This window comes from Lysinibacillus pakistanensis, assembly GCF_030123245.1.
Classification (GTDB): domain Bacteria; phylum Bacillota; class Bacilli; order Bacillales_A; family Planococcaceae; genus Lysinibacillus; species Lysinibacillus pakistanensis.
In genome coordinates, this window is the sequence record NZ_CP126101.1 from 3,290,768 (window position 1) to 3,406,110 (window position 115,343).

Genomic DNA, 115,343 nt, shown 5'->3' on the forward strand with positions numbered 1-115,343 from the left:
ATTTTCGCATTTAACGATTGCGCTATTTTATCCATAAGCATCCAGTGCAAATTTAAAGGTTGATTCGTCCAAGCACCACCATGTATATAGAGAATAACTTTTTGATTCAAGAACTTTTGGTCGTTTAAAGTAAAAACCTGCATACCTTCAAATACCTGCTCCTTACTATCACTTAAAAATTTAACATCATCCCCAATCACATAGGGCTGAATATTTTCAATTCCCCTTTGCTTTATAAATTGCTCGGTATTTTCAATACTAGAAAAACTTATTTTATTACTCTGGGAAAATAACAATTTTTCAAATTGAACACTTTCCTCAGAACGCTCACCATTAAAAATTTCTACACTCATGTTCCTCACTCCTTTAAACATTTTGTTTCATAATACAAAATGTGTTTTGAAAAGTCTTAACAAGCTGGAGAGCAGATCTTAAATTTATGGAGAATTTTTAAATTTCCCTTTATTTCTTTATCAAATTTTATAGGATAATCTTCTGTACCATTCATTCAAGTTGCTGGTTCAACAATATGGCTCAATTGTTGAATAACAAGTCTAAAAAAATAAATTTTTTTAACTGCGATGATTGATAGTAAAGCAAAGTAGGCCATAACAAAAGGACTGTAGTGAATTTTACGCACAAGTCTTGTGGTTAATGAGTGAAGTATCTATTCTTTTCACGTTATTTAGGGAAGTAACTCTACCTTTACCTTTAGTTTTATATCCATAGGAAACCCTTCCTCTTGTACAAGATAAGATATGACATAAGCTCCTTCAGGTAATCTATCAAATACCTGTTCAAAATTTTCATTACTTCTTAAAACGCCATTTATTACATTTTTTCCTTTGTCTATATTTCGGATTTTATATAAAAAGCTTTCAGTACCAGTATTTGATAAGGATACTTTAACCGGAACACTCCAATTATTAATAAAATATGATTTACTTTCACCTATAGGAGACGCTATCTCTTCATCAATTACAAGTGGATGAAAAACTCCTATTGATTTTTCTTCTTTTTCATTTTGAGGGATATCTAATGCAACAGGTTCAGTATTTACAACTTCCGAAATTAATTTTAAAGATGATTCTTCCGTTTTAGATGTAAATGTATTGCACCCTGATAAGAGTATAATAAAAGTACTTACACAAGCTAATTTATAAATTTTCATAACTTCTCCTATCTAAATGGTTAATAGTTATTACTATAGAGAAACTTTCATTTCTAGATAATACGATATTTACGTGAAGATTGCATAATAACCAAAATAATAGTTAACCCAACAACGAAATACCACATTATATTAAAAGTAACTATAAACATTAATCCACCAAAGAATATAGCTGTTATAGTGCTAACTAAAATTGATGTTATACTCGTAAATTTATCTGAAATAAAATAATATAAAGTAAATGGTAATGCTAAAGTAAATAACGGGATATAAATTGTTACAATAGATGTTTTAATGAAAGATATTGAAAGTACTGCTATTATGAAACCTACTGACATAATAATCGTTCTTCCTACAAATACTTTACTTGAAAAATAACCATATAGCATAATAAACAAAATCACTAAACAAGTACAAAATCCTATTATTAGAACAAATGAATGGCCCATGACGTAAGCTGCAATTGAGAAATAAACTAAAGAAACAAATGGCAACAGCAATATTGAAGTATTTTGCGCTTTTTCTATATTCATTACATTTGTAAAACCTACAAGAACTAATAAAGTAAATGGAATCGTCAAATATCCTAATTCAAAGTGATTTCCTAGATTAATATAACTAACCTCGAGTTTGCCGACCACTATTAATACAAGCGACACATAAATTTGACCAATCAACCCCCAAATGCTTGATAATTTAAAAGCTTGAGTAAGCTTATCCATCATTACAATTAAAACGATGCAGATTAATAAGGTTAAATACAACAAATTATCCCCTCCAAAATAATTCTTTAGAAATACTTAAAGCAATAAATATATCCTAAATTATACAGTATAGGTAATGAACAACCAAATACAATTATTGAACTAAACAGCACCGTTTGCTCAATAAAAAAGCTACCTTTGATTTCGGTAGCCTAATCTTTAACTCTTGACACTCTTTAATTTCAATTACAGTAACCCAATTGTTTTTACCTTAAATATTAAAAAGTGCGTTAATCTACATTTCATTAACTTCCTAGGAAAATAAATAACACCCGAAACCTATATATATCAAGGGTTTCGGGTGTTTTAGTGAAGTCGATTATTTGCGTTAATTTACATTATCAGCTCTGCGTCTTTGCGTCTGGCTCTTTGATAATAGTCATTTTAAATCCTTTTACATCTACTAACGTTTCATTTTTACATTTAGGGCAGAATAGAGGAAAGTTTTTCAATTCAGTCTCTTCACGAACTTTTAATCTTGTTTTATTATCACAAACAGGACGATATGCCCATTGCATTTTTACTACAATTACATCTCCGAAATTTTCTAACAATTAAACCTTTGAACTATTCTTATTGAATCTCATGATAAATAATATTGATACTGTTCCACATAAAATTAAACTTATTAAACTTAGGATAATCTCTGATGAAGTTGCTTCATAATATCCTGATATATTAAACACTGCTGTAATTGGATAGATAGCACGTAATGTACTTTGCATACTAGCAAACAATCCTAAAAAGGCAAAAACTTCTGCAAAAATCAGTGCTAACCAATGGCTTCCTTTTAACTTGTACACCAGTGTTATAATTGGAGAAACTGCCAAGAAAAAACCAATTCCAGTCAAAAGATACATCTTGAAATTATTCAATATTGTGTTGAGGTTCAGTAGAGAAAAATGGAGAGATAACTCAACAGTTAATGCAATCAGGAAAACAAAACCATATAGGAGCAATGAGTAGAATGCAGTCATAAGCAGTTTTGCAATAAGCATTTTCGATATGCTCACTGGAATGAGAACAAGTGATTTCAATGTATCATCTTGAATTTCTCTACAAATGATATATGTTCCCATCAAAGCAATAATTGCAGGAAATACATAAAAACTTCCCAAAGATTGTATAGCTGTTAAATACCATTCAGGCTCATCAATGTATCTCTCACCATAATATATGAATTGTCCTTGCATAAATACAATCACAGCTACGATTATTGTTGAAAATATAGCAATCTTAAAGATATTAGACCTCTTTAATTTTAACCTTTCAGCCCATAAATATAGTGTCATTTCTACAGCACCTTTCCTTTTCTTAAAACATTTATTGCCAATGCGATTGAGGTGCCAGACCAAAGAGCAATAGACAATAGTGCTTTCCAAATCTGTACGGGGTCTTTCATAACAACGCCTTCAATATTTCTCATAAGAATACCAATAACACTTGATAATGGGTGGAGGTACATGTTTCCCATAAGTAAAATAAATCCAAAAAAGACATAAACTATTGTGGTAGACACAGGAAGAATGTATCCTTTTTGTGTTGTTGCTAGAGCAAGAATAGGAATCATCCCAAAGGGAAGTAAAGCTCCTATTTCTAAGCATTTCAGTATAAGATTAAGAACACTAGTGTTTGTAATTTCTATTAACCCCGAAACACTTCCTATGACTATAGAGCCACTGGCACATATCAGCATGAAACAAATGGAGTAAAGCCACATAACACAAAATTTGCTAATAATAAATCTAAGTTTTCCAACTGGAACAATCCACAGTTGTGTTAATAAATTGTTTTCTACTTCTTGATAAACTAACATTGTAATCAACATTCCCAATACAAACGGAAGAATAAGCCAAGTTGTATATGAAAATGCCGTCCATCTATAAAACTTAATAGGTGTCAGATCCACTTGACTGCCTGCCTTAAAATAAAGGACAGCAACGAGTGGCATGAGCAAAGCAGGGATAAACATAAACCAAATAAACTTTTTTCGTTTCAATTTTAGAAATTCAGTTTGAATTAAACTAAGCAATTCCCTCTCCTCCTGTTATTTTCTTAAAATAATCTTCAAGAGTGTCATTGCATAGTTGCGAACTAATAACGGATATATTCTCAAGCATTAAAGTCTTATTTACTAAAGCCATATCAATATGAGCTTTATAGATACGTAATATGTTATCTGCTTGAACAGAGTATTCTGATATGCCAAGTTTTTGTTCTAAAATAACCGCTGCTCTTGCAGTATCAGATACTTCTAATTGAACATATTTATCATTCATTTTTTGTAGATGAACTAAACTATTTTCTTCAAGTAAAACACCATTATGAATAATACCAATGTCATCTGCCAAAAGTGCAATTTCAGATAAGATATGGCTAGAAATAAGAATAGTAATTCCACGTTCATTACATAGATTACGAATGAACTTTCGAACTTCTGCAATCCCAATAGGATCAAGCCCGTTTGTTGGTTCATCAAGTATCAGTAACTCGGGCTCATGAAGTATCGCATTAGCAATACCTAAACGTTGCTTCATACCCAAGGAATACTTACTGAATACTTTTTTATCTTTGTAAGGTAAACCAACAATTTCTAATGCGTGCTTGACTGCATCTGGTTTTGCAGTCCCACGAAGCTTAGCAAATATTTCAAGATTTTCAGTCCCTGTTAAGTTTGGATAGAATCCAGGAGTTTCAATAATCGCTCCAATGCGTGGATAGATTAGTTTTTCATTTCCTGTAATTGATTTGCCGAAAACTGTAATTTTACCTGAATTGGTTGTCGTAAGACCTAAAATCATTTTCATAATTGTGGTTTTTCCTGCACCATTACGTCCAAGCAATCCATAAATACGTCCTTTTTGAACATGGAGATTGACATTATCAACCACTTTTTGCTCTCCGTATATCTTAGTAAGATTTTTTGTTTCAATAAGATTTTTCGTCATAATTAAATCCTTTCATTAAAGAGTTTGTTTTTTCAAGAGATAAAGAGAAAGTACTATAGACAAACCTGTAATTGCCAAAATACTTATAATGCTTACTGTATAACTTGGTATTGTAATCATTGTTTTACTTATTTGTGTCATTCTAACAACCATATCATTTGCTACAGACGAGGAGTAACTATAGATGGATAGTGAACTTGCTAACGGGTGCAATCCCATCAATGGTGCGGGTACAACAATCACAGGTAGGATATACATAAGTGTAATTCCTATTGGTAGCAAATAACTTTTCCCTGCTACTGCGAAAACAATAATTGGCAGCATTGATAAAGGAATTAAGATACTACCCTCTAAAAACAAAATGAACGCTTCTAGTATTGTCTGTGTATTAAAATCTGGAAAACCACCAGCAATATTTGCACCTACTATCGTTATAATGAAGGTATACATACAGATTAGAAATGATAACCCAAATACCAAAGTAATCTTTGAAAAATAAATCTGTGTCTTAGTAATTGGAATAATTAACAATTCTTTAAGTGTGTTACCTGAATATTCGTCAAAGAATAGCGAAGTACCGAACATTCCAAGAACAACAGGTAGAAATAGAACGCTCATATTCTTAAAAGCTAAAGTATATAGATCTCCAAAGCTATCCATAATCTCACTAGTTCTAGGTATATGAATAGCCCGCTCTACTACAAAGACAGCAAGTAAAGTCGTAAAAACAAAGATTCCAATTTTTATCTTTTTTCGCTTTAATTTAGAAATCTCTGCTTGAATGATAGTAAACATGTTGTTCCTCCTTTCAAATCCAGTTTATCAAAGAAATCTTGCCATAACCTTGCAGAAATCTTGTTTGTTTCTTGCAAATAAAAAAAGCTCTCAAAAATCAAAGAGCTTTTGGGAATATTATGGTAAATGTCATTCCGCCATTTAATGAATTATCAGCACTGATTGACCCATTATGTAGATGAACAAGTTCTTTAGCAATAGCAAGTCCTAAACCATTTCCGTTTACCGAACGTGATTCATCACTTTGATACAATCTATCGAAAATATGTGGTAAGTCCTTTGTTGGAATGCCTTTCCCATTATCACTTATTTGAACAATAACATCATGGTCTTTATCACCAATTTGCAGATCAATCTGTGTTCCCTCACTATGAATGAGAACATTTTGAAGCAAATTATTGATAATTCTTATAAATGCGTTAGGGTCTAACTGAATAAAACACTCTGTATCAGAAATATCAATGTTGTACTCAAAATTGTTCTCTTCAAAGGTTGGTATCCAATCTGTTAATATGTCACGAGTTAATTCGTTTATATCTTGTCGTTCAAGTTGGAAGCCCTGTTCTTTTGCGTCAAGTTTTACCCAGTCAAACAGAGATTCTACAAATCCTTTAAGATGGTGGGCTTTAGTCAAAGCCACCTCTAAATATTCTTCTTTTTCTTCTCCTGTTACAATACGCTCTTGAACTGCTTCTAAATATCCAACTAATGAAGTTAAAGGAGTTTTTACATCATGGGAAAGACTGGTCATAAGTCGTTTATAGGCTTGTTCAGATTGCTTTAACTTAATGAGCTGAACTTGATTATTAGTAACCATATCATTGATGGAATAACAAATTGTTTTCGTCATATCATTTTCTCTAACAAGAATACGACGATTTAAGTTTCCTTGCTTAATATCATCTAAAGAATCTTCAATAATAGAAAGCTTTTCAGAAACCTTATAGAGTTTTAAAATCAAGTAAACAATAACTACAAAGCAAAGAATTAAAATAATAAGTAGAATGTGAATCCAGTTCATGATTATGCCTCCTTATTGAAACGATAACCTACACCATGTACCGTCAAAATATAAAATGGCTGGTCTGAATTAGGTTCTATTTTCTTTCTTAGTTTACTTACAAAGGACATAATATTACTGTCATCAAAAGCATAGTCATCTTCCCAAACTTGTGTGTATATTTGTTTCTTTGTAAAGACACGACCTTTGTTTGTTGCTAAAAACACCAACAAATCAAACTCTTTTCCAGTTAAATCAATTGGTTTTTCTTGAACATGAACAGTCCTTGTTTCTTTGTCAATAACCATACCTTTAAAGGTAAGAATACTGACTGAATCTCCATAATTAAAAGTAGTATATCTTCTAATGAGAGATTGTACCCTAGCGATAAGTTCGTTAATGCTAAATGGCTTTGTCAAGTAATCATCTGCTCCAAGACTAAGACCTGTTACTTTATCTGGCTCACTTCCTTTAGCAGTTAGCATAAGGACAGGAACGTTACTATATTTTCGTATTTCAGATAAAACTTGAAATCCATCTTTATTTGGTAACATAACATCTAAAATGATAAGTAAGTATGTGTCCTTTTCATTCATCAATTGCAGTAACCCTGTTTGCCCGTTATAAGCAACATCTGCTTCTAGGTTAACCTGTGATACACATTTTTTAACTAGAGAGCATAATTCTATATCGTCATCTATTATGAGTATCTTATTTGTCATGATTTTTCCTCCTAAATCTTTTATCTTGAGGTTTTGTTGCTGTCTTTGGTATCAACCACGTATTTCCAATCTTTATCGCACCATCAATGCGTCCAGAATTGCAATGATAAAGAACCATTCTGTCAGAAATACCCCATATACTCGCTGCTTCTTTCGTTGTTATGTAGTCCATTGTAATCCCTCCGATAATATACAGTATATTTCGTTTATCCGAAATATACAAAAAAATCATAATAAAACTATTGAGCCCGCATTTTATATCAATGAAGGCTATTTTGTAGGCAGAAAAGTGTTTTAGTTTTATAGTGTAATTCCATGCACTTTTTTACAGTTAGTTTGACTAATAAAAAAAGATGTATAATGATAATAAAGTTATTGAATATTGATTAATAAAAGCTAAGAGCCTTACTACATTCTACGTAGCAAGGCTCTTTAAAATTTGTTTCAAATTACATCCATCTGTTCCTCCTTTTTCAATAGAGAATGAGAATTTCCGTGTCTTTTTAGGTAATCGACCAGAAGTGAGTGTAATTGGTAAATGGTCATAGGTGTTTTGATTGAAGCCAGCAATAAATAGATACGGCTTGTTGTCGTTTTTACCACCATCAAGTTTAGCATAACCAAATGTTTCAAAAAAAGCGTTAATCTACATTTCATTAACGCACCATAAGTATTACAAAAAAAATTTCCTATTTAGTTAAATGTGGTTAGTTCTTCTGAAATTGAATTTAAAAAATCTTTGTCAAACACCATGTAGTATTTACCATCTATCATATCATCTCTAATTCCATCAATTAAAGATAACGGTTTTATAGAATTTATTTCTATTTGATTCTCTAACCAATAATCCAGTGATGCATTAGCTTCTATTTGAGTAAGCAGTTCTTTTAATAGTGTTGGTGGAATTTCGTTTTCTGTTTTATTCATAACAGCATTCAGTATATTTAATAGGTTTTCTTCATCTAAGCCGCTTCCCTCTCCCACTGTAGCAGCCATCATTAATGCCACAATTTCTTCTCCATTCAAACGATGTAATCCTTTTTCAAAATCAAATGCTACTCTAGTTATCGCTCTTACTCGAATATCTTCTGGCAAATCGTAATCGATACCATTCACGGAATCAATTACCTTTGAAATGGTTTCTAAATCAATCACTGCATAATAATCAATTGGTAAATCTAATAGCTTTGAAACGGTTGTTCTTACATTTTCAGCACCTCCAAAACTATAGGCAAATAACAATTTATCGTATAAAGTAGTACCATCATTGTTATCTGCTAACGGTGCATACGTAGTTTGAGGGATTGATAAAAATTTCATCTTCTTTTTATCTTTACTATAAGTAAGTAAAAGGTTAAGATATATCCGATTATCCATTTCTTTTGACTTTACCGTAATTAAAGTGGTTATAAAACCTCCTTCCTCAACTACTGGCTTACTTGGAACACTTGTGTTAGATTTTTCATTAAAGCTTCCAGAAAGAATCGATGGCATAAACAAAAATATACACAAGCCAACCACTAATAAAGAAACTGTCAATGGCGCGAATTTTTTTGAAGAAGAAACAAGAGATTTTTTTTGCGTTTTATTTTTCATCTCCAGTTTATGAATTTGTTCAAATACTCCATTACGGTCTTCTTTCGTAAAATTTAGTTCTTGATCAGCCGTGTTATTAAATTTATCTCTTAATCTTTTATCATCCATTAAATTCTTCCTCCTTTATCATCGGCTCTAATCTTTGCTTTGCCCTTCTTAATCTAGTTTTCACTGTATTAACTGGAATATCCAAAACTATGGCAATTTCCTCTGTATTTAATGAGTCATAGTAATATAGATAAACTACTTCCCGATACACTTTTGGGAGAGAATAGATAGTATCTTTTATTCTTTCATTATTGTATTTATCGATAACTGTTTTTTCTGTTGATGGTAATATTGACTTTGCTGTTTCATTAATAAAACTTTTTACCTGTACCATTTTGTAATTCCAACTTTTTAAATAATCTTTACATTCGTTGATTGTTATACGATAGAGCCATGTTTTTATTTGTGCATCAAATCGAAACGAATCGAGGTTTTTGTAGCATTTGATAAACGTATTTTGAACCATATCCTTAGCAATCTCTGTATCTTTTACATAAGAAAATGCCAATCGCACCAACTCATTACCATATTCAATCATTATTTTTTCTAATATATAATCTTTTTCTTCTCTGTCCAATCCACTACCCTCCCCTTCAACCTACTTTAAATTCTGCTATTAGACGATTACCAAATCATAATAGGTTCAATTTTAAAAAAGTATTTATTTTTACCAAAGTTAGATTATTAAGTATTCAGCTACAGACTTATTATTTATAAAATTATTCCTAATTCTACCAAACTGCAAAAAGAGCTGTCTAAGCAGCCCAATGAACTTTAAGTAAGCATCAAATCCCTATACTTAATATAGGAAAATCGTATTAAATGTAATAATTACCTTAAATACTGATTATAAATAGATGATCTTTATATCTCAAAAAGGAAAAGAGAATGGTAACAATCGATTAAAGGGTGAATAAACAAACAATGGTAAATGAGAATGCTTTAAAGGGTGAAATTTTACCTCTCTCCTTGTTGTTATTTGGACAGTCTTCTCAGATTAATCAAATGGCCAGATTGTTGAACACAAGTTAACACTCTCCAACTATCCTACTCCATTCGTTTAAGATAGATGATGTTAACTTAAATATCCAACAAAAAAATCAATTCACCTCTAAAAAATCCATAGAGGTGAATTGAATAATTCCTCTTTATAATAAATCCTTTTGATTAAATGATGCTAAGAACATAATTATGAAATCCATGTAGTAAGATAACAGTCCATAATGAACCCGTCTTTTTAAAAACAAATCCAAATAGTAAGCCAATAAGAAAAACGTAAATATGAGAACCAAATTGAAAAATGATATCATTGTATATCCAAATTGGATAATGTATGACTAAAAATAATAAAGCCGTCATTATATTTGCTTTCCAAAAAGCTAATTTTTTATTGAACTCTTGTAAAATTAATCCTCTAAATACAATCTCTTCGGCAAGCCCCGCCATTAGAACAGTATTCAGATAGTCATCAAAAGATAATGAAAAATGAAAAGAAACACCATTAAAGATGAATGCTTCTAAAATTAAACCGGCTCCTAACAGTAGCGAAAGAAGAATTCCCCAAAACACACCTTCCTTCACATTAACATTCATTTTAAGATAGCTGAGTGGATCTGAATGTAAATGGATTTTTATATAAATCGACACTGGAACAATCCAAATGAGACTCTTAACCAATGCCTCTACTAGAGGGGATATTATTTCACCGAATGAATATATGTATTCCAATAACCATAATTCTTTAATGGTCCAAGCTAAATAAAAAAAGACTAGAAAGCCTATAATTATATTGATATCATTATTTTTTTCTTTGAATGCGGCACTCAAGTATGCCCACCTCTTTCACGTTTTATCTTTAATACAATTGAAGTTAAAGTAGGTTCTGAGGTTTTTCGTGTAAACTTATCCATGCGATTGAACTAAATATAGTTACAGAAAATTCAGTTTCATTTACTTCGTTAAACTATTCTAATGCACGCTAGTGATTTGTTTCTAAAATAAATCTATGTTATTTCCTCCTATTAGAAAACGATAAATAAGATTACTTTTAATTATTGGCTTTTCATCATCAATCAGGTATGACTTTTCCATTAGAAAACAAATTTGGAGCGGGATTGATTTATGTGAATTTTTTTATACCAAGCCTTATTGGCATAATATTGCAAACCACGATATATTGCATGTACATGTGTGTTGTTTAAGCTTAAAAAATCCCCTCATCTTTCCATACTCAGGGCTGTGGTCCACTACAATCTCAACTGTTCTATAACCATTTGAAAGCCCTCTAGTTAATTCATAAGGAATCTTTACATGAAACAAATTACGTAATTATACTGAAGAATTTGCAACAAAATCTTCAGTATAATTGCACTTTATTAATAGAATCAAGACTATATTAAATTAACGAACATTACGATATAAAAACAACCAAGCAGAAATGGTTAATAATAATACTACCCAAGAAAATTGAACCGCTAGCCCTGACCATTTATCCAATAATGTATTTACCTCAGGTATTGAAAAAAGATTCAATGTAGCAAGAGTAGGTAAAAATTTTGCCAACTGAGAAATTGCAAACAACATTTGGCTAAGTCCCAAAATAAGCGGTAACATGATAGCGATTGGTGCTATAAGTGATTTTGTTATAATTGATAAGGCAGAGGTAATCCAAGCTAATTGAATCCAACTAAGTATGGGGAGAGAAATACTTCCAAGTAACCGTATGATTAAAGTACCTGTCCATTCCATATCATGTTGAAAAAAAAGAACAAGTAAACTAAGTACACTTGAAACTATTCCTGTAAACACTACAATTATGGTAATATTCACAAATTTCACGCAAAATAATTTTAATCTAGATGGTTGTGTGAGAAGTGTTGTTCTTAAAGCAGAGTGCGAATATTCTTGTCCAAAACACCCCGCACTGGCAACAATAATTCCTGGGTGACCTAAATAGAGAGCTTGCAAGCACAGAGAAAGTATCTCCTTCTCACTCCCTGCCTTCGGGGTATCGGATGTTAATAAGAAAAGTAAGGGAACGATAATAGCTCCGATTACACCTAAAATACACCAACCAAAAGAAAAAAATTTAGTTTTCTCACTACGTAACGCGGTGTACATCAATATTTCCCTCCTACATCATTACGAATAAAAGCGTAATAAGATGTGATTAAAGTTAATATTAGCCATATGAGCAGTACCATGCCTCCGTTTAATGGATCATGTTTTAAAGGGTATGTTGGTGTTGCAAAGAGAAGATTACCTGCTGCCACAGGGAGATACTGCCCCCATTCCCATCTTTGCGCTAAATAATTTCCAAGATTATAAATCTGAGGAACCAAAAAAGCTAAAGGTATTATAGCATTTCTAAAGAGCATCCCGATCCCAAAAGAAAGTATGGTTAGTAAAATCCAATCCAGCACTGAAAAACCAATAAACTGCCAAGCTATTGTACTTAAATAAAATGGATGTAACCCTTGTTCCCCCAAACTAAAATGCGTGAAAAAAATTGTAGTAGTAATCGCTAAAAATGATATAAATGTACTGCATATTAAAAGTGCGAGTACTTTCGCACAAAAAACCTTTATACGACTACTTTGACTTAGTAAGGTTGTACGTAGTGTATGATGTTTATATTCACTTGCCCCTATAATTCCTCCAAAAACAACCATCAGTAATAACCCAAATGGCACTATATCAAATCCAAAATAATCCAAAGGCGGTAACGCTTCCACTAATTGCGGGTGAGTTTCTGGTGTCGCGTCTAAACCAATTTGAACATAGCTTTTTGCTGTGATAAATGCAAGTAATGGTTGAATAACGACAACTAAAGCACAAATTACCCACCACACTCTACTTGAACAAATCTTTATTAGTTCAAATCGTATGGTCCTAGAAAAAGTCGTCATCTTTTGCTTCACCTCCTTCTGTAAGAGAAAAGAACACATCCTCCAATGATTCTAGATTTTTCATAACATGCTGAAGTTCACCAGTTGCTATTACTTTTCCGTGATTAATAATAACTACATCGTCTGCCACAGCTTCCACTTCGGAAAGAAGATGTGATGACAACAAAATCGTCTTTCCCATGTCTGATTGCTGACGAATAAATTTTCTAAACCAGCGAATTCCTGTTGGATCAAGTCCATTGGTTGGTTCATCAAGAACAATATATTGAGGGTCTCCCAAAAGAGCTACTGCCAGTCCAAGACGTTGTCCTTCACCCAATGATAAAGTTCCCAGCCTAGCTTTGCTTTTTTCTGATAAACCGACTATTTTCAATACTTCGGACACACGACGGAAAGAAATGTTGTTACTTTGTGCTATGATTTTCAGATGGGTTTTTACCCTTCTAGAAGGCGTACCACCTATACCGTCAAATGCTGCTCCTACCACTTTCAATGGAGTATTAAATGTTACATAGTTACTTCCACCAAAAGTTGCCGTTCCTGTTGAACGATCAAGTCCTAACAAAATACGAAGTGTGGAGCTTTTTCCTGCACCATTTGGTCCAAGGAAGGCTGTGATTCTCCCTTCTTTCGCTTCAAATGACACATCTTTTAAAATATCTTTTTCTCCATGTCGCTTACATAATTGTGATATAACAATATTTTTTGTAGTATTCGTCAATATAAATATCTCCTTTGAAATTAGTATTGATTAACAGAATTTCAGTTTCTAAATTAAACAAATAGGAACTTAACATCGTTAATGGTTTCAGATAACTAAAAATATGTTTTAATAATAATCTATTTTTAAGCTATTTTTCTTATGTGTAACAAACTGCAAGTTATATGTAATTGTTGACATTATTGCTATTCTAGTCTAATGATAGAGAATAGGATCTTTTCTAATAATACTGTCTAATTAAACTGATTATGGAAGATGGTTGTAAAATGGTAGAAGTGGTAAACTATAAAAATAACAAGCATTTTCAGAATGTCTCAGGTTACTGTCTAGGACAAATATAGTAAGAATTTAGGAGTGAAACGATGGTAATAAAAGTTGCTATTTGTGATGATATTCCAGTTATTGCAAAGGCTATCGAAGATTTAATGTTAGAATATGACTCCTCGTTATTTGATATCGATATATTCTACAATCCTTTTCGTTTAATTGAATTACTTAAAGAAAATTCATATGATTTGTTTATTTTAGATTTTGAGTTTCCAAATCTATCGGGAATAGAGATTGCCGAGACCATTAGAAAAAATAATTATAATTGTCCAATTATCTTTATTACAAATTTCAAAGAATATATGGAAAAGGCTTTTAAGGTTAACACTTTTGATTACATTTTAAAACCAGTTACAAAAGACAAACTATATCCTACCTTGAATCGAGCTATTAAATATTTAGATTTAGATGATTCAAAATTTATGTTTACATTTAACAAAGTTTTTTACAGTCTTTCTTTTAGTGAAATTATTTACTTTGAAAAAAATAAAAGGAAAGTACTTATTCACACACCCTCTGATATATATGAAACGATTCTTCAAACAAAAGCCCTTTTATCCAAAATTAATGATAATTTTGTGCAGGTCCACAACTCGTTTATTGTTAATGTTAGATATGTAAAACAAATTAGCAATAATACAATTACTGCCAATTTAAATGATAAGCAAACTGTTGAAATACCAATAAGTCGTAAATTTATAGATAGTGCCAGAAAACAAATACTGATGAAGTTAAGAGACTTAATATAATGAAAGACACGATCGTTACATTTTTCAACTTTAATAATTTTCCTTATATACTTATCAATATGATCTTCACTGCTTTATTGTTTTTAGTTATCGTAAAGAGGACTCAGATAGATTTGAAAAAAGAGTTCCTTTTGGTAATTTATTTACTATTTATGTTTTTAATCTGTGATTTCGTTTCGTTTTTTATTACGAGAGTGGTATCCCGATTAGAAAGTTATAATTCAAATTTTCTCTTTATGGCTGTAGGGGGAGGTATGGCTATAATTTTAAAACTAATGGCTGTATCTGTTTTTAAAATTATCTTTCCTCGAAAGAGTAAATTAAAGAGACCTTTAAATGTTTTTCTCCTAATGACACTAATTTCTATACCAATCATATCGATTTGTATGTTAAGCACTGCTGTAATATCTGAAATTCATATTATTAATCAACCTAATTTTATTTTTATATTGATTGCTACTTTTATTATTTATATGAATTTATGCATACTATATCTTTATATAACCCTCGGAAATTTTTATGAAAAGCTTGAAAAAACTAAAACGCAAAAAAAAGTGTTTGAATCAGAATTGAAATTTTTCAAACAACTAAAGGATTCACAATCTAAACTATATTCAATGAAGCATGACTTAAAAAATCAATACGTAGTTCTATTGGGTATGTTAAGTCAGGGAGATACTGCTGGAGCTGAAAAATATCTTCAAAATTCGATACAGACAATCGAACACATTGATTATTATTTTACAAATAACTATGTGCTAAATTATCTTCTGAATGAAAAAAAATCTATTGCTGAAAGAAATGGAATAACTTTAAACGTTAAATCTTTCTTTTCTGAAATGATTAAATTAGATACTGATATTTTTGCAGTTGTGCTTGGAAATTTAATAGATAATTCTATAAACGCAGTCTTACGTTTATTTAATTCTAAAGAAAAAGAGATTTCACTTCTTATCAAACAACTTGATAATAACCTACTTATAGAAATTTCAAATGTATTTGATACTGCGGAGCTTCAAACTCGAAAGAATAGACGATTCGAGGGAATAGGAATTAAAAATGTGAAAAGAATTGTAGAAGAGTATGGTGGAATTTATAATCAATGGATTCAAGATAATCAGTATATCGTAAGTATACTTTTACTCAATGTAAATGAAAAAGAAGATGAATGAAATAGCTAAAATAGAAGAAACTCACTCATTTTGAAAAAAAGATTAGTCAAAATGAGTGAGTTTAATATTGATAAGAATTACCCCGATAATTGAAATAGGTAAATTCCAAATATACTACTTTTTTATTAGTTTCTTTCTCCATAAATGTTCCATATTTATTTTATTGTTTACGTAACTTAATACAAATACATCAGGATTACTAAGATTCTTCCAACAGTCAAAATCAAAGCTGTTATCATAATTCTTTAGCAGTAGAGACATTAAATTCCCGTGTGTAACAATTATTGTGTTTTCAACTTCACGGTTAAAAGCTTCATCTACAACGTTTACTATTCGATTCATAGCTTCTTTACTCGATTCTCCCCCTTCAAATTTCAACTCAGAATCATCGAATGTTGCTTTAAGTTTTTCAGGCCAGTCTGGTAAATCCAGTGTACTTAGTATGCGTTCCGACAAACGTTCATCAATCTCTATTCTTATGTTTGTTTCCTTACTTATTGGTTCTACTGACTGAATTGCTCGTAAAAAGGGACTTGATATGATTCGGTCAATTTTAATATTTGATAAAAAGTCAGATAAATATTTCGCTTGTGTAAATCCCATTTCCGTTAGTGGTGACTCCGGAGGCTGCCCCTGTGCTTCACAATGTCTCACAATATATATCTTTTTTTTCATACAAAGTATCCTCCAATTATATATAAGACTAATTTCTATGATAATTTAAAGCAGTTATGACGAATGAATTCGAATCAATGCCTTCGCATGATTAATGCTTTTCAAAAATTCTACAATAATTAATCTAACCTTTTTCTTCTATTTAAAATGAAAAACACAACAATGCCAATGGCTACTGCCACTGTAGCCCAAATATATTTTTGATTTCTACTATGTTTACCACTTAAATTAACTTCTTCAATGGGGGGCTGTCCTTCTCCAAGTATCTCCAAATCCTCCTGTGAATAACTCAAAACACGGGTACGATTACACATGGATGATACAAGAGATTTTGCCTCGTATATAATTGATTCGTTAGCATAAACCAAATATTCTTCTCCCTTTATAAAATTATATCCACAATCTCCTCCACCTTGACCAGTAGTAATGATAATTTGTGATTGTTCAACACCCTTCCAAGTGTTGGTTACCTCAAAAAGAACTGATTTAGTTGTATATCCTTTTAAACTTCGTTTCTCTTTTATATCAACAACTTTCCCACTAAATACGGCTTTTGAAAGTTCAAACTCTTCTTCTACACTTGGTAAATCTGCACACGAACAAGCACTTGTAATCGAAGGAAAAGAGCCTATCATAAAAATGAAAGCCAGAATTGTCATTGCTTTCCTCAAATAAATCATCCCAATTTCACCCACTATACCTAGGTTTAGTATTTTTTATAATATACTACTAATGTTAACATAAAAACCCGGTTTTGCTTGGTAATCTTATTCAATGTCCCTTTTCATAAATAAAGACGCTTTCCTTGTTACGGAAAAGCGCCCCAATTGAATACCAAAAATTAAAAAGCTTCAAATATTGATCTGTAGGTTTGAGTATAAAAATAACTAATTACAAAAACATCAATTAATAAAGTATTTGGTTTATATTTAGTTTGTTATTTTAATAAACGATTCTTCTTCATTCTTCAATAGGAATTGAACAGTATATTTGTCATCTTGAATTACCTCTTTCGTTTCCGGTAATGCTAAGTAATCTTGAACAGCCTTTTCAATTTCTTTTATTATTTCTTCAGAAGGTGGTTGATTAAAATCCGTTTTTATTGAAACATAGGAGTGTCCTTTCCTCACTTTATAGGATAGCCCAGTCAGTTGATAAGTCGATTTCCCAGCCATTGCATCATAAATATCAGATGAAATATATGCCCAACGATTATCTTGTCTTCGATGTTCGAAGTTAAAAGTCGTCACTTCAATATCTTTTACATTCAATTTTTGGGATTTTATTTCTTTATCGATATCCGCAATAATTTGTTCTGACTGTTGAATATGATCAGGCATATCAATTAAAACAATATTGGAAAACCATGTTCTTTTAACCCCTGCTAATTCATAATCTGCTTCCTGGGCATATCCATTGGCTGTGAATACTTGCTTCACAATTTCGCATACCTTTTCATATGTGTCATCTTCTTGATTATTTGTGTGATACGGTACTTCAATTTCTTCCGAAAACTTTAATTCATATTGGTCATAGCCGTTTTCATAAAGATAATTTGTTATCTTCGCTTCAAGGTCATTTATTGCCTGCTTTAATGTAGAATCTTTCAAAATGAGTGATATTTCAATTGTATATGGCGATGGTGTGATTCCCACAAAATTAACAGTGTACCCTTCCTTTTTGGCTAATTCTGCGAGTTGAGATGTTAAATCGGGATTATACTGTCCATCTGAAAAACTTGGCGTAATAGAAATTGGTAGTATCCTCTCCGCTATCTTTGCCATTGTCGGCGAATAGATTGGCGAAGTAAGCATAAGAAGCATACAAACTGCTACAGCAATCCAAACGTACTGTTTTATATTATGTTTTTTACTTTTATGTACATTCTGCATTATCTTACGTTTAAGTTGATCTTTGGATTTGTCCGTTAGCTTTAATTCTTCTCCCAGTTTATTAAATTGTTCATCTAAAGATTTCACTGGTAAACCCTCCTTTAATCAACTCATTTTTTAGTTCAATTAACGCTCTTTTTAACGTCATTTTCACTTTACTTTCTGACCAGTTTAAAATAAGAGCTGTTTCTGCCGTTGAAAATTCTTTTAACTTCCGCAATATGATGACATGCCTGTATGTAGGCTTTAATTGTTGAATCGTTCTGTATAATTGTTCCGTTTGAAAGTTCATCGCTACGATTTGCTCAGGTGTTGGCTTGTAATCTTTCTCTTCCATCGTTAAACCCAAAAAATGCTGCAAAGGATGTTTTTTTCGGAAATAGTCCTTGGTCACATTGTGTGCTATCGTAAATAGCCATGTTTTCTCAGAGGACTTTTGTTCAAATTGCTGTTTATGTCTATAAGCTTTTATAAAGGTTTCCTGTGTTAAATCCTCTGCTTGTTGATAGTCTCTCACCATTAATAGTATGTAGGTTAAAACCGATTCACCATATTGATCGATCCATTCGGTCAATTCCTCTTGTTCCAAAGCTGCTCCCTCCTTTTCTATATACTTAGACGTAAATTAAAATGAGCTCGTCACGTTTTAAACAATAAAACTAAAATAATTAAAATTAGACACTCCACCAAAATTAAAAAAGCATAATCCAAATTAATGCTTTTTGAAATCTTCTTCGTAACTCCATTGGAATAGTGTTTAACGTAATGAACTCATTATCTTTCACTCTCCTACTATTTAAATCTAATACTCTAAAGTCTATTTGTTCACGGAGATTCTTTTTCAGACGAGAATATTCAAGAATCTTGACAATAACGTATTGCTGAATCATTAGAGACCTTCAAATACAAGAAAAAAGACACTTTCCTTTTTACAGAAAAGCGCCAGATTGTTGAATAATGTCCAGCTTCTATTAGCTGATTTGTTGAATATTAGAAGAATTTTTATTTGCTTGTTTAATAAAAGACAGTTATAAATACTATTCTTTATAATTAGGCTGAATATAGCCAAATTTAATTCCTTTAGTTACAGCTTCTAATGAAGAAGATACATTCAACTTGTCAAATATATGCTGAATATGATTAGAAACTGTACGTTCGCTAGCAAAAACAATGGAAGCAATATCCTTACGCTTATATCCATTGGCTAGTAATTGTAAAATTTGTTTTTCACTATCAGTCAATTCTTCAACAAATTCCGAGGGCTTTGGAAAATAGTCAGTACCATTATTAATATCAATTAATATTTCCAATAATTTATCTGGCATAATATTTTTATTAGACGGATTGTAATATTAAGTGCAACACCCAGAAGTCAATATAAAGGAAGCCCATAACGACCTCGTGTAGAATGTAGTTACCACACAAACATTCAAACGGAGGAATCGTTATGAGCTATACCCATCTTACCATATCAGAACGTGTAAAAATAGAAACATACCTAGAACTTGATTATCCGATTCGTAAAATAGCGAAACTCTTAAATCGTCAACCTTCTACGATTTCCAGAGAAATAAAACGCCACGCCGGTAGTACGGCTGACGAAGCGCAGGTACGTTACCACCAAAATAAATCCAACTGTGGTGCCAAGTCAAAATGTACACCCGAAGTAAAAGAAGCTGTTCAAGAAAAGTTGTGGGATACTTGGTCGCCTGAACAAATTGTCGGCCGCTTGTATCAAGGACAGCTAAGTTTTAAAACCATCTATCGCTGGATTTACGAGGGTTTTTTAGAAGTGCCTATAACCGTTCTCCGTCAAAAAGGAAAGCGCCAAAAGCCCCGCGAAACAAGAGGAAGATTTAACATTGGTACACCAATTTCTAAACTGGAAAGAGCAGTACGTCTACTTCATTCTAAATTACCAAAAGGCGCTATAAAAACAGCCACAACAGACCGAGGTAAAGAATTTAGCTGTTATAAAGTGTTAGAAAAAGACTTGAAAATTGATGTTTATTTTGCGGATGCCTATTCTTCTTGGCAACGCGGAAGTAACGAAAATGGAAATAGATTACATCGCGAGTTCTTCCCTAAGCAAACAAATTTCGAAAAAGTATCACCAGAAGAACTAACAGAATCATTAAACTATATCAACAACCGACCAAGAAAATGTCTTGGTTGGAAAACTGCAAACGAGGCTTTTAATGAGCAATTGTTGCACTTAATTTGACAAATCATCATAAAGATAAAATTATGGATTATATTTGTTTTCATGGTAGACTCTCTTCGTTTATAGAGGAACCCCTAATATTTAAGTAAAATCAACTTCCTGTACGATAAGGAAACCCTATGTTTTTATTGGCTTCTTTGCTCCATTAACTGTAATTAACCATCATATTTTAGATTAAAAAACAAAAAGGCTATCTGGTGTATTATTTTAATAATTCCCTAGACTAGCCATATCAATTATTTTATTTCTTTTTATTGGCAAAACAATTTTTTAATTGTTTCAACAGATAATTCCATTCTCAAAGTTTTCTCAAATGTTTTGATTTCGATGATTTAGTTGCTTTTGTATATATATCACTAACAAAACCCCATTTTTTTCAAGTGGTTTGTTGTATTGGAATATATCAATTTTATAATGACGTAATTGCGTTCGTTGCAACAGGCTTGGCGTTCTTAAATTGAGTTCCGCTATTTCAGCAGGTTTTGGACACCCTTTAAAAAGTAGCTTAAATTCGTATTTATCTCACTATCTTTAGAGGTGGGAGACTTCTGCTGAAAGAAGTTAAAACACCCCTTTAGAAATCACTTCTAAAGGGGTGAAAATCGATACAACTTTATTAAAAACGGTACAACTTTTTTACAAATAGTATAACTTTATTTCAAACCATCAAGATTACCATTTTTATTATTTTACAGACCGCATTTTAACTGTGCACCACAGTTTGTACATGTATTACAGCCACCCATTTCTTCGACTGTTCCTTTACGGCATACTGGACATGTATTCCCTACGTCTGAGCCGATAACCGTTGTAGATTCTAACGCTTGGATTGTATCTACTAATACGACTGGACGTTTTGTATGTTCTTCTACCAATTCTTCCTCGAATGATAGCTGATCCATATCATTCTCTTCAGCTTTTAGTGTAAGCACTTGTGAATCACGGCTACCATCCACATAGACCGTACCACCTTTAGCGCCACCTTTATATAGACGCTCATATACTTTTTCTACTTGCTGTACTGTATAGCCTTTTGGTGCGTTTACTGTTTTAGAGATGGATGAATCAATCCATTTTTGAATAATACATTGTACATCAGCATGCGCTTCTGGTTTTAGCTCCATCGCTGTGACAAACCATTCAGGAAGCTCTTGCTCGTTTACTTCTGGGTGACAATCTAAATATTCCTGAACAATTTCAGCTTTTACTTCAATGAATTTACCTAGACGACCAGAACGGTAGTAAGTGAATGAGAAGTATGGCTCAAGACCTGTTGCTACCCCTACCATTGTTCCTGTTGAACCAGTTGGCGCAACTGTTAATAAATGTGAGTTACGAATACCAGTCGCTAAGATTTGCTCCTTTATATGAGCAGGCATTTTCTGCATAAAGCCTGTCTCTGTGAAGGCTTTACGTAAACGAGCTGTTTCTTCGTCTGAACCACCTACTAAGAATGGGAAGCTACCACGTTCTTTAGCAAGCTCTGTAGAAGCCTCATATGCCGTTTCAGCAATTGTTTTAAAGATTTCATCTACTAGCTCATTACCTGCTTCTGAACCGTATTCCTTCTCACAATAAATAAGTAAATCAGCTAAGCCCATAACTCCTAAACCTACACGTCGCTCACCAAGAGCTTGTACACGGTTTTCCTCTAAGAAGTAAGGTGTGGCATCAATAACATTATCCTGCATACGAACGCCTACACGAACTGTTTCACGTAGTGCTTCATAATCCACAGTTTGATTTTCTTTATTCGCAAACTGCGCTAAATTCACAGCCGCCAAGTTACACACAGAATATGGTGCAAGTGGTTGTTCCAATTATTGTTATCCTAAAGGCTTTTTATCCTCTAGCTCTTACAGTTCACTTCCTGTAAGTTCAGCATACATTTTCATTACACACTTTTTTCATAAACCTAAGTAGTTCTTTTTTTCCTCTATCTTCCCCAAAGATTGATTTCGAAATTACTCTAAAATCTTTAACTCCAAATTCTTGATAGATGCTTTCGATTAATGGTTGGAGAGTTGATTTTATTTGATTAAAGGGGGTTGCAGTTTTTTATAGTGTAATGTTGCGGTCTCGTGCCCGGATTATAGTCTACAAAGTAGGATCACCAGGTATGCGTTGCCCCTGACTAAAGTTTTACCAATAGCCTTCGGTTCGGATTAGCATCTCAGCCTTCCCGCTTTATCCCGCAATTTTTAACGTGAGGCGAAGTCCACCACACGGGTTTGTCGCTACAACACTTTGACCATATGCCTTCGCATTCGTCATATCATTTGCGTTGTCGATGAAGAAAATACCTGGCTCTGCAGAGTATGTTGCACATACATTAATTAAATTCCACAATTCTTTTGCTTTAATTGTGCGGTATGTGCGTACTTTATAGCCCATTTTCTCCCATTCACGAACATCACCAACTTTATGCCATTCCGTGTTATAAACGTTCATATCTTCTTTCGAATATTCTTCAACTGCTGGGAAACGAAGCTCGAAGTCAGCATCTTTTTCAACAGCTTCCATAAATTCTTTTGTTAATGTAACAGAAATATTTGCACCTGTTAAGAATTCTGGATTATGAACTGTATACGTACCACCATCACGCAATTTATTTTCCGCTTCACGGATAATTGCTGTGTCAAAACCGCCTAATCCCTCGATACTTTTATAGTTGACAATACCTTGGTACATAGCTTCTTCTTGGAAAGAAAGAGGCTTAAAGTTTAATTTTTCTTTTGCTAGTCGAATGATTGTTTCATCCGTTGTATTTTCGATTAGGTATCTCAAGATACGTGGATTTTGCATTTTTGAAATAATAAATTCCACGATATCAGGATGCCAATCTGCCAGCATAATCATTTGTGCCCCACGCTTTTTGTTACAAAAAAGTATTTTAAGATACTTTTACGATGTGGTCATTTCTGCCACATTCTTATGCTTTCACATAAGATCAGACTATATCATCAAAGAAGGATTTGATTTTTTCATATTTTCTATTGAGTTGTATGGAACCATGTTTGTATAACTTATGAATAATCTTTAACACGTCATCTTTTCGATTAATAAATAAGTCAACGCATCCTTGTTTTGGGTAAACTTTATGGACCGTTAAAGCCAGTTGTTGATTATGCAAAAATTGAAGTAATGATAAAAGCATTTCGCGATTACCCGTAAAACCTATTCTCCCACGCTTGGAAAAATGGCCATCTGCATCAAAAAAACCTCTTAAATAGGTCCATTGTAAATCCTCATTTTTAAAATCAATCCAACTTTCAAAGCCTGTTTTTCGAGGTTTAATTCCCAACCTCATTAAATCATTGCACATTTCTGTTGAATTAATTATTAAAGAGTATTTGTTTTGTTCATTTGGTGCATGTTGTTTACGAAATTTAATCGCTTCTTGCATAGACAATTCTTTTGCGATATCTTCAAGCAATTGCCGGTCTTGCTCAGCAAGTGATAAAATAAGACGTTTCGATTTACCACGGTCATATATAGTGCCATCACCTGTAATATAACCTACTAAATAAGCCTTATTTGCTGTATCAATATTTTTAAAGTAGTTTTCATCGTAATGATACTTCTTATTTTTCAGCTTTCCCGCTTGACCAGGCTTTCTCGCTTTAAAAAGCCCTAATTCTTTGTTCCATCTAAGGATTGTTCCTCTTCCTATGTTAAGTGTTTTTGCAATATCCACTTGGCTCATACCATTTTCATGCAACTCAATAATTCTTTTAATCAATCGTTCCTTGTCTCGCGCCTCATAAGGACGTCTCCGTACAATACGATTTACTTCTTCCATGCTTCCACCTCCGATGTGGTCCAAAAGTTTAGGAAGGTTCAATAGTCGTTGAACGTTCATCTACGTTTCCATAGATGCTTCGCTGCTGATTGCCCAATCTTTTCTTTTTTCAAGCATTCACGCTTAGCTTCGCAGCTTACGTTGTAGCAAGAAAAGCTCTAAGGGTGTTCCAGCAATTCACGAGATTTTAATCCCGCCGTTATCGGTTAACGGGATCCACCTTGTTCGACAAGATGAGTCAGCTTCGCAATATCATCTAACCATGAGACAGAACCAGATGATTTACCATTTACACCACGTGCTAACGTGTTACGTGGACGTAATGTCGAACCATTTGTCCCTACACCACCGCCGCGGCTCATAATTTCCATTACTTGCTTACGGTGATCACTTATTCCTTCACGTGAATCAGCTACAAATGGCATTACGTAACAGTTGAAGAAGGTTACATCTGTTTCAGACCCTGCTCCGTAAATAACTCGTCCAGCTGGAATGAATTTTAATGATACCAACTGATCATAAAACTTCTCAAACCATTCTTGGCGTTTCTCTGGTGTTTTTTCAACAGCAGCAAGCCCTGTGGCATTGCGTTTTGCGATTTGTTCATAAAAAATTTCAAGAGGCTTTTCTAACACGTCAATTGAACGCGTAATCACACCTGTTTCTTGCTCTTTTGGATTATCTAAAGCGCTACGGTAGTCTTCCTCAATCAAAATATCTGCTGTTTTTGCAGACATGTCCAACTTCTGAATTGTCCCTAAACCACGGGCAGGGAATTTTGGATCTGCCTTCACTGTTAAAACGACAAAATCTCCAGCTTTTAGCGTTTTCTTTTCCGTATCCTTAAACGAGTAGCGATCGATCATGACAAGCCTTGATACACCCTTATGCGTAATATGCATATCAGGTGTTACAGGGTGAACCTGTGGAAATAGCTCAATATCTTTGTTTAACTGTTCAATTTGTTTGTTTACTTCGGGTTGATGATTTGTGAGTACCATCGTTTTGCCTCCCTTATTTTCTGCCTTACACACAATAAATACACAATATCATGTGTTGTTAAACACTACATATTGTGTATATGTCTTAAAAAAAGATACTATATATAGTTTTTTAATTCAACTCTTGCAATTTGGAATAGAATCAGAACTGCTTGTCATCACAAGGTTTGAACGATAAAAAAATATTTTTCTTATACCATTTTTTACTTTTTGAAGTTCCAATCGTCACATGCATATTTTTTTTCTTCTAGTGCATGGACATATTCTAATTGCTCCTCAGAAAGTGTAAATGGTTTTAAATCAATTTGCAACGATTTTGCAAAGCCATCTCGAAAAGCTGTCACACATTGTTCAATTGTAACAGGTTCTTTGACAAGACTATTAATAGCAACGGCCTTCTCTGGTAGCTTTCTACGCATACGAGCCTTCGCTTCTTCACTTGAAAAATTAAAAACGGATAATAATTTTTCCTGATCTAAATCTAGTAAAATGGCTCCGTGCTGTAAAATAACACCCTTTTGACGTGTTTGTGCACTACCAGCAATTTTTTTCCCCTCTACGACAAGTTCATACCAGCTTGGGGCATCAAAACAAACTGCACTTTTCGGCTTTTTTAAATCTGCCTTTTTTTCCTCTGTATCCGGCACGCTAAAATATGCATCCATCCCGAGATTATGAAAGCCTTGTAGTATACCTTCACTTAACACTCGATAGGCCTCTGTCACTGACTCTGGCATATTTGGATAGCTTTCAGTTACAATGACGCTATATGTCAACTCATGCTCATGTAAAACGGCTCTACCCCCTGTTGGACGACGAACAAAACCAAGTCCTTGCTGCTGCACTGCCTCTATATTAATATCTCGCTTTGCTTGTTGAAAATAACCAATGGAAAGCGTAGCTGGCTCCCACTCATAAAAACGAATAACGGGTGGAATCAATCCTTCACTATGCCAATCAAGCAATGCCTCATCTAATGCCATATTAAAAGAAGGACTACATTTCCCTGAATTTAGAAAATACCAAGTTGTCATATTTTCATCTCCCACAACTATTTAATTTATCTTGAAAGGGCGTCAATATATGTCATAATATTCAATGTCGAATTATCATAAATAGTGACACTCATCTACTTCTGTAGCTTTGATGAACTACCATCCACGTAAACCATTGCATATAGTTATCTTAATTCTAGCCACAATCTAGTTAATTTTATCAAAGTCAATGGACTATCGCTAGCGCATCTTTTATAATAATAAAGAAGATAGAAAGGGGTAAGAAAATCTTGGACATACTTATCACAATCGGTGTTGTTTTAGTAGTCCTAATTGCATATATCGGAATAAATGCAATGCGACTAAAAAAAGCAGTGACAAACCTAACACAAGAACAATTTATTGAAGGCTATCGTAAAGCTCAGCTTATTGATGTACGAGAGCAGAAAGAATTTGATGCTGGTCATATCCTTGGTGCTCGCAATGTTCCTTCAACTACACTACGTCAACGTTATAAAGAAATTCGCCCAGATTTACCAGTGTATTTATACTGTCAAAATACAGGCCGTAGCTCACGTGCTGCATTGTTTCTTAAAAAGCGTGGCTACAACCAAATTTACCAGCTTCAAGGCGGCTTCCGTACTTGGACAGGTAAAATAAAATCAAAAAAATAAGCATGTAGTAGAATCGTTAAGGCGCGAGGACCGCGTTCTTTCTCAATCGAGAAGTCGATTTAAATATATTTAACTACGCTGCGTCGTTTCGACAAAAAGAAACCATCCCAAATGACTATGAGATGGTTTCCTTTTTGCAAAAAATTCAGAGTTTCTACTATATTATATCCATTACATACAATTACTCACCTATTTCTTGCTCACCACAACTTTGATCATGCATGGGGCAGAAAAAGGTAAAGCAACGAGATGCAATATACAGCTCATCATCATTCGAGATGCTAACCTGCAAATGAGCATTTCTCACACGCTCCATATCCGCTAGCAATCTCTGCTCCTCTTCCTTCATTTCCTCGCTTGTCATTTCATATTCCTCCGCATCCTCTGGTAATTCCATTAATTCTGTTGTTAATGTTTCCAGAAAAATAGCGCGAATATCTTTTACTTGCTTTTCATGTCCAAGCTGATGGAGGACCCATAAATAATTTGAAATCCAATAAGCTGTATGTGCGTAATGCTGATAACCTTTAGCATACCATTCCGCGGCCTCTTGATAGTTACCCAAGCTTGTATATAACTCCCCTAGCTCGACTTCTCCAATAAAGCGTTCCTGATCACGCTTAATAACATCAATCCATTTATAAGCACTATCAGTATCTCCAGCCAAAACAAAACATTCAACAGCCCTCATTAGCCCGTAATCCTCTGATTTGTAGGATTGGATAAAATATGTAGCCGCTTCGTTAAACTTGTGTTGCTGTTTATAAATACATGCTAAATTATGAGCGACAACAGGGGACTCAAATAAAGTGTAGGCCTGCTCTAGCCATGGCTGTGCACTTTCATAGTTCACAAGTCGCATCAACAATTCGCCAAGTAATGCATACGGATAATAAGTTTTAGGCTCCATAGCAACAGCCTGTTTGGCATAGTATAACGCTTCTTCATAATCTTCATTTTCCTTCAATAAATCGGCTAAATTATGGAGGATTATAACATTTTTTTCTTCAGCTAGCACATCTAACAGCATATGTTTAACCTGTTTGTACCCTCCTTCCCTCGCCAATATCTCTGCAGCCTTCTTTATTCGTTCCATTTACTCACCTCATGAATAGATTATTAATGCACCATATCATTGGACGTTTTTACCTTTTTGTTGAACATTTGAATTCTTCATTTGATCACTCTCCTCATTTTTTTGACCGCTCTTCCCCTCCAATCGTTCACTCTCCTCTCTATTTCGAGCATTCGAATTTCCAATGTACTTACTATTAATACACTCACATAGTATCCTTTCAAAGTTAAGAAAACAATTGTATGACCTAAAAATACTATTTTCTATAATTTATTTCTCTATCTAAATCGCATTCTTCTATTTTTCTGAAAATAGCTAAAATTTGTTCTTGAATAATGATGCAACCATTGATAGGATGTATAATATCTTAAAATAATGTCATCACGACAATATAAGCTATGAATGCTATGGATTAAACTATAGCAGGAGCAGTTCTGGAGAGAGCGCAGCTTGCGTCGCCGAAGGGTTCACTATCTCAGGCAAAAGGACAGAGGAGTAATATCAACTTTCATCATGAAAGATATACCAACCGAATGTTTACTTTATCGTCAACATCCATAAATGGTATTTGTTATTCTGACGTTTACGAGACTAGTGTCATGACTAGTCTTTTTTTATTTTCCAGTCATATTTTGTACATCATTGAGGGGGATTAACGTGGAACAACAGCAATTAAAACGAGATTTAAAGAATCGCCATGTGCAGCTTATTGCCATTGGAGGGACAATCGGTACAGGTTTATTTTTAGGATCTGGGAAAGCCATAGCACTCGCTGGGCCTGCCATTATCTTTGCCTATTTAATTGTCGGCATTGCTCTATTTTTTGTGATGCGCGCATTAGGTGAACTATTATTATCAAAAGCTGGTTATACATCATTTACTGACTTTGCAACAGAATATATAGGACCCTGGGCAGGCTTTGTCACAGGCTGGACGTATTGGTTTTGCTGGATTATGACAGCTATGGCAGACATTATTGCTGTCGGTGTATATACGAAATATTGGTTTGATATACCTCAATGGATACCAGCGATAGGTTGCTTAGTTCTACTATTAATCTTAAATTTATTAACAGTAAAATTATTCGGGGAATTAGAGTTTTGGTTTGCCCTCATCAAAGTCATCACGATTGTTGCACTCATAATTATTGGGCTCATCATGCTATTTACAGGCTTTCAAACAAGCTCAGGAACTGTGTCAGTGGAAAATCTTTGGGCACACGGTGGAATGTTCCCGAATGGTGTTAACGGTTTCTTGATGGCATTCCAAATGGTGGTTTTCGCTTTTGTTGGTGTTGAATTAGTCGGTGTGTCGGCAGCAGAAACAGCTGATCCTAAAAAAAATATTCCTTCAGCCATTAACAAAATACCATTACGTATTTTACTATTTTATGTAGGGGCATTATTTGTCATCCTATGTATTAACCCTTGGTATGAAATGTCTGCTACAAGCAGTCCATTTGTACAAGTATTCACTTTAGCAGGAATCCCAATCGCAGCTGGGATTATTAATTTTGTTGTTCTCACATCTGCCGCTTCTGCAGGAAATAGTGGTTTATTCTCTACAAGTCGCATGCTTTATAATCTAGGCAGCAATAAACAAGCTTCAGCATCCTTTGCCAAGCTTAATAAAAACAGTGTACCAAGTAACGCGCTTATCGTGTCGGCAATTGTGGTATCGATTGGCGCCTTATTAAGTAAATTAATGCCAGAAAACGCCTTTAGTGTTGTAACAACCATTAGTGCTATTTGTTTTATCTGGGTATGGAGTATTATATTAATCTCCCATATCATCTATAAACGAAAGAAACGGGCACTACATGAAGCATCTAGTTTCAAGGCACCTTTTACGCCATTCGTTAATTACTTAGTGCTTGCCTTCTTCGCATTTTTATTAGTAGTCATGTTTATCTCTGAGGCCACACGTACAGCCTTACTGCTAACACCTATTTGGTTTATACTACTCACATTTATTTATAAAATGAAAAGGACTAAACCAATAGGCTAAGATGAATTGCCCTGGATAGTTTACAAAAGTGAACCTATCCAGGGCTTCTTTAAAAAAGTGAAGCTTTTCACTATACTAAAATCACGTCAATTAATGGCTTTAAAATATATTCATATCCCATTCAGTTGCAAGATGCTTTAATAGCTTTACTCCTGCCACACTATTGCCGATTGAATCAATCGCTGGTCCATAGATTCCAATACCACAGCCATCAGGAAATGGCGAATTTAAGCTTGCGTGACTAGGCACAGCCGCCAGAATTGCACCAGAAACACCGCTTTTAGCAGGTAGCCCGATAAATGCAGCAAATTTTCCAGACGCATTATACATACCGCAAGTAACCATCAAGGCCTTCGCTAATTTCGCGACCTGTTTTGGGAAAAGCTGTGTTTTTAATTGGGGATGATAGCCATCATTGGCAATTACTAATCCAATCATCGCTAAATCAGATACATTGACTTCTATAGCACATTGTTTTAAATATACCTCCAATGCCTCCTCTACGGGGCAATCTAAAAAACCAGAATCCATTAAATAATACGCTAAAGATCGATTTCGATTAGCTGTTTGCCATTCAGATTGAAAAACCTCTTCATTCACCTTCAATTTTTTACCAACCATTTGCTCTAAAAAATAGAGAATTTTCTCTATCTTCTCCTGTGGTGAAATTCCAGAAAGCATAGAGGATACTGTTATAGCACCCGCATTAATCATGGGATTAAAAGGCTTCCCTGGGCGATGGCTTTCTAGGCGAATAATAGAGTTGAAGGTATCACCTGTTGGTTCAACATCTACTCGTTCTAAAACATAGGGTAATCCTCGATCCATACACGCTAAAATAAATGTAACTACCTTTGACACACTTTGGAGGGTAAATAGTTCAGTAGTATCCCCTGCCTTCATTTCATTATTAGATGGTCCAACAATTGAAATAGCTAATTGGAGAGGATTTTTTTCGGCAAGTGCTGGAATATAGTTTGCGCACTGTCCATTTTTTGAAAAGGGGCGAAACTCCTCGACCCAGCCAGAGACAAGATGTTGTTGTGAATTTGTATGTTCGGTTACCATAATCTAACTCCTCTCATATTTGAAAAAACAGAGCCTTCATAGTTCACCTATGAAGGCTCTATCCGATTATTCTAACGCTTTGGAGGCTTTGTTCCTTCAGGAATTAGGGATGCATAAGTCTTTCCATCCAAACGTTCCTCCCATTCCTTTTTAGCCTCCTCAATCAGTGCTGGATTATGAATACACTCTATAGCGGTGCAAGCCATAATTTTTGCAGCCTGCAACATCCCCTTATGTGCTATCGGCATAACGCCCTGTGATACAACCTGCCACGTATGAAGTGGCGTACCCAATGCCATACATACCGTTGTACATTGAACAGTTGGAACATTCCAGCTAACATCTCCAACATCTGTAGATCCGCCCAAAATAAATTCTGGTAGAATACCTGGAATATGTTGTGCAATCACTTGATCTTTTAACAACATCGTATCCTCTCTCGATAAGCCAATTAAAGCAGAGGCCTGAATGTCAGGTGAAAATGTCTTAAAAATAGCTTGTGCATGCTGTTCATCTTCTATTGTATAAGTTGGCATACCGATTTCAAGTAATTGCTTATACATTGCATCATAAAGTGTTTTATTTGGAATAAGATTTGACGCAGCGCCTTCAAATTCTATTTCTAATGATGTTCCAGTCATAAATGTGGCACCTTTAGCAATATTTTCAACACGCTGATAAATCTCCTGTACTTGCTGTTTTTTAGGTGCTCTTACTAAGTAAGTTACCTCGGCATATGGCTGTACAACATTTGGAGATGTTCCTCCAGAATTTGTAATGGCATAATGCACGCGTGCCTCTGGAATAATATGCTCACGTAAATAGTTTACCCCAACATTCATAAGTTCAACAGCATCCAATGCACTTCTTCCTAAATGTGGTGCCGCTGCTGCGTGTGCACTTTTTCCAGTAAACTTAAAAGTAGCTGCATAGTTTGCGAGAGAGCTACAAGTCATGACTGTTGAAAATGTTCCAGGGTGCCACGATATGGCAATATCAACATCATCAAAAAGACCTGCCTTCGCCATATATGCCTTACCTGAACCATTTTCCTCAGCGGGACAGCCATAAAAACGAATCGTCGCTGATTGATTATGTTGTTCTAAGTAATCTTTCACAGCCACAGCTGCAGTAAATGCACCTGTTCCCAATAGATTGTGGCCACATCCATGACCACTACCACCCTCTTCTAGTGGCTCGTAAGAAGTGACACCACCTTTTTGACTTAGTCCAGGAAGAGCGTCATATTCACCGAGAAAAGCAATAACAGGCTTCCCGGAACCAAATGTGCCCATTAGTGCTGTTTCAAGACCTGCTACCCCAACCTCAGTTGCAAAGCCCTCTCTCTCTAAGGCTTCTTTCATAAATTGTACCGATTTTTTTTCTTGAAAATGAAGCTCAGGTACTGCCCATATAGCATTACTTAATTCAATACTAGCCTCTCTTTTTGATTCGACTAGTATTGAAATTTTTTCTTGAAAATTCATCTTTTTTTACCTCCTAAATTGGATTCAACTATGAATTCAATAGCTTCCCCTTTTGATCATTTAACGTTAACAGTGAAATAATACAGATTGCCGCAAATCCAATTAACATCCAAAAGGCTGCATCAAAGGACCCATTAAAGGCATCTACCATAAAGCCAATTGCCATCGGAGTTACAAATCCTGCTAATTGCCCACCTGTATTGGCAACGCCCATTGCTGAACCTGTAATGGATGAAGGCAATTTCTTTAGCACAATGGCAGGGAGCAAGGTAATAACAAAGGCAATAAATATAGAAACTACCGTTTGATAGCTGATAAATAGTGATACAGATTTTGCTGTAAACATTAAATACAATAAAATGCCAATGACTGCACATGAAATGGAGCCTAAAACTTTGTCCATCCCTCGTGGTAACTTATCAATGATAAAACCGCTACCATAAACGCCTATAATTGTTGTGATGGCAGGGATTGTTTGCGCCCAGCCAATTGACATTAAATCAAGACCTCGATTTTTTTGTAAATAGGTAGGAATCCAAGAAACTAATCCCCAGTTCACAGCATAGATACAAAAATAAGCAATAATTAAATTCCACATTAGTGGTGTTTTAAATAATTCCTTCAAATTCACTTTCGGGGAAACATTCTCATCCCTCTCTACTTGAACGGCTTGCTCTTGTGGTAGCTTAATATATTTCCAATAGAGCAAGGCAATAATGGCCCCTATTGCTCCGATAATGATGAACATCATGCGCCAGCCAATTGTTCCTAATAAATAAGCAGCTAGTAATGGTACAATCAGTGATACAATTCCCCCAGAGGTAAGCATAATGGACATAGCTCTCCCTCTCTCCTCCTTCGGAAAAATTGTTGCAATAATTTTAGAGCTTGCCGGCTGGAAGCCCCCCTCTCCAATACCAAATAAAAAGCGAATAACAATCATTGCCGTTAATGACCATGCAACAGCGGTCAAACCTGTAAAAATTGACCACATAATAACAGCCATCAATAAAACTCGCTTAGCGCCAAATTTATCGGCAAGCCATCCACCAGGAATTTGCATAATGGCATAGCCTAAAAAGAAAGCGCTTAAAATGATTCCTGTAGAGGAGGCATCTAAGCTCAAATCACCTGTAATGGATACAACCGCATAGTTCATAATGTATCGATCTAAATTTCCTAACGACCATCCTAAAAATAAAAGTGCAAGTATTAAATTTCTGGATTTTTTTGTTACCGAATTCATTGTCATTACATTCCCTCCCATATCTTGTAGCTCTATTGCTGCAATAGTTGTGCAAAATGATGATCGTCTAAATTCACATTGTATCCTTTCGCTTTCCTTTGCAACCTACCAACTTTGACTGATCCATCTCTCCCTATCTAATAAAATCAAAACCCCTTAAATAACGACAATTTCGTTATATATTCGTATAATAATCAAATTTTTATGAAATGACAATATTTTTTTTGAAAATTCCTACTAGATAAAACATAAAGAAGGATATAAGATATCTAAAAAACCACGCTTGAATCCTTAAATATATGTAACAAAAAAAATATCCCAAAACCGTAAATGGTTTGGGATAATTCTTTATTTAATACGTAGGACGATGCATAACAAGCTGATACATTTTGATGGGTCTACCTCGAGTATGCTGTAGTTCCTCTCCGGCTATCTTTGCTAAACCTACACTACATAAATCAGCTACAATACGCTGAGCATTCCGTTCACTCATTTGAAGCTGTGTCGCTAAATCCTTTGTTGTAAAATGCTTCCAACGCATTTTTTGGACTAAAGCCTGTATCTTCGTATAGGTTTTGATGCTAATACTACCTCTTTTCAATTTTTCAAGTATATCTGGATCTTCCGCTCGATAGGAATAGGATAACTCTTCTATATTCCCAACGGATTCAATAATCGTACCATCGTCCTGTACCATAACAATATCAATAGATTCATTTGCTTTCGTTTGACGTAAACCCCTATGTGCATGTAATTCTGCGTTAAATACAGTCTGCGCAAAGCCAATCCCTGCTGTTACCTTCCCCTCCATTTCAATGGACAGCTGATACATTTTCTCTGTGATGAACTGAATTTGACCTTCAATCGCTCCCCTAGTGCTGAAAATTGTATATCTGCCATTTCCCTCCACTACTAAAGAGCCATCAATTCGTTCGCATAATTGCAATAAATTTTCCTTTATGCGTAATTCCAAATATTGAATACGGTAGCCCTGCTTCATTCGCTCCTTCAAAGAGTCGAAATCCTTTATTTCCAGCATAACAGCACCAATCTGTGTTTCTTTATAATAGGATGTTTTAATTTTTTCCGTAAACAACTGCACAGTATGGTAAATTTCTGTTTTTGTAGGAGAAACCCAATATGATGGAACCCCCATCCTTCTTAATTGCTCATCTACTGACGGATAACAGGTGATGGCAAAATCAATTTTTCCTTCTTGCCAAAGCCCGAAATGGAAATCAAATAATTCCTTCGGATCAATGGCGACATCAAATTCCTTAAGATACATGTTCCTCACATTTTGTTCAATGTCAGCTAATCCCTCTGTGGCCATTTGTGCAGGAGATGGAATAATATCAATACTAACATTCTCGATAAATTTTTTTCTTTTATAGGATTCCTCTAAAAAACCTTTATAGATAGCTGCCTCCGAAAAAATAATATGTGCTAGCTTATCCTGTGAAACACTTGTCTGACTAGCAATTTTATAAGGTATGTATCCGGAAAAAAGCCAAAAATCCACGTCTTGATTATGGCTCTCTACAATATCCTTCGTTTCAGTGGCGATACTATAAATATAGGGAATAAACGTCATATCTTGATCAATTTCATGTGCTAATTCGATAATTTTTTCCACGGATTTAATTGGCCCAACAACACCTATTTTATACATCATAAGCTCCTACCTTCTCTATCAATTACTCCGTGCATTTAGCACTCCTACTATTTACTGTAAATAGTATAGCGAATATGTTATAGCCTAGACAATTGAAAGCTTTAAAATCTACAGAAGATTATGCTTTTCCTCTACAAAAAACCCCGAATAATAAGCATATTCGAGGTTTGTTTAACACAATATTGAATTAAAGTATCTTAAACATCATTGCTATACAAATTCTTATACAGAATTTCTAGTTTCTTCGAGAGCTTCCCATAGGCTGTTTGCCAAGCTTTACGTGCTTCTTCTTTTCCTTCACCAGCAGGAACATAAAGTGCATGAATCTCTGCTACCTTTTTCAAGTCATTCTCTGCCTGCGTTAGCTTCGAATAATTTTTTACAACTTTTTTCTCAGAGGCACTAAGGGCATCATATTGAGTACGGATTTCTTTTACTTTCGTCTCCAAATTAGCTATATACTCACCATTTTCAAGCAATCCATTTATCGTTTCAATTAAATTTAAAGCTGTATCATTCGATTGCTGTTGCCCTTTTTCTTTATCAAGAATAGCTTGTCTTATCGCAGGGCTAACTAAACTCATTTGTTTAGCAGTAAGTTTCGCATAGGCTTTTATAACGGTTGTCGGGTTGCTATTAAATGATTTTTCATACTGCTTCATGAAGGAATCTATTTTCTTCACATCAGAAACTGCAGTGGTTAAAATCGAGGCATTCGTAATACGCTTTTTATCACTAGAACTTAGCTTATTATATTGGGCTGAAAGCTGATTAATTTTATCGATGGAAACGATATACATATCATTCGTAACAATTGTTGCAATCTCACTATTTAGCTTGGAGATATCAGGTGCGCTGCCATCTACTAAACGATTATTCAGTAAATCATCATATTGTTGCTTTGCTAAATGCTGCTGATTTGCAGGCAGCTTTGCATATGCTGTCTCAACTGTTTGAATTTTTTTAGCCTGCTTTGTAGCATCCGTTTCCTCTCTAGCCGTTTGTACCTTTTTATGGAAGGATTTCACACCAGACAAATCCTTACTAGCAGCTGTTAATAAATAATAGTTTGTCACAAATTTTCGTGCAGGAGAAGATAGATTTTTATAGGTTGCTGTTGCTGCATTGACAGCTGTTTCGAATTGTGTAAATGAATATTTTGAAACATCAGCAAGCTTCGCAATATCTCCCTTTAATGCTTCGGCAGCAGCCTTATCAGTAGGTTCCTTGCCATTTGTGTCAACTGTAACCTTAGGTGTATTCAATAAAAAATCGTCAGCATTATATACAAGTGATTGTTGTAGACTCGTTAATTTATTATAAGCTTTCAATATACTAGTATAGTTTGAATTTAGTTTACTTTCCGCTACACCAGTTGTTTGACTTAGCTTTTTATAAGCATCCATGTCCTTTATCACTTTTTCAGCTGCCTTAAAGTCCTTCTGGAGCGTCAGGATATCCTCATACCCAATAATTTTAGCTGCAGAATTTTTCGTTAAGCTCTTATACTCATTTATAATGCGATTTACATTATTAACATGACTCTGCCAAGAGTAAACGGACGGGTCTATCGGATAGCTATCGATAGCGCCACCTAGATAACCTGCTATGTCTATATTCAGCTTTTGGATTTGATTATCTTCTGCGTCTTCAGCTTGAAGTAACGCTGTCACATAATTGGATGGCACTAATTGTAATTGTTTAAATGTCAGCTTTTCATAGGCGGATCGAATGGATTTGGCTACAGTAACCTGTTTGTTAGGCGTATTATTTGGTGATAATTTCTCAAATGATTTGATAAATTGCTCAACCTTTTTTATATCCGCCTTTGCATCATTTAAAATAGCTTGATTTTGCACTGTTGAGCGGTAATTTTGCGCTAGTTTGGCTTTATCCTTTTCAATTGACTCTACAGCCGTTTGTAAAGCTTCTTTACTTGCAGGAACATACTTAACAAGAGCATTTTCGTATTTTAATAAGCCTACAATAGCTTGATTTAATCTTCTTACCTCATTAATTTGCTCAATATCGGATGGATCTTTTAGAAGGTTTTTAATGCTAGTATATAAACTATCATTCACATCCAAGCTTCGCTGTAATAAATCCAGCTTATCGTATGAGCCCTCAATATCTTTCAAATACTTCTGTAAATCCTTCTCACTAACTTCTTTTATCTTATCTACTTTTTCAGCAAGTTTACTAATTAATTCCACATCAGCAACAGCTCTTTTTAAAATATCATAATTTGTCACATTTGCCTTCGCAGGAGCTGTCAATGCCTGATACTTAGCATCCATCGCTGTTACTTCACCCTTAAATGCTTCTAGGCTTGAAACATTGTATTGATGGTCGTTTTTAAGCAATGTTTTAATTTCATTAATCATTGAATTTGTCGGTTCATTCGATACTGTGATGACATCAGAAAAATCTGATTCTACAATTGCTGAACCAACTTTTGCTTTTACCTTAACCATAATCTCTTGCATGCCTTTATCTAAAGCATCTTTTGGAATTGTATATGTGCCGCTAGTAGCCCCGTCAATGATCGTGAAGGACTCACCAACTTTATAAAACCATTGATAGCTATATGTAATTTGACTACTTTGTAATTTGGCTCCTGCAGCATCCGTCACTTCGGCTGTGGCCTTTAACGCTTCCCCAGGAACAACATATTTAGAAGAAACTGCAAATGACGGCTTTGCAATTGCCAGTTGAAGTGTATTGATTGTTAGTGGCGCACTTTTATATTTACTATCGTTCGTTGTAATGGCTTCTACAAATATTGTTTTTCCGGCTGCCTCTACTGGTACTGTAAAGGATGCAGCAGTTGCACCAGAGATTGGTTTATTTGTATTGTCACTTTCAATATAATACCATTGGTAGCCCTTCACGATTGAATTAGCTGGTAAATTCTCAATAGAAGCCTTTAACACGCCATTTACCATATTTTGTCCTAACACTGTCACTGTTGCTTCCTCTGCACCTGCCACTGTTGGTACAATAAGAGCTGCTGGAATAGCGGCTACTGTGAAAAATAATTTTTTATTCAATTTTTTTACCTCCTCTATCCATCTATTCAATTATATCGGTCATAATTTTGGAATTTCCTTCGTTTTATGAGATATTTCTAAAAAGTGTATTTTCTCCTATTTCTAAATAAAAAATAATATTTTTATGATTTTTTCTATACTTAGACCTTATGAGTGTTTAAATACTGATGCCAAACTTTCTGCTCCTCAGCTGTCATTCCACCAACAATAGTAGAAAAGTCAATCGCCTGATGAAATAGGTCTTTTAAGTAATTAAATTGTTCAAATGATCCAGTAAATATTTGAAGCGAGGAAGACTTTGCAATCACCTTAAGATTCTCAATTGTTGTCCCATCTAATTTTAAGCATTTGAGATTTTTTAGTGCACCAATTGCAGTTCCATCCTCAAGTATGGTATTTTTTAAAATAATTTCTCGCAGCTGACGACTGGATGATAAACAATCTAGATTTTTCAAATAGCAATTTTCAAATGTTATTACTTGCAAATTTTCAAGGTGACCTAACTGCAATAAATCCACCTCTTCAATATTTTTCAATTGATGGATATCTAATTGTTTTAAAGTGCTAATTTGAGTGATTTGTCTTAACTGTTCTTTATTTACGATTGAAATGGATAAGGATTCTAGTGCCTGACATTGTTGAAGGATTGAAAAATCTTTAACATCTGTTTGATCCATTTCTAGATTTTTTAATTGTGAGATACTAACTAACGGGGTTATATCGAAAACCTGTGTATCATTAATATTTAATTCTTGCAAATGCTCAAGGTTCTGTAATGGCGTTAAATCAATTAGCGGATTCTTAACTAAATAAAGTTTTTTTAAAGAAAGCATGTTCTTTAAAGGGGTTATATCAGTCAATTCATTGCTGGTTAAAATTAATTCTTTTACTTCTGTACAAAATTGTAATGGTTTAATATGCGTGAGTTTTTTCCCAATTAAGTAAAGCTGCTTTCTTTTGATAAAATTCTCTGGATTAGAATACTCTTCTTGTATTATCTCTTTCCATCCAGAATCTAAATCTTGCATCCATTTGGCAGTTTCCTCTTTGAAAGTTTGAGATTCAGGGTGCAGAACAGGCAATTCAAGGCTTTTAAGCGCATCTAAGAAATGGGTGCTGTTTTTATAATTCCAGTACAGATAGTCTTCTTCTTGTTCAATTTGATAATTTCCCTGAAAAATGGTTTCAGCAATAAATTCTAGAAAATCTGATAATTGAGTAGCTATTACATACTTTACTTCTTCATCACGACCAAAATTAATGACCTGGCCTATTCGCCCTTGATGATCTGGATCGACATCAATGCCAATATTATTGCCACCAAAATCCTTACTAATAGGTATCCAAAAACGATTAATATATCTTTCTTTTATGTATCCAGTTGGGACTGAATAGGAACTCCCTTCCATTGCAAACTCGTCTTCTAACTGCTTCCATACATGCCATTCCTGCAAAACATCATTTAATGGTAAAAATGGTAACCCGAAAAACAAACCTGGTCCGTCTTCCCTCTCTCCATTATGTATTAGATAGAGTTCTCTTACATCGTCAGGAAATTTTATAGCCATCTCATTTTCAACCCTCTGTATCTCTTCCTCTGAGGCTGGAGGATTTAAAAAAGGCGAAAATATTTGGTCTAACTGAATCTTTAATTTTTCCATTGTCAACTTAATCATAGTGTTTACCTCCCTATTCAAAATTCGAATCATTTTCCTCATTTAAACAGTTTTCTATAAATGCAAAAAGACTCTTTGCATCAATTGTTCGCTTTCCCCAATCATGCCAAAAATACAACACCTGTCCCACCACTCCTTGTTTGGTGGGATCAGTATCAAGACAAAGATAATCGCCTCCACCATTTTCAGCAATAGGAATCCATTTTTTATGCCAAAGCAATGGTTGGACCTCTACACCATACTCTATATCTGGAAGCTGATCATCTGGGTCAAATTCCTCCTGTAGGAATAACCAATTATCCATAATTTCCGCAAGAGGAGAAAGTGTTAGATTTCTAACAAAAGGCTCTACCCCTATATCCCAAGCTTGTCCATTAGAAATGCTATAAAAACTTTTCATCTCCTCTGGAAGAGTCACACCTAAGGTATTTTCAATTAGCTGAAATTCTTCAGCTGTCGCGCCAGGCTGAAGATTCAATGCATCCCTACCCTTTTTTTCAATGATACATTTCCATAAATTCTTCGCTTGAGTATTCAATTTCAAATCCCCTCACTCTAAAAAAGATTTATACACATATATCGACATGTTCACACATCATCTTGATGCAATTTCCTTGCCTGATGAGTAGCTAAATCTGCATATCTAACAGGGATTGGTAGACGGCTATCTTTGTCAATAAAGTGCATTGTTATATTTGTGGCTGTGTCTAAATCAATCCAGTTTCCACATGATACAAATATTGGCTTCACATTCTTTCTACTTCTAAGCGTACGCCCAAATACCTCTCCATCAATGACAATATCAGTAAATGCTCCAGCAATATTTTCAGGCATCGTGAAATCAATATTTTCAATTTTGTAGTAAGTTTTTGCTACTCCTATTGTTGGTTTCTTTAAGTAGAAGGAAGCATGTGTGGCAATTCCCATATGGCGCTTATGTAGATAACCATTCCCATCAAACATATATAGGCTTGGTTGAGTTTTCAGCTTTTTCACAGCTTCTAAAATAAGAGGCAATTCTCGAAAAGCTAAGAACCCAGAAATATAAGGAACAGTAATTTCATTTATATACGAAACTTGCTCTATCAAATTTTTTGATCTAAAATCAAAAACTTGTATACAGCAGGCTCCATACTCTTTTTTATTTTTATGCCAATAGGCAATATCTAAGCCGGCTACAAGGCTAATTTGATTCTCTAAAAAATTATTTTGAAGAGAAATATGCTCCTTTAAATCATTTTGTTGTGCGATAAAGTTTTGTACCATTTCATCTTTTTCCAAGACTAACATCCCCTCTCTTCTACTAACTAAGCATAAAATTTCATAATTTCAAAGCAAAAACCTTCTAATCTTTACTTGTGCTTGATTTTGCACATTAGAAAAGATTAGAAGGTATGAAAATGATTCATGTTTTGCTTACTATTCATAGATTATCCTATGGTACTATGAACATGCCTTTTATTACAGATATCGTAGTCATAAGTAGTGGAAGTATTTCCTTCATTCACTATAATTCGAATGGACATTCCTTCCCCTAAATTCGTATTGATTGAGAACTGACCATTAAAAGCTTGTACCCGTTCTTGCATTCCCCTAATCCCCATGGAATCAGCAAGAATAATATCATCCATCTTACAGCCAACACCATTATCAGAATAATTAATCTCAAATCCATCTTCTGTTTCAAATAGGTTAATTTCAACCGTATCAGCATATGAATGCTTCAAAGCATTATTCAATAGCTCTTGGAAAAGACGATAAATCATTAAGTTTAAACGCTCATCTTCTAAGTAAAGGCGATCAATGGTATAAACTAAAACAAATTCAGCACGTTTATGAATTTTTTGAATAAGCTTCTCAAGGGCAGCATTTAGGCCCAAAGTATCTAATAAAGGAGGCTTTAAATTTTCACAATAGCCTCTTAAATCATTTAAAGAAGCTAGCATATGTTCATGAATCTTCGAAAGCTTTGTTTGAAGATCATCCGTATTCTTCGTACGGACAAGCACATCCATTTCTCTAGCGATATGTAGCTGTTCTTGTAGGTTTGTATCGTGTAACTCTTGTGCCAATTGATATTTTTCTTCTTCAAACCGTAGCCAAAGTAATTTATTGAGCCATGGCAATTGGCTTTTATCCGCTGCTTTCATATGCTTTAGCTGTTCTAATAGACCCTCAACCATTTTCGTATTTTCAATAAAATTATTTAAATACAGAAGCACTAGCTCTAGCCATAATAATTCCTCTTCTTTTAGATAAATAGATTGATTATGATCCACAACTAGAATTCTTTTATAATTCGTATCTTGATGAATAAAGGCAACGTAAAAATGAGCCGTTTTCTTAATATCCCCTAACCGTAGCTGCTCAATGAATACTTCATCCACTTGATTTTGTGTATATTCTTTTAATTTGCTCGTTGAAGTAACGGCATGTGTGTGAAAATCATAGGTGAGGACATAAACATGATGGATTTCAAGATGCAGGGAGACTTCCTGAACAAATCTTTCTAGTAAATCTTCAATTTTTACCACTCTACCTATACTATCAACAGTTGTATACAAACGATGGATATAATCTCCCTTTGTAGAAAACAGGATTTTCCGCTTGCGATAATCAATCTTCTCTTTTATATAAAAAAGGCCGATTAATGACAAAAAAGTAAAAAAGAAGATTTCTGTCATTCTTGAAATCGATAAATCAGTAATCCAATAAAGACCAATCATTAGCCAAATCGTAAAGGCAAAAGAGAAATTAAAATAATGACGTAACCGTGTAATGAAGTATTCCATATCAAATAAACGTTCAGTGAGCTGTGTACAAATAAAACTATAAGGTATCAATACTAAAAAAAGAGAACAAATATCTGCCGAAAGAATTTGTTTATGAAAGATAACTTCTGGTAACGCGTATAGAAACAGAAAGGGCATAAAAGGAATAATAATACTGCTCAATAATATTTTTAATTGTGGTATTTTATATTTAAAATTCCCTGAAATCATAATCCCAAGAATTATGATAAGTAGTAAGAAAAATATCCCTAAGATTATATTTGAAAGCGCGACATGAGTAGAACTATTTGTAATACCAAAAATGCTTAAAAATACTACCGATAGAGGGAGTACATATAGAATCTTTATATTATTGATAAACAGCCATTTTATATTTAAAAAATCAAAGTAAAGCCTTAAAAAATGAATTAAAAGCACAGGACATAGCAACATACTACTACGATTTACAATAATCCCCACATTGTTTAATATTCCAGACGCACCTATACTTACATATGCTAATGAAACTGTTAGTATAAATAAGATTAATAGATTTAATAATGGTGTATTTTTCTGTTTAAGGTACAAATATAAGGAAAGTATTAATGATAGGAAGTAATAAATAGTAGGTACAACAAATACATAATAAAATTGTTGAGGAATATCGAATGGTTTTATCTTTACATGTACTATTTCACCATTAGGTTTCTCTAAAGTTAATTTATTTGCTGTACGTATTACGAATTCATACTTTACATTGGAAATATTTTTTATATCTTTCCCATCTACTTTTAATATAATATCTCCAGGCACTATTTCATACTTGTTAGCCCAATCCTTGTAGTATGGATTTGTTACTATCCAATTTTCGCCTTTTTCTTCTATTTCAATATTTATAAAGGGCTTACTATAAGATGTAAATAATAAATAAATCCCTATTATTACATATATACCTATAGTAAGCCAAAACCATCTAAATTTAGTTGACCTTAGTTCCACAAACGATTTTCTATACACAGCTCTTCATCAAACGAATCTAAGATTGCCTTTTGTTCAAGTTCTGTAATGCCAATAAGAGAAGCCTTTTTTTCTTTTAACAAAGATACTACTGACGGATTTTGCTCCAAAAATTGAATCATGTTAATCATAAAATCTCCTCATTTCATATGTTTTTTTATAGTTACACCTATTTATATGTTAATAATATCCTTAATAAGGTATTTTTAACCAACATTGTAACTACATCTTCATTATACTATCTTTTTACATTTGTACAACAATATTTTCTAAAAATTCCTAAAAAATAATAGATTATGTGCTCATTCTGCTTAATATGCCAATTTGTATGCTAAGACAAAATTGGTACACTCAATACGTATTGAAACTTTTGTTGAAAAAGATAGACTCTTACTGATAGAAAAAGTAACGGTAGATAAGCTTATACATAAATCTGCCGTTACTTTTTCAGTAAACTACTTTATTAAAAAGAGGATTACTCTGTAGCTATTTTCCAAACTCAACGTTAGTTATAGGCAAAACTGTAGAATGTTTGATTTCTCTTAATGATAAATTAGTTTGAATTCTTGATATACCAAGCTTATTTAACTTTCTTATAAAGCTATCCAGCTCCCTCCTGTCTCTTATTACTACCTTTAGCAGATAGTCGTATTCCCCTGTTAAACAATGACATTCTAATATTTCTGGCATTTCCTCTAAAGTATTTTCCAAAATATCTAATTGTTCAGCTTGATGGATATTTGTGCTGATAAAAACATAGCACAGTAAATCAAATCCAAGCTTTTCTGGATTTAAAATTGCTACCTGTCTATTAATAAACCCTTCACTCTCTAAGCGTTTTATTCTTGTATGTGTTGCTGGTGGGGACAAATTAACACGTCTTGCAAGTTCGGCATTACTTATTTGAGATTCCTTTTGTAAAATATCTAAAGTTTGTATATCGATGGCATCTAAAATTTTGCTGACAAATGATTCCACTTACATTCTCCTTTTATGTTTATTCTAAAAACAAGCTTAATAATAGCTTTCAAATTAATTTTATTTCCCTAAATACATATTTCATTTTCTTTTATTTCGTTTTTTTCGAATTATACAAAATAGTATTCCTTAAAATCAACAAAAACCATATAATAATTAACAAATTCATATAGGAAATGTCATTGTGCACAATGGCTTCTATTTTTCAGCTTAAGCATGAAAAATAAAAGGAGCTAAATGATATGTCAAAGTTTTATGTGTTATTGTTACTCTTAACAAGCTTGCTTTGGGGAGGAAATTTTGTAGTTGGCAAATCTCTTGTAGATCATGCTTCACCGCTGACATTAACGAGCTTAAGGTGGATCATTGCTATTGCTGTTCTACTGCCTATGGTTTGGTGGAAGGACAAAAAAATAATCCCTTCCTCACATGCAGTTTTACCATTAATTTTAATGGGCATCTCAGGTGTTGCGCTATTTAACCTTCTCCAATTTTCAGCATTAGAACAAACTACCTCAACCAATGTTGGGTTAATTTCAGCACTAAATACTATTTCTATTGCTATTTTTTCATATTTCTTTTTAAAAGAAAGAATCAATATACGACAAGTTTTATCTATGATGATTTCACTTTTAGGTGTCCTGATTGTTCTGTCCAAAGGAAAGATTAATTTACTATTTTCTACGGATTATAATATGGGGGATTTACAGATGGTACTAGCTGTAGGTGTTTGGGGGATATACTCCGTATGTAGCTTATGGGCGATGAAAACGACTTCTCCCCTAATGTGTACCTTATATTCAGGTTTATTTGGACTTCTTATTCTTCTACCCATGAATATCTTTCATTTTCATATTTATAATATCAATTATTCTTTTATTTTATCGATTTTATATACAGGTGTTATCTCTACTGTTGTTTGCCTTGTTCTTTGGAATATTGGCATACAAAAATTAGGCGGCACAGCATCTGGCATTTACTTGAATTTCAATCCAATTTTTACTGCCATCCTTGCGTTTTTGTTTTTAGGCGAACAATTGACATGGCTACAAGGTGTCGGAGGATTAATGGTCATTTTAGGGTGCTATTTATTCACATACTTTAAAAAATTAAAAGGAGTTTCTTTTAACATTTTTAGCGTAACGAATCCAAGAAAATAATAGTAAACCGAAATAAAAACCGTTATTTTGATGTTTCTTTTTCAAAATAACGGTTTTATAGATATGATTATTCGATTCTTGTAGGATACTCTTCTATATATAATTTCTCTAATTGATTAGAAAGTTTATTAAAGGCATTTTGCCAAGCCTTTCTTGCAGCCTGTTTGTCATCAGCGTTTAAAATTGCCTCCTCTAATGTACGAACCTCAGCAACCTTTGCTAAATCATTTTCCGCTTTTGTCAGCTTTGAATAATTTTTTACTAAGCTTTTTTGAACTGTTGAAAGTCCTTCATATTCACTGCGCAAATTACCAACTTCAATCTTTAGATTGGCTATATATATGCCAGAGCTCACTATTTTGTCAATTTTACTTACTAACCCCAATGCTACATCATTTGATTCACGCTGTTGTTTTTCTTGTTGAATAATTGTATCTCGCATTTGACTTGGAACAAGATTTGCTTGCTGTGCTGTTAGTGCATTAAAGGCTTTTATTACATTTGGACTATTTTTTGCAGGGTTTTCTTGCATTCTATTATATTGAGTAATGAAAGCCTCCACCTTTTTTACATCAGCCATTGCTTGTTTTAAGATTGAATAATTGATAACTTTCTTTTGCTCCGCTGCTGAAAGATTTTTATACTTACCTTCTAGTTGTTTAATATCCTCTATACTTGCATTACCGTCAGAAAGCTTAGCAATCGCTTGATCTAATTCGGTCAAATCTGTATATATGTCATTATTTGTTAAAGAAGCAATTAAATTTTTATAGGTTTCATCTGCACCAGCAAGCTTTTGCTGATTAGCAGATAAGCTTAAATAAGCCTTTTGGACACCTTGAATTTTTGCATAACGCTTTTTTAAATCAGCCTCCATTGCTGCCGTTTCAGCTTTCTTTATAAATGACTGCACCGCTTTCACATCTTTTTCCGCCGCTTTTAATTCATTATAATTTGTCACATATTTACGCGCAGCTGATGTAAGTCCGCTTTTATACTCATTCACTAATTTTTCTATATCTTGGGCATAGCTTGCAAAATTACTGTTTGGTACCGCAATAACAAGATTGATTTTAGCCACAAAGGCAGTTCCCAATTCCTTTGCCTTTACCTCAGCCTCAGGCAATGGTTTATCACCTGGTGGCTGCTCAGATGTTGAAGGTGAGAGAAATGTATTACTATTTTTCACTAAGGATTTTTGCAGCGTCGTTAATTTATTGAGTGCACTCAATGTACTGTTATACGTTGAATTTAGTTTGGAATAACTGATACCTTCTGTATTCAGCAGTTGCTTATATTTTTCAATTTGTGCCGTCACCTTGTCTGCAGCTTTTATATCCTTCTGCAATTGTAAAAGCTCTGTATAGCCTGTTATCTTTTTGGCATTTTCCTTCGTCAGCGTTTTATACATTGTAAGAGCTTTATTGATTTCCTTGGTGTCCTCTATCGTATTGATTCCTTTATACTCAGTAGTTGGCCCTAATGTAATATATTTATCTATCACACTTTGAACATTGGTAACATCTTGTTCCTCAGCCGTCTCTGCTTTGGCAAGATTACTACCCACATCGAAAAGGGTACTAGGAACTAGGCTTTGCTGTTTCACATTAAGCTTTTCGTAGGCTGTGTGGATGTTTTTTGCTGCAGCGACCTGTTTTTTGGCAGTAGTATTGACATCTATTTTATTAGCTTTATCTAAAAAGGCCTGCACTTTTTTAATATCGGCCTTTGCTGTATTTAAAATATCCAGATTTTGAACAGTCGATTTATATTCACTGGAAAGCTTGGCAATACGATCCTCTATCGCCTTAATGTTTTTCTGTAAATCAGAAAGTGAATTTTTATATTTTACTAATTCATAGGATGATCCATTTGCCAGTGAATCTAAAAGCCCTAAAATTAATTTATTAATCTCTATTACCTCTGCAATATCTGTATTCTGTGATGCATTTCCTAAGCCACTCTGAATGTCAGTATACATGCTCATATCAATACTTCTTTGCAATAAATCTAACTTTTCATATTCTGAATCTAACGCTTTGAACTTTTGGATTTTAGTCGTACCATCCACTAATTTTTGTGCCTCGAGTATTTGATTTTTTAAAGACTTCACTACTTTATAATCCTCTATAGCACGCTTTAAAATATCATAGTTGGTCACATTTGTCTTAGCTGCTGCTGTTAATGCTGTATATTTACTTGTTAGGCTTGTTAGCTCATTACCAAATTGCGTAAAGCCTAAAGATTTATAGACAATAGCCTTATTTGAATTCCCTTCTAATAACTCATCGATAGATTTCACTAATCCTTCAGCTGGATTATTTGCTACTTCTACCACCTCGGAGTAACTAGGACCTGCTTCCGTTGTGCCAACAGTTACTATCACACGGACTACAATTTTATTAATTTGATTTTCTAATGCGTCTGTAGGAATCTTATAGGTAGCACCTGTTGCTCCAGAAATAAAGGAATAGGAATCACCCATTTTATACATCCATTGGTAAGCATACGAAACCTGCTCTGCTTTTAAATCTCTCGTATCATCTTTAACAGTCGGCGTCACAACGGATAATGTATCTCCAGGCAATACAAATTTTTCTGGTGAATACCCATTAATTTGTAATGGCGTAATAGAGGGATCAGGATCTAACTTCAACTGTAGCGCATCGATTGAGATTGGTGTACTTGTAAAGTTTTTTCCATCCTCTGATTTTGCCTCTACAACTAACTGTTTCCCCGCCGCTTCAACTGGAACGGTAAGCTCTATATTTGTTGCACCTTTAATTAGTGTTTTCTTACCATTGTCAAAGAAATACCACTGGTAGCTCTTCATTACAGGTTTAGGATTGAGATTATTAATTTCCGGATAGATTTTACCGTTTACATAGGTATTTCCAGCTACTTGCAAGGTAGTATGGACAATCATTTTGTCACTTAAATACTCAGTTCCATCTTTAGTTGTCACTTTCACAATAATGGCTTTATCAGCAGCACCTGCTGGTATCGATATCTTATGACCCACACCTATTTGAGTTTGATTTTCTCCCTCAACTGAAAACCATTGATAGGAATCAATTTCTTTATCTTTTGGAACCAAAGAAGTATCGGCTGTTATTTCAGCCCCTTCAATATTATTTCCAGTAATTTTAACAATACTTGCTTCAGCCGCTTGTACTTCCATTGGCACAATTAGAGCCACTGGAGCTGCTGCCATTAAAAATAGTTTAGCTTTATCCATCTTCTCGCCTCTCTTACTACTATGTATGTATCAATCAATACCCATTATAGCAATATTTTTTGCATATTAGCAATAATTACCTAAGTCATCTAGTCATAGATGAATAGGTATTTTTATTGATATTGATAGTAAAAAGGTAGGTTTTTATAAGCTAATTTATTCTCATTAAAATTTGGAATTTAACAATTTATCAACTTTATTAATTCTAGAAACTGTAGGATTTTTTATCAAATGCCCTTTTATCAAGACCATCTTTACCTCTGATAAGGTTTGTATCGCTTCTAATGGATTTCGCTCTAGAACAATTAAGTCAGCCTGTTTCCCAATATCTACAGTTCCAGTAATATGATCAATTCCTAAAATTTCTGCATTGGATTTTGTTACACATTCAATAACTTGATTTGGACTAAGGCTTGTATACTTTAAGAAATGATTGAGCTCTCTCCATAAATCATAATGAGTAACATAGGGCATAGCAGCGTCAGTTCCGACACCTATTTTGATATGATTTGTGATGGCTTGTTTTAAACTAATGATCATTCCCTCATAAACTAGTTTGGAATTCTCTTTGACAACATGTTTGACCTTCGTGATTGCTGAATCAAGAGTTGCAACAGGATATCCAGCCTGACAAGTTGGAATTAAAGCAGAATAACCTCTTAAAGCTTTTGGATTATGTTGATATAAGGCAATAATCTCTTCATCCATTTCAGCTCCATGTTCAATTGTATCCACCCCACCTTTTAAGGCGATTCTTACACCTTCTGTACTTTCTGCATGGGCCGCTACGAGTAAACCCATTTTATGTGCCTCATCACAAATAGCAGTTACCTCTTCTTCCGTCATTTGTAACCTACCAGCCTCACCTATCGCTTTTGCATCGGTCACACCACCTGTCACACAAATTTTTATTAGATCTACACCATGTTTACTATTTATTCTTACATTTTTTCTTCCTTCCCATGGTGAATCACTTACTAGTGCTAAGTATGGTGCACCATGCCCACCAGTAACACTAAGAAAATAACCGGATACAAGCAAATTTGGACCAATAAATTTATTTGCCTTGATTTCATCCCGTAAATGAACATCCGTGTAAAAGAATTCACCCACACTACGCATCGTTGTTATCCCAGCATGTAAGGCGTTTAGGGCATTTCTCTTCATTCGTTTCTTTAATAATGCTCTACCCATTTTTGTATCTAACAGCTTATGCCCCGTTTTCAACATGCTTTCATTTGATGACATTGTAAATGGTTTTCCATCTGAGAAAAGATGTACATGTGCATTTATTAATCCTGGCATCACATATTTACCAGCTAAATTGATGGTTTTATAGTTTTTAGAAATCTTCAATTCCTTCGTTTTTCCGATATGTTCAATGATGCCATTTTCATTTATTAAAATGGTCATATTATCTGCAATAGACTTATTACTATCTCCATGAATGATATGACAATTTTTCAATGCTAATCTTTTGTTCATATTAATCCCCCGTTAAATCGTATTCAAAAGTGAATATATAATTCATTTTTGAGCAAAAATAGAATGTAGGTGGACGTTTTTCACCTACATTTTTTAAACTATTCATTTAAATTTTTCATGCCATATAATCGATAGATAGTCAATGCCTCAAAAATTCGTTTACGACTATCTTCACTTAGTTCCCGTTTTAATAAATCTAACAGCATATCTATTACATTATTCGAGATAATATCTAACAAAATTATATTTTCCTCACTACTGATTTCATAGCTCTTATAGCTATTTTTTAAATAGGGTCTTTTCGTTTCAAGCATTAAATCAATTAGCTCATTTTTAGAATTTTGATAGATTGTTCCTTTGTTTCGCTCAAAAATAATAACAATCTGCATACGATATTTGGTTAAGGCATTCATTTGTTCTTCTAACAATGCAGCGTTTTCAGCAATTTTAGTACCATCAAAATAAGCCTGATTATAGAGATGTATGCTTTCCACTAAAACATTCTTTAAATAATCCACTAGTGTTGGTGAGACAACAGCATAAAACAGTTCCTTTTTATTTTTAAAATAGGTATAAATATTCCCGACTGAGATATTAATCTCCTTTGCTATATCGCTCATTTTAGCATCTATATAGCCCTTTTTAAAAAACAGCTTGAGTGCAGCAGACTCAATTTCATTCTTCACTTCATCCTTTTTTGCTTGCAATATAAACGCCCTCTCAATAATGAATAACATATTCATTATTAGATTAATTATTTGTCATCTATTTGTCAATAAATCTGTTGACTTAAAAAAATTTTGAACCAAATCATGTCTTCCTTATAAAATCCTGATAAATAGGATTTAAAGTCACTAAATAGATAAAAAATCAAATTACAACAAAAGGATGGATGGAAATGAAACAAAAGCTTTCTCCTATATCTGCCAAAGAGCGGATAGAAGCACTTGATATTTTAAGAGGGTTCGCCTTACTAGGAATCATACTTGCGAATATTGTTTGGTTTCTTTACCCAGTTTACATGCAGGAAGATCCAAGCTTTAACAATGAATGGACCTCTTTTTGGAACCAGGCAGATTATTTAGTGAAGGATTTACTTGCTATGTTTATCGATGGTAAGTTTGTAATGCTTTTTTCCATGCTATTCGGCTTTGGAATGGTAATTATGCACGAAAGAACCGTTGCAAAACAATTAAATTTCTGGAGCATTTATAGTCGACGCCTTATTGCCTTATTTATCTTCGGCTGTATCCACGCCTATTTCATTTGGTTTGGGGACATTTTAACAGACTATGCGATTTTAGGATTGTTACTACTTCTAATGCATAAGTTAAAGCCAAATACTATGCTATTCATCAGTGTTGCTTTATATAGCTTGCTTTTTGGGCTTTTAACACTGGGTTCTCTTTCCACTGATCCAACGATGACCATGACGATGTCAGAGGAAAATCGTCAGCTTATGCAAGCTACGATAGATGCCCATCAAAACGGGACTATTCAAGAATTACTCGATGCAAATTTAATGGAAAGATTATTTTATACAATGCGTAATGGGCTCTACGTCCTTTATTTAGGTAACCCTCTATTGTATATATTCACCAATCTACCCTTCTTACTAATGTTCTTATTTGGGGCAGCAGTTGCAAAGAAAAAATGGATTCATCGTTTTCAAGAGTTACGAAAAGGCTTTTTCATTACGTGGCTCATCACTCTAATTTTGGGTGGAACACTGAGTTGGATACTTCCCTTCGTTTTAGATAATCCATCAGCCACACCATTGATTCAATATATGAGTTCACCACTTCTTACTATCTTTTATGCCATTAGCCTCCTTTTCATTTATCAAACGTTACAGGGAAAGAAAGTATTGCAATGGCTCGCATACCCAGGAAGAATGGCCTTTACAAACTATATCAGTCAATCCATTATTTGTACGTTTTTATTTGGACCATTTGCGTTTGGTGTTTACGGAAAGCTACACTTAACGACAGCTATCTTAATTGCCATTGTTATTTTTGTATTACAAATAATACTTAGTAAGCTATGGTTATCCAAATTCCGCTTCGGACCATTAGAGTATATTTGGAGGTCATTTACTTATTTAGGTATAAAAGACAAGAGCAAGTAATTCTTGCTCTCATAGTGTTGAAAAACTAAATGGTCAAGGGACTCTTTATGAATATTTAGCCAAAATGAAGGTGATTTCCGTTCCAGGCTACTCGCTTTGTTGCTGACGCTTCGCTTTCGCACAGAGCAAAGCTTCCTGTGGGCGAGCGACGAGCCGCTTCCTGCGCTGACGCTCCGTGCAGGGTCTCGTCTGTCTCGCTATCCCACGGGAGTCGAGTAGCCTTGCACTCCAATCAACAATAGTGTAGAACTTTAAATATTCTCTTCCTTCAAAAATCATTAAATTGATAGAATAGTGATAAATTCTATAGCTGTCAACCTACATTTTGTGCATAAAACTACTTTGTAATGATACATAAAGCCACTTATTGCTAACACTGCTTTTGTATAGGGAAATGTTACCTAAACTCCATTTTTAGCAATATAGTGATGGCTAAGATTTCAATTTATCACTTTACATTTGTGTAAAATACCAGAAGAAAATACGATCAACCCCCTCGTTTTGAAAAAGGGCTATTACTTTTTAATTTGTCACCTTGATTTCATTGACATAATAGTATTTCAACAACATGAGAGCAAGTAATTCTTGCTCTTTTTTCTGCTTCATTATCGGAATGTTCCCCAAATGTTGTGAGAAACCTTGCTCCATATATTGAGAAAACTTATCCAGTAAGATCTGCCACTTCTATCCGTCACTCTATTCATTTTATCCGCCACTTTCTCTCTCCTATCCAACACTTTGCTCATTCTATCCACCACTCTAACTGTTCTATCCGCTAGAAGCCAAAAAAAAAGCGTCCAATAAGTATGAACACTCATTGGACGCTTGTAGTTCTATGCTTTTTGATAACGAAGCACTGGTGTACGAGCAGCGCGTGTTTCGTCAAGACGAGATACGACTGTTGTATGTGGTGCTTCTTGAACGATGGATGGATTTTCTTCTGCTTCTTTTGCAATTTGAATCATCACATCGCAGAATGCATCTAACGTTTCTTTTGATTCTGTTTCTGTTGGTTCAATCATTAACGCCTCTTCCACATTTAATGGGAAGTATGTTGTTGGTGGATGGTAGCCAAAGTCTAACAGACGTTTTGCGATATCTAATGTACGTACGCCAAGTTTCTTTTGACGACGACCAGATAAAACAAATTCATGTTTACAATGGCGGTTATATGGTAGATCGTAGAATGGTTCTAATCGACGCATCATATAGTTTGCGTTTAGCACAGCGTATTCTGTTACAGCTTTTAAGCCATCTGGACCCATTGTACGGATATAAGTATATGCACGTACGTTAATACCAAAGTTACCATAGTAAGGTTTCACACGTCCGATTGATTGTGGACGCTCGTAATCAAAGTGGAATGTTCCATCTTCTGTTCTCACTAGTACCGGTTTTGGTAGGAATGGAATTAAATCTGCTTTTACACCTACTGGACCTGAACCTGGACCACCGCCACCATGTGGACCTGTGAATGTTTTGTGCAGATTTAAATGCACACAGTCGAAGCCCATATCACCTGGGCGTGCTTTACTCATAACGGCATTTAAGTTAGCACCATCATAGTACACTTTACCGCCTACAGAGTGGATAAGCTCTGCCATTTCGATAATATTCTCTTCAAATAGACCTAGTGTATTAGGGTTTGTTAGCATTAATGCAGCTGTGTCAGGACCTACTACTTTGCGAAGATCTTCAATATCTACTAGACCATTCTCATCAGATTTAACAGTGATTGTTTCAAAGCCTGCAACTGTTGCTGATGCTGGATTTGTACCATGAGCTGAGTCAGGAACAATCACTTTATTACGATGCTCCTCACCATTTGCTTCATGGAACGCACGAATCATCATTAATGCTGTCCATTCACCGTGAGCACCTGCTGCAGGTTGTAATGTTACTTCATCCATTCCTGTAATTTCTACTAAAGAAGTTTGTAAATCATAGAGCAGCTCCATTGCACCTTGTGCTGTTGACTCATCCTGTAATGGGTGAACATTGGCAAAGCCTGAAAGACGTGCAACTGCTTCGTTAATTTTCGGATTATATTTCATCGTACAAGAGCCAAGTGGGTAGAAGCCAGAATCTACCCCGTGGTTACGACGAGAAAGTGCTGTATAGTGACGCATAATATCAAGCTCAGATACTTCAGGTAATTCCGCAGCCTCAGCACGTACTAGGTTTGCTGGTAATAAATCGGCTAGGTCAACCTCAGGTACATCCAGTGCTTCTAAGCTATAGCCAACGCGACCTTCTTTTGAAATTTCAAAAATGAGTGATTGATTTTCGTTATGCATGAAGAGCCCCCATTTCTGCAACAAGTGCATCAATTTCTTCTTTTGTGCGTAATTCCGTAACGGCAATCAGCACATGATGTTTAAGAGAGTCATAATTTTGACCTAAAGGATATCCACCGATAATACCCTTTTCGATTAAGCCTTTGTTGATTTCTTTCACACACTTATTCGTTTTCACAACGATTTCGTTAAAGTGTGCACCTTGGAATGCTACTGTAAAGCCTGCTGCTTCAAAGGCATTTTTCGCATAACGTGTTTTCGCGATATTTTGCATAGCCATTTCACGAATACCTTGTTTACCTAGAGCTGTCATAGCTACAGAAGCTGCAAGTGCAAGAAGTGCTTGGTTTGAGCAAATATTAGATGTTGCTTTATCACGACGGATATGTTGTTCACGCGCTTGTAATGTTAATACATAGCCACGACGACCTTCGCCATCCACTGTTTCACCAATCAGACGACCTGGAACCTTACGCATTAATTTATTCGTTACCGCAAAGAAACCACAGTGTGGACCACCGAATGCTTCAGAAATTCCGAAAACTTGTGCATCACCTACACAAATATCAGCTCCAAGCTTACCAGGAGGTGTTAAAATACCTAATGCAAGTGGGTTAGAAGACACGACAAATAAGCTTTTTGCTTCATGTGCAATATCTCCAATTACTTGAATGTCCTCCACTTGACCAAAGAAGTTTGGATATTGTGCAATAACAGCTGCTGTGTTGTCATCAATTAACTCTTTTAATGCGTCAATATCTGTTACACCATTTTTGTGTGGAACAGTCACGATATCAATCGATTGACCGTAGGCATATGTAGCCACAACATCGCGGTATTCTGGATGCACTGTTTCAGACACTAAAATTTTCTTACGACGTGTATGACCAGCTGCCAGCATACCCGCCTCTGCTAATGCTGTACCACCGTCATACATAGAAGAGTTAGCGAGATCCATACCAGTTAGCTCAGCAATCATCGTTTGGAATTCAAAAATTGCTTGTAGTTCCCCTTGTGAAATCTCTGGTTGATATGGTGTATAAGCTGTATAGAACTCTGAACGAGAAATGACATGATCCACGATTACTGGTTTATAGTGATTGTAAACACCTGCACCTAAAAATGATACATTGGCATTTGTATCCTTATTTTTGGCAGCTAGAGCTGTTAATTCTTTTAATAAAGCCGATTCTGATTTTGCTTCCTTGATGTCATAAAGGCCTTTAAAACGGACTTTCTCAGGGATATCCTCAAATAACTCATCAACTGAGGATACACCGATTACGTCTAACATTTCTTTTTGATCTTGTTCCGTCATTGGTAAATAACGATGTTTCATAAATGTAGGTCCCTCTTTTCAACTATTATTTTGAACGTTTGTAAAACGGTGTTTCAACTGTTATTACTTTTAAGTGCTTTCCACGGATTTCAATTTCTAGCTCAGTTCCGATTGTTGCGAATTGACTGTCAATTAATGCGTGACCAACATTACGTTTAGAAGAAGGAAGCTGTGTACCAGTTGTCACTTCACCGATTTCCTGACCATCCTTAAATACCTTGTAACCATGACGCGGAATTCCTTTATCAATCATTTCAATTCCTACCAGTTTGCGTGGAAGACCATTTTCCTTCTGAGCTACTAATGCATCATGACCGATAAAGTCCTCTTTATTCAATTTCACAGCAAAGCCAATACCAGCCTCTAGTGGCGAAATCGTTGCTGATAGCTCTTGTCCGTATAGTGGGAGACCCGCTTCGAAACGAAGTGTATCACGACAGCCTAGACCTGCAGGAACAACACCTTTGTCTTGACCAGCCTCTAAAATTTTACCCCATAAAGCTTTAATATCTTCTGGAGCACCATACAATTCAAAGCCATCTTCTCCCGTATAACCGCTACGAGAAACTAATACTTTATGTCCTGCAACCTCTACATCCTCTTGGAAGCGGAAATATTTAATGGCACTAATATCAGTCGTTGTTAAAGATTGAAGAACCTCTTCTGCTAATGGCCCTTGTAAAGCAATTTGTGCATAGGCATCTGATTGATTGTCAATCGTCACATCATATTGATGTTGATTCTCCATCATCCAATCATAATCTTTTTCAATATTTGCGGCATTGACGCATAATAAATAGTGATTGTCTGCTAATTTATACGTTAATAAATCATCGACAACACCACCATCTTCATAGCACATTGCGTTGTATTGCGCTTGACCTACTGCAATTTTCGAAATATCATTGGACAGAAGATTTTGTAAAAAATCTAATGCTTCGGGTCCTGTTACTAAAATTTCCCCCATATGTGATACATCAAATAAGCCTGCACGATTACGCACTGCATCGTGTTCTTCTTTAATAGAAGAGAATTGAACTGGTAATTCCCATCCACCAAAGTCAACTGTTTTAGCACCGTATTTTGCGTATTCTTCAAATAGAGGTGTACGTTTTAATTCACTCGCCATTCATTTTTGCCCCCTTATTGTTAGTTACATTCTACTTAGTAGTAGTTCGTCTGCTTCTTGTATGAATACGGTCTATACTTGCCGTATAAAGACATAAAAAAAGACAGACGAACCCCTTTTTCGGGATTCTCTGTCCTTGCACCTGAAAGTTACACCAGACTGGCTCGCATTGTCTCTTTGCCAATCAGCCGGCTTTCCCCTTTGGTGGCTGTTATTGTTATACTACAGCTCTCTCCAGAGTTGCGTCTTGTACGAGTCCTTTTACCTGAGAGATTCATAGCCTTTTGCTACTTGCTCCTTCGGCGGCGTCTCTACGCGCTCTCCCCGCACAATCATCCGCCCAAGATTCATCTTGGTACTATTTAGTATTCAATGAACATTTAGTTACTTATTTGTCTATATCCTAACATTAAATATATTGAAAAGGCAAACATTTTTTAAATTATAATAAATAACGAATGTTATAGTTATTTTCACTAATCATCGTTCGCCTTTTAGCCTTTTAACTTGGAATACTAAATACTCAAGAATTTGACGGATGGTTCTGCCCTCTGTTAACACTTGAATATGTCCTGCATCACGGTAAAATTTCCTTCTGTAATGATACAGCTTCTCTAGCTCTTCTTTCGTTGAGCTTTGCACAATCGGTCGGTTTTGATCATGCTGTATTCGCTTATAAATATCTTCGAATGTCGCATCTAAAAAAAACACGAGTCCACTGCGTCTCATTATTTTCCTGTTTTCAGCATTGACGGCAACGCCACCACCAGTTGAAATAATACAAGCTTCATCACGGAAATTTTTCAAAAATTCTGTTTCTATTTCCCGAAACCGTGCCTCTCCGTATTTTTCAAAAATCTGAGGAATTGTCATACCCTGCTGTCTCACAATTTCATGATCCATATCATAATAGGGCATCTTTAACAAATAGCTTAAACGTCTTCCTAACGCACTTTTCCCGCAGCCCATAAAGCCAACTAAATATATTTTTCGCATTCGAATCACCTTCTTATAACTACGATTCTACACTGTCTGACAAAATTTGTCCTAATAAATTTATCGTAGCGCGAACATTCATTTTTTCAAGCGAATCATATGTTCGATACTGAATTTCATAAGACGTACAATACGTAAGAACAAAAGTAGTTACAAAAAATAATAATGCAATTGCGATTAAAAAAATAGCCCCTCTGTCATTTTTCAATAATTGGTACATAGAAGGTTCGCTCCTTTTGGATACCACTTGGAAATTCAACAGCTACAGTAACCCTATTATTTTCATATTGAAATTGGCATTTATTAATACCAATTAACATCGGTACATGCCCACCATTTACTTGGTCACGAATTAAATTATTATAACAATCAATATTATGAATCGTATTCCCCGATTCAAAGGTTATTCTCTTTTGGTTCTGTCGAATCGTAAAAAAAGTAATATTTTCAAAATAACTATTTAAATCGTATACAAATAGCTCCCACTTTGATTGTTCATCAGATATTACTGTCGTTTTCATCTCGGCATACCAAAGCATAATTAACACAACAAGCTGCATAACTAGTACAAACACGACTAATTGAAATAAAGCTTCAAGCAATGTATACCCTTTCTCATTCATTGACTTCACCTGTCAGCCGTATACATTTTTCACGTATTTCACGTGTATTTTGAAAGGTTACACATATTTCTTGTCCCTCAAATATCCAATGAAAATCCACATTTTCAATTGTTTTTGAACCTTCCTGTTGCCGTGAATGCCAGTATTGCTTTAAACCCTCATAGGCAGTCTCTGCTGCGATAACCTCTAGCTTTTTGTTAGATAAATTTGTTTTCATTGAATAGCTAATTGGTAATAATGCCACACATAGTAACATAAGGATGCCAATGGATAAAATCGTTTCTACAAATGAATAGCCTGTCTCATTCAACTCTAGCTCTCCCTCGTCCAAGTGTAATCACAACTCTTTTAATGCCTTGAGGTGTTTTAAATGTTACAGTTCCTGCAGTCATGACATTGCCACTATAGTTATACATAATGGTTTGCACGGAGCTCGAAGCCGGCATTAATTCAACCCCTTTCGGAAAAGGCCTGTCATATAAATGAGTATAAAAATCTTTTTTGATAATATAGCGTTTTGTCGAGCTTTCAAACTTCATCGAGATGTATTCTCTATGATGCATACTATAGGTTTGAATATATTGAATATCCAATTGCACTTGTGTAAAAAAACGCTCAAGTTCTTTTATTTCTGCTTGTTTCAATGAGTACTTCATGACAATCGCAGTTAAACACATCACAAAAAATAACACAATTAACATTTCAAGCAACGTATATCCTTGATCATTTTTTAAGCTACTCACGTTCATCCGCCGCTAGAGTCCGATCCTGAAGAGGCATTTGCCAATTTAACCTCCCCCTCATTTGTAATCATAATTTCTTCCTTATTCGGACAGCTCGTTTCATTTTCCTTCAAATACCCCTTTGTTACTAAATCCTCGATTGTTGGATAAGCCATAAAATCCACCCGATATGCTTCTACTTGTCCCTGTACCATAGAAATATAAGCTTTACAGCCCTTCTCATCGATTGTGGCAAAATGCTTCGTCACATTTGGGATTGTGATTAAAATTAGGATGGAAATAATTAGAAGTACAATTAACATTTCGATAAGCGTGAATCCAGCTTGGCGCTTTATTTTTTCCATAATAATCCTCCTATACTAGTTCAATCATGTGATAAATGGGTAATAGCAAACTAACATATGCAGCAACGATACAGATAGCAATGATGATAAAAAAAGTTGGCTGTACAAATGCAAGTATTCGGTGCAATAATTGCTCCTGCTTGTCTGTCAACAATTCGCTATAGAGTAAAAGCTCTTTTCCTAAATAGCCACTTTTCTCACCATGCTCAACAAATATGGAGAAGTCCCTCTGCCAAACAGCTGTTAATTGAACAGCCTGTGTCAAAGTATCTCCAAAAACAACGCGCTCTTTGAGACATCGAGCCAAATGCTGCAAAAGTGGCTGTAATCGCTGCTCCTCCAATATTTGCAGACTGGCCTGTAATGAAAAACCACTTTCTAGTAGACTCCCTAAATAGGCAGCAAATTGCCTCGTTAAAGATAATCGCACATAAATTTGGACAAACGGGATTTTTGAGATGATTGTAAGCTGACGGGCCATTGACTGACGTTTAAGATAGAGCTGGAAAAACAAAATACTACCAATCGAAGCTATACCTAATAAGACAAGAGCATCTGGGAAATGCAAGAACATTTTTGATAGCCCAATCATTGTTTGATCATTGCTAGGAGTTCGACTCGAAATCATTTTTTCTATATTTGGAAAAAATACCGTACGAAATACAAAAAACAATAGTAACAAAAATACAATGAGTACTACTGGATATAAGAGAAGTCTCAATAATTTTTTCTTAGTTGCCTCACTTACAGCCATTTGCTTTGCTACTCCTTTTAAAGCCTCAATCATATGACCATTATTTTCAGCAACTGCAATCGCCACTAAATGATGCCTTGCAAGCCTTAATGTTTCCAAAATCCCTGTAACACCTATCCCTTGCCTAAGTTTTTCGTCGATTCGTTGCTGAATTTCTTCATGTGCCTCAATATGGTGTGGTAGGAGGATTGAAATTGCTTGAGGAAATAAATAACCCTCTTGCATTAGCACACTTAATCGACTGAAGAAATGTGCTTGCTCCTTTACCCGCCATTTTGTAGCTTTTTTGTATTCAACTAACATCTTGTCAGTGTATTTTCGTAGTTGCATATTTTTGCCCCTCTATTAAATCTCTTTGACCTGCAAGTGTTAAATCATACGGCAGCTCATAGGTAGTATTTTGCATGATTGCTTTGATGGCCTCTTGAAGATGACCGTCGCTTAATATTTCAAACAATGCGCGACGTTCTTCCTGAATAATTGGTGACTGGAAAAGTATTTGTGCAACAATACCTATTACCGTTTGACGAAGTTCTTCTACAGAAACGCCTAAGTCGATTAGTCGATAAAGACAGCTGACCGAATCCTTAGCATGAATGGTGCTTACCACTAAATGACCTGTTAAGGCTGCCTCTATTGCGATTTTGGCAGTTTCTTTATCACGTATTTCACCAATCATAATGACATCAGGTGAGTGGCGTAAAATAGCCTTTAAGCCTGCAGCATATGTAACACCAGCTCGTTCATTTACTTGAATTTGAAGAAGATTCGCTTGATTATTTTCTACAGGATCTTCCAAGGAGATAACATGACGATGTAATTCTGTTGAGCAATAATGAATGAGTGAATATAACGAAGTTGATTTTCCAGACCCGGTTGCCCCTGTGAAGCATAGGAGCCCTTGTCGATGTTTCACAAGCTCCATTAAGATGTTCGCTTCGAATTTGGAGTAACATAAAGAAGTAAGTGGAAAAGCATGGTTTTGAAGAAGAAGTCGTATAATCAGACTTTCTTTTAAAAACACTGAGGGAAGTGTAGATACCCGGAAGGCATATGGATCTTTCTCCATCGATTTCTGAAAGGAGCCGCTTTGGGGTTTGCGACGCTCACTAATATCTAAGGCTGCTAAAAATTTATAAAAGGAAATCATTCGTTCTGCTAGATCGTTCGGTAGCTCACCAGCCTGAAGTAGCTTATCGTATTTCCGAAAATAAAGACGATACCGTTCCATTTCAGGTACTAGTAATAAATCTGATGCACCAAAATGATAAGCCCTTAGTAAAAGTTGCTCACATTTTTGTTCGACAACTGTTTCAAAATTCTGCACATTTGCACCTCTCTTCTAGTTCATTCGAATATGACCGCCCTATTCGATATTTCCTAGTATAGTTACGAATACGCCACGAGAAAAGCCCTTTTCTCAAAATAAAATTTTGCTGTTAAAACGCCTATCAAATTTGTTTTTTGGTATAAAAATGTGGATAACTTGCAAATTTCCACTAAAAAAGAACATCCCCACATGAAAAAGTTAATATTTATGCCGAAAGGAACTGTATCTTTTTCAATAATACAATATAATAGAATCAACATGATTATTTTACTAACACTTGGTAGACTAAATAATATTTGAAAAATTCAATTGAGGTGAAGCAAATGATCCATCCATTAAAGATTACTAGTACATTAGCCGATGAAACTAGATACTCGATTTATGAGTACATCTTGAAAGAGAGAAAAACAGTAACGGTCCAAAATATTGCTGATAAATTCGGCATTCATCCAAACGTTGCACGCCTGCACTTAACAAAACTTTCAGAAATTAATATAATTACTGCTGATTTTGCTAAGACAGGTAAGGGAGGGCGACCTGGCCGTGTATATAAGGCTTCCGAAAAAGGAGTATCATTAACATTCCCAAGGCGGGATGAGGATCGACTATTGAAGTGGACAATACAATTAATTCAGGAATTTGGCCCATCTGCTTTAACAAAATGTATGGACATCAGCTATCAAGATGGTTTCCAGCAGATGAAAAATTATGTAAGTGCTGAGTTAAAATTAAATAATACCCTTTCCTTCGACCAAAAGCTTCAACTATTAACAGATAATGCTGCATTAATTGGCTATATTCCACAAATTCAGCAAACAGAGCATGGCAAAAAGGTGATATTCTCCATATTTAATTGTCCGTTCCAGGAACAGCTTACTACCCATTCAGAAATTGTATGTTCTTTACATGAATCCTATTTAAAGGGTCAGTTAGATGCATTATTTTCTAGTAATGAATTTATTCAGATTGAAAGTATGATACATAATTGTGATTTATGTAAATATGAAATAAACGTGACAGAAATAGATCGCTAATTTAAAATTCCATTTGTTTGTCACAAAGAAGGAGAAGTTCCAGTTTACAGACACCTTTCATATCATTTATAATGAGTAAGAGATTATTGTGTCGTGGGCAAAAGGAGGGGAAATTTCATGGATAATATGTATAAAGTTATGGCATTCTGGACAGGTATTTTTGCAGTTATGTTCTACCTTGGTGGTATGAACGAAGTATCGCTATTATTCGTAGGTAATACAGGTTTATTCTTATTATTAGGCTTCTTAAACCTTTCAGAACGTATGTACATGTACATTTTCGGAGCATATTTAACTGTATTCTTCGCTGGCTTCACGTACTATACAACATTTATTCACGTACCTGGTGGCGGTCATTAATACAGAGAAAATCGCGTGCCTCATTTAAAATATGAGGCACGCTTTTTTTGTCTCTATCTTTTATGAGCATAATAAAATCCCCCTTTAGGGTAAGGGGGATTAATACTTTATGAAGTTAGTTTAGGTTTGTATTGATTAAACGCAATTGTTTGTACAATCATCCAAATAGAGGACACGGTCCAATAGAATGGGATGGCTGACGGCATGAATAGAGATGAGAATACTATCATAACAGGCATGATCCCTATCATCATTTTCATTTGTGGATTACTATTTTCTGCTAGCTTAAATGATAAATACATTTGAATCATCATCGCTAAACCTGCAACAGCCGCCATAAAAATATCTGCAGAACCAAGATTAAACCATAGTAAGCTCTCATGCATAATAGCATTGTTTTTAGAAATGGTTAAATACAAGCCAGTTAAAATCGGAAATTGTATAAGCGCTGTTAGACATCCCGTTTTCATTCCTGAAAAGTTTTCCATCATTAATCGAGACATTTGCAATTGATACTCTTTACGTTCTTCATCTGTTTTAGCTTGGCTTAACTTTGTTTGTAGCGCTAATAATTGCTCCTTATTCCCTTGGGTAGTTTGTGTAACCACCTGTTGAGATTTAAAAGACTTGAAATTTGGATACAGTAAAATTAAACGTGTTAGCACCGTCAGAAGTACGATTGCAAAAACATAGCTCCCTGTAAAATGAAAAAAAGCCTCTAACAAAATTGTCAATGGTTGTGTTAATAATTCAAGCATTAATGATTATCTCCCCTTTTATAATTTTTCTTATAAAAGGGATACTAATTCCTCATCATTATCTGATTTACTGTAAATTACTTTTCTCAGCCATTTATTAAGTGTAATATGAGATAAATATATCTTTGTTTCAAAATTTACATTGTCTGTTAAATCAATTGTTACTTCAAAATTCGTATCAAAAACAGAAATTTTATCAAATATAGTATATATATATACTTTAATAAACGGACTATGTTGAATTAAATAATTAAAATCAGTAAGCAGCGATAAGAGTAAAATTAATTCCATTTACATCACCTATTTTCATTTTAGCACAAGTAGATGAAATTGTATAATTTATCTATATTCAGCAGGATACTCCCAGCTCTATAGGTGGCGAGATGAATGTGGTTTTTTCCTATTCAGTGGGCGTACAAACGCCCGCTGAATCAAGATAAAGCCCCTGGCGGATGTCCCGGATTTTGAAGAGGAGCTTTTCGAGCGAGCTCGAACAAAATTCGGACGCATTGTTTATCTGTGCGAAAGCAAGGCGGCAGCTACAAATATTTTCTGTAGCGAAAGCAAAGCGGCAGCTACAAATGTTTTCTGTAGCGAAAGCAAAGCGGCAGCTACAAATGTTTTCTGTAGCGAAAGCAAAGCGGCAGCTACAAATGTTTTCTGTAGCGAAAGCAAAGCGGCAGCTACAAATGTTTTCTGTAGCGAAAGCAAAGCGGCAGCTACAAATGTTTTCTGTAGCGAAAGCAAAGCGGCAGCTACAAATGTTTTCTGTAGCGAAAGCAAAGCGGCAGCTACAAATGTTTTCTGTAGCGAAAGCAAAGCGGCAGCTACAATACGCTGGGGCTTAATTGATCCACCATTTTTAAAATCCATTTAAAAATGGGTTTGCTTCCATCTCTGCTCCAACCGTCGTGTAATTGCCATGGCCTGGATAAACAATCATATCCTCTGGTAACGTTAATAATTTATCATGGATGGATGCCAAAAGCACCTTAGTTGAACCACCAATTAGATCAGTTCTTCCCACACCTTGTTCAAATAGCGTATCTCCTACAATAGCAAAGCCATCATTTTCAAATATATACGAAATACTGCCAGGTGAATGTCCTGGTGTAAAAATTGCTTTGAAAGCGAAATTATTTATTTCAAATAGACGCTCTTCTTTAATTATATTTTCTTCATCTGGTGCCGCCACAATATAATCTGGTAAAGCAGCATATTTGCTAGAGCCATTCTTTGATGGATCCCCTAACCAGCTAACTTCCTTTTCATGAATCCAAACGGGAATATTAAAAGCTTCCCGGACAGCATCTACTGCACCAATATGATCAAAATGTGCATGTGTTAAAAAAATAGCCAATGGTGTTAAACCATTACTGCGTATGGCTTTAATTATTCGCTGTGCTTCCTCTCCAGGATCAAATATTAAGCATTCCTTCTCTTTATTCGATACGATATAACAATTCGTTTGGACGGGTCCAAGTGAATAACTTCGTACGTTCATCATTGTCATCACCTCAACTTCCTATTATACAGCCTTTGCCACAATTTGACGATAAATGTTCATAGTTTAGGCTATTTTAGTTCTCGACAAAAACAGGTAGAACGTTTACAATTAAGGAGGAATATTGTTTACGACATTCATTTTCTGATGTCGAAAGGAGTGTCAATTTTTAATGAACTTATTAATGGTTATTTTTGGTCTAGTAGCTATTTTTGCTGTAATTGGTACATTCCAAGCAATTAAAGAAAAGAACCTTTTAAGTGTTGTTTTCAACTTATTAAGTGCTGTAGTATTCGGTTGGTTCGTCATTATGACAATCGTTCATAGCGGTTACCCACCAAAATTACACTAAAATCTAGACGGAAACAAGGGCAGTCTCACTACGAGGCTGCTCTTTTTCTATGTATATCAGAATTGAGGGATACAATCTCTTTCAATCGAGCAGTTTTCGTAGCTACCTGAGCGTGCCCTCATACCGCCTGAGCGATTTTTCTCGCCACCTGAGCGTTTCTACCCTTCCCCCGAGCAGTTACTATCGCCACCCGTCTGGAGCAGTTTTTCCGCTATCTGAGAGAAATTTCTGCTCTACACGAACAACAATCTTTCCCACAAGTTAACTTAAACAAAAAAAGAGATCTCCATAAATAGAGATCTCTCTTTAAGTTATTTCACAGCTTCTTGTTTCAAATTACCAGTCTTTTCATCATAGAATCGAAGCAAATCCCCGTTAATGATAGCATCGGAATTTTCTAATTCCATTGTAGCACGATCAGCGTATGGCTGACATGGCTCGCTATCAATCTCTTCACCAGTAGCTTTGTCATAGCAAGCTTCTCCAGCATAAACATATTTATCTGTTATAAATCGACCATCGCGGAATATAACAAAGTCTTCATGCTCTGGTGAGAATAGATCTGCGCCCATTTGCATATCTTTTGATGTTTCAACGCCAAGAAGGTGTAAGATTGTTGGACGTAAATCCATTTGTCCAGCTACCTCAGTCATTTCTTTACCATCCCCAGCTCCAGGGATATGGATGAATAAAGGTACTTCTTGTAGTATTGCATTATCAAATGGTGTGATGCTTTCTTTTCCTAAATACTGGGCCATCGCCTTGTTATGGTTTTCTGAAATACCGTAATGGTCACCATACATCACGATAATAGAGTTATCATATACACCTTGATCTTTTAAACTTTGGAAGAAGTCTTTCAGTGCTTCATCCATATAACGAACTGTTTGGAAGTAGCGATTTAATGTACCTGAATTTGAAGTATATTCAGGTATCATGATATCATCTGGATCCAATGTGAACGGATAATGGTTCGTTAATGTAATTAGTCGAGAATAGAATGGCTGTGGCATATCTTTCATTAATGCTGCAGATTGCTCTACGAATGGGATATCTTTCATTCCCCAGTTAACAGCTTCCCCTTCGCCAATAGTATATGATTCTATATCATAGAATTTATCGATATTTAAAGATTGATACATGATATCACGGTTCCAGAATGATTTATTATTTGGATGCATGACATTTGTAAAGTAGCCGTTTTCTCCAAGACGATCTGCCATTGAGTTGTACGTATTTCCACCATGTGTGAAGAATACAGCACCACGACCTAGGCCGAACAATGAGTTTTCTAAGATAAACTCTGAGTCAGACGTTTTACCTAAGCCTGTTTGGTGATAGAAATTACTGAAATAAAAAGTATCTTTATCTTTTGTTAAAGAATTTAAGAACGGTGTAATTTCATGACCATCCATCTGATTATTAATGACGAAGTTTTGTAAAGATTCCATTGACACAACAATTAAGTTACGCCCTTTGTATTTACCAAACATTTCAGGGTTTATGGCTGCCTGGTTAGAGCGAATATAGTTATTCACTTCTACTAGTTCACTACCATCCGCTAATGCACGTTGAGCAGATGATTTTGATTGAATATAAATATCATATAAGTGATAGTTGTACGTACCAATGTTTTTCACAAGTAACTCGCGGTCAAAGCTACGTGTTAACAGTTGTGGGCGCTCTGTTTCTGCTAGTCCTAAGTTTAAGAAAGACATAGCAATCGCTAAAACGAAGAACGCACGACGGAATTCCACGTTAACTTTTACTGCTTCTTTCATTCTAGGTAGATATTTATTAGCTAAAATTAGAATAAGTACATCAACAAAATACAACAGATCCCATGGGTTTACAATTGCTGCTACAGAAGTTCCTAAATCACTGAAATTATTTGTCTGGAATAATACCGGTAATGTAATAAAGTCATTGTAGAAACGATAGAATGCCACATTTCCATATAAGACAATTGATAAAAGAACACTGACAGTAATAATATATCGGTTTTTAGCCTTTGTTGATTTAAAGAATAATGCTAATCCATAAGCAAAGAGTAAGAAACTTAATGGATTAATAAACAAGATAAATTGTTGCATCGCATTTTCAATTTTCATCTCAAAACTTGTGTGATAAACAATGACCGTTTTTATCCAAGTTGCTACAATTGCTAGTATCATAAATGAATGTTTAGGCCACTTAATTGATTTCATTCCTAACATCCTCCCTACTTTCTTACCCAAAAAAATAATAATTTTTAACATTTGTTACTGAAACAAAATATATCTTAATCTTTTTTTTACAGATAATCAACAGATATATTTTTTTAAAAACTTTTATCCTTACTCCTATGCGCTGGATACTTATATATACGTTTTGCATTGTAAAAAGTTTCATAAAATCATAAAAACAGTGGAAAGCCACTGTTTCTTTGAATATTACAAACATGTTACACTATTTTTACAATACCCATATTCGTAATCTTTCAATCAAGATTGATTATTTTCTTTCATACGAAGTTTTGTAGTTTCTTGTCGAATTAGTAACAATGCCATTTGGTAATCTTTACTATCTAGCACATTTGCTTTATACAACTCACGAATTTCATCCTCCATTAGCATCAAATCTCCAATAGGATCACGTGTGTAAATATAAGTGCCGTATGTTTTCAATAATTCATAAATATCTAACATTTTATCCATTTTAATTCGCTCCTCGTTGTGCAACACAATCTATACGTATTGTGGGCGTCACAATGATATCAACTGGGCAATCATGTGCTTCTGTAGGAACACGATCAACTAGCTGTTCATCAAATAGCAATGACATGAGCTTACCCTTTTTATAGTTTAATACATAGCGGTCATAATAACCACCGCCGTAGCCTATTCGATAGCCATATTGGTCAAAAGCAACACCTGGAACAAGTAGGACATTCATCTCATTTGCGTCAACAAACTCACATTTTTCTGGAATTGGCTCACGTAAATGCATATATACAGTTTCAAGCTGTTCAAAAGAATTAATAACGTAAAATGTCATTTCTCTTGTTTTTGGGTTACATTTTGGAACAGCAACTTTTTTACCAAGCTTCCATAATTCGTCTATCAGATCAATTGTGTCGACTTCTGGTTTATTGGAAATGGTAATACCAATCGTTTTTGCTTCTATTATATATGGTTCCTGTAGCACTTTTTTTACTATAGCTAAAGACTGCTCAAGATAAGCTTCCTCACTCATAGTTGCAAGCGCTTCCTTTACCCTGTTTCGCAATGTTGATTTATCCATGCCAAGCTACCTCCTAGTAAAATGTAGAAAGCCAAAACCACTTGTGGTTTTGGCTTAATGAGCGATTACTTAGTTTCACGGTGAAGAGTGTATTTCTTCTCGCGAGAGCAATATTTTTTAAGTTCAAGACGCTCTGGATTGTTACGCTTGTTCTTTTTAGAAATGTAGTTACGTTCGCCGCAATCTGTGCAAGCTAAAGTAATGTTTACGCGCATCATTAACCCTCCCACTCTATATCAAGAATTTAAATTTGAGCATGATTTATACGACTAACCCATTATAACACAAACTGAAAAAAAATCTACCTTCATTTCATATTAAGTTTGCATATGGTAAAATACCTTATAAAGTGAAACTTCAATCGGTGGGTTTTTCCTCATCCTACCTGATTGCTGTAGAGGAACACAAGCTAAGACTCCTCATCCTGCGGAAATGCTTGTGTGACCAACATCTTGTTGGCCTCAATCGGGATTTATGGTCAGTAATCTCTCACTTATATTTTTTGTTTCACTTAAATCTTGGAGTGGGAATCTTGTATCTGACACTTCGCTTTCAGTACAGATAACTGACTGCCTGTTTATGCAGGATAATTACATACTTTTAATGGGGTGAAACTAGTGGATTTATCCATCATACTTATGAGCGTAGGTATTGTTCTTATCATTGTATCGTTCTTTTTCAAAAATAGTGCAAAAAAAGTCGAACAGGATGTGGAAGAATTATCGATTTCAATTTTCCAGGAAACCAATAATTTGAAGCGACGACTTAAAATTGTCGAAGAGGAGCTACTGCTTGAGCCTGAGTTTCAGGTTAAAACACCGTCAGCAATAAATAACTCAGTATCCAATCAAAAGGTTCAACAGGTCATGCAAGCTGTGCAACAAGCAGCTCAAGTATCCAAAAACGGACAAGTAGCTGCCAAAACAAAACCCATTCATCAAATTATTGTAAGTCAGGTGCTTGAACTTAATAAGCAAGGAATGTCCGTAGCAGATATAAGTATTCGCTCTAATTTAACTGAGGAACAAGTCCGACAAGTGATTGCAAACGGAGGTCGTTAATTGATGAATAATTCTGCAATCCGTGCATTTGGCATTGCCTTATTTCTTGTGGGAGCTTTGATAGCTTTAGCTACTCGTTTCGATTTCAGCATCGGTCTTCCGACAAAGGCCTCCACAAATGGAGAGCAAGTAATGGAACTTCAAAAAAAGCTTGCACAGGCAAATCAAGAAATTGCTTCGTTAAAGGAGCAAATAAAACAGGTTCCTAAGGAAAATACTGAGAAGCCTAATCCATCTGAATCTATAAATAAATCTGTAGACAGCCCTAAAAATTCGGCTACCATGACGCTTCAAATTTATAGTGGCATGGCCCCATATACGGTGGCAAAAAAGCTAGAAGATGGCGGTATCATTGACAATAGTGTGGAGATGGAGCTCTTACTTGCCAATGCAAAATACGCACGAAGCTTACAAATAGGTTCCTATGAGGTCAATTCCTCGATGTCCTTAGAGGAAATTGCAAGGCTAATCACAGGAAAAAAACAATAAATAAGAAAAGGCTGTCAATTAGAGTGACAGCCTTTTCTATTTACTTTATGAAATATGATCTAAGAAGGCTTGCATCATAAGACCACCCTCTTCTGTCCCGATGGATTCTGGATGGAATTGCAGACCAAAAAGCGGATAATTTTTGTGCTGCATTGCCATAATTTCGCCATCATCACTTGCGGTAGCTAAAATTTTAAAGTCCTCATGTAGAGTACACCTCTCAATAATAAGCGAATGATAGCGCATGACCTCAACTTCATCTTCTAATTGTGCAAATAATCCCGCTTTTTCATATTGAAGTGTAGATAGCTTACCATGCATAATATTTTTAGCCTGCACAATATTGCTTCCGAAAGCCTGACCAATAGCTTGGTGTCCAAGACAAATACCTAAAATCGGAAACTTTTTATAAAGCTCTTCTACTACTTCCACTGTTATACCTGCATCTACTGGTGTTCCTGGACCAGGGGATAAAATAATCGCCTCTGGCCGCATGCTTTCAATATCAGCTACAGTCAGCTCGTCATTACGTACTACTGTTACTTGCTTTCCAAGTATTGATATTTGCTGATATAGATTATAAGTGAAAGAATCGTAGTTATCGATTAGTAGAATCATTTTTTTACCTCCAATAGTGCGCGTGCTTTATTCAATGTTTCCTCGTATTCAGACAATGGTACAGAGTCATACACAATACCTGCGCCAGCCTGAACATGAGCACTTTGATCCTTAATAATCATCGTACGAATGGCCAGTGCCAAATCCATATCCCCGGTTGTAGAAATATAACCAACTGCTCCAGCGTAGACACCACGCTTCACAGGCTCTAGCTCATTGACAAGCTGCATAGCACGAATTTTCGGTGCACCTGATACTGTACCTGCTGGCAGACAGGCACGGAGAACATCTAAAACATGCACATCCTCACGTAATTCTCCGATAACCTCTGACACGATATGCATAACATGCTTATAGCGTTCAATATTCATATACTTTACAAGCTTTACAGTTCCAATTTTCGAAATTCGACCTAAATCATTTCGACCTAAATCTACTAACATCCGATGTTCAGCAATTTCTTTTTCATCATTTAATAAGCCCTCTGCAATAGCATTATCCTGGTCCTCTGTTTGACCTCTAGGCTTTGTGCCCGCGATTGGGTTTGTCGTTACTTTACGATCTTTTACCTTCACTAAACTTTCTGGGGATGTTCCCAAAATAGTGTACGTTCCATAGTCCATATAGAACATATAAGGCGAGGGATTAGATGTGCGTAATTGACGATATAAGGCAAATGGATTTCCAGTAAAGGATGAGGTGAAGCGTTGGGATAAAACAATTTGGAATATATCACCCTTAAGAATATGCTTTTTCGCACGTTCAACTAATGCGATAAATTGTTCTTTTGCAATTATCGGCTTGAAATTTAGCTCTCCAAGCTGCATCTCTTTAAACGTCGCTCCAGCGTATAGCTGCTCTTCAATCCGGGTAATCTCCTCTTCCATTTCCTCAAGGGAACGCCCGTCAGCAAATAAATCAATAGCCGCCAATGTAATCTCCTGCTTTAAATGATCAAACACAATAAATGTATCATAGAAAAAGATATGGACGTCCGGCATTTCTAAATCATCCTGTAAGTATTCACCTATTCTCTCAGTATAAAAAGCAGTTTCATATCCAAAGAAACCAATGGCGCCCCCAAAAAAGGCAAAAGGATAGTGCTCTTGATGGAACGGCATTACCTGCTTTAATTTTGCAAGTACATTCTCGCTTCCCTTTTCGATATGAAGATCTTTAGTAAAAGTATAACCATCCCTATCGCCAAATAATTCTGCAATTGGGTTAACGGCAATAAATGAGTATCGACCACTCTCCTCATGCTTGGCAGATGATTCGAATAGCATTTTATGCTTTCCTTCAAGTGATTGATAAACGGAAATTGGCGTCATCATATCCCCTTGCAATACCTTCATGGTATACGTTCTAAGCTCAACTGTCATAATTCTCTCTCCTTCTCTAGGCTCTACTCTTCTACACCATAAAACATAGCTTAATTGTAACGGATTTTTTCGAGCTCACTCGAAAAGCCCCTCTTCAGCATTCAACTTCCCCACTTTAGAGATGGGGGTTTTTGCTGATTCAAGAAAAAAAGGCCTTTCCATCACAAAAGGACGGAAAAGCCGTGGTGCCACCTTCATTGGTCTCCTAAAAGACCCACTCTAAGCCTTATAACGTAGGCAGACGCTAATCCATACTTTTTTCAGGATTAGAGCTCCGAAGTCCATTCGCCATTCATTTGCACTAGTTTCCACCGACCACTAGCTCTCTATAACAAATAATAATAGCTACTACTCTTCATCAAAGCTGATTACTCACCTACATTGTAAACCAAAAAAACTAACAATTCAAATTATTTTTTAGTCCCAAACCATTCTTCATCTGTTGGATTTATTAATACAATTTGTAGTTCCTCAACGATTTGACGAATTGCAAATAAAATATCCTGACGTACATCTAGCATGACAGCCGTGTCATTGCTTGCCACATAAAAACGTACAAGGACACGGTAATAGCTAGGATAAAATTCATCGATAAAGACATGAATCATTTCCTTTTCAGTCTTATTATGCAAATAAATTTCTTTTTGAATGGCACTTAAGGCACCTCGTATGGATTCTTCCTCATTTTCAGTAGAAACATATAAAAAATGCTCACATTTTCGTTTTTCTCGTCTTGATAAATTATAGATTGGACGATTGACCAAATAAGAGTTCGGTACATATACAAGTCCTTTATCACCTGTTTGAATCAACGTACTGCGAAGATTAATATCCTCAATGGTTCCCTCAATTTTTTGGTCCTCTGTTGCAATCCAATCGCCAATTTTAAAGGGGTTATCCAAAGCCACTGACATTCCACCAAAAACATGTGCTAGCGTATCACGAATACCAAAGGCAATTGCTACACCAGTTAAACCAATACCTGTTAAAAAGCCATTTAAGTTAAAGTCCCAAAAGGAAGCAATGGTAAACATAGCAAAAATCATGATGAGCACTTTTCCTATACGAAGAAAAAACGGTAATAGGACATTCGCTTCCTCTTCACCATTTAATGGCAAAGGTTGTTTTGTATAAAAGTTCAAAACATCGTATACCCCTTTGAAAGCGAAGAAAACAATAATCGACAACACAAAGTTTTTGGACGCTTTATGTGTGAATAATGGCACATCTATCAAATAGGATAAGCTGATTACAATAACGGAAGCCATAAATGCGTAGCGAATCGCTTTATTAAATTGTGCCAGCACCGTTGCCTGAAAATTACGCTGTCGATTTTCTAAAAATACAACAATACGATTAATAATTTTCTTTATAACAAAATACTGAAAGAGCCATCCAATACCACAGAGAGCGATGGCTATAATTACATCCATCCACGTTAGAATTGTAACACTGGGTGGTATTAACCATTTCAATAAATCCATATTTTTCTCCTCTAATTACTATGTATATGCACACAATAAGAGCCAATCACCTTAAAGATCAGCTCTCATCGTTATTGAATAGCATCATCCGCAAAGATGGCCTTATTGGCAAACCAAAATTGCTGCTCATTAAAATTATGCTCATGCATAGCGATAACTGAAAATTCAGCGTAATATTTCTTTTTCATTTCCTCTAGCATTGTTTTAGTTTGCTTTCCAACTAGATGCTGTCCATCAATAGGCCTTCCTTCAGTGAAGATAATAATATCTGCTTCACTGCAATGTTGATTTTCCTGTAGCAAGCCTTTAACAAAGTGTAATACGGGCAGTATTGCAGCTTCTCCCTTTGCTTTGTATTCCATAAAATCCTTAAAATCAGATAAATTCAAATGACCATTTTCAAAGCGATAGTGTACATGAATTTGATAGTCGTAGGGGACAATATACAAATCTCTTTGCTCACGATGTGCACTCATAAATAATGGTAAAATCATACTTTTACAAAGCTCTGTATAGGCTTCCATACCCGTTGTTTGTTCAAGACAGATAATGATTGGACCAGGATCTTTTTTATACTCATTAAAAGGAACATATAGGATATTCCCTTTTTTTCTTGTTTGATGCTTTAGCTTATGGCGTCTTACTTCCTCCCACTTATGCTCATAATATAAGCGCTGTTCTTTCCCATTGGCTAATCGCTCTGCTTGCTCAATCGTTGGTATATTTTCTTGAATTTCTTGCATGATATCTGCCAATTCAAGTGCAAATGCTGCCATATTTCGTAATGCTTCACTTTTGTAAAAATAATCAATAAAATAATGCTGTTCCTTGTCACTTAATTCTTCTAGATGTAAGTTTTCATATAGAAAGCGTAAATAGTCACGCAGCTCTGACGTGATTTCAATAGCAAATTTTTCTATGAGTGAATCTACAGCGTCTTTCACGAAGCAGCACCTCCTTCGCACATTTATTTAAATAATGTCTATAGTATAACCAAAATAATTTTTTGACAATACAAATCCACCCAAATATTTGACGCAAATTTGGCAAACAATGTTGCTGCTATCACATTATTTGCATAAAAAAAGAAGAGCTTATTGCTAGCTCTTCGCTTCATTAATTATTTAATTCATAATGTTTGCCTTTTACTAAGTAAAATAAGTGTTCAGCAATATTTGTGGCATGATCCGCTGAGCGCTCTAAATGTCGGCACACAAAGGTTAGGTGTGTGATTTGGGAAATATGAGATGGATTTTCAGCTCCTGCACGAAGTAAAAGAGTGATTGTTGCGCCATATAAATCATCGATATAATCATCTAATTCTGCAATTTCTTTAGCATGAACCGTATCTTCCTCAGTAAAGGCTTTAATAACACTCTCTAGCATCTCTACTGTTTTATTACACATCGTTTGTAAATTCGTAGTAGAAAAGACTAACGGCTCTTTTCCAATGCGGATTGTCTCTTTGGCAATATTAACTGCATAATCGCCTACTCGTTCCATATCAGAGGCAGCCTTCACTAATACCATAAGACGACGTAAATCAGTAGCTACAGGCTGCTGCTTGGCAATCAACAATATCACATGATCATTAATGGCTTCCTCAAGTCGATTAATCACTAAATCATCTTCAAGAATTTTTAGGGATTTTTCTAAATCTTGCTCTATTAATGCTTGAAATGCTAGCTTTAAAGCATTGATGCTACTCGTAGCAATCTCAACAAATTGCGCCTGCACTTCTTTTAATTCCTGCTCAAAACGTTCACGTACGACCATTCTTGACTCCTCCTTAACCGAAACGACCGGATATATAATCTTCAGTACGTTGATCTGCAGGTGTCTGGAAGATAACGTCTGTTTTATCGTATTCAACAACCTCTCCACTTAAGAAAAATGCTGTACGATCAGAAATTCGTGCCGCTTGCTGCATATTATGTGTAACGATGACAATTGAGTAATCCTTTTTCAGCTCTTGAACAAGTTCCTCCACTTTTAATGTCGAAATAGGGTCAAGTGCGGATGTAGGCTCATCCATTAAAATAACATCTGGTTCAATCGCTAAACAACGAGCAATACAAATACGCTGTTGCTGACCTCCCGATAAGCCATATGCATTTTGATTTAAACGATCCTTTACCTCATCCCAAATCGCCGCACCTCGTAATGATTTTTCAACAATTTCGTCAAGAATCTTTTTATTTTTAATACCGTGGATGCGCGGACCGTAGGCAATATTATCATAAATAGATTTAGGGAATGGGTTTGGCTTCTGGAATACCATCCCTACACGAGTACGTAATTCCTCAACTGTATAGCTTTTGTCTAAAATATTTCGTTCACGATAGACAATTTCTCCAGATGTGCGTACGATTGGCACTAGTTCTACCATTCGATTTAACGTTTTTAAATACGTAGATTTACCACAACCTGAAGGACCAATAATAGCAGTTACTTCATTTTCATAGATGCTTAAATTGACATCTTTTAAGCCATGATGATCTCCATACCATAAGTTTAAATTACGTGTATCATATACTATATTTTTAGCCACATCAGCCGAAAGCTTAGAAGCCGTTTGAATCGATTTGACAACTGATTTTTCCTCTTGAAAATCTAGTACCATAAGGTCACCTCATTAATAACGTTTTTGGAATTTATTTCGAATAAAGATTGCAATAGAGTTCATCAATAAAAGCACTGACATCAAGACTAAAATACCGGCTGCCGCAACATATTGAAAAGCCTCTTGTGGACGTTTTGCCCAATCATAAATTTGCATTGGTAACGCAGTAAATTGACTCAATAAACCATTTGGTAAAAATTGCAAAATAACAGGAATTCCAATAACAACAAGTGGTGCTGTTTCACCTATGGCACGAGATAAGGCTAAAATACTCCCTGTTAAAATTCCTGGAATAGCTGCTGGAAGAACAACTCGTAAAATCGTTTGCCATTTTGTTGCACCCATTCCATATGAAGCTTCACGTTGCTCATTAGGCACTGCGCGGATTGCCTCCTGTGCTGCCACAATGATTACTGGCAATATTAATAAGCTCATTGTAAATCCTGCTGCTAAAATACTTTTTCCTAATTCCATCATACGAACGAAAATTGTTAACCCTAATAAACCAAAAACAATGGAAGGCACACCTGCTAAATTGGAGATATTCATTCGAATAAAGTCGTTTAGCCTATTTTTCTTTGCATATTCTTCTAAATAAATAGCTGTTCCTACTCCCAAAATAATGGATACTGGTGCAACAACTGCCATTAACCAAAGGGAACCTACAAGAGCCGCTTTAATACCCGCCTTATCAGCGAAACGAGATGCAAAGTTTGTTAAAAAATCAATATTTAAATAGTCTATGCCCTGTGTCACGATACGGTAAAGCAAAATGGCTAGCGTCACGAGTGCAAAGGTAGTTGCTAAGAAAAATAAGATCTTCCAGACTTTATTGGCTGAAATACGCTTTGTCATTCGTTTCATGACAACTGTGTCATTGATATAGCGCATGCTAGTAAACCTCCCTGAAGCGTTTCGAAATATAGTGAGCTAATAAATTCATCACTAATGTAAAAATGAATAATGTGAATCCAACAGAATAAATAGAGTAATAAATAGTTGTACCATAACCAGCATCACCAGTAGAAACTTGTACAATATAAGCAGTCATGGTTTGAATGGAGTCAGTCACATCTAAATCAAATTTTGGTGTTGAACCACCAGCAAGCGATACAATCATAGTCTCACCAATTGCCCGGGAAATAGCCAGAACAACTGAAGCGATAATTCCTGATAATGCTGCAGGTAATACAACTTTAATGGCAACCTCAAACTTAGTTGCCCCAAGAGCCAATGCACCTTCTCGCATGCTATTTGGAACAGAGGACATTGCATCTTCTGATAGAGATGTTATCATTGGTAAAATCATAATTCCTACAACTATCCCAGGACTTAGGGCATTAAAAAGTTTAAGGCCTGGTACAATTTCTTGTAATAAAGGTGTTACAAATGTTAGAGCAAAGAAGCCGTAAACAATTGTTGGTACTCCTGCTAATACCTCTAAAATAGGCTTCACTGTACGTCTAGTTTTTTCACTCGCATATTCACTTAAGTAAATAGCCGAAGCAATGCCAAATGGTACTGCTACAACTACTGCTATTAATGTAACTTTCATCGTTCCAGCAATTAATGGTAGTATCCCAAATAACGGTTCCTTCCCTGAAAATGGTAACCACTGTGTACCAAAAAGGAAATCCGTAATCGAAACACGTTTAAAGAATTCAAACGTTTCAAAAATAAGGGTGAAAACAATGCCAAACGTTGTCAATATAGAAATAAGGGCTGCAGAAAATAATAGAGCTGGCATCGCTTTTTCCACTATTTTCTTTGTTTTATGATTGCGCGAATTTGCAATTAATTGCTGCACAGATGATGTCTTATTTTCCTTTTGAGAAACCATGGGGTGCTCCTTTCAAATAAGAGAGGGAAAGAGCATACATCTCTTTCCCTCTATGCATGTCTACTTATTTTAAGCCTTCTAATGTTTTTAAGCCTTCAGCATATTTGTCTTCAGGTAGACGGACATAACCAACTGCCTCTGCCATATCGCCTGCATTTTCAAGTGTAAATTTGATGAAATCATATGCTGCTTCGTTATCTTTCATTGCACTATTTTTTACATATGTGAATAGTGGACGTGAAAGTGGTGAATACTCACCTGCTTCGATTGTTTCATTTGTTGGCTCAACGCCATTTACCTTCACAATGCTTAATTTATCTTTATTTTCTAAGTAGTAAGCATAGCCGAAGAAGCCAATTGCATTTTTGTCACCAGCAACACCTTGAACTAGCATGTTGTCATCCTCAGATAATGTAGCAGCACTTACTAAATCAGCACCATCTAAAATTACTTCATCAAAGTAATCATACGTACCTGAGTCAGTACCTGGTGAATAGAATACGATTTTTTCATTTGGCCAAGATGGATCGATATCAGACCATTTTTTCTCAGTACCGTCTTCAATCCAAATTTTCTTTAATTGCTCTACCGTTAAATCTTTTGCCCAATCATTTTCTGGGTTCACTACTACTGATAAGCCGTCATATGCTAAAGCTAACTCAGTAAAAGCAATTCCTGCTTCTTCAAGTTTTGCTTTCTCTTCATCTTTTATATTACGAGATGCGTTAGAAAAGTCTGTCTCACCTGCGATGAATTTTTCAAAGCCACCACCAGTACCAGAAACACCTACCGATACTTTGACATCTGGTTGAGTTCCTGCATACTCTTCAACAACTGCTTCAATAATAGGTGCTACTGTTGATGAGCCATCCCCAGCTACAGCCCCTTGCAGTTTTTTGTCAGCAGTGTCTTGTTCTGAGCTTGCTGGTGTTTTTGTTTCTGCATTGTTACCATTTTGCGCAGAGTCACTGCCACATGCACCAAGCATTAAAGCTGAACCCATTACCGCTGTCATCGTTAAGTACTTCCACTTTTTCATCTCATTTGCCTCCGTCACTAACTTTTTTATAGTTGTTTGTCTTACAATCTTTACTATAATGTTTGATTGTTGAAGTCGTATAAACAGTTCGTAAAAGAGACGTAAAGGAATGTAATGCTTTGTAAACGATTGTAAAGAAGAATTTACAATTGCAAATACTTGCTTCCTTATTGAAAGATGCTATAATAAGCAATTGTGTCAAGAATTAATAGAAGAGGAGTTTGACTTTGTGATTAAGCATGTAAAAGTACAAAATGCCGATTACTTTAAAACATATCTAACACTCGTAATGGAACATCGAGAATTCTCTTTACAGGAAGCTGTTGATTTTATGCTTGAGTCCTATTTCTGTAATAATATAGAGCTTTACGGAAAAAAACCAAAGCAACAATTTGAATTAGCAATACAACAACTATCTGCGTAGAATTTCATATGCATTATTATATAGAAGGAAACATGGTATGGAGATTTAACGCATACCGTGTTTTCTATTTCACGACAGAAAAAAACCGCTAGGCATTTAAATGCTCTAGCGGTTTCTCTTATTGTTGTTCATCTTCACCAATTTTATCTTTTGTCACAGCTGGTAAAATAGGCTGTGTTACATCACTATCTGTTACTTTTTCAGTTTTATATTTTTCTTTTAATTCATAATATTTATCCAGAGCCTTTCTAGCAATCTCACTATTAGCCGAAAATGGTTGTTGAGGGTTTGTTGATGCCCAAGGAATAACTACAGCGTAGGCAATTTCAGGATTTTCATAAGGGGCAAAACCAACATGTGTATACGTAAGTGTATATGTACCCCAATTTTCTCTCAAATCCCCGTAATATATTACCTCTGCTGTTCCTGTTTTCCCTGCCGCTGTATATGGTGCATTTGCAAAGTGTCTTTTAGCTGTACCATTTGTACCTGTATAGACACGACGAAGCCCTTGTTTTACATAGTTAATTTCATCTGATGAATTATCAATACGATTTAAAATTGTTGGTCCAACCTCTGTTACTAATTGACCAAGCTCCTGTCCATCTTTTGATGGCTGACGCACTTCTTTCACTATATGCGGCTGAATTCGATAGCCACCATTAGCAACGGTTGAAATATATTGTGCTAATTGTAAAGGTGTATACGTATCGTACTGTCCGATTGCTAAGTCAAGTAACTTCCCTCCATAGGTTGGACCAGAAGGACCTTGAACACCGCTAAATTCATTTGGTAAATCGACCCCTGTTTTTACCCCTAACCCGAACTGTGCATAGGAATTACGCATTTTTTGGAAAGTATCGTCCTTTAAACGTAGAGGCATTCCATAGCTATAAGGTGTTTTATTAATGAGTAGAGCAGTTTTAAACATAAATACGTTAGAAGATTGCTCTAAGGCTCTTAAACCATCCATCTGGATATAGCCATATGGGTTAAAAATAGATTTTTTTGGCCTAGTACCCAATAACGTGATGGGTTCATCACCTAATACAGTCCGTGTTGTAATTGCTCCTAAATTGTACCCCGTTAGTAATGTTGCTGCCTTAACTGCAGAACCTGCCTCATAAGCTGTTGTAAAGTTACCATATGAATAATCAACGACTACATTTTTTCCTGTCTCTGAATCTTTTTCAATCTTCTTACCAACCATTGATAATATGTCTCCAGTATTTGGATCCATCATAACTAAAAATGCACGATCTAATAATTTTGAACCGGAACGTGCTTTTAAATTAAGTAATTCTTCTTCGACAATTTTCTCTGTTGCAGCAGTTAATTCACTATCTAATGATAAGACCAAATCTTTACCAGGCTCACCTTCATAGGTTGTCACGGTATCGACTACCTGCCCTTTTCTATTCGTAATATTTTTAACAACTGCTTTTTGCCCTTGTAGTAAATCTTCATATTGTGCTTCAATATAACTTTCACCAACGCGGTCATTACGTGAATAATCACGAGCTAAATAGTAATTCAGCTTTTCCTTTGGAATCCCTTTCGCCGGGACAGTTGTTCGCCCTAAAATAGAAAGAGATGATAATTTCACACGCTTCCAATCTGTTGTTGTGTTGACGCCTGGCATCTCTGTTAAGCGTTCTGATACACGTGCAAATTCATCTGCCGATACATTTTCACTTTTAATAATTTGAGGTGATAAATTATAGCCAGAAGCCATCTCTCGATAGATTGCTAGTATTTCTAAATCTGCATCTGTCAATTGTAAAAGCTCTTCATTTGTAATACGTTCACGCACTAGTTTATCAATCTCTGCGTTGATTTGGCTTGTTGTAATATCTTTTTTTTGTCGAATTTTGTCTTCTTCAGCCTTTGTCACTTTTTTATAGGCAGCATCATGGTTTTTAAGTATCCAAAAATCCTGCTTATCGCGCAATGTCACACGATTTGTAGGCTGTTCAATTAATTGTGCTAGCTTTTCAGCGATTTTTAGCATTTCCTCTGTTTTCGTTGTTTGCATTTTCGTATAGGTAATAGCATTTTCAGGGTGATTATCGACTAAAATACGCCCGTAACGATCATACATGCGGCCCCTTGGTACACTTGTATTAACAGGGACTTCCTCTGTACTCTCTAAAAATTTTACATACTCTTCCCCTTTCACGATTTGCATATAACCGAGTCTAAAAATTAACATTGAAAATACGATAAATATAGCAAAGAAAAGGACATTCATACGAAATGTTAAATTAGAATGATGTTTTGCTTTAACACTCGCCGCGCGATTTTTCCTTGGTGCTTTGCGCAATATGTATTCCCCTCCTTATCTTAATACATTTTAAATACACGACATCTAGTATACCATTCGAAGGTACGACAGGAAAGCATGCACTTGATATTTCATGTTTGAAAACATCATTTATTTGACGGCATATTGAAGTGAAAGGTTGCTATTCCCAATCAATCATTTAAAGTTTTTCGATTCTATCCATTACTTGGGCTTTTCTATCCATATCATTGTCAGTTCAATCCGTCACTTTTGCATCTCTATCCACCAAAACCATCAAAAAAGGCTATGTCATGGTGAGAATCACCGTTGACATAGCCTTTTATTACTCAATCATTATTTTGCAGCTTGGAATTTTGCTTCCACTACATCCCAGTTCACTACGTTCCAGAATGCACTGATGTAATCTGGACGACGGTTTTGGTAGTTAAGGTAGTAAGCATGCTCCCAAACGTCTAAGCCTAGGATTGGTGTTTTACCTTCCATAACTGGAGAGTCTTGGTTTGGAGTTGATGTAACAGCAACTGAGTCACCATCAACGATTAACCATGCCCAACCTGAACCAAAGCGAGTTGTAGCAGCTTTTGCAAATTCTTCTTTGAATGCATCGAAAGAACCGAATTTAGCGTCAATCGCTTTTGCAACTTCACCAACTGGAGTGTTTGAACCGCCTGGAGCGATTACTTCCCAGAATAATGTATGGTTGGCATGTCCACCACCATTGTTACGTACAGCAGTTTGTTTGTCAGCTGGAAGCGCATCAAGGTTTGCGATTAGATCGTTAATATCTTTCTCTGCAAATTCAGTGCCTTCAACAGCAGCATTTAAATTTGTTACGTACGTATTGTGATGTTTAGAATGGTGAATCTCCATTGTTTTTGCATCGATATGTGGTTCTAATGCGTCATAAGCGTAAGTTAATTGTGGTAATTCATAAGCCATTGTTAAGTTCCTCCCTAAAATAAAGAAATAATTAGTACATTCATAGATTATCAAAATTGGTCAAACCATTCAATGAAAAATACTTCAAATTGAAGATTTCAGCCTTTTGACTGAAAACCAATACGTTTACTATCCTACCCTTTTTTTCATATAACTAAACACATAATATGAAAAAATCAGATAGCGATAAAGAACACAATAATCATAACAATTTGGATAACCGCTTTTGCTACTGTCGAAGTTAAAAAACCTACAAGCGAACCAACACCACTTTTAACGGCCTCACCGAATGGGCGACGCTCCACAAGTAGCTCAGCAATTACTGCTCCTAAAAACGGTCCTATTAGTATTCCTGCAACAGGGATAACGAACGGTCCTATTAATAAACCAATGGTACTACCCCACATCCCTGCATTTGTACCACCGAACTTTTTTATACCGAAGGCGTTTGCTACTGTATCTGCACCAAATAACAGCACAACAAATAAAATCTCAATTGCCCAGAACAACCAATTTAAATCGGCAAAAGAGAAAAATAATCCATAGACTATAAAGCCGCCAAGTAAAAAAATAACCCCTGGAATGATGGGGTACACCAAACCAATAAATGAAATGATAAAGCAGGCAATCACTAATATCCAGCCAACAATTTCCACCTAAATTCGCTCCTTTTGCTTTGTGCATTGCCTATCATACGTACAAGCAAAACCTAAAGTTTCAATTTCTTAATGTCGAATCCCTAAAATAGAATCGGCTATATTTACAGCATGGTCACCAATACGCTCTAAGTTGCTAACAATATCAGTATAAACAATCCCTGCAGCACCACTGCACTCATTTGCGTTTAAGCGTGCAATATGCTTTTGTCGTAGCTTATCCTCCATATCATCAATCAGACTTTCCAGCTCTGTTACTTCCTGTGCTAAGCTTAAACTTGCAGTATCCAGTGCCTCTATGCTCTTGCGTACCGCTTCAATTGCCAGGCTAAACATGCCAATCAAATCTTGGCGTGCTGACTTACTTAAGCTTACCTCATGGTGATCCTTATATTGTAAAAGCTCTAAAATATTTTCAAAATGATCCCCAATGCGTTCAATGTCGCGTACATTTGTTAGCAATGTGTGGTGTCTTACTGAGTCTGCACGAGAAAGGGGTTGCTTAGACACCATCACTAAATAATCTGTGATTTCCTTGTCTAAATGATTCAGTACTGCCTCTAGCTGCAAAACAGTTGGAATATGGACAGCTTCACCTGTTTTCATATATAAGAATGTTTCTTCCAAACCACGTAGTGCATGCTCCCCCATTCGCAGCACTTCCTCTTTTGCTTGCCCAAGTGCAATTGCTGGAGACGAGTCAATAAAGGACGGATCTAAATGCTTCGTTGTTACATCAATATTTTCGTCACGTCCAGGCAATAGCTTTGTCACAAGTGCTGCTAAGCCACCAATAAATGGTACCTGAATAATCATGTTAATTACATTAAAGGAGCCATGTGCAATGGCAATTTGCATCCTCGGCTCTAGATGGAAGAGCTCACTAATCCATTGAACAAATTGCATAAAGGGTGTAAAAAAGATCATGAAAATAACAGTGCCGATAACATTAAACAGCACATGCGCCACAGCTGCACGCTTCGCATAAATAGAAGCTCCTAGCGACGCTAAAACAGCTGTAATCGTTGTCCCAATATTTTCGCCAAATAAAATAGGTAATGCACTTTCCAAGCCAATAAGATGCTCAGCATATAAGCCCTGTAGCACACCGACAGTTGCTGTTGAGCTTTGCACAAGTAATGTAAACACTGTCCCTAAAAAGATGCCAATAACGGGCTGATCTCTTAGATGCAGCGTTAATGATGCAAAATCAGCCAATTGATGAATGGCCTGCATACTTGCGCTCATTAACTCCAAGCCTAAAAATAATCCCCCAAAACCAAATACGATTTGCCCTATATGCTGGTATGTTGCTTTCTTAAAGAAAAATAATAATCCAGCACCTATCGCCAACAGTGGATAAAAATAAAAACCAATATTAATGCCAATAATAAATGCCGTGATGGTCGTGCCAATATTAGCACCCATAATAACACCAATTGCTTGACGTAATGTTAAAAAGCCTGCACTGACAAGCCCGACCGTAATGACTGTTGTTGCAGAGCTTGATTGAATACAAATCGTCACAATTATGCCTACGAGCACACCCATTAATGGATTGGTTGTAAACCGATTCAACCATTCCCGCAGTCGATCATCTGCTGATTTTTGGAGTCCGTCCCCCATAAATTTAATTGAAAATAGGAATACTCCTAACCCACCTAAAAATTGAAACAGTATGTTTTGCCAATCTATCGTCAATTGTATTCGCTCCAATTCTTACATCTCTACTACTCTATTCCTAATCTTTAAATGATAGTGTAGAAAAAGTAAAGAAAACCTTTAACTTCTTTACACAATGTTAACATTTTATCATTCTATTCTCAGCTATTACTGCTTATCTCGTATCTTGTCAAAGTTGAACATGATAGAATAGCGATTGGAGGAGATATGCTATGAACCACTCACAACTATTTATTGACAGCTTAATTCATCCTAAAAAACTAGCTGCCTACCGTTTATTACCTATCGGAAAAGTCATTCAATATACCTTTCTGCTCATAACAATCGTGACGGTTTTCTCGTTTGGTCGCTTTACAGCTGGTATGTCTGTAAATACATTTGATATGACAAGTATAAACGGGTTAACTGAATATATAGAGGGCATTAAATGGCTTTTGTACCCTGTAACATTCATCATGCTTTTCGTTTTTACAACCATGCTTATTTTTGGGCAAATTGCACTCTATGCCTTAGCAGGTCTATTTATCTTAAAAGTGATGAAGCGTCGAGGGGAATACCGTCATATTTGGCGAACAACAACATTTGCCATGACCTGGGCTATTCTTATCAGCATGCTATCAGATTATCTACCGATTAACAGCACAATTATCTCTATTTTTTCCTTACTTTTAACTGTTACTCTATTAACTATTACCTTTACAAAATATCCAAAACAACCAATTGCAAAATAATGTGCATGATTCCCCCCTCTTCTAAATATAGTGTAGAAAAGGAGGGGGTTTTTTGCGTCCATTCGTGTTAACAGCCATTATTATTATTATTGCTTTTGTTGTAAAAGTAGATTTAACTGAGGGATCTTTACAATTCTCTGCATTTTCCTTAAAAAATTCTGATAATGCTCTTTGTGAGAAACAACGAGAACCAAATTATATTACTGTACAAACTATTCAAGGAGATACGATTCACAGCCTCTTTGCACTTCATCCTGCAAAAGTACCCATGACCTTTCCTGAACGCTTGGAGTTATTTTATCAATTGAATCCTCATTTACAATTACAGGCACTTATTCCTGGTGAAAATATAAAGCTTCCATTGTCATTTGAATTTGAAAACAACTGTGGAAAATGAAATGTTAACGTTTCTTCCTTGTCCTTATTTTCTTACACTGCTAAAATAAATGTCAGTGACGGCTGAAAGTATGGCCCGAAAAGGAGAGAAAGTTAATGAGTGAAATTTGTCACCGTTCAAATACACGTCCCGTACGTGTCGGTAACTTAACAATTGGTGGTAGTAATGAATTATTCATTCAAAGTATGTGTACAACAAAAACACATGATGTTGAAGCAACAGTAGCAGAAATACTTCGTCTAGAGGAAGCAGGCTGTCAAATTGTTCGTGTGGCAGTTCCAGACGAGCGTGCAGCGGATGCCATTGCAGAAATAAAAAAACGTATCCATATTCCTCTTGTAGCTGATATTCACTTTGATTATAAATTAGCATTAAAAGCAATTGAAAATGGCATTGATAAAGTACGTATTAATCCAGGTAATATTGGTCGTAAGGAAAAAGTAGAGGCAGTTGTCAATGCAGCTAAAGCAAAAGGAATTCCGATTCGTATCGGTGTTAACGCTGGTTCCTTAGAGCGTCATATTTTAGAAAAATACGGTTATCCAACTGCAGACGGTATGGTTGAATCTGCCCTACACCATATTAAAATATTGGAAGACTTGGATTTCCACGATATTATCGTATCCATGAAGGCATCAGATGTAAATCTTGCAATTGAGGCCTATGAAAAAGCGTCGAAAGCCTTTAATTACCCCCTTCACTTAGGGATTACAGAATCAGGCACACTATTTGCAGGAACTGTAAAATCAGCAGCAGGTTTAGGTGCTATTCTCTCAAAAGGAATCGGTAACACGCTACGTATCTCATTATCTGCTGATCCTGTAGAAGAGGTAAAAGTCGCACGTGAGCTATTAAAATCGTTCGGCTTGGCGTCAAATATGGCAACGCTTATTTCCTGCCCAACATGCGGCCGAATTGAAATAGATTTAATTTCCATTGCTAATGAAGTAGAAGAGTATATTTCTAAATTAAATGTCCCCCTAAAAGTAGCGGTGCTTGGCTGTGCAGTAAACGGTCCTGGTGAAGCACGTGAAGCAGACATTGGTATTGCAGGGGCACGTGGTGAAGGTTTACTATTTATGAAGGGCAAAACTGTTCGAAAAGTCCCTGAAGAAACGATGGTAGAAGAGCTGAAAAAAGAAATTGATAAATTAGCTGCAGAAATGGAAGAAAAGCGAGCAGCTGAAGAAGCAGCAAAAGCAAACGCCTAGGGAGGTGCTAGCATGAAAAAACCTCGCTTTGGTATTGATATTGACGGAACAGTGACATGTCCCAGTACACTCATTCCACATATTAATAAACAATACAATGTAAACATTACGCTTGATGATGTCTGTGAATATGATTTTTTATCCGCATTTCCACATCCTATTGATCGAGGTGTGTTTAATACATGGTTTAAGGAAAATGAGCCTTATATGTATGAGGTATCTGAAGCGGCGAAAGATGCAAAGAGTATTTTAAGTGCTTGGCAAAACGATTTTGAGCTCTACTATATCTCAGCTCGCGGTGAAAATCTTGTAGATATTACTGTTAATTGGTTTAAAACTCAAGCTATTCCGTATGATCATATCGAGCTTCTGGGCAGCCATGATAAACTAGCAGCAGCAAAAAAACATGCTGTAGATGCGTTCTTTGAGGATAAGCACGATAATGCTGTTATGCTAGCGGAGGAGCTAAAAATACCCGTAGTGTTATTTGACACACCTTATAACCGTCTTGCTGTTCCTGACAATGTTGTGCGGGTCTATAACTGGCAAGAAGCTAATCAATTTATTACGCAATTTTTTAAATAAACAAGAGAGCTGTTCGTAAGGTCAAATGAAAACTTAACCTTACCAACAGCTCTCCCTTTTTTTAATATTGAAATTTAGCCAATGCTATACGCAGAGTGTCAGCTATAGCTGCCAATTGCTGTGCCTTGCTATTTGATGTCATGTATTGTTCCATTGTTGCCAATAGCTCCTCTGTTCCTGCCGAGGATTGCTGGCTCACGGCTGTCATATATTCTACTTCCTGCACAACCTCCAGCGCCTCCTTTTAAATCACACTGGAAGCGGCTGTCACATTATCGATTTGTATGAATCCACAATATGCTGTAAAAATCGCATCCAGTACCTGTATATTGGCATCGATATATTGTAGGTTGGTTTGCACAGCTAGTACAACGCCTTGCATTGCACTAGCCGCTTCCCTAACAACTATTTCGATAATCGTGTCAATTTGGCTTGTTGATTTGGTGGATACTTATGCGAGCTTGCGTACTTCCTCTGCCACAATAGAAAAGCCCTTGCCATGCTCACCTGCATGTGCCGCTTCGATTGCTTCATTGAGCGCCAGTAAATCTGTTTAGCCCAAAATCATATAAATGACCTGCAAAATACGATTAATTTCTGTCGATTGATCATTGAGCTATTGCACAATCATAGCTGTTAATGTGCAAGCTCACCAATTTCAATTAAAAGAGGGGTAGCTCACTATACTTCAAGTATTCCACGTAACCAACGCTCAACAAAATTTTCAAAGGTAATCCCATAATTTTCATAGACAGCGTGATACACAAAATATGTTCCTAATCGATCCAGTAATTCATCATTAATCTTCATCCCAAATCGCTCCCTTTCATTTCTGAGTTTACTAAATTTTCAGATACCAAAAATTCCAATTGCTTGAACATTCAAGTGGAGGTCGTATCGTTGCAAAACCGTCACAATCTGCCGCCATCATGCCCTTTCTTCGTATTTTTCTTTTCGATAATATAGTAGTAACAACTTGCAAAACTGGGGGGACTACTTGTGAGATGGATAACAAAATTAGCATGTGTAGCATGTTTAGGTGCATTACTAGTCGGCTGTGGGGAACGACTGTCTGAAATTAAAGGTGCAGTTTCAGGCATTAATTCTGCAGCTGATTCCGCAGCGAGTGCCGTTGGTCGTGATGTACATGCTATACGTGCCATTACCATTAACTATAAAAACACAACTTTTACGGTTAATGACCTATTTAAATCTATTTTACGTGACATACGCTGGGATTATGACCCTGACAAAAAAGAGCTTCATGTGAGAGGGACATGGCAAGCACCACTATTTTCTGAACAAACATGGGATGAAGCTATGAAAAAACAGCTCGCAGAAACAGGCGTGGTAAACGTTACATGTGTGATAAAGGATGACCAAATCGATGGCTCACAAACAGTGATAACATTAGTTTTTAACGATGATACAATTTTAGAAATGACTGGTGAAGAGGCTTTAGATTATCTTTACGATACATATTTAAAAAAATAACATATAACTTTGATCAGTGGGCACACCTCCCACTGATTTTTTTGCCTACATCTTGTAGTATTTACATGCATTAAATACCTGACAAAAGAAGTCTTACAATTTTGAAATATTGAATTCTTTAATTTGAATGTATAAAACCATCACGTTATAATCAAAGTATCACGTGATGGTTTGGAGGTGTTTGCATTGGGACAGAGAAATTAAGAATTGGTGAGCTGGCAGAAAAAACAGGCATTACGAAAAGAACAATTGATTATTACACGAATATCGGTTTATTAGAAGCTGAACGCTCTGCCTCAAATTATCGCTATTATGCCCCTGCTATGATTGAAAGACTTCATTTAATTGAGCAGCGCAAACAGGAGGGTTTATCCCTTGTAGAAATTCAGCATGAGTTAAACACCACACCCTATGAAGAAATCGATGTACAAATACTTCGTTTAAAAATGCAAGACTTAGAGCACGATGTAACTTCTCTTCTTGCGCAAATAAACAATCAAGACACTAAACATATTGAAAAAGTTAAAAAAAATGTTTCACCCGAAAGTATTGCACTCATGCAATCTTTGCTTTTACTTATTCATAATTAGGAGGTGACGTTCTGTTTATACAGAACGACTATTTGGAGACCATACTTAACCTATCGATTTTTACCATTTTACTAGCTTTAACCGGCTTTTTCGTGGCAACTGAATTTGCCATCGTAAAAGTGCGTTCCTCTAGACTGGACCAATTAATTGGAGAGGGCAATAAAAAAGCTATTTCTGCTAAGCATGTTGTTAATCATTTGGATGAATACTTATCTGCCTGTCAGCTTGGTATTACTGTAACTGCACTTGGTATCGGGATGGTCGGTGAGAAAACCTTTGAATTTATGCTGCATCCACTTTTCGAGATGGTCGGTATTTCAGATAAATATATGACGGTTTTCACAATTGGTAGTGCTTTCGCGATTGCTACATTTTTACATGTAGTTGTTGGCGAACTAGCCCCTAAAACTGCTGCTATTCAAAAGGCTGAGACGATTACATTGTTGTTTGCAAAGCCTATTATGTTGTTCTATAAGATAATGTATCCATTTATTTGGTTCTTGAATGGTTCTGCTCGTATACTAGTTGGCCTTTTTGGCATGAAGCCTGCTTCTGAGCATGAATTATCACATACTGAGGAAGAATTACGATTACTGCTATCAGAGAGCTTTAAAAGTGGTGAAATCAATAAAACTGAGCTCAAATTTGTGAATAATGTGTTTGAGTTTGACGAACGTATTGCTCGTGAAATTATGGTACCTCGCACAGAAATTGCTGGTATAGAGAAGAATGAATCTTTTACAAATATTATCCATTTTATAGCTGCTGAAAAATATACGAGATATCCTGTTTATGATGGAGATCGCGATAATATTTTAGGCTTTATTAATGCTAAGGAATTATTTACCTATGGATTGCTTGAACAGCTAACGGATGAATCCCTCATACTAGAGCAATTTATCAATCCAGTAATTCGGGTGATTGAAACGATTCCAATTCAACAATTATTGGTACGCATGCAGAAGGAGCGTATTCATATGGCCATTTTAATGGATGAATATGGTGGTACATCAGGTCTTGTTACTGTAGAGGATATTTTAGAAGAAATTGTTGGTGAGATTCGTGATGAATTTGACGATGATGAAATTGCAGAGATTCGAAAATTAAATGACAATCATTACATTTTAAATGCAAAAATGCTCGTTGAAGATGTAGAAAATTTATTGAATATAATCCTCGAAGCAGAAGAAGTAGAAACGCTCGGTGGATGGTTCCTAACAGTTAATAATGGTATTAAAGCGACAAAAAACATTGAATTAGCTCCGTATGTATTTAGTATCTACGAGCAGCAAGGGCATCAAATCCATTACATTGAGGTGCGCCCTCTTCGAAAGGCCTTGCCCTCTATTGTTCAAGCTTAATCACTGAGTTATGGTTTTTAGATTATATCATTTTTAGCTTTACTAATATTTCACGAAAAGGGCTATTTTGATTTATCATATACTTTTGCCTTATTCCATTATTAGCCATTTCAATATATAATGAAATATGAATATGATTCTATTTTCAGGGGGCATCACATATGAAATTGTTTAAGCTATATCATTCGGACGGTATACACATTATTACGGACGTCAAAAAACACAAAACGAATATCGAACTAAAAACGATTACAGGTGAAACATTATATATTATCGTTGTCACAGATGAAAACTATACAGTTTACGACGACCGCTTTGCTGGAGCTTCAAAGCAATTAAATTCTGTTGAAGCCTTTGATATTGATGGGAACTTCCGTAGTCTAGATTTCGATAATATGCGCTCACTCTTCCAAGAAGCCTTTACGAAGCTATTACAGGAAATTGCAGAATGTGTGAATGATAATGATGAGCTTGTCGATATTGATACACTTCGTCATAAAGTAAGCGCTCAAATTAAAGGAATCCATTTCCGCGTTATTTCAGACACAAAAAAATACGAATTTTAACAATACGGTGAAACTTTATATCCTGGGTAACGAAGTTGCCTGAACCAATTGGGCTTTGGTGAGCAGTTGATCTGCGGGATAATACAGACTGTTCAAAATCATTTGGACAGTCTGTTTTACATTAATAAGCCATTTTGAATATATCAAAGCTGAAATCACGCTCTCCAATGCATTGATGTATAATGGTACTTAACGATCTGAAAGAAAGGGTGTTTGGATGAATCGTGAACAATTAATCACACTTATTTCAGAAAAACTGAAATTAATCCGTACCGAAAAAGATTTAACACAGGATCAGATGAGCGATTTACTAGGGCTCTCAAAAAAAACACTTGTTCAAATTGAAAAAGGTCGTATACAGGCTGGTTGGACAACAACAGTGGCAGTTTGTACCTTATGCCGAGAAAGCTCAATTTTACAGCATGAGCTTGGTGGTGACCCACTTGAGGTTGTGGATTTGATTGCAAATAACGGAACATTACAGCCAAAAGAAAAAACAATGGGTGGTTACATATGGTGGAAAAGCCTAAGTGAATACAATAGTTATCGCCTGCAGCAAAATGTTATTAGTCAACATTTTCGAATTCTAGATTCCAATAACTATCGGCTTCTCTCAACATTTGATGAAAATATTGCAAAGCAAGCATGGCAAAAACTCAAAGAATAACCAAATGCTACTGTCTATAAGACAATCGGTGGGGTTTTCCTTATCCCCACCGACAGTTAGTTTATTGCTACCTATTTATAATGCAAACATGATTATTAAATACATAATAATGGATAAAAGATAAGCAACCCGTAATAATCGAAGCTCTATATAACCACGGTGTGGCGTTAACTTTTGATTTATCCAAAATTCCCAACAGCATAATATGAATGCGATAGGTATTAACCAACCTACATACAACGGACTCTTTAAGTTAACTGCCACCAAAAGTATAACCATTGACACACCAATATCCACTAGCATCCACTTTTTTTCCGGATAGAGGTCTGGCTTTTTTGGAAGCCTGTATTTTTTTCGTATTAAAAAACTCAAAAGAGCTTCCACTATCATAACTCCTAGTATAACAAGTGGCCATAATGTCCAATTCTTAAAATTGCTTTTTAACGCTATAATTTCCTCATCCATTTTTACAGCCATTTCTTTAGAGATTATATAATATATTTTTTTATCCCAATCAAGCATTAATAATTCTCCATTTTCGTTAGCAAAACGATTCCATTTTAGGCGTTGCTGATGTCCATCTTTAAAGGTAATAACTAGATCATACGTATCATTATCAAATACCTGAATTTCACTTTCACTCGGGAAAATTTCTTGCTGTAAGGCTAATAATGTTTCTAGTTCCCTATAGGCCTTTGGAGATAGCTTTTTCACGCCTAAATAAAGCCTTGAATCTTTACCAATAAATTGGTTTTTTGTAGCGGATGCTATATAATGAACCGATGCTATTTCCTCCTTTAAAGGAAGCATTGCATTTTTGGAACTCTCATTGCCATTTACTAACAAGATGATGAATAAAAATAACATAACAACCACACCCGTAAATGCTGTACGATACTGCCATTGATGACGTTTTGTTTCCATCTGCATTTTTTTCTCTAGATTTTCCCATGTCAGCTCTTTAGCTTTTGTTGATCTTTTTAAATCCTGCATTTGTCGCAAAGCATTTTTTATTGAATCATTCATAACATATTCCCTCCTCCCCCAGTATTTTTCGTACTGCCCTAAGACCACGTGTCGTATTATTTTTCACCTTTGCTTCGCTCCAGCCAAGTAAATCACTGACTTCTTTAACAGATAGCTCCTCGATATAACGCAAAATAATAGCTTCTCGGTACTCAAGCTTTATCTTAAAAAGTGCTTGAAAAACAGCTAAAAAAGTTTCCCCTTTCAGTATAAACTCCTCTGGTAACAAGGCTTCATCTTGTAAACAATCCTTTTGAAAAAACGGGATAAATTGATAAATTCTCTTTCGTCTATAGTAATCGTATACTAAATTTCGGGCTATTTTTCTTAACCATGTAAGAATATTTGCTTCCTTCCTATATGTATGCATGTATTGATAGGCTTTAAAGAATGTTTCCTGTGTTAAATCTTCTGCTAGCTCCTTGTTTCCTACCAAATAATAAATATATTTGAAAATAGAATCACTGTGCTTTTCATAATCTTGCTGAAATTGCTGTAGCAACTATGCTCCCTCCTTTCCACTATCCCAACACTATAGACGAACGATGAAGGAATTGGAATCACTCTGACATATGATAAAGTAAACTTTTCATTAGTGAAAATTTTAAGATGTGATAATAGGACTTAGACCATCTACTAAATAAGAAGTCCATCGCTTGAAGCATTGATAAGATAGAGTCATTCATCAATACTATTTCGGAAAATAGAAAACTTTCGTAAACAGTAATTCGTCTAGGAGAGTAGAAAAGTCGAATTTTGCGAAACTATTCTCTATACTAAATAGTAACTGTACTTAACTGGAAAGGATGCACTTATATGAATAGAATACTAGCTATTAGTGATATACACGGGGAATTAGAACTTTTTGAGGAACTATTAATGGCAGCAAATTATGATGCTGCGCAGGATCAGCTATTTTTACTAGGTGATTATATCGATCGAGGACCTGCATCAAGCGGTGTTTTAAACCTAGTAAGCGAATTGCGAGCAATGGGTGCACGGGTTCTTTTAGGAAACCATGAGGCAATTATGCTAAAAGCCTGTCGCTCTGGTCATCTAAAGCCTTGGAATCATTGGGTAGGGCTCTGTGGCGGAGATGCTACGCTTGCAAGCTATGGTTATCAGGTAGCGGATTTTGAAGAAGCCATTCGTAATAACACCTTACCAGCTTTTATTCAGACATTACCGAAGCTTGAAGAACATTTACAGCTTATCGAAACCCTTGAAATTTATATTGAGTTAGAAGATGCTATCTTTGTACATGGTGGCGTCGTTCCTGGAGTAGCTTTGGCTGAAACTGACCCTATGCAATTGTTATGGATACGAGAGGAATTTCACACAGGCTATCAGGGAGATAAAACAGTCGTCTTTGGCCATACACCTACGTATAGACTTCATCAAAACCCTACTAATTACAATGTCTATTTTGGAGAAAATCATATAATTGGCATTGACGGTGGAGCTGTTTTTGGCGGACAATTACATGCGTTGGAATGGCCAAGTCGCCAAATCATATCAGTAGATAAGAAAAAGCCAACAAGTGATGAATAACTTGTTGGCTTTTGTTGTAATCGGATGATATTAATACAATTTAAAAATAACACCTACTAAAGAGTACACAATCACTGTTGAAAACAAAATAGTCATATGGAATAGTGAGAAGACAAACATTTTTGTCGCCCATTTAGTTTGATCCTTGTTACTATGATAGCCGTAAATACTCATTACAAGCCATGCGATACTAAGCAATAACGCCACAAGCATAATGCCAATACTTAAAGAGCCGAATAGAAAACTTGATAAAATTAGTAATAGTAAATAAAAGTTCGTTTGATAATACGTTCGGCGCATTCCTTTTACAACCGGAAGCATTGGAACTTTAGCCGCCTCATAGTCAGCATGCTTACGAATAGCTATTGCATAAAAATGAGGCATCTGCCATATAACCATAACAAAAAATAGACCGAGTATTGCTGGATGTGTAATGTCGGAAGAGACTGCTGCCCAACCAATGACAGGTGGAATCGCACCACCTAAACTTCCGATTTCTGTATTATAGATAGTGCGCCGCTTTGTCCACATTGTATACGGCACTACATACAAAAATACTCCAAGGAAACCAAATGCTGCAGCTAGTGGTGATGCAAGATATAGTACAGCCACACCCAAAATAAGCATAGTAAATGCCAAAGTCAGAGTAGATTTCGTGGACATCTCGCCTGTAACTGTAGGACGACTTTGCGTACGAGGCATAATAGCATCAATGTCCCGATCATAGACATTATTAAATGCTCCAGCGGCTCCTATAACAAGTGCGGAACCTATAGTGGCAAAAATAATTTCAGGAATATTCTCGATAAAAGTCATTTTATTTTTGTACATCCCCAGCGTTAAACCAGCCCACATAGGAATTAAATTGGATTTAATAATCCCTGTTTTAACTGTTTGCGCTAAAATAGTAGAGCGAGATTGTTGTTGATGCTCCGTTTTTAGATTTTGTTCCATTCATCTTAATTCCTTTTCTCTCTTAATTTCTACAAGCTATCCTCAATAGAAAACGACAAATTTTGCATACATATCAAATTATTATTTTACCTCTTGAAGCTAGAGTCTGTCTCTATGTTCACATAAAGTACATGATTTCTTTATCGTAAGTATAAGGAAGTAGTTCCATTCACAACATCTTCTATGATACCACCGACTGTTGTGAATTTGAACCTTATTGCCTTGATTCTTTGCATATTGCTATTCAAGAAAAACAATCTATTTTATACTAATGTGTATGTTTGGACTATATAAAGGAGTGTCTACCACGTGAAATATGGATTTATCGGCCTTGGTAATATGGCGACAGCTATTATTAAAGGTATGTGCAAAAGCGGGGATTTCGATTCTACCATGATCTACGGTTATAATCGGACGAAAGCCAAAACAACAAAATTAGCAACCTCTTACGGTATTCAAGCTACAAGCTCTATCGCAGCAATTATGTCAAATTGTGACATTATTATCCTTGGTGTTAAGCCTCAAATGCTGCCAGATGTTTTACCAGAGTTAAAAAAATATTTACATGACAATCACGTCATTGTTTCCATTGCTGCAGGCAAAAATATTACATATCTACAAGATTATTTATCTGAGGATACCCCTATTATTCGTGTAATGCCAAATATCAATGCCCTTATCGGCGCATCCACAAGCTGTTATACAGCAAGTGAGCAAGTATCAACTGCACAGCTTCAACTCGTTATTTCCTTGTTTGAAACAGTTGGCACAATTATTGAGGTGCCAGAACGTTTATTTTCTATTTTTACAACAATAGGTGGGGCTTCACCAGCATTTACTTATATGTATATCGACGCTTTAGCACGTGCAGCTGTACGTGAAGGAATGCCAAAAGATATGGCACTGAATATAGCTGCAAATGCAGTGCTCGGTAGTGCTAAAATGATTTTACAATCACAGGAACATCCATGGGCACTTGTCGATCAGGTCTGCTCACCAGGTGGAACTACTATTCAAGGTGTATCCTCCTTACAAAGCAATCATTTTGAAACAACGATTCATGATGCGGTAGCTGCTGTGACGGATAAAGATAGGAGCTTATCCAAATAAATTTTTAAACAATATGAAAGCCGAGACAACACATGTCTCGACTTTCATTATTGATAATTTTCTTGTAACTCCTGCGCTAAAAAGGCAGTAAGGTCTCGTAAGTTTTCTGGTGTAACACCATGTCCATCTGCATACTGTTTAAATGTTACAGTTGCTCCAAACTGCTCAAAAGTCTCTTTACTTTCTGTACCCCATTGTGGCGGAATAACATAATCATAATCACCATGAGAAATAAAAGCACGTAGATGATTAATTGGGCGAATTGCATATTCTTCTGTAACAAACTTTGGTGTATAGCCACTTAATGCTACTACCCCAGTAATTAAATTGCCCATTACAAAGGCAAGTGATTGTGCCAAAACTGCTCCTTGACTAAAGCCCAGCACGAATACTTTATGCGGATCAATTTGATATTCGTCAATAGCCTCTAACACAAATCGTTGTAAAGCTACTAAAACTTTATCAAAGATTTCACGGTCTGGTTTACCAACCTCTTGGATAGTGAAAAAAGCATAGCCAGGCTTTTGGGTAATAGGTCCACGTAAACTAAAAATATGGCATTGTTCTTTAAAATCCTGCACTAATTGTGGTAAATCATCTTCATGACTACCCATTCCATGCAGTAAAAAAATCGCTGGATATTTTTTATGAGGGTCCATAGTAGTAGGTTGTGTATGTTTAAAGGTAAATGGTGTATTCATGAACAAAATCCTTTCAAATGGAATCATTATTATCTTACCATATTCATTTCCTGCATAACTTATTTATTGCTCATATTTCAGTGGACCGTTTAAAATGTTGCCATTTGAGTACGCTTCAATTGTGCCTCTGGTTCTTTTATTAATTCCCCTGCTGAATTCTTTCTTCCGGCCATCATACAGCTCAGACATTATAAAAAACTACCTAACATATTAGGTAGCCTCTAAGAAAAACTTATTTCAATTTAGTTCGATTTATTAATTGATCTGTATGGTATGCAATATAACCATTCACAATGCGGATGGTTTCTTGTGGATCAGCATTAAATAGGAGTTTTGATTGCTCTGCGGTCGTCACCAATACCGTTATTAAATCCATACGCATAGAATGACCAGCAGAACTATAAGCATAATCGTAAATGATATCCTCCTCTACTAACCCGTCTGTCTCATATTGCTTATGAAACAATTTTTTCGCTTCATCGATTTGCTCAGCGACCTGTTGACGGATACGTAGCTGATGCATCAATAATTCTTCCTCAAGCTCCGCTGGCTTTAACCATTCTTTATTTACAAGCATTTTTAAGAGTTCTTTTTCCCAAACCTGCTCATTTTCAGTAAAATATAGCATATTCACCATCAGTCTATCCCAAAAATCAAATTGAGACTGTGCCGATTCACGCTGCATTGCAATTGTTTCTTTAAAGTGTTGCTCTACCTTTGAAATATCCATATTGCGCACTAAATGATTACACACATTTTCAATAAACTTATTTGCCTCTTCTTGTGCCATAAAAACCGTCCTTTATATCTACAAATCAAATCATCTCTATCATACCATGATTGTAGAATATAAAGAAACGGGCAATCCCTATGCCTGAAATGACGGTTGTTGGAATAACACTGAAACGACAAATTCAATGACAGGACGGCTAACAATCTCCACAATTACACGATATGTGTTACTGTGGAGTCCATAATCCTTCACAACTAGGCATTTTCTTTAACATCTATGATAAGCATTCGTTATTTGGAGGAAGACTTACTGAAAAGCTCCATTCATATTAATTTTCTAGAACTGAAATTGAATCTAATATACTCTTCACATGATTGTGAAGTGATTTGTAGGATTCCTGCAATATTTCCGGCTGTATAGGCTTACTGAATAAAAAGCCCTGTACAGCATCACACTTACTATTGACTAAATAGCTTAGCTGATCTATCTCCTCTATTCCCTCTGCAACTACCTTTAACTGTAGATGCTTGGCCATTGAAAGAATCATGTCTACTAATGCCTTATCTGTAGAATCTGCATGTATCTTTTGGACAAAAGAACGATCTATCTTTAAACAATCTATCGGAAAATCCTTCAGATAAGATAGGGATGAATAGCCTGTCCCAAAATCATCTACTGCAATGGTCACACCAAGTCCCTTTAGTTGAAGTAATATTGTCGTCATATGATTGCTGTTGATCGTCATGCTTTCTGTAATTTCTAGCTGTAAAAATTGTGCATCCAACTGTGTCTTGTCAAGCACTTGTTGTATCATTTCCACTAGATTTTGCTGAAAAAGTTGACCTAATGATAAATTAACAGCCACCTTCATTGGAGGTAGGCCGGCTGCTTCCCATTGTTTCACTTGTCTACAGGCTGTTTCTAACACCCATTGTCCGATAGGGATAATCAAACCAGATTCCTCAGCAATTGGAATGAAAACCCCTGGCGAAATCCACCCCTTTTTTGGATGCTGCCATCTGATTAAAGCTTCTACTGATTTTATTTCACCTGATTGTAGATTGATTTGAGGCTGATATTCCAAATAAAGCTCCTGGTTGTCTAGTGCATCATGTAAATCATTTTCTAATACAAGACGCTCTGTCATTTCACTAGACATGGAGGATTCATAAAATCGTATACGTGATGGAATCTTATGTGCTTCATGCATCGCATAGAGTGCAAATCTAAGAAGTTCTTCCTCCCTATTTGAATCTGTAGGAAATAAAGAAATTCCAATATTGAGCTGACTATTGAGGGAAAAATGTTGTACTTGAAATGACTCCTCCATGACCAATTGAAGCTGCTGACTTAGCTGGGTTAATTGATGGGTATGAACTACTTCATCGATAAAAATCACAAAATAATCCTCTCTCAGCATACAAAGATCATATTTCTCTGGTATCACGTTTTTCAGCCGTTGTGCAATCAGATTGATCATCTGGTCTGCATATGTATTACCTAAAGATGCTTTAATAGCTGAAATCCTTTCGATACCAATGGCAATAATTGCTTTATGCGATGCAGTTATGTATAAATTTCTTTTTAATGTCTCCATTAAAAAACGATCATTTGGCAGGTTCGTTACTTCATTGTGATAGGCCATATAATGCATTTGTTCACGAGATTTTTCTAGATGCTCTTGTGTATCCATTAGTTGTTGAAAAGGCTTTTCAATAGATGAAAAATAAATTGCTCTAAATAAAAGGTAGAAAGAGCTTAACTGAAAAATATGACCAATAAAGTTTTTAATGTCATAAACATCACGATATATTGTAAAAAGATAATCACTCATGATTAAATAAATCGCACTGCCCACCGAAAGAAAAATTATTTTTGGTGCTCTTTTAAATTTTTTTAGTAAAACTATAATAATGACGATGTGTAACAGGACCGCTAAATATTGCAAAGTATTTTTTAATGCTGTAGGCCCTTCTCCTTCAATGATTAGTGATGGCAAGATAGGTGTAGGAGCATAAAGAATAGCAAAACAAGCTATAATTATTAAAAACGGCAGCGGATAAATCTGCCAACGAAAGGTGATTTTAACTTCCTTGTCTTTCATAAAAAGAAGCACAAGACCACCAATCGATAAAAGCAATCTCCCTAGCATATAGAACCATGTGGCAGCATATGGTGTACTCTCTGTAATGAAGAAAGGCATTCCTTTATAGGATAGGGAATGGGCTATTTCTATTAAGCTAATGGTTAAAAATAAAGCGCCAGCATAGAGAACTCGTTTCGATAAAATATAGGGTGAAACTAACCAGGCCTGAATCGAAATCGCCATGGTTACCACAATAATGAGGATTTCCATCATTAAATGAATTGTGACATAGTTGTTCTTACCGAAGATGCCATATAATTGGTCCCCACCTAAAGCAATGACACTTAAGAAAATCACAGTTAATACAAGAAATTGACTCCCCCTTTTTACAAATGAAAAATCATCATTGAATTTCCCCATTGTAACTTCCCTCCTTTACTTAAGACTTTTTTCAATATTTCATTTAGAAATATTGGAATAATTATACTATAAAATACCCCTAATAACAGAGGTTTCGATTTTCCATTTGATTATCAATTATGCCTCAACATAATTGCGTCAGGAATCGGCTTTGTGCTTAGGCCTGCGTGATGCAGGTCAGTTAGCCGTTATCGCATGGATGCGATGATTTTAGGCTAACATCCTTTATTAACTCCTTTTCGATTCCTTGACATCCGCGGCTTTGGGCCAACAGATGTTTTTTGTGCGAAAGCGTAGTGCTAACGTAGCGGCAGCAACATGATGTTTTTTGTGCGAAAGCGTAGTGCTAACGTAGAGGCAGCAACATGATGTTGGTCACTCAGTCGTGTGTTGTTGTTGTTGCTGTCGCTTCGCTTTCGCACAGATAAATTGCCACAGGACGTGGGGTTCTTAGACTAAGTTCCTCTATTTCAGCGGGAGTTTGGACACCCTCTGAAAAGTAGCTTTAATTCACATTCATCTCACCACCTATTGAGGTGGGCTACTTCTGTATCTGCCGCTGCCGCTACGCTTTCGATACAAAAAACATTGCTGAAAGAAGTTAAAAAACATAGGTTATTGCCTGATTAGCTTGAATAATGGTCACAAAAAAGATGCCTCGATTTTCGAGACATCTTTCCCTTGCTATGAAAATACATAGCTATCCATATTATCCATCGTATTTTGTATAGCTTCCCGCAGTGATCGCTGATGCTCTCCACAAGCGGCAAGGGCCTCCTCTAAGGTAATTGCGGCATTTGCCATAAACGGTGCCAGCTGTAAATCCTTCGCTAATTGAATCAGGACAAGCGCTTTATTCCACTTCCAGCGTGCGTTATGGGGATCTAAATAAATTGCTTGCTCTAAATAGCCGAGTGCATCAAAGGGCATCCAGCCAAAACGGTGCATCGTTTGTCCTGCAATTCCCCAATATAGAGCCTTATTTGGATTTTCCTTAACAGCTTGTTTAAAACAATGCACACTCTCATTGTAATGGTGCGCAAACAAAAATAATTCACCTTGCGTAAAAAATGATTGTGCTTTTTCATAGGGCGTACCTATTTTCGCTATATTCTCTAGCTCTTGGATACGCCTAGAAAATTCAGCCTCATCCTTTATTCCACGAATTTCTACGACAGTATCTGATTCAGGATAGCTTTCATCTGAGCGCTCCACATGCTGAGTTTCAACTCCTAGCATAGACTTAGGGTAGCTAGCAAAATCATACTCTTCTAATAATTGTATATATTTTTCAGCTAACGCCTTTTCCGCTTCATCTGTCACTTGCTTAGCTGCCTCATAGCATTTCATTAGCTCTCCATTATAAAAATAATCATCCATCGTCATTCTAACTTCCTCCAATGTACAACTTTTCAGTATATTTAGTATACACTAACTACAATAAAAAAAAGACTGCTCAAAATTTAACTTTCGAAACAGTCTCATCATTCATGCTATTTTTTTAATACCTCTGTCTTTAAGAATGCTCGTAAATCTTCCTCAGGTAATGCACCTACAAAGCGATTAACCTCTTTACCACCCTCGAAACGGATAAACGTTGGAGTCGCTTCGATATTGTACTTACTCCCTAAATCGTCATACTCATAAAGATTCAGTTGAGCAATATCAACACCTAACTCATCAGCAATTGGCATTAATACAGGTGTAAATGCTTTACAATGCATACATATTGGACTGAAGAAATAGGCATTTACATCTTCTCCAGCCTTGATTTTTTTCTCTAATTCATCAGGCAGCATAATATTTTGGTAGTTTTTATCATCTAATTGATCGATTGTCTCTTGTTTCAGTTCTTTGTCGCCATACAAATCCTTAGCATTTGCTAGCTTACTTTTGTTCGACACATTTGTTAGCACAATAATTGCTGCAAATAGTACAACAATAATGGAGCCAATAATCAGTAATTTTTTCATGTGTTCCTCCTTTTAGACACTAAAAATACCCTAAATTTAGTGTATTCGCGACTTGATTATAAAGTATTTTGAAATCCTAGTAAACTAATTTGCCTTTAATAATAAGTTTTTCCACAATTCAAACATAATTTGGCCCAAATTTGGGAACATACATATTAAAGATCTAGCTCAAAATGAATGTGGAGGTGGTTACAATGAAGCACACTATCCAACATAGCCTGCAAATTTATAAAAGAGATATCCATAATATTTTAACAAACTGGGTAGTAGCTGTCATTATTGGTGGGCTCATCTTTTTACCCTCTCTATATGCATGGCTTAATATCTATGCCTCTATGGACCCATACGCCCACACAGCTAATATGAAAATCGCTGTAGTTAATGAAGACATTGGAACTACCGTTAGAGGAGAAAATATCAATGTTGGGAACGAGGTAGTCAACAATTTACAAACAAATAAAAATTTTTCTTGGATATTTTCATCCCATGAACAAGCCATTGATCAATTACAAAATGGCGATTATTTTGCGGTGATTATTGTTCCAAATGATTTTTCTCAAAAACTCACCTCTATCCTATCCAACCAACCGACTAAAGCACGAATTGATTATTATGTGAATGAAAAAATCAATCCTATTGCACCAAAAATCACTAGTAAGGGAGCTAGTGTGCTAACTCAACAAGTATCAAACGAATTTGTTTCAACCGTCAATGGAACGCTTTTCTCTATTTTTAATACGATTGGCGTAGAGATGGAACGAGAAATACCTGACTTTAGAAAATTTGAACATTATCTATTTACCATCGAGCAGCATCTACCTGATATTGAAACATTTTTAGCACAAACGGCTACAGGTGGTAAGGAAGCTGAATTACTATTAGATGGCACCATTAAAGAGGTGCCAAAGGTTGCGGCATTAACCAATGATGGTCTTACAACTATACAGCATGGTTTAACATTAATGAACGAAGCAGAGACGGTGTTTAATCAGCTATCTCCAGCCATTAAAAAGGATTTGGAAACTGTTCAACAAATTGCCCAACATTTTTCAGAGCTATTAGAGAAGCTACAAAATGCTGCTGTGGATACATCGAAGATTGCACAAACAAAGGCAACGATACAAAAGCAACTAGAGGATTCACGAAAAAAGGTCAATAATAGCATCCAGACACTCGAAGCACTCCAAAATTTAACACAGGCTGATGCATCTTCACGCAAGCAACTTGAAAGCTCACTTGAAACTATAATTACGGATTTACAGCAGAATGAAGACGTCAATAAGGAGCTCATCACAAAACTTGAGGCTATCAGAGGAAATTTACAAACAAATCCGAGTTTAACTGACTATTCATTAAACACATTAACATCATTACAACAGCTCAATACCTTGCTCTTAGATGTCCATACAAACGTACAAAAGCTCAATGTCTTAAATGAAGAAACCATAAAAAAGGATCTCGCTAATCTTCAATCAATTGCACAAACTGCTGCTAACAATCTACAACAATTTGTTACACATTATAATGAGAATCTTGAACCACAAATTCATACAACCTTATCATCTGCAAAAAATACGTTAACAAATGCAGCTACCATGTTAACAAATGTAAAAAATTCCATACCAGAAGCTACGAATCGCTTAAAAAGTGCTAGAAAAACATTAGAAACAGCCAATAATACCATTTCTAAAGTACAATCCAATTTTCCTACACTTAGTACCAAAATTAGAGATCTCGCTAAGAAGCTACGTACATTAGAAGATGAGGTAGACATATCCGAAATTGTTCAATTGCTAAAAAATGATGTTAATGCTGAACGGGAATTCTTTGAAGAGCCTATTAAACTTGAGGAACATAGAATGTTTCCAATCTCAAATTATGGAACTGCTATGACTCCTTTTTACACAGTATTGTCTATATGGGTCGGCTGTTTATTGTTAATTTCACTATTATCCGTGGATATTCATAATCATACACAATACAGTATTCGTGCCATCTATTTTGGTCGACTATTAACATTTGCTACGTTTTCTTTTATCCAAACATTGATTATAACAATTGGCGATATTGTTATTCTAGATGGATCCATTAGTTCTCCATATTATTTTATACCTTTTGGTCTTTTTATTAGCTTAGTGTTTGTGACAGTTGTCTATACACTCGTATCGGTGTTCGGAAATGTAGGAAAAGCATTAGCCATTGTCATGCTGGTATTGCAAATTGCTGGCTCTGGAGGCACATATCCAGTTGAACTATTACCGGGTTTTTTCCAATTAATTAACCCATTTCTTCCCTTTACCTATGCAATAGAAATGATGCGAGAGGCAGTTGGAGGTATAATTTGGACAAAGGTCTGGGTAGATTTAGCCTTTTTATCTTGCTTCTGGTTAGTCTTTATTTTATTTGGCTTTTACTTAAAAAAATTATTGAGTGAGAAAATGGAACTTTTCATGAACAAAACACGTGGCTTAGATATATTTCATTAAATCTCCCTACTCTTCCTATAAATGTTTCGGCTAGCGATGCTATAATGGCAGTAGTGTAAACATCTAGGAGGCGTTCTATTGAAAAAACTCATTTTTCTTTTTGCTATGTCGTTATTAGTGTTAAGTGCTTGCGGTGATGAAAAAAAGGCTGTTGAATCAAATCAGGACTCTGGGCAAAATGAAGCTTCACATGAAGGACATGCTCCTCATGACACTGGAGATATTCAGGAAGAAACAGCGTCTGCTGACGTTCTCCCTTCCTTTTTAGACAGTCAATCTGAAAATATTCGCTTAGTGTATCAAGTTGCTGGACAAGCCACAGAGGTTTTAGAGTGGATACCATGCTATTGTGGATGTGGTGAATCTGCAGGGCATAAAAGTAATTTAAATTGCTTTATCCAGGAGAAGCGTAAGGATGGAGCTATCGTTTGGGATGATCACGGTACTCGCTGCTTGGTATGTCTCGAAATTGCTGTACAATCTGCCAAAATGCATAAGGATGGCATGAGTCTAAAGGAAATTCGTCAAGCAATAGATGACACATATAAAGAAGGCTATGCTAAACCAACACCTACTGAAATGCCTGCATAAAAGAACAAAGTCGCATGAAGGTGCGGCTTTGCTATTATGTTATTTGAAAAACAAAAAAGATGTTTGATTAAGTCCTTTAGACCCTTCAAACATCCATTGAAAATCCGTATTTAATCGTTTACTTGACAAGCTGTAATATTGTTTTAAAATGCTCATGATCGGCTCTTTGCAGAAGCTCGTATAAAATCATCTCTGTACTCGTTGGTAAAATGCCTAGTGCCTTCATTTTCTCTAGCCCTAGCTCTTTATTTTCCTTTGTACGAGAGGATACCGCATCTGCAACAACTTCCACCTCAAAGCCTTGCTCTTTCAACTGCCGAGCTGTTTGATAGACACAAATATGCGTTTCGATTCCTGTCACAATAAATTGTGAACGACCAGTAGTTTTTAAGGCCGTCATAAATTCTTCCTCTTGACATGCACTAAATGCCATTTTGGCTATCGGCTGCCCCTGAATATGTTGGGCAATTTCTAATGCGGTACCACCTAAACGGCTTGGATTCTGCTCTAGCCATAATACAGGTACTCCCAGTACTTGCATAGCTTGAGCCAGTTTAGAGACATTTTGAATTGTGACTTCGCTTTCATCCACGATTGTTGCTAACTTCCCTTGTACATCGACAACCACTAAACATGCTTCTTCTACTGTAAACATTCGAACACCCCTTTGAATCATAGTCAACATTCATTATACCGAAAGTTGTGTTGTTTATCTGCATTCAGCCTTGTTTTTTGGAGCTGAATAAGGCAACATGTTTTTGATAGCTAAAATAAGATGTTCGCCACTACAAAATTTTATGTTCCAAATAGTAACTTAGAGTCCCTCTTTTTATGTTTCCGTTTAATAAGCCACTCCGCTATGATTAAATTAGGCACCCAACAGAGCCAAGCGATAACTGTATAACTTATTTCAAAATGATGAATCCCGAATAATCCCGTAAATATAGCTAGCCAGATTCTTAATGTGACGGCTGCAAAGGTCAAGGCATAATTTCTAATCATCCACTTTTCATGAGTATCGATTTTTTTATGTTTAATGTTAGCCAGTGCCTGCGAAGCTGTAATTAGCCAACAAATAGATAATAGGCCAAAACCCAACTGAGACATTACTCCTCCAGTTGCATGAAATGCCAAATAAAGACCCGAAGTACCCCCAAATAAAATACCCATCATATAAATTCTTCCCAATGTGCGATGAAGCTTACTATTCTTTTCTCTAAATTTTGAGTATAGCGTAAAGGGACCGATAACTAATGCTAAAACACTAAATATAATATGTATATAAAGCATTATGTACCATAGTGAACTTAATGTGGAATTTAACATTAGCTTTAGTTTTACAAACCCTGCTTGATGTGCATCCATGAAAAAATACTGAACAATGGAATAACTAGATATTAAAATTGCTGAACAACAACTAACAATTAGCCATGCTTTTTTATTCATCCTACAACCTCCTAAAATTTTGTATTTTCATAGCATGCATGAAAGCTTTTTCTATAAAAGTTAAGTATGCTTTTCTCCATACACCTCTGAAAATATATGAATAGCAGATTATTTTTATCCCCATTCATTTTTTGCCACATTCCCTTCTCTGATTTATACTATAGCATTGCAATTTATTGCATTTTCTCTTTGCTATACAAGTGGTACTAAAATGACTATAAGTGGTCTTATTTAGCCCCTGAAACTAAAAGGGAAGACAGGAGTTTAGGTACTTACAACTCCCCACCACACAAACACGAACGTTCAACATTAAAATGATTGTAATGATTAATAAATTACGAATATATTTTCAATAAGCGCCTATTCATCCATGTATTTGTTCGTATTTATCACTTAATAGTCATTTTTAATTTACTTAATTGTGTACATTTTGTAGCGAGAGTGACACTATTTTGCTTAAATATTGAGAATTTTATTTTTTCTATTGAAAATTGAGTTATAATCCAGTAAAGTTCTTTTATCCTGCTTTTACGGTTAGTTCATCACCAGTTGCTTTAGAATACATGTATGAACAAAATGTAAAAGCCTGATGGAAATTATCTACTATTCACGAGGAGAGAATCGACTCCTGTTGAATGAACAAAAACTCACTTTATAAACAATAAGGAGTGTACCACTTTGACACAACGCGCATACAATTTTAACGCAGGTCCATCTGCACTACCGCTAGAAGTACTAGAAAGAGCTCAACAGCAATTAGTAAACTTCCGTGATTCAGGTATGTCCATTATGGAGATGAGTCACCGCAGTGCTATTTTTGATGAAGTACATAATGAAGCAATTGCTTTATTAAAAAAGCTTTATGCTATCCCAGAAAACTATGAAGTTCTGTTTCTTCAAGGAGGTGCCAGCCTGCAGTTCACAATGGTACCCATGAACTTCCTTCAAGCAGATCAAACGGCAAGCTATGTTTTGTCAGGCTCATGGGCTGAAAAAGCCTTCAAGGAAGCCAAATTATTTGGTACACCTGTAGAAGCAGCAAGTACTAAAGAAAATCAATATCGTAGTATCCCAGCGTTAGCAGATATTCACTTCAACGAAGAGGATGCCTATGTGCATATTACTTCAAACAATACAATTTATGGTACTCAGTGGAAGGAATACCCGGAAACAGGCAATGTCCCATTAGTGGCAGATATGTCTAGTGATATTCTTTCAAAACCAATCGATATCAGCAAATTTGGACTTATTTATGCAGGAGCTCAAAAAAATCTTGGCCCATCTGGAGTAACGGTTGTCATCATTCGTAAGGATTTACTAGAAAAAGAAAATAAAAATATTCCAACGATGTTGAAATATACAACTCATGCTGATAGTAATTCTTTATATAATACACCACCAACTTTTGGTATTTTTATGTTAGGTGAGGTATTAAAATGGGTAGAATCCAAGGGTGGCGTTGCGGAAATTGCGAAGCACAATGAAATAAAGGCAAAAGTTATTTATGATGCAATTGACAATAGCAATGGCTTCTATAAAGGACATGCTACACCAGAAAGCCGTTCTTTAATGAACATTACTTTCCGTGTCGCTGATGAAGAACTTGAAAAACAATTCCTAGCTGAAGCAAAGGGAGCAGGATTTATCGGACTAAACGGACACCGCTCTGTAGGTGGTTGTCGTGCTTCAACTTACAACGCTGTACCATTAGAGGCTTGTGAAGCATTACGTGACTTCATGGTAGCTTTCCAACAAAAGCATCAATAAATCTACTTTCTGAGAAGTATTTTCTCTCATCTCCAACCTAATGTAAAAAGACGAAGGAATAGATTGCTTATTCTTTCGTCTTTTTGTCTCCCCAGAAATCAAGCTTTACTCCCTGCCACTTCAATCTTCAACTAATTGCGACACTTTCTAAAAATGTTTAGTAATAATTGGATGCCTTTAAATTTCTTATAATCTAGTGATTTACATTGGGGATATCTCATAATGCTAACTAACGTTAAGAAATTTAAAGTATTTTATATAGCCTATCGGACATATTGCCAATCTTCTTTCATTTTGATTTCATAGATTATTAATGTAAAGCACTACCTTTACAATAATAGATGAAGGGAGGTTTTTATAATGGAAGATAGAAGATATGGAACTTATATGAACTTTGACCACAATAAATGTTTTAAAAAATGTTGTAACGAGGCAGCAGCAAAACGTTGTCGTTGTGAAGAAGAAAAAGTTTGTCCCTGTAAAGAAGAAAAATGCACACCTAGAATGAGTGCTAACTGTAGAGGCTGTATCTGCCAACAATTAAGAAGATTAGAAGCTCCAGTTACACTAGACATCTTTTTAACTGGAGGTCTAAGCTTCTTAGGCGTGACTTTCATTTCCTTTGATCCTCAAAATTGCTGTGCTGTTTTCCTAGAGCCAAGTACTACAGGAACGTTAACTATAGATTGTAATAAAATTGATGCTATTCGTAGAGTAGCTTAATTACCAAATAAAAAGGATATTGCGAAGTATTGATGTACTTTCGCAATATCCTCTTTTCTATATCTTAAACTGTTTCATGTTTACAATCTGGACATTTACCATAAATCTCGAATTTATGATTTTCTATTTCATAGTCTGGCAGCTTTTCTCCAAGCATTTCCATAGGACATAAATTTAACTCTTTGACATTTCCACAATCCATACAGATAAAATGATGGTGATGATGCTCTGACTCACAATGCATACGGAAATTACGCTCTCCAGATAATTCTGTTTCCTCCAGTATGCCAAGTTTCACAAATGTAGCAAGGTTGCGATAAATGGTATCGAAACTCATACCTGGAAAATCTTTTTTTAAAACATCCAGTAAATCACGAGCTGTTAGATATTTATCAGTTGCTGCAAACATATCTAATATTAACTCCCGCTTATCCGTTTTTTTATAGCCGTTCTCTTTTAAAATTTCCCACGCTCTTGTACTATTCAAGACGCTACCTCCCCTTGTTTTGCAGCCACTTTAAATGCTATTTTCTTCCCTAGTATAACAAGTAACAAAATAAGAATGGAAGTGACCACAATCGTACCACCTGGCGCTAAATCCAAATAAAAAGCACTTACTAGCCCTATTAGTACAGCTGCTTCCCCAAATACTATGGCATAAATAATTGTTTGTTTAAAGCCCTTAGCCAGTCGCATGGCAGCAGCCACAGGAAGTGTCATAAGCGATGACACAAGTAATATTCCAACGATGCGCATACTTGCGGCAATCACAAGTGCTGTCACAATCATAAACAGCAGATGAATCCAACGTGCAGGTAAACCGCTCGCTTTCGCATATTCCTCATCAAAAGATAGGACAAAAAGCTCTTTAAAAAATAAAAATAAAAAAATGATAACAATCGCAGCAATGCCCACAACTACCCATAGATCCTGACGTGACACAGCCGATACAGAGCCAAATAAATAGCTCATTAAATCTGTACTAAAGCCACTTGCAAGTGAAATAAAGATAGCACTAATACCAATACCACCAGACATGATAATAGGAATCGCAAGCTCTTCGTAGTGCTTATATAGCCGTCTTAGTCGTTCTATTAATATGGAGCCACTCACAGAGGCCAGTATCCCTAAATAAATTGGATTAAGCATCGCTAGCGCTGTCACTGATTGACTAATGTATAGGCTTCCTGCTATACCAGCGAGTGTCACATGTGATAAGGCATCTGCAATTAGAGACAATCGACGTACAACAATAAAGACACCAAGTAACGGCGCCAATATACCTATTAGTAGCCCAGAGAAAAAGGCATTTTGTAAAAATTCATAATGTAAAATCGCTTCAATCATAGTGCCTTCCCCTTCTTAATGAATCTTTCTTACAGAATGACCATACCAAGCATCAAGTGCATCCTGAGAAATGCTATCAAACTCATTTTTATAACCATGGAAGTGAATCGTTTGATTTAAACATGCCACATGGCTGATGCGGTTTGACACCGTATCAACATCATGTGTGACAAGAATCATTGTAATTCCCTGTTCCCGATTTAATTTCGCCAGCATATCATAAAATGATTGCACATTCTCATGATCAATGCCGACAGTTGGTTCATCTAATATTAGTAGCCTTGGTTCACTCACTAAGGCCCGTGCAATAAAGACCCGCTGCTGCTGCCCACCGGATAAATCGCCAATATTACGATGCATAAAAGCATCCATTCCAACAGCTTTTAAGGCATTCAAAACTTTTTCTTTTGCATTACGTCCTGGTCTTTTAAATAGCCCTAATTGTTTCGTTAATCCACTTTTTACTACCTCTTGGACGGTTGCCGGAAAACCTGAGTTAAAGGCATTAGATTTTTGTGAAACATACCCTATCCATTCACGGTGCTTAAAAGTAGTGCTTCGTTCACCAAATAACTTTATTTCTCCAGACATAGGTCTTAATAGTCCTAAAATAATTTTTAATAATGTAGATTTCCCAGAGCCATTTGGACCGAGTAGTGCTAAAAAATCACCCTCCTCTACACGAAAAGAGATATTTTTTAGGACTTGTGTATAGTCATATTGAAATGACACGTTTTCAATACTAATTAATGATTTTTTCATTCATGATCGCTTCTTTCTAATTCAAAATCATTACGATTTACAAGTTGTAAGTATAAATGAAAGCCCGGTTTTTGTAAAGAAAAAAAGATTCCTATGCTTTATGATCTGGTGGAAATGTTGTTATAGTTCAAACAAGCGGCTTCCTGTACTCTGTGAACGATTGTCCTATTTGTCTTGTGCTCATATCATCATCTTCTGCTGAATGAAGATAAAGATTTTCATAAAATTATATTTTGAAGGAGGATTCGCTTTGAGTATTCAATTTTTACAGCAATTAGCACAAAGTAGTGATAAGGAAATTGTTGCCATTGCTCGTGCTGAAGGATTTGACATTACAACGTCTGAAGTAAAAAAACTTCGGCCCCATTTGGAGCAATTCTCATTTTCTTGGCTTTTTTTAGGCATACCTAAAGATATACTTGTTGAGGTTGAGGCTGTTTTAGGTAGAAAGCGTTCTCGTCAGCTTATTGCACTTTTTACGAAATAATTGAAAATGCCCGAAAAACAGTGTTCATTTCACTGATTTCGGGCATTTTGTGTTGTTATCCTTCTTTTAGCGCAGTGATTAACTCAGGTTTAAATTCACCACTTCGTAACATCTCTAGTTCAAACTTATAAGGTGACGATTTGGATTTAGCATCACTATTTAACGCAACATATGGAGTTTCTAGGATTTTAGGAATCTCCTTTAATTGCGGGTGGTGCACTACATAGTTTAATGCTTCAAAGCCAATATGACCAAAGCCAATATTTTCGTGGCGGTCTTTTCCTGCACCTCGAACATTTTTAGAGTCATTGATATGAAGAACTTTAATCCGATCCACACCGATAATTTTATCAAATTCATTCAATACACCATCAAAGTCCTCTACAATATTGTAGCCAGCATCATGTGTATGACATGTATCAAAACAGATAGAAAGGCGTTCATTATTCGTCACACCATCGATAATTTTGGCAAGCTCTTCAAAAGAACGACCACATTCTGTTCCTTTACCCGCCATCGTTTCTAATGCAATTTGGACAGGATAATCCTGTGATAGCACTTCATTTAAGCCTTCAATAATTTTGGCTATACCTGCGTCAGCACCAGCACCAACATGGGCACCTGGATGTAAAACAATTTGGTTGGCTTCCAATGCAGCTGTACGTTCAATTTCAGATTGTAAGAAATCTACGCCAAGTTGAAATGTTTCAGGTTTTTCTGTATTTGCAATATTAATGATATAAGGTGCATGGACAACGATGTTTGTTATGCCATGCTCCTTCATGTGTAATAGACCATTCATAATATTAAGGTCTGCAATAGCTTTACGACGCGTGTTCTGAGGTGCTCCCGTATAGATCATAAAGGTATTTGCCCCATATGAAAGGGCCTCTTTACTTGATCCTAGTAGCATTTCCTTCCCACTCATCGAAACATGTGATCCAA

Annotated in this window: 117 protein-coding genes, 4 pseudogenes, 2 riboswitches and 1 other annotated feature (2 of these 124 running past the window's edge); of the genes and pseudogenes, 30 read left to right on the forward strand and 91 right to left on the reverse strand. The window is 35.6% G+C overall.

Annotation, left to right across the window (positions count from 1 at the left end):
* The 17 genes from QNH24_RS16365 to QNH24_RS16445 all read right to left on the reverse strand — a co-directional run.
* Window positions 1–353: the beginning of an alpha/beta hydrolase fold domain-containing protein gene (locus tag QNH24_RS16365; RefSeq protein ID WP_283868615.1), read on the reverse strand. It extends 574 nt beyond the left edge of the window; the window shows 353 of its 927 coding nt (coding positions 1–353); the start codon lies at window positions 351–353; its stop codon lies beyond the left edge, outside the window.
* Window positions 354–685: 332 nt separating this feature from the next.
* A complete protein-coding gene (locus tag QNH24_RS16370; protein WP_283868616.1) occupies window positions 686–1,171 on the reverse strand; it encodes a hypothetical protein in 486 nt (161 codons plus the stop codon).
* A gap of 53 nt (window positions 1,172–1,224) precedes the next feature.
* On the reverse strand, window positions 1,225–1,935 hold the full coding sequence (locus QNH24_RS16375; protein ID WP_283934513.1) for an MraY family glycosyltransferase: 711 nt from the start codon (window positions 1,933–1,935) through the stop codon (window positions 1,225–1,227).
* Window positions 1,936–2,276: 341 nt separating this feature from the next.
* Complete coding sequence (locus QNH24_RS16380) at window positions 2,277–2,453, reverse strand: cysteine-rich KTR domain-containing protein (RefSeq protein WP_283872871.1); 177 nt, start codon at window positions 2,451–2,453, stop codon at window positions 2,277–2,279.
* 36 nt (window positions 2,454–2,489) lie between these two features.
* Window positions 2,490–3,227: an ABC transporter permease gene (locus QNH24_RS16385; protein WP_283868618.1), complete on the reverse strand. Its 738-nt coding sequence runs from the start codon at window positions 3,225–3,227 to the stop codon at window positions 2,490–2,492.
* Between the two features lie 2 nt (window positions 3,228–3,229).
* Entirely contained in the window at window positions 3,230–3,967 is a 738-nt protein-coding gene (locus QNH24_RS16390; protein ID WP_283868619.1) for an ABC transporter permease, read from the reverse strand.
* Window positions 3,960–4,883, reverse strand: coding sequence for an ABC transporter ATP-binding protein (locus QNH24_RS16395; RefSeq protein WP_283868620.1), 924 nt, complete (start codon window positions 4,881–4,883; stop codon window positions 3,960–3,962). The genes QNH24_RS16390 and QNH24_RS16395 overlap by 8 nt, the downstream gene beginning before the upstream one ends.
* A 15-nt stretch (window positions 4,884–4,898) precedes the next feature.
* Window positions 4,899–5,678 (reverse strand): ABC transporter permease, encoded by a 780-nt coding sequence (locus tag QNH24_RS16400; protein WP_283868621.1) that lies wholly within the window; start codon window positions 5,676–5,678, stop codon window positions 4,899–4,901.
* Between the two features lie 97 nt (window positions 5,679–5,775).
* Window positions 5,776–6,699, reverse strand: a complete 924-nt coding sequence (locus tag QNH24_RS16405) for a sensor histidine kinase (protein ID WP_283868622.1) — start codon at window positions 6,697–6,699, stop codon at window positions 5,776–5,778.
* Window positions 6,700–6,701: 2 nt separating this feature from the next.
* Window positions 6,702–7,400 (reverse strand): response regulator transcription factor, encoded by a 699-nt coding sequence (locus QNH24_RS16410; RefSeq protein WP_283868623.1) that lies wholly within the window; start codon window positions 7,398–7,400, stop codon window positions 6,702–6,704.
* Window positions 7,390–7,572 carry a helix-turn-helix domain-containing protein gene (locus QNH24_RS16415; RefSeq protein ID WP_283868624.1) on the reverse strand — a complete coding sequence of 61 codons (183 nt, stop codon included), beginning with the start codon at window positions 7,570–7,572 and terminating at the stop codon, window positions 7,390–7,392. Before QNH24_RS16415 ends, QNH24_RS16410 begins: the two co-directional genes overlap by 11 nt.
* A gap of 521 nt (window positions 7,573–8,093) precedes the next feature.
* Entirely contained in the window at window positions 8,094–9,104 is a 1,011-nt protein-coding gene (locus QNH24_RS16420) for an LCP family protein (RefSeq protein WP_283868625.1), read from the reverse strand.
* Window positions 9,097–9,621: a sigma-70 family RNA polymerase sigma factor gene (locus QNH24_RS16425; protein WP_283868626.1), complete on the reverse strand. Its 525-nt coding sequence runs from the start codon at window positions 9,619–9,621 to the stop codon at window positions 9,097–9,099. The genes QNH24_RS16420 and QNH24_RS16425 overlap by 8 nt, the downstream gene beginning before the upstream one ends.
* 590 nt (window positions 9,622–10,211) lie before the next feature.
* On the reverse strand, window positions 10,212–10,871 hold the full coding sequence (locus tag QNH24_RS16430; RefSeq protein WP_283868627.1) for a CPBP family intramembrane glutamic endopeptidase: 660 nt from the start codon (window positions 10,869–10,871) through the stop codon (window positions 10,212–10,214).
* A 573-nt stretch (window positions 10,872–11,444) separates the two neighbouring features.
* Window positions 11,445–12,164, reverse strand: a complete 720-nt coding sequence (locus tag QNH24_RS16435) for an ABC transporter permease (RefSeq protein ID WP_283868628.1) — start codon at window positions 12,162–12,164, stop codon at window positions 11,445–11,447.
* Window positions 12,164–12,952 carry an ABC transporter permease gene (locus QNH24_RS16440; RefSeq protein ID WP_283868629.1) on the reverse strand — a complete coding sequence of 263 codons (789 nt, stop codon included), beginning with the start codon at window positions 12,950–12,952 and terminating at the stop codon, window positions 12,164–12,166. The genes QNH24_RS16435 and QNH24_RS16440 overlap by 1 nt, the downstream gene beginning before the upstream one ends.
* Window positions 12,936–13,673: an ABC transporter ATP-binding protein gene (locus tag QNH24_RS16445; RefSeq protein WP_283868630.1), complete on the reverse strand. Its 738-nt coding sequence runs from the start codon at window positions 13,671–13,673 to the stop codon at window positions 12,936–12,938. Before QNH24_RS16445 ends, QNH24_RS16440 begins: the two co-directional genes overlap by 17 nt.
* A 362-nt stretch (window positions 13,674–14,035) precedes the next feature.
* Between QNH24_RS16445 and QNH24_RS16450 the strand changes: the two genes are divergently transcribed.
* Together QNH24_RS16450 and QNH24_RS16455 are read left to right on the forward strand one after the other, a co-directional pair.
* Window positions 14,036–14,749, forward strand: coding sequence for a LytR/AlgR family response regulator transcription factor (locus tag QNH24_RS16450; RefSeq protein WP_283868631.1), 714 nt, complete (start codon window positions 14,036–14,038; stop codon window positions 14,747–14,749).
* A 254-nt stretch (window positions 14,750–15,003) separates the two neighbouring features.
* Entirely contained in the window at window positions 15,004–15,921 is a 918-nt protein-coding gene (locus tag QNH24_RS16455) for a sensor histidine kinase (protein WP_283868632.1), read from the forward strand.
* 114 nt (window positions 15,922–16,035) lie between these two features.
* On the opposite strand, the gene QNH24_RS16460 is transcribed toward QNH24_RS16455, so the two are convergent.
* The 5 genes from QNH24_RS16460 to QNH24_RS16480 all read right to left on the reverse strand — a co-directional run bounded on the left by QNH24_RS16460 (window position 16,036) and on the right by QNH24_RS16480 (window position 19,813).
* Entirely contained in the window at window positions 16,036–16,596 is a 561-nt protein-coding gene (locus tag QNH24_RS16460; RefSeq protein ID WP_283868633.1) for a histidine phosphatase family protein, read from the reverse strand.
* Between the two features lie 119 nt (window positions 16,597–16,715).
* The gene (locus QNH24_RS16465; RefSeq protein WP_283868634.1) at window positions 16,716–17,255 is read right to left on the reverse strand and encodes a hypothetical protein; all 540 of its coding nucleotides are present in this window, start codon (window positions 17,253–17,255) and stop codon (window positions 16,716–16,718) included.
* 270 nt (window positions 17,256–17,525) lie between these two features.
* The gene (locus QNH24_RS16470) at window positions 17,526–18,575 is read right to left on the reverse strand and encodes a DUF4030 domain-containing protein (RefSeq protein ID WP_283868635.1); all 1,050 of its coding nucleotides are present in this window, start codon (window positions 18,573–18,575) and stop codon (window positions 17,526–17,528) included.
* Window positions 18,559–19,077, reverse strand: coding sequence for an RNA polymerase sigma factor (locus QNH24_RS16475; RefSeq protein ID WP_283868636.1), 519 nt, complete (start codon window positions 19,075–19,077; stop codon window positions 18,559–18,561). The genes QNH24_RS16470 and QNH24_RS16475 overlap by 17 nt, the downstream gene beginning before the upstream one ends.
* Before the next feature lie 448 nt (window positions 19,078–19,525).
* Entirely contained in the window at window positions 19,526–19,813 is a 288-nt protein-coding gene (locus QNH24_RS16480) for a response regulator transcription factor (RefSeq protein WP_347342913.1), read from the reverse strand.
* A gap of 122 nt (window positions 19,814–19,935) precedes the next feature.
* On the opposite strand from QNH24_RS16480, the gene QNH24_RS16485 reads away from it, so the two are divergent.
* A complete protein-coding gene (locus QNH24_RS16485) occupies window positions 19,936–20,712 on the forward strand; it encodes an IS30 family transposase (protein ID WP_283868637.1) in 777 nt (258 codons plus the stop codon).
* Between the two features lie 689 nt (window positions 20,713–21,401).
* On the opposite strand, the pseudogene QNH24_RS16490 reads toward QNH24_RS16485, so the two are convergent.
* The 5 genes and pseudogenes from QNH24_RS16490 to QNH24_RS16510 all read right to left on the reverse strand — a co-directional run.
* Window positions 21,402–22,529 (reverse strand): annotated as a pseudogene (locus QNH24_RS16490) (hypothetical protein); the annotation flags it as partial.
* 403 nt (window positions 22,530–22,932) lie between these two features.
* A pseudogene (locus tag QNH24_RS16495) lies at window positions 22,933–23,586 on the reverse strand (vitamin B12-dependent ribonucleotide reductase); the annotation flags it as partial.
* 76 nt (window positions 23,587–23,662) lie between these two features.
* Entirely contained in the window at window positions 23,663–24,514 is an 852-nt protein-coding gene (locus tag QNH24_RS16500; protein ID WP_283868638.1) for an LAGLIDADG family homing endonuclease, read from the reverse strand.
* A gap of 209 nt (window positions 24,515–24,723) precedes the next feature.
* Window positions 24,724–25,515, reverse strand: a pseudogene (locus QNH24_RS16505) (ribonucleotide reductase N-terminal alpha domain-containing protein); the annotation flags it as partial.
* A 203-nt stretch (window positions 25,516–25,718) separates the two neighbouring features.
* Window positions 25,719–26,549, reverse strand: coding sequence for a lipoate--protein ligase family protein (locus QNH24_RS16510; protein ID WP_283868639.1), 831 nt, complete (start codon window positions 26,547–26,549; stop codon window positions 25,719–25,721).
* 251 nt (window positions 26,550–26,800) lie between these two features.
* Here QNH24_RS16510 and QNH24_RS16515 point away from each other — a divergent pair, with 251 nt between their 5' ends.
* Window positions 26,801–27,184: a rhodanese-like domain-containing protein gene (locus QNH24_RS16515; protein WP_283868640.1), complete on the forward strand. Its 384-nt coding sequence runs from the start codon at window positions 26,801–26,803 to the stop codon at window positions 27,182–27,184.
* A gap of 181 nt (window positions 27,185–27,365) precedes the next feature.
* Here the strand turns inward: QNH24_RS16515 and QNH24_RS16520 are convergent, their stop codons facing one another.
* Window positions 27,366–28,280 (reverse strand): tetratricopeptide repeat protein, encoded by a 915-nt coding sequence (locus QNH24_RS16520; RefSeq protein ID WP_283868641.1) that lies wholly within the window; start codon window positions 28,278–28,280, stop codon window positions 27,366–27,368.
* A gap of 403 nt (window positions 28,281–28,683) precedes the next feature.
* Window positions 28,684–28,760, forward strand: a riboswitch (glycine riboswitch).
* Window positions 28,761–28,916: 156 nt separating this feature from the next.
* Here QNH24_RS16520 and QNH24_RS16525 point away from each other — a divergent pair.
* A complete protein-coding gene (locus QNH24_RS16525) occupies window positions 28,917–30,266 on the forward strand; it encodes an amino acid permease (protein ID WP_283868642.1) in 1,350 nt (449 codons plus the stop codon).
* Between the two features lie 99 nt (window positions 30,267–30,365).
* Here QNH24_RS16525 and QNH24_RS16530 read toward each other — a convergent pair whose 3' ends face one another.
* From QNH24_RS16530 to QNH24_RS16580, 11 genes are all read right to left on the reverse strand, one after another.
* Window positions 30,366–31,334 (reverse strand): glutaminase, encoded by a 969-nt coding sequence (locus QNH24_RS16530; protein WP_283868643.1) that lies wholly within the window; start codon window positions 31,332–31,334, stop codon window positions 30,366–30,368.
* A gap of 71 nt (window positions 31,335–31,405) precedes the next feature.
* Window positions 31,406–32,821: a M20 family metallopeptidase gene (locus tag QNH24_RS16535; protein ID WP_283868644.1), complete on the reverse strand. Its 1,416-nt coding sequence runs from the start codon at window positions 32,819–32,821 to the stop codon at window positions 31,406–31,408.
* Window positions 32,822–32,849: 28 nt separating this feature from the next.
* Window positions 32,850–34,073: an MFS transporter gene (locus tag QNH24_RS16540; protein WP_283868645.1), complete on the reverse strand. Its 1,224-nt coding sequence runs from the start codon at window positions 34,071–34,073 to the stop codon at window positions 32,850–32,852.
* Between the two features lie 346 nt (window positions 34,074–34,419).
* Window positions 34,420–35,742, reverse strand: a complete 1,323-nt coding sequence (locus QNH24_RS16545) for a hypothetical protein (protein WP_283868646.1) — start codon at window positions 35,740–35,742, stop codon at window positions 34,420–34,422.
* Window positions 35,743–35,939: 197 nt separating this feature from the next.
* The gene (locus QNH24_RS16550) at window positions 35,940–38,792 is read right to left on the reverse strand and encodes a hypothetical protein (RefSeq protein ID WP_283868647.1); all 2,853 of its coding nucleotides are present in this window, start codon (window positions 38,790–38,792) and stop codon (window positions 35,940–35,942) included.
* Between the two features lie 140 nt (window positions 38,793–38,932).
* Window positions 38,933–40,468: an SMI1/KNR4 family protein gene (locus QNH24_RS16555; RefSeq protein WP_283868648.1), complete on the reverse strand. Its 1,536-nt coding sequence runs from the start codon at window positions 40,466–40,468 to the stop codon at window positions 38,933–38,935.
* Between the two features lie 13 nt (window positions 40,469–40,481).
* On the reverse strand, window positions 40,482–41,006 hold the full coding sequence (locus tag QNH24_RS16560; RefSeq protein ID WP_283868649.1) for an SMI1/KNR4 family protein: 525 nt from the start codon (window positions 41,004–41,006) through the stop codon (window positions 40,482–40,484).
* 50 nt (window positions 41,007–41,056) lie between these two features.
* Window positions 41,057–41,758, reverse strand: a complete 702-nt coding sequence (locus tag QNH24_RS16565) for an endonuclease V (protein WP_283868650.1) — start codon at window positions 41,756–41,758, stop codon at window positions 41,057–41,059.
* Window positions 41,759–41,898: 140 nt separating this feature from the next.
* Window positions 41,899–44,238 carry an ATP-binding protein gene (locus QNH24_RS16570; RefSeq protein ID WP_283868651.1) on the reverse strand — a complete coding sequence of 780 codons (2,340 nt, stop codon included), beginning with the start codon at window positions 44,236–44,238 and terminating at the stop codon, window positions 41,899–41,901.
* Entirely contained in the window at window positions 44,229–44,387 is a 159-nt protein-coding gene (comX, locus tag QNH24_RS16575) for a competence pheromone ComX (protein WP_283868652.1), read from the reverse strand. The genes QNH24_RS16570 and comX overlap by 10 nt, the downstream gene beginning before the upstream one ends.
* A gap of 355 nt (window positions 44,388–44,742) precedes the next feature.
* Window positions 44,743–45,234, reverse strand: a complete 492-nt coding sequence (locus QNH24_RS16580; protein ID WP_283868653.1) for an Lrp/AsnC family transcriptional regulator — start codon at window positions 45,232–45,234, stop codon at window positions 44,743–44,745.
* Between the two features lie 242 nt (window positions 45,235–45,476).
* On the opposite strand from QNH24_RS16580, the gene QNH24_RS16585 reads away from it, so the two are divergent.
* Complete coding sequence (locus QNH24_RS16585) at window positions 45,477–46,394, forward strand: DMT family transporter (protein ID WP_283868654.1); 918 nt, start codon at window positions 45,477–45,479, stop codon at window positions 46,392–46,394.
* Between the two features lie 67 nt (window positions 46,395–46,461).
* On the opposite strand, the gene QNH24_RS16590 is transcribed toward QNH24_RS16585, so the two are convergent.
* From QNH24_RS16590 to QNH24_RS16600, 3 genes are all read right to left on the reverse strand, one after another.
* On the reverse strand, window positions 46,462–49,632 hold the full coding sequence (locus QNH24_RS16590) for a hypothetical protein (protein ID WP_283868655.1): 3,171 nt from the start codon (window positions 49,630–49,632) through the stop codon (window positions 46,462–46,464).
* Between the two features lie 165 nt (window positions 49,633–49,797).
* Window positions 49,798–51,117 (reverse strand): metal-dependent hydrolase family protein, encoded by a 1,320-nt coding sequence (locus QNH24_RS16595; RefSeq protein ID WP_283868656.1) that lies wholly within the window; start codon window positions 51,115–51,117, stop codon window positions 49,798–49,800.
* A 98-nt stretch (window positions 51,118–51,215) separates the two neighbouring features.
* Window positions 51,216–51,824: a TetR/AcrR family transcriptional regulator gene (locus tag QNH24_RS16600; RefSeq protein ID WP_283868657.1), complete on the reverse strand. Its 609-nt coding sequence runs from the start codon at window positions 51,822–51,824 to the stop codon at window positions 51,216–51,218.
* Window positions 51,825–52,015: 191 nt separating this feature from the next.
* On the opposite strand from QNH24_RS16600, the gene QNH24_RS16605 reads away from it, so the two are divergent.
* The gene (locus QNH24_RS16605) at window positions 52,016–53,245 is read left to right on the forward strand and encodes a DUF418 domain-containing protein (protein ID WP_283868658.1); all 1,230 of its coding nucleotides are present in this window, start codon (window positions 52,016–52,018) and stop codon (window positions 53,243–53,245) included.
* Between the two features lie 833 nt (window positions 53,246–54,078).
* Here the strand turns inward: QNH24_RS16605 and gcvPB are convergent.
* From gcvPB to comGA, 11 genes are all read right to left on the reverse strand, one after another.
* On the reverse strand, window positions 54,079–55,542 hold the full coding sequence (gene gcvPB / locus QNH24_RS16610; protein ID WP_283868659.1) for an aminomethyl-transferring glycine dehydrogenase subunit GcvPB: 1,464 nt from the start codon (window positions 55,540–55,542) through the stop codon (window positions 54,079–54,081).
* Window positions 55,535–56,881 (reverse strand): aminomethyl-transferring glycine dehydrogenase subunit GcvPA, encoded by a 1,347-nt coding sequence (gcvPA, locus tag QNH24_RS16615; protein ID WP_283868660.1) that lies wholly within the window; start codon window positions 56,879–56,881, stop codon window positions 55,535–55,537. The genes gcvPB and gcvPA overlap by 8 nt, the downstream gene beginning before the upstream one ends.
* A 25-nt stretch (window positions 56,882–56,906) precedes the next feature.
* Window positions 56,907–58,010, reverse strand: coding sequence for a glycine cleavage system aminomethyltransferase GcvT (gene gcvT, locus QNH24_RS16620; protein ID WP_283868661.1), 1,104 nt, complete (start codon window positions 58,008–58,010; stop codon window positions 56,907–56,909).
* Between the two features lie 243 nt (window positions 58,011–58,253).
* Window positions 58,254–58,346, reverse strand: a riboswitch (glycine riboswitch).
* Between the two features lie 144 nt (window positions 58,347–58,490).
* A complete protein-coding gene (locus QNH24_RS16625) occupies window positions 58,491–59,006 on the reverse strand; it encodes a shikimate kinase (protein WP_283868662.1) in 516 nt (171 codons plus the stop codon).
* Window positions 59,007–59,025: 19 nt separating this feature from the next.
* Window positions 59,026–59,226, reverse strand: a complete 201-nt coding sequence (locus QNH24_RS16630) for a hypothetical protein (RefSeq protein WP_283868663.1) — start codon at window positions 59,224–59,226, stop codon at window positions 59,026–59,028.
* Window positions 59,204–59,629 (reverse strand): competence type IV pilus minor pilin ComGF, encoded by a 426-nt coding sequence (gene comGF / locus QNH24_RS16635; protein ID WP_283868664.1) that lies wholly within the window; start codon window positions 59,627–59,629, stop codon window positions 59,204–59,206. The genes QNH24_RS16630 and comGF overlap by 23 nt, the downstream gene beginning before the upstream one ends.
* Complete coding sequence (locus QNH24_RS16640) at window positions 59,622–59,939, reverse strand: hypothetical protein (protein WP_283868665.1); 318 nt, start codon at window positions 59,937–59,939, stop codon at window positions 59,622–59,624. The genes comGF and QNH24_RS16640 overlap by 8 nt, the downstream gene beginning before the upstream one ends.
* The gene (comGD, locus tag QNH24_RS16645; protein ID WP_430673994.1) at window positions 59,932–60,372 is read right to left on the reverse strand and encodes a competence type IV pilus minor pilin ComGD; all 441 of its coding nucleotides are present in this window, start codon (window positions 60,370–60,372) and stop codon (window positions 59,932–59,934) included. Before comGD ends, QNH24_RS16640 begins: the two co-directional genes overlap by 8 nt.
* Before the next feature lie 2 nt (window positions 60,373–60,374).
* Window positions 60,375–60,716 (reverse strand): competence type IV pilus major pilin ComGC, encoded by a 342-nt coding sequence (gene comGC / locus QNH24_RS16650; RefSeq protein WP_283868667.1) that lies wholly within the window; start codon window positions 60,714–60,716, stop codon window positions 60,375–60,377.
* 10 nt (window positions 60,717–60,726) lie between these two features.
* Window positions 60,727–61,800, reverse strand: a complete 1,074-nt coding sequence (gene comGB, locus QNH24_RS16655; protein ID WP_283868668.1) for a competence type IV pilus assembly protein ComGB — start codon at window positions 61,798–61,800, stop codon at window positions 60,727–60,729.
* Window positions 61,778–62,797 carry a competence type IV pilus ATPase ComGA gene (comGA, locus tag QNH24_RS16660; RefSeq protein ID WP_283868669.1) on the reverse strand — a complete coding sequence of 340 codons (1,020 nt, stop codon included), beginning with the start codon at window positions 62,795–62,797 and terminating at the stop codon, window positions 61,778–61,780. The genes comGB and comGA overlap by 23 nt, the downstream gene beginning before the upstream one ends.
* A gap of 326 nt (window positions 62,798–63,123) precedes the next feature.
* Between comGA and QNH24_RS16665 the strand changes: the two genes are divergently transcribed.
* On the forward strand, window positions 63,124–63,834 hold the full coding sequence (locus QNH24_RS16665; protein WP_054770971.1) for a helix-turn-helix transcriptional regulator: 711 nt from the start codon (window positions 63,124–63,126) through the stop codon (window positions 63,832–63,834).
* Between the two features lie 117 nt (window positions 63,835–63,951).
* The gene (locus QNH24_RS16670) at window positions 63,952–64,194 is read left to right on the forward strand and encodes a DUF2626 family protein (RefSeq protein WP_024361272.1); all 243 of its coding nucleotides are present in this window, start codon (window positions 63,952–63,954) and stop codon (window positions 64,192–64,194) included.
* A gap of 107 nt (window positions 64,195–64,301) precedes the next feature.
* Here the strand turns inward: QNH24_RS16670 and QNH24_RS16675 are convergent, their stop codons facing one another.
* A complete protein-coding gene (locus QNH24_RS16675; protein ID WP_054770970.1) occupies window positions 64,302–64,952 on the reverse strand; it encodes a YidC/Oxa1 family membrane protein insertase in 651 nt (216 codons plus the stop codon).
* Between the two features lie 30 nt (window positions 64,953–64,982).
* Window positions 64,983–65,243: a hypothetical protein gene (locus QNH24_RS16680; RefSeq protein WP_283868670.1), complete on the reverse strand. Its 261-nt coding sequence runs from the start codon at window positions 65,241–65,243 to the stop codon at window positions 64,983–64,985.
* 173 nt (window positions 65,244–65,416) lie between these two features.
* Here QNH24_RS16680 and QNH24_RS16685 point away from each other — a divergent pair, with 173 nt between their 5' ends.
* Window positions 65,417–65,800: a hypothetical protein gene (locus QNH24_RS16685; protein WP_283868671.1), complete on the forward strand. Its 384-nt coding sequence runs from the start codon at window positions 65,417–65,419 to the stop codon at window positions 65,798–65,800.
* 14 nt (window positions 65,801–65,814) lie between these two features.
* On the opposite strand, the gene QNH24_RS16690 is transcribed toward QNH24_RS16685, so the two are convergent.
* Entirely contained in the window at window positions 65,815–66,459 is a 645-nt protein-coding gene (locus tag QNH24_RS16690; protein ID WP_054771006.1) for an MBL fold metallo-hydrolase, read from the reverse strand.
* A gap of 169 nt (window positions 66,460–66,628) precedes the next feature.
* Between QNH24_RS16690 and QNH24_RS16695 the strand changes: the two genes are divergently transcribed.
* Complete coding sequence (locus QNH24_RS16695; RefSeq protein WP_054770969.1) at window positions 66,629–66,808, forward strand: DUF2759 domain-containing protein; 180 nt, start codon at window positions 66,629–66,631, stop codon at window positions 66,806–66,808.
* A gap of 311 nt (window positions 66,809–67,119) precedes the next feature.
* On the opposite strand, the gene QNH24_RS16700 is transcribed toward QNH24_RS16695, so the two are convergent.
* The 4 genes from QNH24_RS16700 to rpmG all read right to left on the reverse strand — a co-directional run bounded on the left by QNH24_RS16700 (window position 67,120) and on the right by rpmG (window position 70,305).
* Window positions 67,120–69,015 (reverse strand): LTA synthase family protein, encoded by a 1,896-nt coding sequence (locus QNH24_RS16700; protein WP_283868672.1) that lies wholly within the window; start codon window positions 69,013–69,015, stop codon window positions 67,120–67,122.
* A gap of 276 nt (window positions 69,016–69,291) precedes the next feature.
* Window positions 69,292–69,504, reverse strand: a complete 213-nt coding sequence (locus QNH24_RS16705; protein ID WP_283868673.1) for a YqgQ family protein — start codon at window positions 69,502–69,504, stop codon at window positions 69,292–69,294.
* A 1-nt stretch (window position 69,505) separates the two neighbouring features.
* A complete protein-coding gene (locus QNH24_RS16710; protein WP_283868674.1) occupies window positions 69,506–70,090 on the reverse strand; it encodes a 5-formyltetrahydrofolate cyclo-ligase in 585 nt (194 codons plus the stop codon).
* A 65-nt stretch (window positions 70,091–70,155) separates the two neighbouring features.
* Entirely contained in the window at window positions 70,156–70,305 is a 150-nt protein-coding gene (gene rpmG, locus QNH24_RS16715) for a 50S ribosomal protein L33 (protein ID WP_008408521.1), read from the reverse strand.
* 402 nt (window positions 70,306–70,707) lie between these two features.
* On the opposite strand from rpmG, the gene QNH24_RS16720 reads away from it, so the two are divergent.
* Together QNH24_RS16720 and QNH24_RS16725 are read left to right on the forward strand one after the other, a co-directional pair.
* A complete protein-coding gene (locus QNH24_RS16720) occupies window positions 70,708–71,151 on the forward strand; it encodes a hypothetical protein (protein WP_283868675.1) in 444 nt (147 codons plus the stop codon).
* A gap of 3 nt (window positions 71,152–71,154) precedes the next feature.
* Window positions 71,155–71,640, forward strand: coding sequence for a hypothetical protein (locus tag QNH24_RS16725; RefSeq protein WP_283872872.1), 486 nt, complete (start codon window positions 71,155–71,157; stop codon window positions 71,638–71,640).
* Between the two features lie 45 nt (window positions 71,641–71,685).
* Here the strand turns inward: QNH24_RS16725 and QNH24_RS16730 are convergent, their stop codons facing one another.
* The 9 genes from QNH24_RS16730 to QNH24_RS16770 all read right to left on the reverse strand — a co-directional run bounded on the left by QNH24_RS16730 (window position 71,686) and on the right by QNH24_RS16770 (window position 80,626).
* Window positions 71,686–72,258 (reverse strand): anthranilate synthase component II, encoded by a 573-nt coding sequence (locus QNH24_RS16730; RefSeq protein ID WP_283868676.1) that lies wholly within the window; start codon window positions 72,256–72,258, stop codon window positions 71,686–71,688.
* A complete protein-coding gene (gene trpE / locus QNH24_RS16735) occupies window positions 72,255–73,640 on the reverse strand; it encodes an anthranilate synthase component I (RefSeq protein ID WP_283868677.1) in 1,386 nt (461 codons plus the stop codon). The genes QNH24_RS16730 and trpE overlap by 4 nt, the downstream gene beginning before the upstream one ends.
* A gap of 164 nt (window positions 73,641–73,804) precedes the next feature.
* Window positions 73,805–74,011, reverse strand: a binding site (T-box leader).
* 39 nt (window positions 74,012–74,050) lie between these two features.
* On the reverse strand, window positions 74,051–75,124 hold the full coding sequence (locus tag QNH24_RS16740) for a mechanosensitive ion channel family protein (RefSeq protein WP_283868678.1): 1,074 nt from the start codon (window positions 75,122–75,124) through the stop codon (window positions 74,051–74,053).
* 71 nt (window positions 75,125–75,195) lie between these two features.
* Window positions 75,196–76,068 carry a vWA domain-containing protein gene (locus QNH24_RS16745; RefSeq protein WP_283868679.1) on the reverse strand — a complete coding sequence of 291 codons (873 nt, stop codon included), beginning with the start codon at window positions 76,066–76,068 and terminating at the stop codon, window positions 75,196–75,198.
* A gap of 172 nt (window positions 76,069–76,240) precedes the next feature.
* Window positions 76,241–76,900: a phosphate signaling complex protein PhoU gene (gene phoU / locus QNH24_RS16750; protein ID WP_283868680.1), complete on the reverse strand. Its 660-nt coding sequence runs from the start codon at window positions 76,898–76,900 to the stop codon at window positions 76,241–76,243.
* Window positions 76,901–76,913: 13 nt separating this feature from the next.
* Window positions 76,914–77,747 carry a phosphate ABC transporter ATP-binding protein PstB gene (pstB, locus tag QNH24_RS16755; RefSeq protein ID WP_283868681.1) on the reverse strand — a complete coding sequence of 278 codons (834 nt, stop codon included), beginning with the start codon at window positions 77,745–77,747 and terminating at the stop codon, window positions 76,914–76,916.
* 12 nt (window positions 77,748–77,759) lie between these two features.
* A complete protein-coding gene (pstA, locus tag QNH24_RS16760; RefSeq protein WP_283868682.1) occupies window positions 77,760–78,638 on the reverse strand; it encodes a phosphate ABC transporter permease PstA in 879 nt (292 codons plus the stop codon).
* Window position 78,639: 1 nt separating this feature from the next.
* Window positions 78,640–79,587 carry a phosphate ABC transporter permease subunit PstC gene (gene pstC / locus QNH24_RS16765; protein ID WP_283868683.1) on the reverse strand — a complete coding sequence of 316 codons (948 nt, stop codon included), beginning with the start codon at window positions 79,585–79,587 and terminating at the stop codon, window positions 78,640–78,642.
* Window positions 79,588–79,651: 64 nt separating this feature from the next.
* The gene (locus QNH24_RS16770; RefSeq protein ID WP_283868684.1) at window positions 79,652–80,626 is read right to left on the reverse strand and encodes a PstS family phosphate ABC transporter substrate-binding protein; all 975 of its coding nucleotides are present in this window, start codon (window positions 80,624–80,626) and stop codon (window positions 79,652–79,654) included.
* 229 nt (window positions 80,627–80,855) lie between these two features.
* On the opposite strand from QNH24_RS16770, the gene QNH24_RS16775 reads away from it, so the two are divergent.
* Complete coding sequence (locus tag QNH24_RS16775; protein WP_283868685.1) at window positions 80,856–81,050, forward strand: hypothetical protein; 195 nt, start codon at window positions 80,856–80,858, stop codon at window positions 81,048–81,050.
* Between the two features lie 118 nt (window positions 81,051–81,168).
* Here the strand turns inward: QNH24_RS16775 and QNH24_RS16780 are convergent, their stop codons facing one another.
* The 4 genes from QNH24_RS16780 to QNH24_RS16795 all read right to left on the reverse strand — a co-directional run bounded on the left by QNH24_RS16780 (window position 81,169) and on the right by QNH24_RS16795 (window position 86,651).
* Window positions 81,169–83,373 carry a peptidoglycan D,D-transpeptidase FtsI family protein gene (locus QNH24_RS16780; RefSeq protein WP_283868686.1) on the reverse strand — a complete coding sequence of 735 codons (2,205 nt, stop codon included), beginning with the start codon at window positions 83,371–83,373 and terminating at the stop codon, window positions 81,169–81,171.
* 315 nt (window positions 83,374–83,688) lie between these two features.
* Entirely contained in the window at window positions 83,689–84,294 is a 606-nt protein-coding gene (locus QNH24_RS16785) for a superoxide dismutase (protein WP_283868687.1), read from the reverse strand.
* A 176-nt stretch (window positions 84,295–84,470) separates the two neighbouring features.
* A complete protein-coding gene (locus QNH24_RS16790; protein WP_283868688.1) occupies window positions 84,471–84,950 on the reverse strand; it encodes a DUF456 domain-containing protein in 480 nt (159 codons plus the stop codon).
* A 69-nt stretch (window positions 84,951–85,019) separates the two neighbouring features.
* The gene (locus tag QNH24_RS16795) at window positions 85,020–86,651 is read right to left on the reverse strand and encodes a Na/Pi cotransporter family protein (RefSeq protein WP_054770965.1); all 1,632 of its coding nucleotides are present in this window, start codon (window positions 86,649–86,651) and stop codon (window positions 85,020–85,022) included.
* A gap of 194 nt (window positions 86,652–86,845) precedes the next feature.
* Between QNH24_RS16795 and QNH24_RS16800 the strand changes: the two genes are divergently transcribed.
* The 4 genes from QNH24_RS16800 (at window position 86,846) to QNH24_RS16815 (ending at window position 89,557) form a co-directional block, all read left to right on the forward strand.
* On the forward strand, window positions 86,846–87,364 hold the full coding sequence (locus QNH24_RS16800) for a DUF1189 family protein (RefSeq protein WP_283868689.1): 519 nt from the start codon (window positions 86,846–86,848) through the stop codon (window positions 87,362–87,364).
* A 52-nt stretch (window positions 87,365–87,416) separates the two neighbouring features.
* Entirely contained in the window at window positions 87,417–87,761 is a 345-nt protein-coding gene (locus QNH24_RS16805; protein WP_283868690.1) for a hypothetical protein, read from the forward strand.
* 95 nt (window positions 87,762–87,856) lie between these two features.
* Entirely contained in the window at window positions 87,857–88,972 is a 1,116-nt protein-coding gene (gene ispG, locus QNH24_RS16810; protein ID WP_283868691.1) for a flavodoxin-dependent (E)-4-hydroxy-3-methylbut-2-enyl-diphosphate synthase, read from the forward strand.
* Between the two features lie 12 nt (window positions 88,973–88,984).
* Window positions 88,985–89,557, forward strand: a complete 573-nt coding sequence (locus tag QNH24_RS16815; RefSeq protein ID WP_283868692.1) for a 5' nucleotidase, NT5C type — start codon at window positions 88,985–88,987, stop codon at window positions 89,555–89,557.
* 61 nt (window positions 89,558–89,618) lie between these two features.
* Here QNH24_RS16815 and QNH24_RS16820 read toward each other — a convergent pair whose 3' ends face one another.
* From QNH24_RS16820 to QNH24_RS16830, 4 genes and pseudogenes are all read right to left on the reverse strand, one after another.
* The gene (locus tag QNH24_RS16820) at window positions 89,619–89,783 is read right to left on the reverse strand and encodes a hypothetical protein (RefSeq protein WP_283868693.1); all 165 of its coding nucleotides are present in this window, start codon (window positions 89,781–89,783) and stop codon (window positions 89,619–89,621) included.
* An 18-nt stretch (window positions 89,784–89,801) separates the two neighbouring features.
* Window positions 89,802–89,939 carry a hypothetical protein gene (locus QNH24_RS16825; RefSeq protein WP_283868694.1) on the reverse strand — a complete coding sequence of 46 codons (138 nt, stop codon included), beginning with the start codon at window positions 89,937–89,939 and terminating at the stop codon, window positions 89,802–89,804.
* 72 nt (window positions 89,940–90,011) lie between these two features.
* A pseudogene (locus tag QNH24_RS26325) lies at window positions 90,012–90,110 on the reverse strand (methyl-accepting chemotaxis protein); the annotation flags it as partial.
* Between the two features lie 128 nt (window positions 90,111–90,238).
* Window positions 90,239–90,367: a hypothetical protein gene (locus QNH24_RS16830; RefSeq protein WP_283868695.1), complete on the reverse strand. Its 129-nt coding sequence runs from the start codon at window positions 90,365–90,367 to the stop codon at window positions 90,239–90,241.
* 189 nt (window positions 90,368–90,556) lie between these two features.
* Between QNH24_RS16830 and QNH24_RS16835 the strand changes: the two genes are divergently transcribed.
* The 5 genes from QNH24_RS16835 (at window position 90,557) to QNH24_RS16855 (ending at window position 94,235) form a co-directional block, all read left to right on the forward strand.
* Window positions 90,557–91,051, forward strand: a complete 495-nt coding sequence (locus QNH24_RS16835; RefSeq protein WP_283868696.1) for a hypothetical protein — start codon at window positions 90,557–90,559, stop codon at window positions 91,049–91,051.
* Window positions 91,052–91,299: 248 nt separating this feature from the next.
* On the forward strand, window positions 91,300–91,641 hold the full coding sequence (locus tag QNH24_RS16840; protein WP_430675525.1) for a MerR family transcriptional regulator: 342 nt from the start codon (window positions 91,300–91,302) through the stop codon (window positions 91,639–91,641).
* Window positions 91,642–91,673: 32 nt separating this feature from the next.
* The gene (locus QNH24_RS16845; RefSeq protein ID WP_283868697.1) at window positions 91,674–93,002 is read left to right on the forward strand and encodes a hemolysin family protein; all 1,329 of its coding nucleotides are present in this window, start codon (window positions 91,674–91,676) and stop codon (window positions 93,000–93,002) included.
* Window positions 93,003–93,163: 161 nt separating this feature from the next.
* The gene (locus QNH24_RS16850) at window positions 93,164–93,568 is read left to right on the forward strand and encodes a hypothetical protein (protein WP_054770962.1); all 405 of its coding nucleotides are present in this window, start codon (window positions 93,164–93,166) and stop codon (window positions 93,566–93,568) included.
* 217 nt (window positions 93,569–93,785) lie between these two features.
* Window positions 93,786–94,235 (forward strand): helix-turn-helix transcriptional regulator, encoded by a 450-nt coding sequence (locus QNH24_RS16855; protein WP_283868698.1) that lies wholly within the window; start codon window positions 93,786–93,788, stop codon window positions 94,233–94,235.
* A gap of 75 nt (window positions 94,236–94,310) precedes the next feature.
* On the opposite strand, the gene QNH24_RS16860 is transcribed toward QNH24_RS16855, so the two are convergent.
* Together QNH24_RS16860 and QNH24_RS16865 are read right to left on the reverse strand one after the other, a co-directional pair.
* Window positions 94,311–95,261: a hypothetical protein gene (locus tag QNH24_RS16860; RefSeq protein ID WP_283868699.1), complete on the reverse strand. Its 951-nt coding sequence runs from the start codon at window positions 95,259–95,261 to the stop codon at window positions 94,311–94,313.
* Window positions 95,254–95,763, reverse strand: coding sequence for an RNA polymerase sigma factor (locus QNH24_RS16865; RefSeq protein WP_283868700.1), 510 nt, complete (start codon window positions 95,761–95,763; stop codon window positions 95,254–95,256). Before QNH24_RS16865 ends, QNH24_RS16860 begins: the two co-directional genes overlap by 8 nt.
* A 314-nt stretch (window positions 95,764–96,077) precedes the next feature.
* Between QNH24_RS16865 and QNH24_RS16870 the strand changes: the two genes are divergently transcribed.
* Window positions 96,078–96,812, forward strand: a complete 735-nt coding sequence (locus QNH24_RS16870; protein WP_054770957.1) for a metallophosphoesterase — start codon at window positions 96,078–96,080, stop codon at window positions 96,810–96,812.
* A gap of 30 nt (window positions 96,813–96,842) precedes the next feature.
* Here the strand turns inward: QNH24_RS16870 and cyoE are convergent, their stop codons facing one another.
* Window positions 96,843–97,766 (reverse strand): heme o synthase, encoded by a 924-nt coding sequence (cyoE, locus tag QNH24_RS16875; protein ID WP_283868701.1) that lies wholly within the window; start codon window positions 97,764–97,766, stop codon window positions 96,843–96,845.
* Window positions 97,767–98,075: 309 nt separating this feature from the next.
* On the opposite strand from cyoE, the gene proC reads away from it, so the two are divergent.
* Window positions 98,076–98,876 carry a pyrroline-5-carboxylate reductase gene (gene proC / locus QNH24_RS16880; protein ID WP_283868702.1) on the forward strand — a complete coding sequence of 267 codons (801 nt, stop codon included), beginning with the start codon at window positions 98,076–98,078 and terminating at the stop codon, window positions 98,874–98,876.
* Between the two features lie 47 nt (window positions 98,877–98,923).
* Here proC and QNH24_RS16885 read toward each other — a convergent pair whose 3' ends face one another.
* The 5 genes from QNH24_RS16885 to QNH24_RS16905 form a co-directional block, all read right to left on the reverse strand.
* Entirely contained in the window at window positions 98,924–99,577 is a 654-nt protein-coding gene (locus QNH24_RS16885) for an alpha/beta hydrolase (RefSeq protein WP_283868703.1), read from the reverse strand.
* Window positions 99,578–99,809: 232 nt separating this feature from the next.
* Window positions 99,810–100,367, reverse strand: a complete 558-nt coding sequence (locus tag QNH24_RS16890; protein WP_283868704.1) for a hypothetical protein — start codon at window positions 100,365–100,367, stop codon at window positions 99,810–99,812.
* 271 nt (window positions 100,368–100,638) lie between these two features.
* On the reverse strand, window positions 100,639–102,816 hold the full coding sequence (locus tag QNH24_RS16895) for a bifunctional diguanylate cyclase/phosphodiesterase (protein WP_283868705.1): 2,178 nt from the start codon (window positions 102,814–102,816) through the stop codon (window positions 100,639–100,641).
* A gap of 684 nt (window positions 102,817–103,500) precedes the next feature.
* The gene (locus tag QNH24_RS16900; RefSeq protein ID WP_283868706.1) at window positions 103,501–104,202 is read right to left on the reverse strand and encodes an O-linked GlcNAc transferase; all 702 of its coding nucleotides are present in this window, start codon (window positions 104,200–104,202) and stop codon (window positions 103,501–103,503) included.
* Window positions 104,203–104,309: 107 nt separating this feature from the next.
* Entirely contained in the window at window positions 104,310–104,789 is a 480-nt protein-coding gene (locus QNH24_RS16905; RefSeq protein ID WP_283868707.1) for a thioredoxin family protein, read from the reverse strand.
* Window positions 104,790–104,983: 194 nt separating this feature from the next.
* Between QNH24_RS16905 and QNH24_RS16910 the strand changes: the two genes are divergently transcribed.
* Together QNH24_RS16910 and QNH24_RS16915 are read left to right on the forward strand one after the other, a co-directional pair.
* Window positions 104,984–107,275, forward strand: a complete 2,292-nt coding sequence (locus tag QNH24_RS16910; RefSeq protein ID WP_283868708.1) for a YhgE/Pip domain-containing protein — start codon at window positions 104,984–104,986, stop codon at window positions 107,273–107,275.
* 105 nt (window positions 107,276–107,380) lie between these two features.
* Window positions 107,381–107,866, forward strand: a complete 486-nt coding sequence (locus QNH24_RS16915; protein WP_430675527.1) for a PCYCGC motif-containing (lipo)protein — start codon at window positions 107,381–107,383, stop codon at window positions 107,864–107,866.
* Between the two features lie 118 nt (window positions 107,867–107,984).
* Here QNH24_RS16915 and QNH24_RS16920 read toward each other — a convergent pair whose 3' ends face one another.
* Window positions 107,985–108,521, reverse strand: a complete 537-nt coding sequence (locus QNH24_RS16920; protein ID WP_054770953.1) for a hydrolase — start codon at window positions 108,519–108,521, stop codon at window positions 107,985–107,987.
* A 140-nt stretch (window positions 108,522–108,661) separates the two neighbouring features.
* Window positions 108,662–109,312, reverse strand: coding sequence for a DUF2306 domain-containing protein (locus QNH24_RS16925; RefSeq protein ID WP_283868710.1), 651 nt, complete (start codon window positions 109,310–109,312; stop codon window positions 108,662–108,664).
* 678 nt (window positions 109,313–109,990) lie between these two features.
* Between QNH24_RS16925 and serC the strand changes: the two genes are divergently transcribed.
* Entirely contained in the window at window positions 109,991–111,079 is a 1,089-nt protein-coding gene (gene serC, locus QNH24_RS16930; protein ID WP_283868711.1) for a 3-phosphoserine/phosphohydroxythreonine transaminase, read from the forward strand.
* 360 nt (window positions 111,080–111,439) lie between these two features.
* Complete coding sequence (locus tag QNH24_RS16935; RefSeq protein WP_283868712.1) at window positions 111,440–111,802, forward strand: hypothetical protein; 363 nt, start codon at window positions 111,440–111,442, stop codon at window positions 111,800–111,802.
* Window positions 111,803–111,866: 64 nt separating this feature from the next.
* Here the strand turns inward: QNH24_RS16935 and QNH24_RS16940 are convergent, their stop codons facing one another.
* Genes QNH24_RS16940 through QNH24_RS16950 form a run of 3 tightly spaced genes read right to left on the reverse strand, consistent with a single transcriptional unit; the run spans window position 111,867 to window position 113,911 of the window.
* Complete coding sequence (locus QNH24_RS16940) at window positions 111,867–112,289, reverse strand: Fur family transcriptional regulator (protein WP_283868713.1); 423 nt, start codon at window positions 112,287–112,289, stop codon at window positions 111,867–111,869.
* Window positions 112,286–113,149, reverse strand: a complete 864-nt coding sequence (locus QNH24_RS16945; protein ID WP_283868714.1) for a metal ABC transporter permease — start codon at window positions 113,147–113,149, stop codon at window positions 112,286–112,288. The genes QNH24_RS16940 and QNH24_RS16945 overlap by 4 nt, the downstream gene beginning before the upstream one ends.
* Before the next feature lie 15 nt (window positions 113,150–113,164).
* Window positions 113,165–113,911: a metal ABC transporter ATP-binding protein gene (locus tag QNH24_RS16950; protein ID WP_283868715.1), complete on the reverse strand. Its 747-nt coding sequence runs from the start codon at window positions 113,909–113,911 to the stop codon at window positions 113,165–113,167.
* A 250-nt stretch (window positions 113,912–114,161) separates the two neighbouring features.
* Here QNH24_RS16950 and QNH24_RS16955 point away from each other — a divergent pair, with 250 nt between their 5' ends.
* On the forward strand, window positions 114,162–114,398 hold the full coding sequence (locus QNH24_RS16955) for a Nif11 family protein (RefSeq protein ID WP_283868716.1): 237 nt from the start codon (window positions 114,162–114,164) through the stop codon (window positions 114,396–114,398).
* 55 nt (window positions 114,399–114,453) lie between these two features.
* On the opposite strand, the gene QNH24_RS16960 is transcribed toward QNH24_RS16955, so the two are convergent.
* On the reverse strand, window positions 114,454–115,343 hold the 3' portion of the coding sequence (locus tag QNH24_RS16960; protein ID WP_283868717.1) for a deoxyribonuclease IV. It continues 7 nt past the right edge of the window; 890 of the gene's 897 nt are visible here — the last part of the coding sequence; its start codon lies beyond the right edge, outside the window; it ends in the stop codon at window positions 114,454–114,456.

Bases quoted from the DNA above. Each gene is read 5' to 3' on its own strand.
- QNH24_RS16370 (WP_283868616.1), bottom strand. From the start codon at position 1,171: ATGAAAATTTATAAATTAGCTTGTGTAAGTACTTTTATTATACTCTTA.
- QNH24_RS16380 (WP_283872871.1), bottom strand. From the start codon at position 2,453: ATGCAATGGGCATATCGTCCTGTTTGTGATAATAAAACAAGATTAAAA.
- QNH24_RS16385 (WP_283868618.1), bottom strand. From the start codon at position 3,227: ATGACACTATATTTATGGGCTGAAAGGTTAAAATTAAAGAGGTCTAAT.
- QNH24_RS16395 (WP_283868620.1), bottom strand. From the start codon at position 4,883: ATGACGAAAAATCTTATTGAAACAAAAAATCTTACTAAGATATACGGA.
- QNH24_RS16400 (WP_283868621.1), bottom strand. From the start codon at position 5,678: ATGTTTACTATCATTCAAGCAGAGATTTCTAAATTAAAGCGAAAAAAG.
- QNH24_RS16405 (WP_283868622.1), bottom strand. From the start codon at position 6,699: ATGAACTGGATTCACATTCTACTTATTATTTTAATTCTTTGCTTTGTA.
- QNH24_RS16410 (WP_283868623.1), bottom strand. From the start codon at position 7,400: ATGACAAATAAGATACTCATAATAGATGACGATATAGAATTATGCTCT.
- QNH24_RS16415 (WP_283868624.1), bottom strand. From the start codon at position 7,572: ATGGACTACATAACAACGAAAGAAGCAGCGAGTATATGGGGTATTTCT.
- QNH24_RS16420 (WP_283868625.1), bottom strand. From the start codon at position 9,104: ATGGATGATAAAAGATTAAGAGATAAATTTAATAACACGGCTGATCAA.
- QNH24_RS16435 (WP_283868628.1), bottom strand. From the start codon at position 12,164: ATGTACACCGCGTTACGTAGTGAGAAAACTAAATTTTTTTCTTTTGGT.
- QNH24_RS16440 (WP_283868629.1), bottom strand. From the start codon at position 12,952: ATGACGACTTTTTCTAGGACCATACGATTTGAACTAATAAAGATTTGT.
- QNH24_RS16450 (WP_283868631.1), top strand. From the start codon at position 14,036: ATGGTAATAAAAGTTGCTATTTGTGATGATATTCCAGTTATTGCAAAG.
- QNH24_RS16455 (WP_283868632.1), top strand. From the start codon at position 15,004: ATGGCTATAATTTTAAAACTAATGGCTGTATCTGTTTTTAAAATTATC.
- QNH24_RS16460 (WP_283868633.1), bottom strand. From the start codon at position 16,596: ATGAAAAAAAAGATATATATTGTGAGACATTGTGAAGCACAGGGGCAG.
- QNH24_RS16465 (WP_283868634.1), bottom strand. From the start codon at position 17,255: ATGACAATTCTGGCTTTCATTTTTATGATAGGCTCTTTTCCTTCGATT.
- QNH24_RS16480 (WP_347342913.1), bottom strand. From the start codon at position 19,813: ATGCCAGATAAATTATTGGAAATATTAATTGATATTAATAATGGTACT.
- QNH24_RS16485 (WP_283868637.1), top strand. From the start codon at position 19,936: ATGAGCTATACCCATCTTACCATATCAGAACGTGTAAAAATAGAAACA.
- QNH24_RS16500 (WP_283868638.1), bottom strand. From the start codon at position 24,514: ATGGAAGAAGTAAATCGTATTGTACGGAGACGTCCTTATGAGGCGCGA.
- QNH24_RS16510 (WP_283868639.1), bottom strand. From the start codon at position 26,549: ATGACAACTTGGTATTTTCTAAATTCAGGGAAATGTAGTCCTTCTTTT.
- QNH24_RS16520 (WP_283868641.1), bottom strand. From the start codon at position 28,280: ATGGAACGAATAAAGAAGGCTGCAGAGATATTGGCGAGGGAAGGAGGG.
- QNH24_RS16530 (WP_283868643.1), bottom strand. From the start codon at position 31,334: ATGGTAACCGAACATACAAATTCACAACAACATCTTGTCTCTGGCTGG.
- QNH24_RS16535 (WP_283868644.1), bottom strand. From the start codon at position 32,821: ATGAATTTTCAAGAAAAAATTTCAATACTAGTCGAATCAAAAAGAGAG.
- QNH24_RS16540 (WP_283868645.1), bottom strand. From the start codon at position 34,073: ATGACAATGAATTCGGTAACAAAAAAATCCAGAAATTTAATACTTGCA.
- QNH24_RS16545 (WP_283868646.1), bottom strand. From the start codon at position 35,742: ATGATGTATAAAATAGGTGTTGTTGGGCCAATTAAATCCGTGGAAAAA.
- QNH24_RS16555 (WP_283868648.1), bottom strand. From the start codon at position 40,468: ATGATTAAGTTGACAATGGAAAAATTAAAGATTCAGTTAGACCAAATA.
- QNH24_RS16565 (WP_283868650.1), bottom strand. From the start codon at position 41,758: ATGTTAGTCTTGGAAAAAGATGAAATGGTACAAAACTTTATCGCACAA.
- comX (WP_283868652.1), bottom strand. From the start codon at position 44,387: ATGATTAACATGATTCAATTTTTGGAGCAAAATCCGTCAGTAGTATCT.
- QNH24_RS16585 (WP_283868654.1), top strand. From the start codon at position 45,477: ATGTCAAAGTTTTATGTGTTATTGTTACTCTTAACAAGCTTGCTTTGG.
- QNH24_RS16590 (WP_283868655.1), bottom strand. From the start codon at position 49,632: ATGGATAAAGCTAAACTATTTTTAATGGCAGCAGCTCCAGTGGCTCTA.
- QNH24_RS16595 (WP_283868656.1), bottom strand. From the start codon at position 51,117: ATGAACAAAAGATTAGCATTGAAAAATTGTCATATCATTCATGGAGAT.
- QNH24_RS16605 (WP_283868658.1), top strand. From the start codon at position 52,016: ATGAAACAAAAGCTTTCTCCTATATCTGCCAAAGAGCGGATAGAAGCA.
- gcvPB (WP_283868659.1), bottom strand. From the start codon at position 55,542: ATGCATAACGAAAATCAATCACTCATTTTTGAAATTTCAAAAGAAGGT.
- gcvPA (WP_283868660.1), bottom strand. From the start codon at position 56,881: ATGAAACATCGTTATTTACCAATGACGGAACAAGATCAAAAAGAAATG.
- gcvT (WP_283868661.1), bottom strand. From the start codon at position 58,010: ATGGCGAGTGAATTAAAACGTACACCTCTATTTGAAGAATACGCAAAA.
- QNH24_RS16625 (WP_283868662.1), bottom strand. From the start codon at position 59,006: ATGCGAAAAATATATTTAGTTGGCTTTATGGGCTGCGGGAAAAGTGCG.
- QNH24_RS16630 (WP_283868663.1), bottom strand. From the start codon at position 59,226: ATGTACCAATTATTGAAAAATGACAGAGGGGCTATTTTTTTAATCGCA.
- comGF (WP_283868664.1), bottom strand. From the start codon at position 59,629: ATGAATGAGAAAGGGTATACATTGCTTGAAGCTTTATTTCAATTAGTC.
- comGC (WP_283868667.1), bottom strand. From the start codon at position 60,716: ATGGAAAAAATAAAGCGCCAAGCTGGATTCACGCTTATCGAAATGTTA.
- comGB (WP_283868668.1), bottom strand. From the start codon at position 61,800: ATGCAACTACGAAAATACACTGACAAGATGTTAGTTGAATACAAAAAA.
- QNH24_RS16665 (WP_054770971.1), top strand. From the start codon at position 63,124: ATGATCCATCCATTAAAGATTACTAGTACATTAGCCGATGAAACTAGA.
- QNH24_RS16670 (WP_024361272.1), top strand. From the start codon at position 63,952: ATGGATAATATGTATAAAGTTATGGCATTCTGGACAGGTATTTTTGCA.
- QNH24_RS16675 (WP_054770970.1), bottom strand. From the start codon at position 64,952: ATGCTTGAATTATTAACACAACCATTGACAATTTTGTTAGAGGCTTTT.
- QNH24_RS16680 (WP_283868670.1), bottom strand. From the start codon at position 65,243: ATGGAATTAATTTTACTCTTATCGCTGCTTACTGATTTTAATTATTTA.
- QNH24_RS16690 (WP_054771006.1), bottom strand. From the start codon at position 66,459: ATGATGAACGTACGAAGTTATTCACTTGGACCCGTCCAAACGAATTGT.
- QNH24_RS16695 (WP_054770969.1), top strand. From the start codon at position 66,629: ATGAACTTATTAATGGTTATTTTTGGTCTAGTAGCTATTTTTGCTGTA.
- QNH24_RS16700 (WP_283868672.1), bottom strand. From the start codon at position 69,015: ATGAAATCAATTAAGTGGCCTAAACATTCATTTATGATACTAGCAATT.
- QNH24_RS16705 (WP_283868673.1), bottom strand. From the start codon at position 69,504: ATGGATAAAATGTTAGATATTTATGAATTATTGAAAACATACGGCACT.
- QNH24_RS16710 (WP_283868674.1), bottom strand. From the start codon at position 70,090: ATGGATAAATCAACATTGCGAAACAGGGTAAAGGAAGCGCTTGCAACT.
- rpmG (WP_008408521.1), bottom strand. From the start codon at position 70,305: ATGCGCGTAAACATTACTTTAGCTTGCACAGATTGCGGCGAACGTAAC.
- QNH24_RS16725 (WP_283872872.1), top strand. From the start codon at position 71,155: ATGAATAATTCTGCAATCCGTGCATTTGGCATTGCCTTATTTCTTGTG.
- QNH24_RS16730 (WP_283868676.1), bottom strand. From the start codon at position 72,258: ATGATTCTACTAATCGATAACTACGATTCTTTCACTTATAATCTATAT.
- trpE (WP_283868677.1), bottom strand. From the start codon at position 73,640: ATGACAGTTGAGCTTAGAACGTATACCATGAAGGTATTGCAAGGGGAT.
- QNH24_RS16740 (WP_283868678.1), bottom strand. From the start codon at position 75,124: ATGGATTTATTGAAATGGTTAATACCACCCAGTGTTACAATTCTAACG.
- phoU (WP_283868680.1), bottom strand. From the start codon at position 76,900: ATGGTCGTACGTGAACGTTTTGAGCAGGAATTAAAAGAAGTGCAGGCG.
- pstB (WP_283868681.1), bottom strand. From the start codon at position 77,747: ATGGTACTAGATTTTCAAGAGGAAAAATCAGTTGTCAAATCGATTCAA.
- pstA (WP_283868682.1), bottom strand. From the start codon at position 78,638: ATGCGCTATATCAATGACACAGTTGTCATGAAACGAATGACAAAGCGT.
- pstC (WP_283868683.1), bottom strand. From the start codon at position 79,587: ATGGTTTCTCAAAAGGAAAATAAGACATCATCTGTGCAGCAATTAATT.
- QNH24_RS16770 (WP_283868684.1), bottom strand. From the start codon at position 80,626: ATGAAAAAGTGGAAGTACTTAACGATGACAGCGGTAATGGGTTCAGCT.
- QNH24_RS16785 (WP_283868687.1), bottom strand. From the start codon at position 84,294: ATGGCTTATGAATTACCACAATTAACTTACGCTTATGACGCATTAGAA.
- QNH24_RS16800 (WP_283868689.1), top strand. From the start codon at position 86,846: ATGAACCACTCACAACTATTTATTGACAGCTTAATTCATCCTAAAAAA.
- ispG (WP_283868691.1), top strand. From the start codon at position 87,857: ATGAGTGAAATTTGTCACCGTTCAAATACACGTCCCGTACGTGTCGGT.
- QNH24_RS16815 (WP_283868692.1), top strand. From the start codon at position 88,985: ATGAAAAAACCTCGCTTTGGTATTGATATTGACGGAACAGTGACATGT.
- QNH24_RS16825 (WP_283868694.1), bottom strand. From the start codon at position 89,939: ATGCAAGGCGTTGTACTAGCTGTGCAAACCAACCTACAATATATCGAT.
- QNH24_RS16830 (WP_283868695.1), bottom strand. From the start codon at position 90,367: ATGAAGATTAATGATGAATTACTGGATCGATTAGGAACATATTTTGTG.
- QNH24_RS16850 (WP_054770962.1), top strand. From the start codon at position 93,164: ATGAAATTGTTTAAGCTATATCATTCGGACGGTATACACATTATTACG.
- QNH24_RS16855 (WP_283868698.1), top strand. From the start codon at position 93,786: ATGAATCGTGAACAATTAATCACACTTATTTCAGAAAAACTGAAATTA.
- QNH24_RS16860 (WP_283868699.1), bottom strand. From the start codon at position 95,261: ATGAATGATTCAATAAAAAATGCTTTGCGACAAATGCAGGATTTAAAA.
- QNH24_RS16870 (WP_054770957.1), top strand. From the start codon at position 96,078: ATGAATAGAATACTAGCTATTAGTGATATACACGGGGAATTAGAACTT.
- cyoE (WP_283868701.1), bottom strand. From the start codon at position 97,766: ATGGAACAAAATCTAAAAACGGAGCATCAACAACAATCTCGCTCTACT.
- QNH24_RS16885 (WP_283868703.1), bottom strand. From the start codon at position 99,577: ATGAATACACCATTTACCTTTAAACATACACAACCTACTACTATGGAC.
- QNH24_RS16890 (WP_283868704.1), bottom strand. From the start codon at position 100,367: ATGGCACAAGAAGAGGCAAATAAGTTTATTGAAAATGTGTGTAATCAT.
- QNH24_RS16895 (WP_283868705.1), bottom strand. From the start codon at position 102,816: ATGGGGAAATTCAATGATGATTTTTCATTTGTAAAAAGGGGGAGTCAA.
- QNH24_RS16900 (WP_283868706.1), bottom strand. From the start codon at position 104,202: ATGACGATGGATGATTATTTTTATAATGGAGAGCTAATGAAATGCTAT.
- QNH24_RS16905 (WP_283868707.1), bottom strand. From the start codon at position 104,789: ATGAAAAAATTACTGATTATTGGCTCCATTATTGTTGTACTATTTGCA.
- QNH24_RS16910 (WP_283868708.1), top strand. From the start codon at position 104,984: ATGAAGCACACTATCCAACATAGCCTGCAAATTTATAAAAGAGATATC.
- QNH24_RS16915 (WP_430675527.1), top strand. From the start codon at position 107,381: ATGTCGTTATTAGTGTTAAGTGCTTGCGGTGATGAAAAAAAGGCTGTT.
- QNH24_RS16920 (WP_054770953.1), bottom strand. From the start codon at position 108,521: ATGTTTACAGTAGAAGAAGCATGTTTAGTGGTTGTCGATGTACAAGGG.
- QNH24_RS16925 (WP_283868710.1), bottom strand. From the start codon at position 109,312: ATGAATAAAAAAGCATGGCTAATTGTTAGTTGTTGTTCAGCAATTTTA.
- QNH24_RS16935 (WP_283868712.1), top strand. From the start codon at position 111,440: ATGGAAGATAGAAGATATGGAACTTATATGAACTTTGACCACAATAAA.
- QNH24_RS16945 (WP_283868714.1), bottom strand. From the start codon at position 113,149: ATGATTGAAGCGATTTTACATTATGAATTTTTACAAAATGCCTTTTTC.
- QNH24_RS16950 (WP_283868715.1), bottom strand. From the start codon at position 113,911: ATGAAAAAATCATTAATTAGTATTGAAAACGTGTCATTTCAATATGAC.